Here is a 112906-nt window from a genome sequence, read left to right as displayed (position 1 = left end):
CCAGGACGTAAGCTCAGGGTATCGTCGGAAGGATCTCGGCCATGTCTTCACCCCCTGCCCGCGGCGCGACCCGCCGCGGGCCTCCGTCTCGTCGCAGGCGGCTGACATTCAACTGGGTCACCTTCGATCGCTGGCTGGACCGTATCGTCATCCTGGCGGTGGTAACCGCCGTGACGGTCGGTATCGTCGCTCTGGCGCTATCCTTGTTGGTGGACCCCTGATCGTACTCGACGCCCCGGTCGTGGGATGAACCGTGGCCAAGGGTCGGGCGCAGGAAGGGTTGGGCACAGAAAGGGTCGGGCACAGGAAGGAACTGTATGGGGCAGTGGCTGTTGATCATGCTGCTGGTGTTGGGCGTTGCCCTGGACAAGGGGATGATCGCAATACCGGATCGCTGGTTGCCCTGGACACCGATATCGATCGAGACGCCGCCTGGTCCTTTCCTCGGCTGGAAGCTGGCGCGGCTGGCGGATGACCCCGAGGCCTGCCGTGCGGTGCTGGCGGCGGACCCGCCCCAGCGATATACCCCACTGGATGACGTCACCCGGGGCCAGTGCGAGCTTTCCAATCTGGTGCGCTACGCCGGAGGCCAGTCGCGCATGCAGCCGAGCGTGATGACACGCTGCCCGCTGGCGGTGGCCTGGGCGGTGTTCGAGCGTCATGAGCTCAGCGCCGCTGCGCGTGCCCACCTTGGCGTGGACGTGGCCCAGATCGAACACTTCGGCAGCTTCGCCTGCCGCAACATCTATGGTCGAGCCGAGGGACGTCGCAGCCAGCATGCCAGCGCCGAGGCCCTGGATGTGGCCGCCTTCGAACTCGAGGACGGTCGTCGCGTCAGCTTGTCGGGCCACTGGGGCAAGGGAGCCGAAGGACGTTTCCTGAAGGAAGTGGGGCAGCGCGCCTGCAAGGTCTTCGGCACCGTGCTGGGGCCTGACTACAATGCCGCCCACGCCGATCACTTTCATCTCGGCGTGGGCGGTCGGGTCTGCCGCTGAGGGCGGCATCCTGGCTCGGATCGGGGCGGGGTCGAAAGCTGTCTGGACGCCTCGGGCCTGGACTTAGCGACTGAGGTCGATGTCCCGGGAATCGGTGGCAGCACCGGTCGCCGCACCCACGCCGCCGCCGATGACCGCGCCCTTGCCCACGTCGCCGCCGGTGATGGCCGCCGCGCCGGCACCTACCGCTGCACCGACCCCCGCGCCACTCAGCGCCCGTTCTCCGGTACCGGTACCGCAGGCCGACAGTGCCAGGGCCATGGTCAGGGCAGTAGCGCTCAGCCCGGTCATCTTCAGAAGTTTCATGTCGTCGTCCTCATGCTGGGGGATGACCCTAACAGTAACAACGGCACAGAAAGGAGCAAGTGAAGCAAATATGCAGCAATTGTCGCCAATTGGCGCCAATTGTGGGAGCCATGCTCGCTTGGCCGAACCAGGTCAGACACACGACAGCTCAGACACACGGCCGGACAGGCCCGGGCGAGATACACGACCGGCCAGATACAAGAACACCGCCGGCAAGCCGGCGGTGTTCCTGTGCGTCGAGCAGGTTTGGAACGAGGCACCCTCGCCTCGCCCCAGGCCCAGGACCTTAGTTGTCCAGGTCGACGTCGTCCTCATCGGTGGCGGCGCCGGTGGCCGCGCCTACGCCACCGCCGATCACGGCGCCCTCGGCGACGTCACCACCGGTGGCGGCGGCGGCGCCGGCACCTACGGCGGCACCCACGCCAGCGCCACTGGCGGCGCGTTCACCGGTGCCGGTGCCGCAGGCGGCGAGGCCCAAGGTCATGAAAGTGGCCAGCAGCAGGCTGGAGAGTGTCTTGATGGAACCCTTCCTCATGATGTTTCTCCTATGCTGTTATGTGCCATATCGAGCCTATTGGCCAAGAGAGCCGAGCACAACCCCTTGATTCTCCGATGTGGTGTCGCTTCCAGCAGACATTTTCTGGTGCCGTGTCGTTACCGACGACGACTCCCGCCTGTCAGGTACGTCTTGGATCCCTCGGCTGTTGTTGGGTAATGCAGTGGACGTTGCCGCCGCCGAGCAGGATCTCTCGGGCGGGCACGCCGATCAACCGACGCTCGGGAAAAAGCCTCGCCAGAATGTCGCGAGCCTCGTTGTCGCGGCGTTCATCCAGCAGGGGCATGACCACCACTCGATTGCCGATGTAGAAGTTGACGTAGGAGGCCGCCATGCGGTCCCCGGGCTGGCGTGGGTGCGAGCTGGAGAGCCGGTCGATGCCGCTGGCCTCGTCTTCGCCGATAAACAGCGGGCCGGGCTGGGGCAGGCGGTGCACGGTGAACGGTCGACCGCAGGCATCGGTACTGGCTTCCAGCACCGCCAGGGCGTCGCGACAGATCTGGTACTCCGGGTCCGCGGCGTCGTCGCACCAGGTCAAGGCAACTTCGGCGGGGCCCACAAAGCAGCAGAGATTGTCGACGTGGCCGTCGGTTTCATCGAGGTAGCAGCCCCGGGGAAGCCAGATGACCTTGCTGATGCCCAGCTGCTCACCCAGGCGCGCCTCCATGGCGGCGCGATCCAGACCCGGGTTGCGGTTGGGGTTGAGCAGGCACTCCTCGGTGGTGATCAGGGTGCCCTCGCCGTCGACGTGAATGGCACCGCCTTCCAGCACGATACCGGCATCGAAGCGGGGGATGCCCAGCATTTCGGCGATCTTGGGGCGGATCCGGCGGTCCTTGTCCCAGGGAAAGTAAAGTCCGCCCTTGAGTCCGCCCCAGGCGTTGAATTCCCAGTCCACCACCGCCAGGCCATGTTCGGGGTGGGTCAGAAAGGTCGGGCCCACGTCCCGCATCCAGGCGTCGTTGCTGGATAGTTCGACCACGCGAATCGATTCCGGAAGCTGATAACGGGCGTTTTCGTACTGATCGTCGTTGACGCCCACGTAGACGGTCTCGCTCTCGGCGATGGCGCTGGCCACCTCGACGAAGGCCTGTTGGGCGGGCTTGGCTCCCAGGCGCCAGGTATCCGGGCGCTGGGGCCACAGCATCCAGCAGGCGTCGTGAGGGGCGAATTCCGCCGGCATGGACCAGCCAAGTCGGGCGGGACTGTGCGCGTCGCTGCCAGCGGAACGCGACGCGATAGGGGACGCGATAGGGGCCGGGGTCGGTGAAGACGAATGGTGTGTCTGGTTCATGGAGGCTCTCACAAGAATCCGATCAGCAGGAACACGCCGGTGGCCAGGGCCGCGGCGATCAACACGTAGGGGATCTGGGTCAGGGCGTGGGCCATGGGGCTGCAGCCGCTACCCTGGGCCGACAGCACCGTGGAGTCCCCGTAGAAGCAGGCGTGGCTACCGAAGGCGCTGGCCGAGATCAAGGCGCCGACCACCAGCGGCATATTGGCGTCCATGCTGATCGCCAGCGGCAGCACGATCGGCATGGCCACCGCGAACAGCCCCCAGAAGGAGCCGGTGGCAAAGGCCAGGAAGGCCATGGTGACGAATACCACGGCGGGCAGCAGGCCGGCGGTCATCAGCGGCTGTACCGCCTGGATCACCACCTCGGTGAGGCCCAGGACGTCGTTGACCTCCTTGAGCGAGAAGCCGGCGACCAGGGTGCCCAGCGGCATGATCATCGCCTTGAAGCCTTCCAGGGCGGTATCGAAGGTGTCGTTGAAGCTCAGCAGACGCTGGACGGCGATCAGCACCAGGGTGACGGCCAGGGCAACGATGACCCCGCGCAGGATGTCGATATCGAAGTACCAGGTGGCGACGATCAGGCTGGCGATGGGCAGCAGGAAGTTGAGCAGATGCGGGCTCTGGCCATCGTAGTTGGTGTCGATCTGCAGCGCGTGCTCCTCGCCGCCATCGGGCACCGGCTGGCCGGCCTTGGCACGGGCCTCGGCGGTCTTCATCGGGCCGATGTCAGGCAGCCAGCCCAGCGCGACCAGGGGCACCAGGGCCGCCGCCACCCAGGCGTAGGCCATGTACGGGATCGCCGAGATGTACAGCGACATGCCGTTGTCGGCGACGTTGTTGTCCTCGAGCAGGCCGGCGAAGAACACCGCCCAGGTCGAGAAGGGCACCAGGATGCACACCGGGGCGGCGGTGGAATCCACCAGATAGGCCAGCTTTTCGCGGGAGACGCCGAAGCGATCGGTGATCTTCTTCATCGAGGCGCTGATGGTCAGGGCGTTGAGGTAGTCGTCGACGAAGATCACCAGCCCCAGCACCCAGGTGGTCAGCAGGCTCTGGCGACGACTGTGCAGTCGTTTGGTCATGGCGTCACCGAAGCTCAGCACGCCGCCGGTCTTGACCAGCAGAGCGATCAGGCTGCCGAACAGGCCGCAGACCAGGATGATCCAGGTGACGGTGTCATTGCCGAGGACCGTGAGCAGGATGTCCGACCCGCGGGTGACGACCTCGCTGGGGGCGATCATCAAGAGCCCGACCAGGCAGCCGGCAAGCAGTGATTCGATGGTGCGACGCGTGATGATGGCGGTGACCAGCACCACCAGGGTGGGAACCAGGCTCCAGACGCCGTAGGTTTCCATGCAAGCTCCTTGTATCGCCTGTGGCGACGGTTGTTATTGGACGGAAGCTATCGCGCAGGGGCGAGCCCTGCGCTGGCCGCGCGGCAAAAAAACGCGGCCTCGTGTTGCAGGAGGGTTCGTGGCTAGAGATAGCCGTCGCGACGCAGGGACTCGGCGGTGGCGGCAAGCGCCTCGTCGAGGATGGCGACGGCCTCGTCGACGGTGTCGCGGGTCCAGATCAGGGGCGGTGAGATCACGTTGAGATGCCCCACCGGACGAATGATCAGTCCGCGCTGCTGGGCCTCGAAGGCCACCCGATCGCCGACACGCGCGTCCACCGGGAACAGCGCCTTGGTGTCCTTGTCGGCCACGTTCTCGATGCACATCATGAAGTGGCTGCCGCGCACGTCGCCGACGGTGGGATGTCGTGACAGCGTCGCCAGTGCCTGCTCCAGATAGGGGCCGACCTCGCGGACGTTGGCGCAAAGCTCTTCTCGCTCGAGGATCTCGATATTCTTGAGCGCCGCGGCGCAACTGACCGGATGTCCGGAGTAGGTGAAGCCGGTGCTGAGTACTCCGCCCTTGCCCTGGGGCTTGCCCAGCACCTCGTAGAGGCGGTCGGAGATCAGGGTCGCGCCGAGCGGGGCATAGCCCGAGGACAGGCCCTTGGCCAGGTTGATGACGTCGGGCTGGGTGTCGAATACCGCTTCCGAGGCGAAGATGTGGCCGAGGCGACCGAAGCCGGTGACCACCTCGTCGGCGATATACAGGATGTCGTGGGCGCGCAGCACCTCCTGCATGCGGGCGTGATAGCCCCGGGGGGCCACCAGTACGCCGCCGGCTCCCATGATCGGCTCGGCGATGAAGGCGGCGATATTGTCGGCGCCGATCTCGGCGATGGTGGCCTCGAGTTCCGCGACCAGATGATCACAGTACTGCGCTTCATCCATGCCTTCGGGGCGACGATAGAGGTTGGCCTCGCTTAGATGGGTGACCAGACCATCGAGGGTGTCGAATTCCCAGTTGTTGCTCTCGATACCGGTCAGGCTGGCGGCCAGGTAGGTGGTGCCGTGGTAGGCGTTGCGGCGCGACAGGATACGCTTCTTGTTCGGCTTGCCCAGGCGGTTGAAGTAGTAGTGCACCAGGCGGATGGTGGCGTCGTTGGCGGTGGAGCCTCCGCAGCTGTAGAAGACATGGTTGAGGTGGGCCGGGGCCAGTTCGGCGAGCTTGGCGGCCAGCCGCGTAGCCGGTGCGTTGGACAGATTGTTGAAGGTCGAGAAGTAGGCCATGCGGGTGGCCTGTTCGGCCATGGCCTGGCCGATCTCGGCACGACCGTGGCCAACGTTGACGCACCACAGCCCGGCGATGCCGTCGATAAAGCGGTTGCCGTGAATGTCCTGAACGTGGATGCCCTCGGCATCGGTGATCAGCTCGCAGCCCTTGTCGTGGAAGACGCTGAAGTCGGTGAAGGGATGGACGAAGTGGTCCCGATCCTGGCGCCACAGGGTCTCGGCATCCACTGTTGCTGGGACTGGGGCCGGGGCCGGAACCGGAGCCGTGTCGGCGACGGGAGTCGAGGGGCGGGACGAGAGGCGAGTGTCGGGTGTTGTCATTGGAAACCTCCTTGGGAAGGTCTCCAGTCTCGCCAGACTGCCCCTGTCGATGACATATCCTTATGAGGGTAGGTCTCCTCGGGCCGCCAGGCGGCGGCAGTGCCGGTATCACCGATGGGGTAGCCTATGATCGACTCAGGTTGCCATGACCTTGATCTACCTCATGATTGAGAGAGGGGTGCGCGAAACGGCACTACCGAGACTTGAGGCAGACGTAGCGATCCTCCGACGTTGGTGTAGGCTGTGCCGTAATGATCCGCAGGTGCCGGAAGAGGTGGCCCAGATTCCGGCGCGGCGGATGCTGAATGGTCAGTCCGGATACTTTGCCATGTTGCCAGCACCACCCTTTACTCGTCGTGCCCTGGGCACCCTTGTCGCCTTTCTGATGTCGGCCCCGTTACCCGCTATCGCCGCCAACTGTGGTGCCTCGGGAGGGCTGGCGTTTGTCGGTGTCACCAACGATGGTTCGCGCTCGGTGTGGTTGTCGGGGACCTCGCCGGGTGACTTCGGGTTGGAGGCGGCGCAGGGAAAGCAGAGCGTCGATGAGTGGACGCGCAATGCCGGCGGCCTGCACCTGACCCTGTCGCCAGTGGTATCCAACGGCAACGGTGGTGTGCACAAGCTTCTGGATCTGGGGGGCAACAAGGATTGTCTGCTGGATACCCAGAACCAGAAGGGTGGCTTCACATTGCCGCCGGCCGGGCAGATCCCGATGCCGGAGCGTCCGGGCATTACCCCTCCCATCGGCAAGATCTTTCCTGATTTTTCCCGCCCTGGCGGGGTGACGCCGCCGATAGGTACGGTGCCTCCAGGCTTCCGGCCACCCACCGGGGTGACGCCGCCGATAGGGACGGTGCCGCCAGGATTCCGACCCCCGACCGGAGTGACGCCGCCGATAGGCACGGTGCCACCCGCTTTCCCACCAATCGAGCGGCCGCCGACCGGGGTGACGCCGCCGATAGGGACGGTGCCGCCAGGCTTCCGACCCCCGACCGGGGTAACGCCGCCGATAGGCACGGTGCCTCCGGGCTTCCGACCGCCGACCGGGGTAACGCCGCCGGTAGGCACGGTGCCGCCCGCTTTCCCACCAATCGAGCGACCACCGACCGGGGTGACGCCGCCGATAGGCACGGTGCCGCCGGACTTCAGACCACCCACCGGGGTGACGCCACCGATAGGTACGGTGCCACCGGCTTTCCCACCAATCGAGCGGCCGCCGACCGGGGTGACGCCGCCGGTAGGCACGGTGCCTCCGGACTTCAGGCCGCCCACCGGAGTGACGCCGCCGATAGGTACGGTGCCCGCCCCCGAACGTCCGCCGGTGGGGGTGACGCCGGGGCGGCCCACCCTGGGGCAATGGAGCCTTCCTCCGAACGTTGCGCGGCCGGGCGAGGTAGCGCCCCCCATCGGTGTCGTGCCTCCGGATGTCAGGCCACCTTCCGGGGTGACACCTCCCATCGGCGTCGTACCGCCTGAACAGCGTCCGCCGTCGGGTCTGACACCCTCTGTGCCATCGATACCCCAGGGCCAGATCGTTGGCCGTGTCGATGCGGCCGAGTGGTATGCCGGGCGGGTGCCGCTGCCGGCTAACCGCTGCATCGACCCTCGTCACGACCCCAGACTCGGGGGCGCGCCGCTGGCCGATGGCACCCTGCCGGTGGTGACCTGCCCCGAGAACCTGCTGCGCCAGCACGCCCAGGCAAGAACCCGGAACGCGCTGGAGGCCACCTTGATGGAACAGGTGCCGATCACCGCAGGGCGTCAGGGAGAGCCGGTCTCTCCCTGGAACACCTGGGTGGATGCTCGTTATACCGATATCTCCGATGACCGTGATGGCCAGGATCTGGATGGCGAGGCCCAGGTAGTGGCGGTGGGGGTCGACCGCTGGGTGTCGGAGCAGGCGGTGGCGGGTGTCAGTTTTAGCGTCGACTCGAGCCGCTCTGACAACTTTGGCGGCGCCTGGGACAGCGACAGCGATGGCTTCAGCATCTCGCCCTATGTCGCCTATCGACTGTCCGAGCGCTGGGCGTTGGACGCATCGCTGATCTGGCGCTGGGGTGACAATGACACCGAACTGGCGACCCTGGATGGCAGCTTCGACACCCGTAGCTTCGGCGGCGCGCTCAATGCCCACGGTCAGTACCGCTGGGGGGAGGCCCTGTTGCGTCCCACCGTCTCGCTGTTCTACTCCCGTGAGCGCAGCGACGACTATGACCTGGACGGCAAGATCCTGGGGATACCGGTGGAGGTGGAAGTGCCCGGCGACTCCTACAGCACTGGCGTCGCGTCGGTCAGTGGTGAGCTTAGCCGTATCTACCACACTGACCACGCGGGTCTGATCATGCCCTACGCCGAACTGGGGGTGGACTGGGCCTTCGAACAGCCCAACGACGGGCGCTACCTCAACGAGGATCTGGAGTGGGAGGACCCTTCTGACCTGACGGGTACCCTGCGCACTGGCGCTCGCTGGTTTGTCGGCGAGGCCACCCTGCTCGAGGCCAGCGCCGGCTATCTCAGCATCGGCCATGATGACCTGGATATCTGGGAGGGACGGTTGTATCTCTCCTACCGCTTCTGAGCGGGTGCGTCAGTCGCGCTGCTGGCGGGAGATCAGCGCTACGTGATCGAGAAAGGCGCGAAACAGCTCGGCCTGACTCGAGACCTGCAGGCGCTGGTAGACGTGCTTGCGGTGGACCTTGACGGTACCGTCGCTGATGCCGAGCTCTCGCGCCGCCGACTTGGCCGAGTGGCCCGCCAGCAGCAGGCGCACGATATCCTGCTCGCGGCGGGTGAGCACACCCTGGCCAAAGCTCGAGAAGGCGGCGTCGACGGGCTCGACCTCCTGGTGTTGCGGTTCGAAGGCACTGCGTTGCCAGCTCCAGAACCGCTGAAGCAGGGCTTCGACGATGGGCGTCAGGTGGCGTAGCGCCTGTACGGTGCGCCGAGTCACCGGTCGCGACTGGGTACGGAAGCCGAGGGACAGCACCATCACGGTGTCGTCGCTGACCCGTGCGAAGAGTCCGATCTCATCCTTGAGTCCCAGGCCGCGATAGTAGTGGTGGTAGTACTCGCTGCTCTCGAAACGGTCCGGCGCCAGATCGCGCAGTCGATGGGTACCGTTATCCTGACCAGACTCGATGGCCTGGAACATCGGGTCGAGCAGGTAGATGCGACTCAGATAAGGGTCGATGTCGCGCTGGCGGCGTTCGGGGGGATAGTTGTCATGGACCACTCGCGGACGGCCTCGGCCCTGGTAGGCATGCAGGATCAGGGTGTCCATGGGCACCAGCTCGGCGAGTGCCTGCTCCAGCTGTCGCGGAAGGTCGCTGCGATCGGCGCCCTGAATCAGGCCAGCCAGTCGTTGGTGCCAGGCCTGGGCCGCGCTGGATGCCAGGTAGTCGATGGGAGTCATGGGGCTCGCTGGGTCTAAAGTCTGAAGCCCACACTGTATCACTTCGTTATTGGTGCCAGTGGTCGCCCCAAGGGTCTGCCGGGCTCGGCGTGACGTGGCGCTGGGGCGAGTCGGGCTGCTATCTTGGACTCCTTTGCCAACGGGACGGCAGCATGAGCGTGAGCATGACGACTCCAAGGGGCGGCGACAGGGCGAGCCGGCGCGAGATCTTCGGCTGGGCGATGTTCGACTTCGCCAATCAGGCCTACACCCTGCTGATCATCACCGTGGTGTTCGGTGAACTCTTCACCACGGTGATCGTCGGCGACCGAGGCGACGACTTTCGCCTGGCTAACCTGCTGTGGAGCCTGGCGCTGGCGCTGAGCTTTCTGCTGGTGGTGGTGACCGGTCCGCTGTGCGGTGCGGTGATGGACTACCGCGCCGAAAAGAAGCGCTTCCTGTTTGCCAGCTATCTGGCCACCATCGCCACCACCGCCATGCTTTACTTCGTCGAGCCGGGCTACGTGGCGCTGGGCTTTGTGTTGATCATCCTGTCCAACTACGCCTACTCGATGGGTGAGTCCTTTATCGCGGCCTTTCTTCCGGGGCTTGGGCCGCCAGAGAAGCTTGGCGCCATCTCCGGTTTCGGCTGGGCGCTGGGCTACGTCGGCGGACTGGTGGCAGCGGGCTTCACCCTGGCCATACTGGGCGAGGCCTCCGCGGATAACTTCGAGCGTATCCGTTGGGTCGGGCCCTTTGCCGCGGGCTTCTTCCTGTTGGCGGCGATACCAACCTTCGTCTGGCTCAAGGAGCGCGCCGAACCGCAGCCCCATCGCCAGCCCTTCGCCCGCATCGCCTGGCAGCGGGTATCGACCACCTTGCACGAGCTGCGTCGGTTCCGTGACCTGGGTCTGTTTCTGACCTCGGTGCTGTTCTCCATGGCTGGTGTCTACATCATCATCGCTTTCGCCTTCATCTATGGAGCCCAGGTCATCGGCTGGCAGGAAAGCACCCGCAACCTGATGTTCATCATCGTCCAGATCACCGCCGCGGCAGGGGCACTCGGATTTGGCTTTATCCAGGACCGCATCGGTACCCTGGTGACCTATCTGATGACTCTGGTGCTGTGGGTGCTGGCGATCCTGGCCATCTGGGCCACCCCCGAGGTCACCGCCTGGCTAAACGCTACCTGGGGACTCGACTGGCAGGCCGAGCAACTGTTTCTGGTGGTCGGCTGCCTGGCGGGCCTCAGCCTCGGCTCCAGCCAGTCGGCCAGCCGGGTCCTGGTAGGCCTGTTCTCGCCCCGCCAGAAGGCGGCCGAGTTCTTCGGGTTCTGGGGGTTGGCCAACAAGCTGGCGGGGGTTATCGGTATCGTCGGCCTGGGACTGCTGCAGGCGGCGGTGGGGCTCAAGGCCTCGATCCTGTTGTGCGCCGCCTTCTTCATCATCGCCATCGTCATCTGCGCAGGCGTCAATCAGCGCCGTGGCCAGCGGGTGGCAGGGGAGTGGGAAGCCAGGCTGGACGATACGCACTGAACCAACTGGGCCGAGGGAACGCTATCGAGGACCTTGGCCCAGAGACCCGTACCGAGGACGATTGAATGCTGCCGGACGCGCTGTTCGCACCCGCTACCCTGATCCTGCTGTCGGCCATCTTCGTTCTGGCAGGACTGGTCAAGGGAGTGCTCGGCATGGGCATGCCCACGGTACTGCTGGCGCTGTTGACCGCGACCCTGGGGCTGCCTCTGGCCATGGCGCTGATGCTGGTGCCCACGGTAGTCACCAACGTCTGGCAGGCCCTGGTGGGAGGGCATCTGCTGGCGCTATGCCGTCGGCTCTGGTTGTTTCTGCTGGCGGCGGTGCTGGCGGTCTGGCCGGGGGTATGGGTGCTGGCCAGCGTCGAGGCTCACTGGCTGTCGTTGCTGCTGGGGCTGTTGCTGATGCTCTACGCACTGATGAATCTGAGCGGGCGACGGCTGCGCTTCTCGGGAAGCCCGGTCCAGGCCGGCGCCGTCGGCGCGATGAATGGCGTCCTGACCGGGCTGACGGGCTCCAGCGTCTTCCCCGGGGTGCCCTTTCTACAGGCCATCGGTCTGTCACGGGACGCCCTGGTTCAGGCCATGGGGCTGTTGTTCAGCCTGTCGACCCTGAGCCTGGCGCTGGCACTCGGCGAGAGGGACTTGCTCTCCACCGACCTGCTGCTGGCGTCGAGCCTGGCGCTGCTGCCGGCGAGTCTTGGCATGTGGTGGGGCGCCTGGCTCAGACGCCGGCTATCCGAGGCGCGCTTTCGCCAGGTGTTCCTGCTTGGCCTGCTGGCCATGGGCGGCTACCTGGTGACGCGTTCGCTGCTTGCGGCTTGAGCAACGGCCCGGGCGACCCGAGCTTCATCGAGAGCTGCATTGGGCCGTTGCAGGCGCCGTCAGGGGTTGCCGGGGCGCCCCAGGGTTCGTTACTTCGGACGTTCCAGGGAGAACAGGTCGGTGCAGCGTGCGTAGTCGCTGCCGGCCATGCGCCCGATCGGGGCCAGGGCGTCGCAGCTGACGTGTCGACCGTTCCACACCCGGGGATCGGCGTGGATGACGGTCACCTCGGCCAGTACCAGGTTGCCTGACAGCGGACGGTCGCCGAAGTGCAGGATATCGTGAAGGCGACAGCCGAAGGCAACCGGTGCCTCCTGAATACGCGGTACCCGCAGGTCTCCCAGGCTGGCCTTGGTCAACCCGGCATGGTCGAACTCGTCTCCCTCGGGCGGCAGGCTTGCGCTGGTGGCGTTGAGCGCCTCGGCCAGCGCCTCACCACCGATATGCACGATGCACTCGCCGACCTGCTTGAGGTTGGCGATGGTGTCCTTGGTGGCGCCTTCGCCATTGAGCAATGGAGAAAACGCCAGCACGGGGGGATCGACGCTGGCCACATTGAAAAACGAGAAGGGCGCCAGATTGGCGTGACCGCTCTCGCTCAGGGTCGACACCCAGGCGATGGGACGCGGAGCGATGGCTCCGGAGAACAGTCGATAGATCAGGCCGGCGTCCAGCTCGCTGACCTTGAGGGTGGCGTCGTCGCTCACTGTCGAACTCCTTGTCTTCATTGTCGTTGCAACAGCACCCGTTGTGATGGTGCCAGTTGGCGTGGGGCGGTCCAGGCGCTATCCCAGCACGCCGAGCCCGACAGGTCCAGCCTTGGCGGAGCTGCGTGATCGAGGCCATCGCGCCGGTGCTAGAAAGGCGCCGGGGCCGCCAATCAGGCCCCGGTGCCAGGTCGGCGACGGCGGGCGTTCAGGGAATCGGTGCCTCGAGGAAGTCACGCAACGGTTTTTCGGCCTGCTGGATGTTCACCACGCCGTCGATGTGGCCGCGGTCACCCTCCAGGGCCTCGAGGGTCACCGGAGTGCCGTCGGCCTCAATCAGTGCGGCGGTCTCGCGAACCTTCTGGGGCGAGAACACCAGGTCGTCTTCGCTGTAGAGCATCAGGGTCGGGGCCTCGATGGCGGCCAGGCCCGCCTCCAGGCTGTCGCCGTGGCCGGTCATGAAGGCCTGGTTGGCCTTGACCAGGTACAGCAGGTGATTGGCGTCGGCGGTGGCAGCCCGCTGTTCGGCGACGCTGTCCAGGGTCGCCTCGACCTCGTACTGGGCTTCCAGTGAACTCATCGGCGAGGTGTCGGCGTCGGCCCAGTCGCGGTCGAAGGTGGCGTCCGCCCAGCGCCAGTGGTTGGCCTGCAGGGTGATCAGCTTCAACGACTCGCGCAGACCGTCGAGCGGTGGCGTCTGTCCGTAGTAGTCACCGCCGCGCCAGTGGGGGTCCAGCGTGATGGGGGCGGCCCAGGCGTCCAGGCTGGCGATCAGCCAGGGATCGGCCACGCCCGCACCGATCACCGGAATCAGGCGTTCGACCCGCTCGGGATAGGCGCTGGCCCACTCGTAAGCCTGCAGCGCTCCCATGGAGGCACCCATCACCGCGTGCAAGCGCTGGATACCCAGCTCATCCAGCAAGGCCTTCTGAACATTGACGAAGTCGCGAATGGTTACCAACGGGAAGTCGGTGCCCCAGGGCTCGCCGGTGTCTGGGTTGTGACTGGCAGGACCGGTGGTGGTGACTCTGGGGTCGCCGGCGTTGAGGTTGACCAGGGTGTCCGACGACACGACGTAATAGCGGTCGGTGTCGAGCGGCTTGCCGGGGCCGATGATGGCATCCCAGTAGCCCGGGGTCTCTTCACCGTCATAGCGGCCGGCGGCGTGACTGGTGCCGGAGAAGAAGTGGGTGATCAGGATGGCGTTATCGCCTGCCTCGTTGAGCTCGCCATAGGCCTCCCAGCCGACTCTGACCGGGGCGATGGTGTCACCGCCGACGGTGGTGTAGCTTGGCATCTCGAAGATCTGTTTGGTGACCTCGTCCAGGCCGGTGGACGCTGCCTCGTCATGGTTGTCGGCGCTGGCCAGTGCCGGCGAGGCGATAAGCCAGATCGAGGCGACGAGGAGGCCAAGGGCGACGGCGGCGCCAGGCTGGCGCCGGTCATGGAGAGCGGACGCATAAACTGTCATCATGAACCTTCCCTGGTGGTGGTCGGCGCGGACGATGCCGCGTACAGACACCAGTACAGCGTTCACCTGGCGCCTTCGCCATGCTGCCTTCGTCGTCCCGGCGCGAGGAGGACGAAACCGCCCGTGAGGAGAAACCGATGACCCAGCGACAGGGGACACGTGGCCCCGGGCTCGCCATGATGCTGTTGTTCTGGGTGCTGTTCATGGGGCTCGGTGGCTGGTGGGCGACGTCCTGGCTGGAGCAGCGCCTGAACCCCAATGCCAACCTGAATCAGGTGGCCGAGGGCGAGCCGTTGAGGCTCAAGCGCGGGCCTGGCGGACACTTCGTCGCGCCCGGCAGCATCAATGGCACGCCGGTGACCTTCCTTGTCGACACCGGCGCTACCCGTGTCGCTCTGCCGGGAGATCTGGCGGCAAGACTGTCGTTGCCGGACCTCGGCAGCGCCTGGTTTCATACCGCCAATGGTCGTGCACAAGGCACCCTGACACGCCTGGACAGCGTTACCCTGGGCGGCCTGTCGGCGACTCGGGTCGATGGCTCCATCAGCCCGGGCATGGAAGGTGAGACGGCGCTGCTGGGCATGAGCTTTCTCGGACGCTTCGACATTGCCATCCGTGGCGATATCCTGGAATTGCAGGCGCGCGGCTCCTCGTCACCGAGAGCCGACGCCGCTCCACACAAGGAGATTCAACCATGACCGCGCTCTCTCGATTGCGGCTGAAGTGGCCCATCCTCCAGGCTCCCATGGCCGGCGCCCAGGACGAGACACTGGCGCTTGCGGTCACCGCAGCCGGAGGTCTGGGAGGCCTGCCTGCCGGCATGCTGGCCCTCGAGGCGCTGGATCAGGCCCTTGCAGCGGTGGAAGGACAAGGCCCGGTCAACGTCAACTTCTTCAGCCATGTGTCGCCCGAGCCTCAACCGAGTCGACTGGAGAAGTGGCGAGCGTTGCTGGCCCCTTACCATGAAGAGTTGGGAATCGCGCCGCCACCTCCAAGTGACACGCCTACCAGACGACCGTTCGACAGCGATGCCTGTGCCATCGTCGAGCGCCACCGTCCCGCCGTGGTGAGCTTTCATTTCGGTCTACCCGAGGCTCAACTGGTCGAGCGGGTGAAGGCCTGCGGTGCGCTGGTGCTGTCTACCGCCACCACGGTGGATGAGGCCCGGTGGCTGGAAGCCCATGGCGCCGACGTGGTGATCGCCCAGGGCCTTGAAGCAGGCGGTCACCGGGGACATTTCTTGAGTGACGACCTGAGTCTTCAGTTGCCGCTGGCGTCATTGCTGCCCCGGGTGGTCGAGGCTATCTCGTTGCCGGTGGTGGCGACCGGAGGGATCGGCGACCCCCAGGGGGTCCGGCAGGCACTGGACCTGGGCGCCCAGGCGGTCCAGATCGGTACCGCATTGCTGTGCTGCCCCGAGGCCTCGGTGAGGGCCGTCCACCGCAGGGCGCTGCTGGATGATGAAGCCTCCACCGACATCACCAATGTCTTCTCCGGTCGGCCCGCCCGCGGGATCGTCAATCGTGCCATGCGCGAGCTGGGGCCGCTGTCGGATGAGGTACCCGACTTTCCGCTGGCTGCCAGCGCCTTGTGCGAGCTGCGCGCGGCCCACGAGTCCCGTTGCAGCGGTGACTTTTCTCCGCTGTGGGCTGGCCAGAATCGGCGCCACTGTCGTGAGGTCCCGGTGGCCGAGCAACTCCAGTGGCTGGCCAGCGAACTCGAGGAGTAATGAGGGGCACGTTGTCCTGTGCACTCGCAACGCCAACCTGGCGACAAGCGCAGGTTGCGGTTCCTGGGGGCAGGTCAGGGTAGCAAGTCGGCACTAGCTCTACGGAAATCCGCGGCATTCTTGTACACATGACTGCGGCGCTTTTGCATAGCATGCGGCTTCGCTCTGGCATAAAAAACCGCGGCACTCGGCGATGAGTGGCCGCGGCTTCTGCTGATATCGGTTGATTATTGCTTTACCGATGTTTTACCGCCTTGTGGCGGGGCGAACGACATCGCCGAGCATGCTTTCGGTCTGTCGATCAGCACTCGCCTTCGGCGCACTTCTCGGTCTCGGCCAGGTCCGCAGCGTAGATGATGACGTCACCGTCTGTCTCATTCTTCCACCAGTGCCAGATCTCGTTGAACTCGGCGATGATCGACGGCGCCTTGTGAACGCGCGGCTGCTCATGCTTGGAGTTGTACTCGACGATCTCGCCCTGGAACACGAACAGGATAGCCGGGCGGTTCTCGTGGGAGTGGTAAGGCACGATGCCACCTGGTGCCACGTCGACGCGGCGGAAGCGCAGGTGACGTTGCTCCAGCGGTGCAGCGCCTGCCGGCAGCTTGACGTCCGCAAGGTCGATGTAGGCCAGTGTGGTATCGACCTCGTCAACGGGTTCCATCGGCGGATTTTTCTGATGTTCAAACATGGCGTAATTCCTTCTTGCGATAGATCGCGGTGGGTGGGGCGTGTATCACCGTGGTGATGTCATGAATCTGGGTACACTTCCTTGACGGCCAGCACTGCATTGATGGTGACCGGAAAGCCGGCATAGGGCGCCAACTGCATGAACAGTTCGACCAACTCGTCCCGGGTGAAGCCCAGTGAATGAGCAATGCCGATATGGATGCGCAGCTGGTTGTCATGACCTCCACAGGCCAGTGCCGAAAGGGTGGCGGCCTGACGGACCTTGGGGCCGAGTCCTTCGCGCCCATACATTTCACCGAAGGGAAACTCTGCGACCAGGCGGAGGAGGTCCGGGGCGAAATCGCCGAGTTTCTCCTCCAGTGCCTGGGCGGCGGCAGGGTTGTGCTTGCGGAAGAAGGCGAGTCCCTTCTGCATGTTGGGTGATGCGGGGGTAGAGCTCATTTACTGCGTCCTCGTTGCGGTAAGGGGCAGAGAAGGCCATCTTTCCTTGAGCCAGCTGTGTCCCGTTTCGTTCGCTATCCAGGGCAATTCAACGTCGTGACACCACCTGAAGCGTTGAACTGCACCTGACGTGTTCCGACAACTCGTTGTATGAGGTAAGCTTTAATTAGGTTAAAACAAACGACCGTTTTAAGTTGTTGTCCGTACCCTGCGTATGCGGTGCTATCGTTTTTGGTCGGTGCCGGGTCTGCAACCTTACCGGCACCGCTATGCCATAACGCCTATCGGGACCCACTGCCGATCAGTGGGTGCCCTCGAACATGGCTCTCAGGTCGACGCTGTCCTGCTTGCCGATGTCGTCGTAGTGTTGCTCGATCCAGTCCTGGGCGCGTTTGCGGCCGAGATCTCGCAGATGGCACAGGAAGTCCCACTCGGCGTTGAGCTTCGATGAGGCCCCGAGGGGTTTCAGCAGGTCCTGGCTATCGATGATATGGACCAGCATGTCGCGATAGTTCTTGGGGTCGAGGTGGCCTTCGTGGATCAGTCGCTTGACGAAGGCGAGGGCCCTCAACTCCTTGAGCAGACTGGCATTGAAGGTGATCTCGTTGGTGCGATTGAGGATCTCCTGGGCGCTGGTCGGCGACCCCTCACGCTCCACCGGATTGACCTGGACGATCAGGATGTCTCGGGACTCGGTGGTGTGATAGAAGGGAAACAGCGGAGGGTTACCGGAATAGCCGCCGTCCCAGTAGGGCACGCCGTCGACTTCGACCGCTTCGAACAGGAAGGGCAGGCAGGCCGACGCCATCACCATGTCGGGGGTAAGTTCGGCGCGATCGAAGATCTTGACGCGCCCGGTCTCGGCGTTGGTCGCGGCCACGAAGACCTTCATCTGGTCGCAACCACACACATTGTCGAAGTCGACCTGCTCGACGATGATGTCCCGCAGGGGGTTGTACTTCATGGGGTTGAACTGGCTCGGCGAGAAGAATCGCGTCATCAGGTCGAAGTAGACGTGGCCCGGCGAGTAGTCGAGGCTCCAATTTCCGCTAAGACGATCCCAGGGGGTGCGCTGCAGAATGCTGAAGCGCGCCGACTGGGACACGGCACGCCAGAACGTTTCCAGTTTTTCGCGCCCAGCCTCTCGCCCGCCCTGGACCAGACCATCGGCCAGAACGACAGCGTTCATGGCGCCAGCGGAGGTGCCGGAAATGGCCTCGATCTCGATGCATGGGTCGTCGAGCAGGGCGTCGAGGACCCCCCAGGTAAAGGCGCCGTGAGCGCCTCCACCCTGAAGTGCCAGACTTATTTTCTTGGGTGGCTTGGCCATCAAGCTCTCCTGTCATCTTGGTGCGGTCGTCCGTGAGGCCAGGTGCCCCGGCTGCAAGAACGGTGGCAAAAAGCGCTAGCAACAGCATCGTCTGCAGAGGGACTGCAAGCTCTGTGTCGAACGCTTCTTCAGTGTGCTGTCCAGCCGCCATCGACCGGCAGGGCGATTCCCGTCATGGAGGCGGCGCCGTCCGAACACAGGAACAGCGCTGTGGCCGCCAGTTGTTCGGTGGTGACAAATTGGCGGGTCGGCTGGTTGGCGAGCAAGACGTCGCGAATGACCGAGTCCTCGGAGATACCGCGTGCCTTGGCGGTGTCGGGAATCTGCTTCTCGACCAGAGGCGTCAGCACGTATCCCGGGCAGATGGCATTGACGGTGATGCCGTGTTCGGCAACTTCCAGCGCCACGGTCTTGGTCAGTCCCAGAACGCCGTGCTTTGCGGCCACATAGGCCGACTTGAAAGGCGATGCCACCAGAGCATGGGCGGACGCGATGTTGATCACTCGCCCCCAGCCACGTGCCTTCATGCCAGGCAAGGCGGCCTTGGTCAGGTGAAAAGCGGAATTCATGTTGATGGCGATGATCGCGTTCCACTTGTCCTCGGGGAACTCGTCCACCGGTGCCACGTGCTGAATACCGGCGTTGTTGACGATGATGTCCACGCTGCCGAATTCTGCCTCGGCCCGCTTGTGCATGGCGCTAATCTCGCCGGGGTCCATCATGTTGGCGTTGTCATAGACGACCTTGACGCCGTGCTTCTCGAGACTGGCGCGGGTGGCCTCCACGTCCGCGGCGGCCTCGATACCGTTGATGACCAGGTTGATGCCCGCCTTGGCGAAGCCTTCGGCGATACCGAGACCGATACCGCTGGTGGAGCCGGTGATGATGGCGGTCTTCTGCTGGGGCATGGATCACTTCCTCTAGAGACGAGATCGCCGGCGCTGGCCGGCAGGAACTTGCAGCGTGTTCATGGCTTGACCGATAGGTCGCTTCACTGGCCTCGCGCCTCGATTCGTCGACGAGCTTTTTCGATGCCGTCATCGACATCGACCAGCTCCACAGAGCTCGACGTGTTTCACCGAGTCCGATCAGGCGACAGGCCGGCAGCAGGCTCGTTAGTCATGGCCTTGTTCGACAGTGTCACCAGCATAGACTGGCATGCAAGATTCGGCTTTTGCTGAAATGGCTTTATCCACATAATGCTCATCAATGCTTAGCAGCAAAGCCGTTTGCCGCCTGACGAATACCTGGGCGCGCGTCGGTAACTTCCTTGGGAGCGCAGCGAACGACTGGTAAAATGCCTGCATGAATCCCAAGTCGCCCACGCTACCCGCCGACCTGCGCGACGATCCTCTCTACTATCTGCGTCACTTTCAGTTTGTGCTCGACTGGGTGATGGCACGCCACGCCGACCTGCTGGCAGAGCCAGAACAGCGCTTTATCATGGCCTTCGGCGAGCTGCCGGAGGCAGCTCAGGCGTTGCTGGTACGCATGGTCTCACGCAAGGGTGAGCTGTTTCGCACAAGCCGCCTGGTCTACGCCGAGGTCGATGATCTCGAGCAGGCGCTGAGTCGACTGGCGGCGGCGCAGCTGGTGGAGCTTGATCCCGTGCTGAGTCTCGATGACCTGCTTGCACAGTTGCGCCTGCCCGAGGCTCGACGGGTCTTTGCCGAAACTGTGTCCGCTTGCGGTCTGCCCAGCTCGGTCTCCAAGTCGCGTCTGTGCGAGGCGCTGGACGGCCAGTTCACGCCGCGGCGCTGGAGCGTCTGGTGGCCTGAGTCCGAAGAGACCCTGGTGCGGGTCTCGGTAATGTCGGAGTGTGATCGACTGCGCCTGATGTTCTTCGGCAATCTGCGCCAGAGCTGGTCCGATTTCGTGATGGCTGAGCTTGGCCATATGCGCTATGAACGGGTGAGTTTCGATCCCGCGTCGCGGGGGTTTCAGCAGCGTCAGGAGGTGGATGCCTATCTCTGCCTGCATCGGCTGCGAGAGCGATTCGACGACGGCGAAGCCGTGGCTGATATCTGGTCGGCAGTACCAAGGCTGCCCGACGATAACCCCTGGCTCGCGGCGCGGCGGTCTCGCCTGCTGCTGCGTCTGGGCCAGCAGGCCCAGCGAGAGGGGCAGGTGGCGCTGGCGCTGGAGATCTTCTCCTTTGCTGGCCCGGGCGAAGCGCGGGTGCGTCGACTGCGCCTGCTGGAGCGAGAGGGCGAGCATCACCAGGCGTTGACGCTGGCGACCCAAGCGCTCGAGGCACCGCTGGACGACGCCGAGCGCCAGGCGCTTGCCCGGCTGGTGCCGCGATTGCAGCGCCGCCTGGGTCTGCCGGGGCTCAAGCCGGCAGCACAGGCGCCGCCGCAGAGCTGGCGCCTGAGCTTGCCGCCACAATCGCTGGCGACCAGTGGCTCGGTGGAGCTGGCGCTGCGTGATCACCTGGCCCGGGATGAGGCCCCAGCCTTCTACGTCGAGAATCACCTCTTCGCCGGGCTCTTCGGGCTGCTCTGCTGGGACGTCATCTTCGCCCCCTTGCCGGGAGCCTTCTTTCATCCCTTCCATCGCGGGCCGGCGGATCTGTATCGGCCAGACTTCGTATCGCGGCGGCGTGATCGCTTCGATGCCTGCCTGGAGGCGCTGGCGAGCGGCGACTACCGCGAGCGTATCAGGGCCCGCTGGCGCGACAAGCAGGGGCTGGCCAACCCCTTCGTCTACTGGGAAGTGCTCGACGAAGCCTTGCTGGAACTGGCACTTCACTGTATTGCGCCTGAACACCTGGCGGTGCTGTTCGAGCGCCTTCTCGAGGATCTCAAGGCCAACCGATCGGGCTGGCCGGACCTGATCCAGTTCTTTCCCGATGCTGGGCAGGGCCAGCCCCGCTATCGTCTGATCGAGGTCAAGGCGCCAGGAGACCGGCTGCAGGACAACCAGCGACGTTGGCTTCAGCACTTCCAGTGCCACGGCATTCCGGTGTCGGTGTGCCACGTGAGGTGGTCCGATGGCTGAGGGATCTTCAACGTCTGACGATGCCGAGACAGCTACCTCGGACACGGCCGAGTCGGTCTCTCTCAGCGTCGGCGTGCGTGAACTGTGCGAGTTCACCGGTAGACGCGGTGATCTGGATCACCGCTTTACCCCGGCCCCCAGCTCGCGGGAAGGGGTAGAGGGCCATGCCCGCGTCGTGGCCCGACGTGGCGAAGGCTACCGCAGTGAGGTGATGGTGGTCGCCACCCTCGAGGGACTCAAGGTCCAGGGGCGCATCGACGGTGTGGCCGAGAACGGTGAGCGACTCGAAGAGATCAAGACCCACCGGGGACGCCTGGAGCGCATGGCCGACAATCAGCGCGCGTTGCACTGGGCCCAGGTGCGGGCCTACGGCGCACTTTGGTGCCGCCAGCAGGGGCGCGAGCGGATTACCCTGGCGCTGGTCTATCTGGATCTGGTCAGCGGTCGCGAGACTTGCCTGAGCGTCGAGGCCGAGGCCGCCACGCTGTGGCAGGAGCTTGAGTCGGCCTGTCGCGCCTATCGAGCCTGGGCGCTGGCCGAAGCCTCACATCGCCGGCGGCGAGATGAAGCGCTGGACCGTCTGACGTTCCCCTACCCTGCGTTCAGGCCTGGGCAGCGCGAGATGGCCGAGACCACCTACAAGGCCGTCGCTACTGGCCGGGATCTGCTGATCGAGGCGCCGACTGGCATCGGCAAGACGCTGGGGAGTCTATTCCCGCTGCTCAAGGCGATGCCCCGCCAGGCGCTGGACCGCGCCGCCTTTCTGACCATGAAGACCACCGGCCGACAGCTGGCGCTGGCGGCACTGGCGCAGCTCGACCCTGGCCCACAGCGCAAGCTGCGCACGCTGGAGCTGATCGCTCGGGACAAGGCCTGCGAGCATCCGCAACTGGCCTGCCACGGAGATAGCTGTCCTCTGGCTGAGGGCTTCTACGACCGACTGCCGGAGGCGAGGCAGGCGGCAGTGGAGCAGGGCTGGCTAGATCGTGACGGGCTCAGGCAGGTGGCGCTTGAGCATCGCGTTTGCCCCTACTACCTGGGCCAGGAGATGGCTCGCTGGTGCGATCTGGTGGTCGGCGACGTCAATCACTATTTCGACTCGAGCGCGCTGTTGCACGGCTTGGCCCAGGCGCGACAGTGGCGCCTGGGTGTGCTGGTGGACGAAGCTCACAACCTGATCGAGCGTGCCCGTGGCATGTACTCGGCGAGCCTCGATCAGCGTCGCCTGGCGCGCTTGCAAAAGGAGGCGCCGGGGGCGCTGCGCCAGCCTCTGTCCAGGGTGATCAAGCAGTGGCAGGCACTGGTGCGTCAGCACGGCGGAGAGGACCCGGGCAGTCGCGAAGCGCCACGCTGGTTTGCCCTCGACGCCTTGCCGGCGGAGTTGGTCGGCTCCCTTCAGGGACTCTGTGGTGCCATCGGCGACCATCTGGGCGAGCATCCGGAGGACACCCAGCCGGCGCTGACCGACTGCCTGTTCGAGGCGTTGGCCTTCGTTCGGCTGGCGGAGCGTTTCGGTGATCACTCGCTGTGCGAGCTCACCCGTCACGGGCGCGGGCGGGCACGACTGGCCATCGTCAACCAGGTGCCCGCCGACTTCCTGCGGCCCCGTTTCGCCGCGGCTCACGCAAGCGTGCTGTTTTCCGCGACCCTGGCGCCACCGCGCTATCAGATCGACCTGCTGGGGCTTGCCGAGGACACGGTATGGTCCGAGGTCGCGTCGCCTTTTGTCGCCGAGCAGCTCGAGGTGCGGGTGTGTGCGCAGCTGTCTACCCGCTACCGCGATCGGAAGCGATCCCTGCCGGGAATACTCGACGTCATGAGCGAGCAGTACCGTCGACGTCCCGGCCACTATCTGGCGTTCTTCTCGAGCTTCGCCTACCTGGAGCAGGTGCGAGAAGCCCTGGCCGAGGCCCATCCCGACATTCCTCAGCGCGCCCAGCGACGCGCCATGAGCGAGGCGGAGCGAGAGGCCTTTCTGGAGGATTTTGTGCCAGGGGGCGAGGGGATCGCCTTCGCGGTACTCGGAGGCGCCTTCGCCGAAGGCGTCGACCTGCCCGGCGAGCGCTTGATCGGTGCCTTTGTCGCCACCCTGGGACTACCCCCCAGCGATGCCCGCCAGGAAGCGCTGAAGACACGCCTCGAGCAACGCTTCGGTCGCGGTGACGACTACGCCTATCGTATTCCCGGGCTGATCAAGGTGGTCCAGGCGGCCGGGCGGGTCATTCGCGGGCCCCAGGATACCGGCACCCTGGTATTGCTGGACGATCGCTTCGCCAGGCCTGAGGTGCAGGCGAGGCTGCCCCGCTGGTGGGAAACGGCCCGGCGCTGACGTCGTCCCTGTGTCTGACCTGTCGCTGCCCTTGTCCGTTCTCTGCCCTTGCCTGGGCCGACTGGCCGTCCCGACTGGCCGTCGATGTGGCCGGTGAATGGCAGGGCAAGCGACTTCTGGCACAGGTTCTGGCATGAGGGCCGGAGATCAGGACTCGGTGGCCGAGCGCTTGGTGTCGTCGCCATCCGAGGCTTGGCGCCGGGGGATTTCCTCGACCCGGGTCAGGATGTCCTCGTCGGCCTCGAACAGGGTCTCGAGCTCCTTGGCTGCCTGTCGCACCGTCTGCATCTGCTTTTTCTCGTTGCCGAAGACCTCGAGCTGACGCCTCAGGGTCTCCTCGTCGTGGGGGCGGAAGGTGTCGATGGTGTGCTGGGCCTGGTCGCGGGGCACACCGAGCCCGATCAGCACCTCACGGGTCATTTCCAGGCTCGCCGGCAGCAGCTCACGAAGGATAAAGCCAACCTTGGCACGCATCAGCAACTGGGCATGGTGACGATCTCGGGCACGTGCATAGATCTTGAGGTGGGGGAAGCGCTTGCTGGCGCGATGGATGATGCGCATCGAGATATCCGGATCGCCGACCGCGACCACAAGCACCTGGGCATGACGCGCGCCGGCGGCATCCAGCAGGTCCAGTCGGGTAGCGTCGCCGTAGTACACCTTGTTGCCGTAGCGACGCACGAAGTCGACGTGGTCGGCATTGATGTCGAGGACGGTGTAGGGGATCTCGAGCCCTTGAAGCGCACGCCCCATGATCTGACCGAAGCGACCGAAGCCGACCAGAATGATGCGTGGCGAATCATCGTCCATGGCATCGAAGTCACGCTTGGGCCGAGGCTTCTTGAACAATGGCCGCACCAGCCGTTCGTGGCCCAGAAACAGGATCGGGGTGGCGGCCATGGACAGCGACACTACCAGCACCAGAACGTGCACGAGGTCCTGCGCCAGCAAGGCGGCTGAACCCGCGGCGGTCAACAGCACGAAGGCGAATTCTCCGCCCTGTGACAACAGCACGCCGAGGGTGGTGGTCTCGCGCCAGCCGCAGCGGTAGACCCGAGCGGCGATCATCAGGCTGGCGCCCTTCGCCAGCAGCAGCAGTGCGGTCAGCCCCAGCACCAGCCCAGGGGACTGTGCCAGCAGGCCGATCTTGGCGGTCATGCCCACCGCCATGAAGAATAGCCCCAGCAGCAGACCGCGAAACGGTTCGATGTCGGCCTCGATGCTGTGGCGATACTCGGAATCGGCCAGCAGGATACCGGCGATAAAGGCGCCAAGTGCCATGGACAGTCCGGCGAGCTCCATCAGCAGGGCGGCACCGATCAGTACCAGCAACGACATGCCGGCGAACACTTCGCGGCTGTCGGTGGCCGCGGCAAGGCGGAACAGCGGCGGCAGCAGCTTGCGCCCTCCAAAGATCAGACCGGTGAAGGCGGCGACGGCGATGGCGACTTCCTTGAGCACCGCAGTCATGCCGCCGCTGACCAGCGAGTCGGCGGCCAGGATCGGAATCACCGCCAGTACCGGAATGGCCGCCATGTCCTGGAACAGCAGCAGCGCAAAGGCATGGCGTCCGTGGCGGCTGTTGAGTTCCTGGCGCTCGCCCAGCAGGTGCAGTACCAGTGGCGTAGAGCACAGCCCCAGACTGAAGCCCACCACCGCCGCCGCCACCGGCGGAAGGCCCAGTGCCAGGGCGGTCAGGCCCAGTACCAGGGTAGTGATGGCCACCTGCAGGCTGCCAAAGCCGAACACCGCCTTGCGCATCAGTTTGAGCCGTGCCGGTTTCAGCTCCAGGCCGATGACGAACAGCAGAAAGACGATACCGACCTGCGAAAACTGCAGTACCCCTTCGGCGTCCGGTACCAGGCCGAGGGCCGAGGGACCGATCAGCACGCCGGCGATCAGGTAGCCGAGCACTTCCCCCAGGCCAAGGCGTTTGATGATCGGGACCACCAGCACCGCCGCAGTGAGAAAGATCAAGACGTTGAGAAGCAGCGCGGTGGCCAAGGTCGGGTCTCCAGGGCGGCTCGTGGGTGGGCCCCATAGCATACCTGATGTCACCGGCATGCATGTTATGCCGATGGCAGCGTGGGCGCTGATGCGGGGCTTTGATGCAGGAGGGCTCTGTTACAGGGCTCTGATGCAGGGCTCTGATGGAGGGTTCTGATGCAGGGCTCTGAGGCGGAGCTTTGCTGCGGAGTGCTGGTGCCGGGGCTGGTTCGCGGTGCTGGACAGCCCCCGGCGTCACGGCACCTTTAGCGCCGTGGGCCGCAGCGGGAGATTCTGCTCAGTCGGACGAGAGGCTGTCCTCACCGAGGGCGACATAGCCTGGCAATGCCTGGATACGCTGGATCCAGGCACGAATGCCGGGAAAGGCGCCGAGATCGAAGCCGCCTTCGTGGGCCACATGGGTGTAGGCGTAGAGCGAGATGTCGGCGATGGTGGGGTGCTCGCCCACCAGAAAGGGCGTAGCCTCCAGCTGACGCTCCATAACGCCGAGCGCCTTGTAGCCGCCTTGCTGCTTGGCGTCGAATTCGGCCCGCCGGTCCTCCGGCATTCCCAGGTAGAGCGAGATGAAACGCGCCACGGCGATGTAGGGCTCATGACTGTACTGTTCGAAGTATTGCCACTGCAGCACCTTGGCATGGCGGTAACGATCCTCGGGCAGCCACTCACTGCCGCTGGCCAGGTAGTGGAGGATAGCGTTGGATTCCGCCAGAAAGCGTCCATCATCCAGCTCGAGCAGGGGGATCTTGCCGTTGGGGTTGCGGCCCAGGAAGTCTTCTTCGCGGGTGTCCCCGGCCAGGATGTCGATGCCTATCCACACCATGCGAATGTCCAGCAGCGATGCCAGCAGCTTGATCTTGTAGCAGTTTCCCGAGCGTGTATCGCCGTAGAGATTCATGGAGGTGTCCCCTGGTGCATGGATGATGAGTCTATGGTGTCACTATTGCGGGAGGCGGGAAGGGCGTCAGCGCGATTCGGCACTGAGCGACGCTGCGGGAGTCGCAGTGGCATCTGGCAGCTTCTATCCTGTTCCAGGCGGTCAGGGCCGCCCCGTACCGAAGGGTAGTCTAACCCTTGTAGCATGGAGCTGCGCCCCAGTAGCAAGAGCGACGAGAGCGGCAAGCGCGGCCAAAAGGGCAAGAGCGGCAATAGTGTCGAGAGCGGCAAGCGCGGCGAGAGTGTCGAGAGCGGCCAAAAGGGCAAGCGCGGCGATAGCGGCAGGATGGGCAAGAGCGTCGAGCTGGCCTCGCAGAACGCTGGCCCGACTCGAAGTCAAGGATGCCGGAGGTAAGGCGATGGATGACAGGCGTGCCGCAAGGTGGCCAGCACGACTGCTTGGCCTGTTGGTGCTGGCGACAGCGTTGGTTGCACTGGCCGCCGGGGGCTACCTGCTGGCGCTGGGGGGCTCGGCGTACTACGTGCTGGCGGCGGGGGGGCTTGCGCTGACGGGATGGGGCCTGATGGCACGATGGCGCCTCGCCCCGGGGCTTTACGCTTTACTGCTTGGAGCAACCCTCGGCTGGGCACTGTGGGAAGTGGGGCTGGACGCCTGGCGCCTGCTGCCGCGTCTGGGCCTGCCGGCATTGCTGGGGCTGGTGCTGCTGTTGCCCTGGTTCTCCCGCGGTGCCTACGCCTGCTGCAGGCAGGCGCTGGGATTGATGACGCTCTCTTGCTTGTCCTTGCTGCTGTTGCTGGCCTTTCTCCCTGCTGTCGAACCGTCCTTGTCTTCGCGACCTGAGTCTTCTGTCGGCTCTGCGCCCGAGGGCGCGGAAAGACCCCAGGGTGAGCCCGCCACTGGCCTTGACGCGCTATGGCGTCTCGAGCTGGAGCAGGAGAGGGCGGAGACAGAGACAGAGACAGAGAACCACTTGGCTACCGCCTTCCCTCTGGTCATCATCGACGACCGATTGATTGTCTGCACCTCGAGCGGCATCGAAGCCCGCATGGTCGCTACCGGCGAGCGTCTTTGGTCGCACCCGAACAGCGACGGGCACCCGAACAGCGATGGAAAGGGCAACGAGGACAATATCGAGCCGCTGGGGCCCTGTCGCACGCTTGCCTATCACGATGCCGCTGAGCGAACGCAGGATATGGTCGAGGGCGTCTTTGTGCCGACCCCCGGGGAGGGCGAGCCGGATCCGCTGGAAATGTCGACGACCCATGAAGGTGCCGGGGAAGAGGGGGTCGCGGAAAGCGATCTGGTCTGTCCGCAGCGGCTGTTCGTTGTCACCCGAGATCGGCGCTTGCTGGCGCTGGATGCCGACACCGGCAGACACTGCGAGAGTTTCGGCACCGACGGCCAGGTCGACCTGGCCGAAGTGGCTGACGTGGCCGAAGTGGCCGAAGTGGCCGAAGTGGCTGACATGAGTGCCGACACATCCGCCGAGATGCTGAAGGGAGCCGCCGGCATCCAGGTCACCTCGCGACTGGTACTGCTTACGGGGTTCAGCCACGAGGTGGTGGCGCTGGACATCGCCACCGGCGATCGCATCTGGCGCTGGCGGCCCGAGACGCCAGGCGCCGACAACCTTCGCATCGTCGCCGTCGATGAGACCCAGGGCCTGCTGATGGTGGCTGACCCTGCTGCCTCTGGGGCCGAGCGCCGCGACAACGCCCGAGATGAGAGTGAGCAGGGCCCGGGAGGCCGGGTGACGGCGCTGGAAGTGACCACCGGCGAACCGCTATGGACGCGAGCGCTGGATCTTGCCCCCATGCCTGGCGAAGGGGCGATGCCTGTCGATGCGGCGATCACGGCGTCGACGGCAGCAAAGGACGTTGTCATGGTCAGCCTGGACGATCGACCCCAGGCCGCGGTGGTGGCGACGAGCGAGGGCCGACTGTTGATGCTGGACATGCCAAGCGGGGAGACCCTGGCGTCGCTCGACCTGAGGCCACCACCGCCGCTGTCGGCTGAGACCTGGCGAACCCCGCCCTCTGACCCGAAGGCACTGCGCGAACGTGACATGTGGGGACTTTCGCCGGTGGATCAACTGCTTTGCCGTATTCGCCTGCGGGCCAGGGACAGCGCTGGGCCAGTCACCTTGCCGGCGTCGCTGGAGCGGCTGATCAGACCGACGGTACCCTTGGCGTCGCGCCGTATGGCGCTGAGGCTCGGCCCGGATGGGCAAGCGCTCTACGCCAGCGTCGGCTCCCGTGGTGCCGACCCTCGTCATCCCTGGCTATCCTGTCGTACGCCTCCCTGGGGGGAGCTGGTCAAGGTCGAGCTGTCCGCGCTTTACGCTCTGCGCGGCAGTGATGGTAGTGATGATAGTGATGGTAGCGATAGCTCGGCGATCGTCTGGCGTCGCACCGTCGGTGACCTCGACGTCGAACTGCCTCAGGAGTTGCGCTTGCCGTTCGAGCTTTCGCTGCCTGTCGGAACGGCGAATCTGTCGGCACCGATGATGCTCTCGGGTAGTTCCGGCGATGCAGCGGTGGTCGTCGCGGACCAGACAAGGTCAGTCGCGCTCTACGCCTTCGCTCTGGATGATGGTCGGGCATTGTGGCACCAGCGAATGGTCGAGGGGGCGCGGGGTGCAAGCCAACTCACTCACCAGGGCAGGAGCGAGGCGAACGTGGTGGCGCTTGTCCTGCCGCAAGGTGCAGCGTCTCCAGACCAGGCCGCCGAACTGGTGGTGTACGCAGCGCCCGAGGCTTTGCCCCAAGGGGGTGGCGCGAAGTGAGCGAGTGCGGGCGTCGGTCCCGCGGCGCCCGACCATGGCTATGCTGAAAAACAACATTGCAGGTTACGCAGGGGGCACCCATGAGAACCATGTTGATTGTCGTCGTCGGGGTGGTCGTGGTCCTGGTGTTGCTGTGGCGCTGTCCCAAGCCGCGACAGCACACCGCCATGTGGATATTCAGCCTCGCCTGGCTGGCGATATGCGCCTGGAACCTGAGCGTCGGGCTGTCGCACGGCTACGCCCTGGGCGAAGAGTTGCTGGTCCATGCGCTGCTTTACGGGGTACCCGTGGGGCTTGGCTGGTGGCGGGTGTGCAGGGAGCCGTCCTCGATCTGACTAGTGCAACAGAGGCTGGCGCTCTGTTCAGTCGCCGGGCGCCTTTTGTTTATAGTGGCCGGGGATCTTGACGCGCTCGCCATTGGGCAGCGTCTTTACGTGGGTGGGAACGTAGACTCGCTTGATGACACTCTTGGATGTCGCCATGACGGACCTCCTGCATGTTCCATGGAGAGGACCTCCGATAGTCCTCATCACTACCAGAGCCTGATGAGGTTGTAAATGAGAGCATATATCTTTTGTCATCAAGTCACATTTGACCTGCATCAAGGGAAGCGACCTTTGCCTGCGCAGCGAGTGCGGGGCTAGACCGATGAGCGCCCACGCCCCCCTGATCGAACATCGACACTATCCAGACCGAGTGTTGAGTGACCGCCACGACTTTCAGCAGCTGTTGCTGGGCCGCGGCGGCATGGTGGAACTGGACGTTGGCGGACGTGGTCTGCGCGTAGGGCCGGGCGTACTGGCCCCGGTCCCCAGCGGCGAGACCCACCACTATCTCGCGCCGGGGGCCAACGACATTCTGGTGCTTGACCTGCCGGTGGCCTGGTGCCAGGCCCTGGGGGTGGAGGGGATCTTCGAAAACGAGCGAGCGAGGGGCTATCGCGCGCCGGCGAGCCTGGTCGAGGCCGCGCCCGCCCCGGGCGCCGGCGTCGAGGCGCTGGCCCGGTGGCTTTCCCGCCTGCAGCACGCGCTGGACGAAGGGCGCGGCAGGCCGCTTCCGGCGCCGCGCCTGCGTCTGCTCCAGCTGCTTCCAAGGCTACGCGGCGAGCTGGCCCACCCCTGGCGCGTCAAGGAGATGGCGGCGCTGTGCCACCTGTCCGAGGCGGTCTTCGCCCGTCAGTTTCGTGAGCTGCTCGGAGTGCCGCCGGCGGTCTGGCTGCGTCGTGAGCGGCTGGCCCTGGCGCGACAATTGCTGGTCACCCGGACTCGTTCCGGCTCGGCCATGGCCCTCAGCGAGGTCGCGCTGGTCTGCGGGTTCCACGACGCCGCCCACTTTTCCCGCGTCTTCCGCGAGGCCCATGACGTTTCTCCCGGCGCCTGGCGGCGTCAAGCCGCAACCGCCACGCACAACAGGTCAGAATCGTACAAGACCTAGTGTGGGCGGCTGGCCCACACTCGAGACCTCGGTGCTCTGGAGGTCTTTATGCGCTCTTCCTCTTCTTCTTCTTCTTCCTCTGCCCAGGCGGGGGCATCCTCCGATGCGGTCGACATCTCGCGTAGGCGCGCCACCTGGATCGGTGCCACCACGGTGCTCAATTGGGCCATGCTGGCCCTGTTTACCCAGTTGTCGGGGCCCGTGCCACCGTTTCTGCTCACCGCCCTGGCGTTCGGCGTAGCCTTTGTGTGCTTTGTGGTCTATCAGTGCCTTCGCGGCGAGGCGGTGCTGGCGCCGATGCGCCAGCCGCCACTTGTCTGGGCGCTGGGCGTCGGCGGGCTGTTCGGCTACCACGCCCTCTACTTTATCGCCCAGCAGAACGCGCCGCCGGCCAACGCCGGCCTGATCAGCTATCTCTGGCCGCTGTTGATCGTGCTGTTGGTCGCTTTGCTACCCGGCGAGCGCCTGCGCGGGTTTCACGTGGTCGGCAGCCTGCTCGGTTTCGGCGGGGCGGTGCTGTTGATCGGCGGAGACGTCGACGCCGGCGGTAGCCTCCTGGGCTACGCCGCCGCCTTCGCCTGTGCCTTCGTCTGGAGTGGCTATTCGGTGCTGTCCCGGGCCACCCGCACGGTACCCACCGCCGCGGTAGGGGGCTTCTGTCTGGTCACCGCGATACTGGCGGCAGCTTGTCATCTGGCCTTCGAACCCGGTCGCTGGCCCCAGGGCAGCGCCTGGTTCGGTGTCATCGCTCTCGGCCTGGGACCGGTGGGCAGCGCCTTCTTTACCTGGGATATCGGGGTCAAGCAGGGGGACCTGCGGCTGCTGGGTCTGCTGGCCTACTTCACGCCGCTGCTGTCGACCCTGGTGCTGGTGGTGACCGGCTTCGCCGCGCCTACCCTGTGGCTTGTCGGGGCGGCGGTGCTGATCACCCTTGGGATGCTGATCGGCAGCGGCTGGATTGGGCGTAGAAGGTCGTCCCGGTCGTCGGACTGATACCCAGTCGGGCGACTGTATCCTTAGGACAATAGGGAACCTCAAGCGCGTCTTTCAGACTGGCCCCGGCGTTCGACAATAACGTCGGTCTTCAAGGAGGACGCCAGTCATGAAAGAACACGATTTCGAACTACGTTTTCGCCTGCCTCGAGGATTGAACCCCGAGGATCTCGCCGAGCGGCTATGTGACGACGGCTGCCGCGATGCCCTGGTCGGCAGGGCCCAAGATGATGAAATCGCGCTGCAGTTCTGCCGCACGGCGGCCTGCTCCGGCGAGGCCATGCGCAGTGCGCTGCAGGATGTGATCAGGGTGGAGCCCAAGGCGAGGTTGCTGGTCAGCCGCTAGGGCTTGCCTGAAGACGCCGATGACGCCGGCAGAGCGCTCGATACACGCAAGGCCCGGTGACGGGCCTTGCGCATTTTTATGCCAGTGAGGCCGTCGTCAATGACTCCTGACGCGATGGCGCGACAAGCGGGTAAAGCAGATCGGTGGAGTACTGGCCGTGCTCATGCGGTCGGTATCGGGCTGCGCCCGCCAGCCGCGATAGAGCGCCCAGCGCTTCAAGGCGTCCAGGTTGAGGTGCGGGTGGTGCTCGTCGCGGGGATCGTACTCGGGGGAAGGAAAGGCGTGGGCCAGGTGGTCGTAGCGGGCCAGGGCGCGTTCGCCGCCGTGGGCGGCCAGAGCCCGGTCCAGGGCGGACTGCCAGGCGCGGGTGTCATGCTGCTGGGGTCTTCCATTGGAAACAGCCATGCTGTTGCCCTCCTGAAATCACGTCAGAACATTGGTGGTGTCGCCATTCCCTGGTGGGGTTGTCGGTGGAGTGAAGGAAAGACGCCCGAGCCGTCAGGCCCGGGCGTCGTCTCGATCAATCCCAGCTCAGCGCGCCGCCGACCTGATACTCGGTGACGCGGGTCTCGAAGAAGTTCTTCTCCTTGCGCAGATCGATGATTTCACTCATCCACGGGAAGGGGTTCTGGGCACCCGGGAACTGCTCCTTCAGGCCGATCTGGGCCAGGCGACGGTTGCAGATGAAGTGCAGGTACTCCTCCATGATCGCCGCGTTCATGCCCAGCACGCCGCGGGGCATGGTGTCGCGGGCGTAGCTGATCTCGAGCTCGGTACCCTCGAGGATCATCTGGGTGACCTCGTCCTGGAACTCCGGCGTCCACAGGTTCGGGTTCTCGATCTTGATCTGGTTGATCATGTCGACACCGAAGTTCAGGTGCATCGACTCGTCGCGCAGGATGTACTGGAACTGCTCGGCCACGCCGGTCATCTTGTTGCGCCGGCCCATGGACAGGATCTGGCTGAAACCGCAGTAGAAGAAGATGCCTTCGGTGACACAGTAGAAGGCGATCAGGTTACGCAGCAGCTCCTGGTCGGTCTCGACGGTGCCGGTCTGGAAGTCAGGACGGGCCAGCGACTGGGTGTGCTTGAGGCTCCAGGCGGACTTGGCGGCGACCGACGGGACCTCGCGGTACATGTTGAAGACTTCGCCCTCATCCATGCCCAGCGACTCCACGCAGTACTGGTAGGCGTGGGTGTGGATCGCTTCCTCGAAGGCCTGGCGCAGCAGGTACTGGCGGCACTCCGGGTTGGTGATCAGGCGATACAGCGCCAGCACCAGGTTGTTGGCGACCAGCGAGTCGGCGGTGGAGAAGTAGCCCAGTGAACGTTCGACGATGCGGCGCTCGTCGGCGGTCAGGCCGTCGTTGCTCTTCCACAGCGCGATGTCCGCGTTCATGTTCACTTCCTGGGGCATCCAGTGGTTGGCACTGCCGTCCAGGTACTTCTGCCAGGCCCACTCGTACTTGAACGGCACCAGCTGGTTCAGGTCCGCACGGGCGTTGATCATCTTCTTGTCGTCGACCTCGATCCGGGCGGCGCCCATCTCGAGTTCCTCGAGGCCGGCGGCCACGTCGAGTTCTTCCAGCGACTTGCGTGCCCGGGCCATGCGGTCCTGGTCGGCAGCCTGGTAGTTGCCGGCGCTTTCGCGCACCTCATCCGTTGCCTCGGCAGCCGGAGCCGGGGTCGGCTCGGGTGCCTTCTTCGGCTCAGGTACTTCTGCGGTGGCGGTGTCGTCCTCGTGGAACTCGTCCCAGTTCAGCATTGTTGCGGTCTCCCGATCATCTGATCGGCCGACGCGCCTGGCGTCGGCGTGGGGTTGTCTGGTGGCCCCGGCGGTGCCGGGGCGAGGTGTGCGGGCCTGGCCCGCACGTCCGTCATGGCGTTGTCGCCGGTGTTACTGGCAGGCCTCGCAGCCCAGCTCGTCGATTTCCCCGGCGGACGGCGGACGCTGGCCACCCTTGCCCTTGAGGAAGTCGTCGATGCCGCGGGGCTCTTCGGCTGCGGGTGCCGGCGCCGGTGCGGCCGCCTGGGGTGCGGTGCCGTTGGAGACGGCGTTGAGCTTGCCGCGGTCCACCGTGGACTTCTCCACCGAGGTGGCGCCGAGGGCGCGCAGGTAGTAGGTGGTCTTGAGGCCACGGAACCATGCCATGCGGTAGGTCACGTCGAGCTTCTTGCCGGACACGCCCTGAATGTAGAGGTTCAGCGACTGGGCCTGGTCGATCCACTTCTGGCGCCGTGCGGCGGCTTCGACCAGCCACTTGGGCTCGACCTCGAAGGCGGTGGCGTACTTGGCCTTGAGGTCGTCCGGGATGCGGTCGATGGGCTGGACGCTGCCGTCGTAGTACTTGAGGTCGTTGATCATGACCTCGTCCCACAGGCCGCGTTCCTTGAGGTCGTTGACCATCCAGGAGTTGACCACGGTGAACTCGCCGGACAGGTTCGATTTCACGAACAGGTTCTGATAGGTCGGCTCGATCGACTGGGTCACGCCGCAGATGTTCGAGATGGTCGCGGTGGGGGCGATGGCCATCACGTTGGAGTTGCGCATGCCCTGGCTGCGCACCTTGTCACGGATGCGATCCCAGTCCTGGGTCTGGCTGGTGTCGACCTCGATGTACTGCTCGCCACGCTCGGCCTTGAGCTTGTCGACCGAGTCGATCGGCAGCACGCCCTGGCTCCACAGCGAGCCCTCGAAGCTCTCGTAGCGTCCGCGCTCGGCGGCCAGGTCGCTGGAGGCCTCGATGGCGTGGTAGCTGATCAGCTCCATGGAGCGGTCGGCAAAGGCCACCGCCTCGCCGCTGGCGTAGGCGATGCCCTGGGCGTACAGCGCGTCCTGGAAGCCCATCAGGCCAAGGCCCACCGGGCGGTGCTTGAAGTTGGAGTTGCGCGCCTGGGGCACCGCGTAATAGTTGATGTCGATGACGTTGTCGAGCATCCGCACCGCGGTGCGCACGGTCTTCTTGAGCTTGTCGTTGTCGAGCTCGCCGTCGACCACGTGCTGCGCCAGGTTGATCGAGCCCAGGTTGCACACCGCGATCTCGTCGGGCGAGGTGTTGAGGGTGATCTCGGTGCACAAGTTGGAGCTGTGGACCACGCCGGCATGGCTCTGGGGGCTGCGAATGTTGCAGGCATCCTTGAAGGTGATCCAGGGATGGCCGGTCTCGAACAGCATCGACAGCATCTTGCGCCACAGGTCCTTGGCCTTGACCCGCTTGAACAGCTTGAGCTGACCGTTGCGGGTCATCTCCTCGTACTCGGCATAGCGCTTCTCGAAGGCCACGCCGTACAGGTCATGCAGGTCCGGGCAGGTGGACGGCGAGAACAGAGTCCACTCCTCGTCATTGAACACCCGCTTCATGAACAGGTCCGGCACCCAGTTGGCGGTGTTCATGTCATGGGTACGACGACGGTCATCGCCGGTGTTCTTGCGCAGCTCGAGGAATTCCTCGACATCCAGGTGCCAGGTTTCGAGGTAGGCGCAGACGGCACCCTTGCGCTTGCCGCCCTGATTGACCGCGACGGCGGTGTCGTTGACCACCTTGAGGAAGGGGACCACGCCCTGGGACTTGCCGTTGGTGCCCTTGATGTAGGAGCCGAGTGCCCGCACCGGGGTCCAGTCGTTGCCGAGGCCGCCGGCCCACTTGGACAGCATGGCGTTGTCGCGGATCGCGCCGTAGATGCTCTCGAGGTCATCCGGCACGGTGGTCAGGTAGCAGCTGGAGAGCTGGCTGCGCACGGTGCCCGCGTTGAACAGGGTCGGGGTGGAAGCCATGTAGTCGAAGCTGGAGAGCAGCTCGTAGAACTCGATGGCCCGCGTCTCGCGGTCGTCCTCGTTCAGCGCAAGTCCCATGGCCACACGCATGAACATCACCTGGGGCAGCTCGTAGCGCACGTCATCGCGGTGGATGAAGTAGCGGTCGTACAGGGTCTGCAGGCCCAGGTAGGTGAACTGGTTGTCGCGGCTGTGGTCGAGCGCCTCACCCAGACGTTCCAGGTCGAAGTTGGCAAGCTCGGGGTCGAGCTGCTCGAACTCGATGCCGCGCTCGACGTAGCGCACGAAGGCCGGCTTGTAGAGCTCGGCCATGTCGCCGTAGGTGGCGTCCTCGGCCACGTCGAGGAACGACAGCGCCTCGCGGCGCAGGTTGTCCTGCAGCAGACGAGCGGTGACGTAGGTGTAGTTCGGGTCCTTCTCGACCAGGGTGCGGGCGGTCATCATCAGCGCCTGGGACACGCCATCGATGGTCACGCCGTCGTACAGGTTCTTCAGCGAGTCCTGGACGATCTTGTTGGGGTCGACGTTCTCGAGGCCTTCGCAGGCGTCGAACACCAGGGTCTCGATACGCCCCAGGTCCAGCGGACGACGGCTGCCGTCGGCGGCGGTGACGTTGAGGGTCGGGTGCGGCTTCTCGATACCGCTTTCCTCGCGGGCGCGGGCGTGTTCCTCGCGGTACAGCACGTAGGCGCGGGCGACCTTCTGCTCGCCGCTGCGCATCAGCGCCAGCTCGACCTGGTCCTGAATATCCTCGATGTGCACGGTGCCACCGTCGGCCAGGCGACGGGCAAAGGTCTGCTCGATGGCCTCGGCGGATTCCTTGACGAAGTCACGGACCCGGCTAGAGGTGGCGGCATTGTCCCCCTCGACGGCGATGAATGCCTTGCTGATGGCCACGGCGATCTTGCCGGCGTCGAAGGGCACCACGTCCCCGGTGCGCTTGATCACGCGCAGCGTGTCGGGGGCGGTGACGGAGACGGACGGTCGGTCCGGGCTAGCGAGGGTATCCATGGCGCCGAGGCTCCCTATGAAGTAAAAAAAGTCGTGAAAACAGGCGTGACCAACTGCGAGAAAGAGGCAGTTGACAGGCTTCTGTGATATTGCTAGAGACACATGATGTGGTGTCTCTCTGGATATTCGGACACAAGATAGTGTGCTTCTCACCGGTCATCAAGTGGATAAGTCTGTGGATGAGGTGTGGTCATCAAGGGGGCAACTGGGCACAACCGGCGTGGACGCCGTGGTGGCGGCCTTGATGCGCATCAGGGCGAGGGCAGGCGACAGCGCAAAATTCGGGTATCCTTGTGTTATCGCGTGTGACATTGCTCAGCACCAGTCATTCGGCCAGGTTGGATAATGCCCGGCATTCGCCAAAAGGAATGAGACCCCCTATGGAAGAACGTTCAGAGCAACGAGAACAGGATCACGTACTTATCATCGAAGATGATGAGCGTCTCGCTGGTCTGACGCGGGACTACCTCGAAGCCAACGGTTTCCGAGTGAGCCTGGAGGATGACGGCGGTCGCGGCGTCGATCGTATTCTGTCGCTGCAGCCGGATCTGGTGATTCTGGATCTGATGCTGCCGGGCGAGGATGGTCTGTCGATCTGTCGTCGAGTTCGCAGCGACTACGGTGGTCCGATCCTGATGCTGACCGCGCGAACCGACGACATGGATCAGGTCCTGGGGCTCGAGATGGGCGCCGACGATTATGTGCCGAAGCCGGTGCAGCCGCGGGTACTGCTGGCACGCATGCGTGCCCTGCTGCGTCGTCTTGACGGAGCCGAGGTCAGTGGCGAAAGCCGCTTGACGTTCCAGGACCTGGAAATCGACAACGCCACCCGCGAGGCCTGGCTCAAGGGCGAGCGTATCGATCTGACCAGCGCCGAGTTCGACCTCTTGTGGCTGCTGGCCAGCCACGCCGGTAGGGTGCTGACCCGCGAAGAAATCTTTTCCCAGTTGCGCGGCATCCGCTACGACGGCCAGGACCGCTCCATCGACGTGCGGGTGTCGCGGATTCGGCCCAAGATAGGCGATGACCCCCATCATCCGCACCGCATCAAGACGGTCAGGAGCAAGGGCTATCTGTTCGTGAAGGACAGCTGAACCCATGCGTCGCGCCCTGGTCGACAGTACCTTCCTGCGGGTCTACGTCATGCTGGCGGCGACCCTGGTGCTGGCGCTCGGCGTCGCGATGGTCGGCATGACGCTGATCGACAAGGTGCGCATCGAGCATTATCGCGAACAGCTGGCCGAGGCGCCCATGCACCTGTTGGCGACGATGATCGACAGCATGCCGCGGGGCGAGCGGCGTGAGTGGATGGCCGAGAAGTCCGAGGCGCTGGACATGTCGATGTCGATCGTGCCCCTGTCATCGCTGTCGCCGAGCTACTTCACCCGTCTTCGACTGCAGCGTGGCGGCGTGCTGGTCGGGCGTGACAGCCCCCATGAGTGGCGCTTCTGGCGGCTGATGCCCGCCGGTGGCGCGGTCCTGCAGGTGTCGCTGTCCGGCATGTCGGAGCGCCAGTTGCGGGGCCTGACCCAGCTCAGCGGGGAATGGCTCGCCAGCCTGCCGGCGGGGGCGCGCCAGGCGAGCATCGACAGCATGACCCGCGGCGACCTGCCGGTATCGATCAGCCAGTCCCCTCCGGATATCCTCGAGCCACGTCAGCGCAACCGCCTGGCCGGTGGCGAGGTGATGATGCAGCTACTGCCCGAGCACTGGTCGGTGGTGCTGTTCATGCAGGTGACGCCGCCTGGCGAAGCCCCCTTCTGGCTGACGGTAGGGCCGATGGCCAGCTACGAGGCGCTTCCGCCGGCGCTGTTGGCGTCGATGCTGGTGTTGCTGATGGGCGCGCTGGCGATCGTCATCTACCTGATCGTGCGGGGCATCGAGGCGCGCATGGCGCGACTCGAGATGGCCGCCACCCGGCTTGCCAGCGGTCGCCTCGATACCCGGGTCAAGGTCGAGAGCGGCGACTTTCTCGGGCGTGTCGGCATGGCCTTCAACGGCATGGCCTCCCAGGTGCAGTCGTTGTTGCGGGCCCAGCAGGACATGATCCGGGCAGTGTCCCACGAACTCAGGACGCCGGTGGCGAGGATTCGCTTTGCGGTGCAGATGGTCGAGGACATGTCCGAGGATGCCCTGGTCAGGCGCCAGTTGCAGGGGGTCGACAGCGACATCGATGAACTCGACGATCTGATCGACGAAATCCTCACCTATGCGCGCCTCGATAGCGAGACCATCCATGGTGTCGAAGCTTCCCCCGAACCGGTGGAGCTGCGTGACATCTGCGAGCGGGTGATCGACTCCCTGATGCCGTTGCACGGCAACCTTGACGTGCGTCTGACCGCGGGGCCCGAGATCGAGGTCCACGCCGATTCCCGCTATCTGCAGCGGGCCACCCAGAACCTGGTGGCCAACGCCTGCCGCCACGCCCGCACCCGGGTCAAGGTCAGCCTGCTCGACGAACCCAACCAGGTGAGGGTCGACGTGGAGGACGATGGGGAAGGGGTTCCGCCGGAGGCGCGCCAGGATATCTTCAAGCCCTTCGCCCGCCTGGACGACAGCCGAACCCGCCGCTCCGGCGGCTACGGGCTGGGGCTGTCCATCGTGCAGAAGGTGATGGCCTGGCACGGCGGCACCGTCAGCGTGGACGAGAGCCCCGACCTGAAGGGCGCGCGGTTCTCGCTGATCATCCCCCGCCGGGTCTGAGAATCTGCCCGCGGGCCAACCTGAATGCCGGTGAACGGCCCCTGTTTCGGGCGGTCCTGATTCGTTCAGCGCCTCGACGATGTTTCCTGCTCAGGCCGGCTTGATCCCTTCCAGCACCGCAAAGGACGTCTCCCGCGCGGTGCGCAGAAAGTCGACCATCCAGGGGGCTTCCCGGGTGTCTTCGCGGATGGCGGCGAAGAGCGTGCTCCAGACACCATCCTCGCCCAGCGCGACGGCCTTGACGTAGTCCCGCTCCAGGTACTCGGTCAGTGCCCAATTGGGCAGCGCACAGACTCCGCGACCGCTGGCCACCAGTTGCATCATCATGATCGTCAGTTCGGCGGTGCGCACCTCCCTGGGGGTGACGCCGGCCGGGTCGAGGAACTGGGTGAACACATCCAGACGCGAACGTTCCACCGGGTAGGTGATCAGGGTCAGATCGGCCAGATCCTGGGGCGAGACGTGGGAGCGCCCGGCCAGGGCATGCTGACGCGCCACGGCGAGCAGGCCTTCGTAGCGAAACAGCGGCTCGTAGTGAACGCCGGGCAGGGGTTGGGGGTCGGCGGTGATCACCAGATCGAGCTGCTCGCGGGCCAGCGCCGGCAGCGGATCGAAGTGGTGGCCGCCGGGGATGTCGATCTCGACCTCCGGCCAATGGTCACGGAAGTGATCCACGGTGGGCATCAGCCACTGAAAGCAGCTATGACACTCGATCGCCATGTGCAGGCGGCCCTGCTCGTTGCCGGCCAGGCGCGCCAGGTCACGCTCGGCCATGCGCACCTGGGGCAGGATCTGTTCGGCCAGGTTCAAGAGGCGCAGCCCGGCCCGGGTGAACTCCACCGGCCGGGTCTTGCGCAGGAACAGCGGCCCGCCCAGACGCTCCTCCAGATCCTTCAGCTGGTGGGACAGCGCCGACTGGGTCAGGTGGACCCGTTCGGCGGCCTCCACCAGGGAGCCGGCGTCGCGCAGCGCTATCAGAGTGCGCAGATGACGGAGTTCGAGCATTATCGTGAGCTTCTTTCATAGTAAAGATTAAGAAGTTTAGTTTGATTCACCCTTCGGATGCCAGCGACACTTCGTCGTATCATTCATGATCAAGGTGAATCACCATGACTTTTTCTCATATTCTGGGGTATCCCCGCATCGGTGCCGACCGCGAGCTCAAGCGCGCCACCGAAGCCTACTGGAAGGGTGACGCCGATCGAGCCAGCCTGGAGGCCACCGGTCGCGAGTTGCGCAAGCGTCACTGGCAGGACCAGCGCGAGGCGGGACTGGACCTGGTGACGGTGGGCGACTTCGCCTTCTATGACCAGGTGCTCAACGTGTCGCTGCTGCTGGGTGCGGTGCCGGCGCGTTTTGCTGCCAAGACCGAGCTCGAGCGTGGTGAAGTCGATCTGGACACCGCCTTTCGCATGGCCCGGGGCCGCGCGCCCAGCGGAGAACCCGCCGCCGCCTGCGAGATGACCAAGTACTTCGATACCAACTATCACTATCTGGTACCGGAACTGCACCAGGGGCAGGACTTCCGCCTGGCCAGCACGCGGCTGTTCGACGAGGTCGTCGAGGCGCAGCAGCAGGGGCACGCGGTCAAGGTGGCACTGGTCGGGCCGCTGACCTGGCTGTGGCTCGGCAAGGAGCGGGGCGAGTCGTCCTTCGATCGTCTGGCGCTGCTCGATGGTGTGCTGGCGGTCTACGCCGAGGTGTTCGCCCGACTCGCCAAGCTGGGTGTGGAGTGGGTGCAGCTCGATGAGCCGGCCCTGGCCCAGGACCTGCCCAGCGACTGGAAGGTAGCCTTCGAACGTGCCTACCATCATCTGCAGGGGTCGGGGGTCAAGCTGCTGGTGGCCAACTACTTCGGCGGCCTCGGCGACAACCTGACCCTGGTGGTCAATCTGCCGGTGGCGGGGCTGCACCTGGACGCCGTGCGTGCCCCACAGGAGGTCGAGACGGTGGTCGACCGTCTGCTGCCTCACAAGGTGCTGTCGCTGGGCGTCATCGACGGGCGCAACATCTGGCGCGCCGACCTGGCTGCCCTGCGCGATCAGTGGACCAACGCCGCCAGCCGTCTGGGCGAGCGTCTGTGGATCGCGCCCAGTTGTTCGCTGCTGCATGTGCCGGTGGACCTGGAGCGCGAGACCGAGCTCGACGCCGAGTTCAGAAGCTGGCTGGCCTTCGCTCGCCAGAAGCTCGACGAGACCGTGACCCTGGCAAGACTGCTCGCTGGCCGGGTGCGACCCGAAGACGAGGCGCTGCTGGCGGCTTGCGTGCAGGCGATTGCCTCGCGGCGTGAGTCGCCACGGATTCATCGTCCCGAGGTCGGTGCACGCCTGGCGGCGCTTGGCGAGGCCGACAGCCAGCGCCCGAGCCCCTATCTGCAGCGTGCCGAGCAGCAGCGTCGCGCCCTTGGACTGCCGCTGTTTCCGACCACCACCATCGGCTCCTTCCCCCAGACCGCCGAGATTCGCGCTGCCCGTCGTGACCACAAGGCAGGACGCCTGTCCGCTGACGACTACCACGCCAGGATGCGCGAGGAGATCGCCCAGGCGGTGCGGCTGCAGGAAGAGCTGGGCCTGGACATGCTGGTCCACGGCGAGGCCGAGCGTAACGACATGGTCGAGTACTTCGGTGAGCAGCTCGACGGTTACGCCTTCACCCGCTTCGGCTGGGTACAGAGCTATGGGTCACGCTGCGTCAAGCCACCGATCCTGTTCGGCGACGTGAGCCGTCCTGCACCGATGACGGTGGAGTGGAGCCGCTACGCCCAGTCGCTGACCGGGGCGCCGATGAAGGGCATGCTGACCGGCCCGGTGACTATGCTGCAGTGGGCCTTCGTGCGTGATGACCAGCCTCGCGCGACCACCTGCCGCCAGATTGCCCTGGCACTGCGTGACGAGGTGTGTGACCTGGAGGCGGCGGGCATTCGCGCCATCCAGATCGACGAGCCGGCGCTGCGGGAAGGGCTGCCGCTGCGCAAGGCCGAGTGGCAGGAGTATCTGGACTGGGCGGTGGAGGCGTTCCGCCTGTCGGCCAGCGGTGTAGCGGACGCGACCCAGATCCACACCCACATGTGCTACTCCGAGTTCAACGACATCATCGCCTCCATCGCCGAGCTGGACGCCGACGTCATCACCATCGAGACCTCGCGCTCCGACATGGAGTTGCTCGACGCCTTCCGTGACTTTGACTATCCCAACGAGATCGGACCGGGGGTCTACGACATCCATTCACCGAACCTGCCCGAGGTGGACTGGATGGTGGCGCTGATGGAAAAGGCCGCCGAGCGCATCTCGCTGGAGCGGCTGTGGGTCAACCCGGACTGCGGCCTCAAGACCCGTCAGTGGGATGAGGTGACGCCGGCGCTGGCCAATATGGTCCAGGCCGCCAAGGAGCTGCGTCGACGCCACGCCTGACGACCGCGCAGCACTAGAGGGCCCATGACGCCGGGAAGCGCGGTTGAAAGTTCGTCGATTGTGCGAGGGGGCGATCCCATGGTGGCAGAGCCGCGCCTTTTGACGATGTGGCTGGTAAGCTTCGCCAGTAGGCCCCGACAGGGACACGCCAGACGGCACCTGGCGGGGCCACGGAATCGTACTGATGTCGTGATCGAAGGAGCCTGTCATGTGTCGTCCCGCTGTCGTCTCACCCCTCCTTGTCGTGATGCTGAGTGGACTGGTGGGGTGCGCCACTACCAGCGCTCCCGGTCCTGCCAGCGAGCAGACCGATCGCGCGGAGCGGCGCGGTTCCTTTACCGATGCGCCGGTGGAGCAGAAGGCGCCGCTGCTGCCCTCTGCCTACTTTGTCGGTGATGGCGCTACCTTCGTTGGCTGGCGCTGTTCGCCGAGTCAGGACATGGTCTCGGCGACCCAGGAGGATTCGTTCAGGTTGTGGACCACCCACGGTGCCGAGCAGTTGCCCCAGGCGGTGGTGGACCAGGGCGAGCGTTACCAGCGGGGGGAACTCAGCGCCCATATCATTGGTGAGCGGGCGGTGATCAAGAGCTCCCGCGGTCGGCTCGAGTGCGAGGCCCGTACCCGCCGCGACTCCCTGCGGCGCAGCGACAAGCCCGGGGTGATGTTCCTGGCCCGGGGCAACGAGCCAGGCTGGCACCTCGAACTGGCCAATGACGTGCCGCGCATCGACATGAGTCTGGACTACGGCGAGCGTGAAGTGAGCCTGCCCTATCGCGTCACCACCCTGGACAACGGTGCCGGTCGAGTGATCCTGGAAAGCGGCCGCGCCGATGCGCCCTTCGAGCTGCGCATCGAGGCCGGTGCCTGCTTCGATGATATGGCGGGCACGCCCTGGCCGGCCCAGGTCACCTTGAACGTCAACGGACGTCAGCTGCAGGGGTGTGGGCAGGGCATCGCGCCCTGACGGGGGGCGACGTGGACGCGCTTGGCAAGCCGACGAAAGCGTCCTTGGCTTGTGTAGCCAGCACACGCGAATAAAGCGCCGAGCGGCGCTTTATTCGTTTTTATCGAAAGATATTCCGAGATTTATTCGCTTTTCGACAATTTTATTGGCGGTAAACTGTGCGCAGACATCATCTTCCACAGGAGCTCGCCATGACCCGCGTACTGCTTGTCACCTCATCCATCCTCGCCGACCAGGGCCAGTCCACCCAGCTGGCACGCCACTTCGAGCGCCTGGCGCGCCAGCGTGACGATATCGAGATCACCCATCGCGACGTGGTCGCCGACGACCTGCCACACCTGGGCCTCGAGGAGCTGTCCAGCTGGCAGGTGGCGGACGCAGAGCGCAGCGAGGCACAGCGCGAGCTGGCGACGCGCTCCGATGAGCGTCTCGCCGAGCTCGAGGCCCACGACGTGCTGGTGCTCGCCGTGCCGCTGTACAACCTGGGCATTCCCTCCCAGCTCAAGGCCTGGTTCGACCGTATCCTGCGCGCGGGCAAGAGCTTCCGCTACACCGAGAATGGCCCGGTGGGGCTGCTCGAGGGCAAGCGTGCCATCGTGCTCGGCGCTCGCGGCGGTCAGTACGCCGGTAGTGCTCTGGATACCCAGACACCGCACCTGCGCCATATGCTGGGCCTGATCGGCATCAATGAGGTCGAGACGGTGTTTGCCGAAGGGCTCAGCATGGGTGACGAACACAAGGAAGCGGCCCTCACCACTGCCCACGCCGAGATCGAGGCGCTGGTCGCCAGGCTGTAAGCCGCGCCCGAGGTCTGAAGACACTGATTCGCACGCCGCCGTGGCCCTGGCCACGGCGGCTTGCGTATGGTGATCGTCGCTCAGGCAAGAGGCCGACACCCGGCCGGGTATCAGCGAGCGTCGCAGTCGTCGCCTGCGCCCAGATGCCAGCGGGAATCGACGAAGTCAGCGACACACAGCGCGGGCTGTGGTGACAGCATGCGCTCGAACAATTGACCCAAGGGCCGCTGGCTTGCGCTCATCGGCAGTTGCAGGGTCGGTTCCAGGGCGCGCCAGTCGCCATTTTGGCGTTCGGCCAAAGCGAAGCGAAACGGATGGAAGCCGGGAAAGCCCAGGCGCAGGTCGGTGGCCAGCAGACGCTCGGCGTCTCCCTTGCGCTCCACCTCGTAGCGCACAAAGGGGCCGGCGAACCAGGCCAGGCGGCGACCGCTGCCGAGCGCCAGGGCGGCAGCCTCGAGTTCGGTGCCGCGTCGAAACAGTTCGACGACCGGGCGGGTATCTCCGTCGAGCAGGCCGACCAGCGTCTCGGCGTGGCGATCGCCGTCCACGGCGGTGACCCGCCACAGCAGGATCGAGAAGGGCGCCGGCTGGATCAGGCGCGGTGCCTCGGCCATGTCCACTCGGTCGAGCGCCTCGTCGGCCCTGGCATCGACCCAGCCGCGCGCGCCCAGCGCCAGCAGCAGGTACAGCGTCGAGATCACCAGGCCCCAGCTGGCGGCGCGTTGCAAGGTCGCTGGCCGATGGCCACGCCATAGCGCGATCACCAGCGCGACCAGCAAGGCCAGGGTGTAGGCCGGGTCGATGATGAACACCAGCGGGGTGGCGCTGGGCGCGGTGACCTCGAGTGGCCACCACAGCTGGGTGCCGTAGGTGGTCAGCGAGTCCAGCAGCGGATGGGTCACCAGGCACAGCCAGAAGAACAGCCACCAGCGCAACAGGCCAAGGTGCTGCAAGCCCAGGCCCTGTGCCGGGCTTAAGCTCAAGCCCAGTCCCTGGGCAGGGCGTCTGGCCCGACGCTCGGCCAGTCGCTCGGCCAGTCGCTGAGCTAGCCCGGCCAGCACCAGCGAGAGCCCCGTCAATACGAAGAGCGAATGACTGAAGCCACGGTGGTAGGTGACGTTGGCCACGGCGTCGCCGTAGTCGATCAGCACGTCCAGGTCCGGCAGGCTGCCGACCACCGCGCCGGCGAGCAATGACTTGCGGCCCAGGTGACGGCCCAGAACCGCGCCTCCCAGGGCCGCGCCGAGGGCGGCCTGGGTCAGCGAGTCCATGGTGGCGCCGCCGCCAGTATTCGGGCCTGCACCGGACAGTCGTCGCGGTGGGCGCCGGCCAGGTAGCCCGCGCTCATCAGGAACTCCTTGACGATCTCCGGGCCGGTAAAGCGAAAGTGACGCTTGAACAGCTTCACCCAGTCCGCGTGCTCACGTGGGTGGTGGGCATCGAGCCAGGCCTGGAAGCCGCCGTGGGACTCCCGCATGGCCTGGATCACCCGGGCGTTGTGGATCACCGCCTCGATCTTCAGGCGGTGACGAATGATGTCGGCGTCGGCCAGCAGACGTGCCCGATCGTCGTCGTCGTAGGCGGCGACCCGATCGACGTCGAAGCCGTCGAAGGCGCGCTTGAAGCCCTCGCGCTTCTTCAGCACCGTAAGCCACGACAGACCGGCCTGATTGATCTCGAGTGCCAGGCGCTCGAACAGGTCGGACTCGCCTCGGATCGGGAACCCGTATTCGCTGTCATGGTAGGGCCCGTGCAGCGGATGCCCCGGGGCCAGGTCGCAGTACTCGCTCATGCGGCTTGCTCTTGTTGGTAAGGTGTCTCGATTCCCTGGGACCGACCTGCGCTACGACAAAAGGGTACCGACTCGGCATACCCTTGATGGCGCGATTCTGCGATCCTGAGGCCTGTCCTTCTCTTTTTCCGTCAGGAGATCATACGCGATGACACGTCTTTCTCGCGCCCTGGGCGCCGTTCTCATGGGTGTCTTCAGCCCGCTTGCACTGGCCGCCGGCCTGGACATGCACAAGGATCCCCACTGCGGCTGCTGCAGCGCCTGGGCCGAGCATATGCGTGAGGCCGGCTTCGAGGTGCGTCTTCACGATAGCCCCGACATGGCGTCGGTCAAGCAGCGCCTGGGGGTTCCCCAGGCGTTGGCGTCCTGTCATACCGCTACCCTGACCAATGAAGACGGCAGGCGCTACCTGATCGAGGGCCATGTCCCCGCCGAGCAGGTGGCCTGGCTGCTGGAGGCGTCGCCGGATATCGATGGTCTGGCGGTGCCGGGCATGCCCCATGGCTCGCCCGGGATGGAGACCGGCCGCCTCGATGACTACGCGGTGCTCGGCTTTACAGCCGATGATGCGCGCGCCATGGTAGTGGCCCGTTACCCCTGAGTCCGCGCAGCAGACGCGGCCCCCTGAACCCCGAGGAGACCCGAATGCAATTTCTACACACCATGGTGCGTGTCAGCGACCTCGACGCCTCTCTGCACTTCTATTGCGACCTGCTGGGCCTCAAGGAGGTGCGTCGCAAGGACAACGACAAGGGACGCTTTACCCTGGTGTTCCTGGCGGCGCCAGAGGACGAGGAGCGCTCGAGCCAGCTCAACGCGCCGGAGCTCGAGCTGACCTGGAACTGGGACCCGGAGGAGTACCAGGGCGGACGCAACTTTGGCCACCTGGCCTATCGCGTCGATGACATCTACGCCCTGTGTCAGAAGCTTATGGACAACGGCGTGACCATCAACCGGCCCCCACGCGACGGCCATATGGCCTTCGTCAGGAGTCCGGACGGCATTTCGGTGGAACTGCTGCAGAAGGGCGACGCCCTGGAACCCGCCGAGCCCTGGGCCTCGATGGAGAACACCGGCAGCTGGTAGCGAGCGAAAGGCCGCTGTCGATCGTGCCAGCGAGCGGCGCCGAAGGGGCAGCGAAGGGATGGGGGAGCTGACTCCCCCATCGACACCTTGTCTTGCAGCTTGCCACGTGACCCGCCGCGCGGGCGTCGTTTGCTCAGGCGGGGATGGCGCTGTCTCTCAGCAGGTGTGAGGACAGTGCCGGCCACTGGTCTTCCCAGTGCTCGGTGGGGCGGTGGCGGTAGTCGCTGCGCACGTACTGGGCGATGCGTCCCTCGATCTGGGCGGTCAGCAGGTTGGCGCCGGCGCTGGCCGGCATCGCCAGCCGGCGACCCTCGCGCAGCTCCGCCTCGCGTAGTACCTGCTTGAACTGGGTATCCAGCCGCTCGAACAACTGGTGGATACGCTGCCTCAGTCGCGCCGTCTCGCCGGTCAGCACGTCGCCGCCCAACAGCCGCGACAGGCCCGGGTTCTTTTCGGTGAAGGCCAGCACCAGGGTCATGATCTGATGGCAGCGCGGCAGCGCCTCCTGCTGCTCGTCGAGGATGCGCGTAATGCGCTCGAACAGGGTCTCCTCGATAAAGCTGATCAGGCCCTCGTACATCCTGGCCTTGCTCGGGAAGTGGCGGTAGAGCGCTGCCTCCGAGACGCCGACCTGGCGCGCCAGGGCGGCGATGGTGATGCGCTTGCCGCTGTCTTCTTCCAGCATCAGGGCCAGCGCCTGCAGTATCTGGTCCCGCCGACTTGGGGTCTTTTCCTGCGTCATGATATCGAATTCTTTTGTCGTTGATGGCCCGCCGGGGCGCCGGCGGGCGAGTTCCCTTGCGTCCGGAGCTTGTGCCCGGTTCGCACTTCCTTGCGTCGCTATCGTGTCGTTATCGTGTCGCTTTCGTATCGCCCTGGTACGGGTGCTTCAGTTGGGCGATTCGTTGGTGATCAGGGTGCCGACACCCGCGTTGGTGAAGATCTCCAGCAGGGTGGCGTGGGGCACCCGGCCATCGACGATATGGGCGCTGACGACCCCGTCCTTGACCGCGTCGAGAGCGCAGCGGATCTTCGGCAGCATACCACCGTGGATGGTGCCGTCGGCGATCAATTCGTCGACCTGAGCGGTGGAAAGTCCCGTCATCACCTCTCCGTCGCGGTTCATCAACCCGGCCACGTTGGTCAGCAGCATCAGCTTCTCGGCGCCGAGCGCCTCGGCCACCTTGCCGGCCACCAGATCCGCATTGATATTGTAGCTGCGACCCTCGCCGTCGACCCCGATGGGGGCGATCACGGGAATGAAATCCCGGGCGGCGAGCATTTCGATCAGGTCGGTGGAGACGTGTTCCACTTCGCCCACATGGCCGATGTCGATGATCTCGGGCGCCGTCATTTCAGGGCTCTGGTGCTCGACCTTGAGCTGGCGCGCGCGGATCTGGGCGCCATCCTTGCCGGTTAGGCCGATGGCCTTGCCGCCGCACTGATTGATCTGGTTGACGATATCCTTGTTGACCAGTCCGCCGAGCACCATCTCGACCACGTCCATGGTCTCGGCGTCGGTGACACGCATGCCACCGACAAAGCGCGACTCGATGTTGAGCTTGGCCAGCAGATCACCGATCTGGGGGCCGCCGCCGTGGACCACCACCGGATTGATGCCGACTTCCTTCATCAGCACCATGTCCCGGGCGAAGGAGTCGATCAGGGCGTCCTCGGTCATGGCGTTGCCGCCATACTTGACCACCACGGTCTTGCCGGAAAATTTCTGGATATAGGGGAGGGCCTCGGAGAGGACCTCCACCACCAGGCGCGGATCGCGTGCCTGTTCGCTCATGGGCGTCATGTCTCCTGCACGTCAGTTGGGTAGGGTGAGCGAGGCGTCCACGTCGGCCAGCGCCTCGGCGAAGCGATCGCGAATGCGCTCTAGCGCGGCGGCGTCGTTACCCTCGAAGCGCAGCACCAGCATCGGTGTGGTATTGGACGCGCGGCACAGACCCCAGCCATCCGGGTAGTCCACGCGGATGCCGTCCAGGGTGGTCTTGACGCCTTCGTCACCGAAGTCACCTTCCCGGGCCAGGCGCGCGACCAGGTCGAACTTGGTCTCGTCGGTGACCTCGATGTTGATCTCCGGGGTGCTCAGGTTCTGCGGATAGCGATCGAAGAAGGTGTCGGCGTCGCCGTCGAAGCGCGACAGGATCTCGAGCAGGCGGGCGGCACCATAAAGGCCGTCGTCGAAGCCGTACCAGCGTTCCTTGAAGAAGATATGGCCGCTCATCTCGCCGGCCAGCAGGGCGCCGGTTTCCTTCATCCGTGCCTTGATCAGGGAGTGGCCGGTGCGCCACATCTCCGGCGTGCCGCCGGCCTTCTCGATCACCTCGATCAGCTTGCCGGTGCACTTGACGTCGAAGATCACCCGGGCGTCCGGATTGCGACCGAGCATGTCCTCGGCGAACGCCATCAGCAGGTGGTCGGGGTAGATCAGGCGCCCCTTGGGGGTGATCACGCCGAGGCGGTCGCCGTCACCGTCGAAGGCCAGACCGATGTCGGCGCCGTGCTCGGCCACCGCGTGGATCAGGTCCTTGAGGTTCTCCGGCTTGCCGGGGTCCGGGTGGTGGTTGGGGAAGTTGCCGTCGATGTCCTCGAACAGCGGCACGGTGTCGGCACCGAGCTGTTCGACCAGGCGCGGGCCCAGTTCACCGGCCACACCGTTACCGCAGTCCACCACCGCCTTGATCGAGCCCGACAGCGAGACGTCATCGAGGATGCGCTTCAGGTAGGCGTCACGCACATCGTGCTCGGATACCTGGCCCTGGCCTTCGCGCAGATCGCCGTTCTGAAGGCGAGTGTAGAGCGCGGTGATCGCCTCGCCAGAGAGCGTCTCGCCCCCCAGCACCATCTTCAGGCCGTTGTAGTCCGGCGGGTTGTGGCTGCCGGTCAGCATGACCCCGGAGCGGGTGCCTTCCAGGGTGTGGGTGGCAAAGTACAGCACCGGCGTCGGCACCATGCCGATGTCGACCACGTCACAGCCGCTGGCGGTGAGGCCGCGTGTCAGGGCCTTGATCAGGCGCGGGCCGGAGAGTCGCCCGTCGCGGGCCACCACCACACGGGATTCGCCGCGGGCCTGGGCTTCGCTGCCGATGGCCTGGCCGATCGCCTCGACCCCGGCTTCGGTCAGAGTCTCGTCGACGACGCCTCGAATATCGTAGGCACGAAAGATCGTGGAGGGGACTTGAGTCATGTGAGGGTCCTGTCCTTTTGACGTGGCGCTTGAATGAACGGGTAGTCGAACCTGGGGCGTCAGTGGCGTCCGGAGCTGCCGAAACCGCCGCCGCCGCGAAGGCTCTCGGAAAAGTCCTCGACCACTTCCAGCTCGGCCTGGACCACCGGTACCAGCACGTACTGGGCCAGACGTTCGAAGGGCTCGAGGGTGAAGGCGGTGGTCGATCGGTTCCACACCGACACCATCAGTTCGCCCTGGTAGTCGGAGTCGATCAGGCCGACCAGGTTGCCGAGCACGATGCCGTGTTTGTGGCCAAGCCCCGAGCGGGGCAGGATCATGCCGGCCAGGCCCGGATCGGCGATATGGATCGAGAGCCCGGTGCGGACCAGTTCGCAATCCCCGGGGGCCAGCGTCAGCGGCGCGTCGAGCAGGGCGTGAAGGTCCATCCCGGCCGAGCCGTCGGTGGCGTAGCGGGGCATGCGCTCCTTGATCCGTTCATCGAGGATCTTGACGGCGAGGCGAGGGCGCGAGGCGATGTCGTGCATGAAAGGTCCTTGGTCTTGGGTAGCCAGACAGGCTTCCTGATAAATAAGTGGTGTCGTGGCTCAGCGCGGGTTCGGCCGCGCCGTCTGACGTCGCGCCTCGAGGCAGGCTCGGGCCTGGGCGATGATGGCCTGGGCCAGGCTGGCCTTGTCCTGGTCGGTCTCTTCGCGGCGTGCGAGAGACTCGCCGTCGCGCCACACCAGGGTTGCGGCATTGCGGTCCGAGCCGAAGCCGAGTCCCTCCCGGGAGACGTCGTTGGCGACGATCATGTCGAGCCCCTTGCGCGCGAGCTTGTCCTCGGCGTAGCGCACCACGTCGCGGGTCTCGGCGGCGAAGCCGACCATCAGCGGACGCGGATCACGGGCAGCCAGGGTGGCGATGATGTCGGGATTCTTGACCAGCTTCAGGGTAAGACCGTCGTCGTCATCCTGCTTCTTTATCTTGTGCTCGGCCGGAGCCTCGGCGCGATAGTCCGCCACCGCCGCGCAGCCGATGAAGATGTCGCAGCCATCCATCAGCCCTTCGGCCGTGGCGAGGAGTTCTTGTGCGGTTTCTATGTCGTGGCGGGCAACGCCCGGGGGCGTCGGCAGACTGACGGGGCCGGCGATCAGGGTGACACGTGCGCCACTGTCCCGGGCCGCTTCGGCCAGGGCGAAACCCATCTTGCCGGAGCTGTGATTGGACAGGTAACGCACCGGATCCAGCGGCTCCCGGGTGGGGCCGGCGGTGATCACCACATGAAGGTCTGCGTTCGGGGGCACTGCTTCGCCTTTCTCTCCCACGACGCTTGTCGCTGTCCGGGGCGTGGAGGGAGAGCCGGCATCCAGCAGGGCGCCGAGAATGGCCTCCGGTTCCATCATGCGTCCCGGGCCGACGTCGCCACAGGCCTGGTCGCCTTGGTCGGGGCCCAGCAGGGCCCAGCCATCCTCGACCAGCCGGGCGGCGTTGCGCTGGGTCGCCGGATGGCGCCACATGGCCTGGTTCATCGCCGGGGCCAGCATCCGCCGGGCGTCGCTGGCCAGGCAAGCGGTGGTCAACAGATCGTCGGCCATGCCCTGGGCCAGGCGCGCCATCAGGTCGGCGGTGGCGGGGGCGATCAGAATAAGATCGGCCCAGCGGGCGAGTTCGATATGCCCCATGCCGAGCTCGGCGTCGGGGTCCAGCAGCGAGGTGCGTACCGCGCGTCCGGTCAGCGCCTGCAGCGTCAGCGGCGTGATGAAGGCCTGGGCTCCCTCTGTCATCACTACCTGCACCTCGCAGCCCGCCTGCACCAGCAGTCGGGCCAGAGAGGCGCTCTTGTAGGCGGCAATACCGGCACTGATGCCCAGCACAACCCGCTGCCCGGGGCGCAGGCCGCCGGGGCCTGAGCCGGTCAGGCCGCAACCGGAAGAGGAGGGAGCGTGCAACATGAAAAAAGTCCGCAGCCAGAGTCAGCCCTCTACCTTACCACCGGTACCGGATCATGCGTAGCCGCGCACTCCGGCTCCAGATCAGGCAGACCGCACTAGACTCAACGGGTATGTCGGCGCTCGCCGACAGGGCGCGAGGGGAGGATGTGACAAGAGGGTGTGACGACAGGATGTGGTGGCTGGGTGTGATGACAGAGCGTGTCGAGAGGATGTGGTGGCTGGGTGTGATGACAGAGCGTGTCGAGAGGATGTGACGACAGGGTGTGACGAGAAACGGAGCAGGAGACAGGGATGTCGATACGAGACTGGCCAGAGGGCGAACGCCCTCGCGAGAAGCTGCTGACGCTGGGCCCCACCGCGCTATCCGACGCCGAGTTGCTGGCGATTGTGCTGCGGGTCGGGGTGGCAGGACGCTCCGCGGTGGACCTGGCGCGGGACGTACTGGGTGCCTTCGGCGGACTGCGTGCCCTGCTCGAGGCGCATCAGCAGGAGGTCTGTGCCCAGCGTGGCCTGGGGCTTGCCACCTTCGTTCAGTTGCAGGCCGCCCAGGAGATGTCGCGCCGTCATCTGGCGAGCCATCTGGAGCGGGGCCAGGCGCTGAACTCTCCCGCGCGGGTCAGGACCTTTCTTTCCGCTCAGCTTCGTCATCTGGACCACGAGGCCTTCGCCGCACTGTTTCTCGATGCCCAGCATCGGGTTATCCGCTTCGAGGTGCTGTTTCGCGGCACCCTGGACAGCGCCTCGGTGTACCCACGTGAGGTGGCCAAACGTGCCCTGGCGCTGGGGGCGGGCGCCTTGATCCTGTGCCACAACCATCCCTCCGGGGTGGCCGAGCCCAGTGATGCCGACCGGCGTATCACCGATCGCCTGAAAGAGGCACTAGGCCTGTTCGATATCCGTGTGCTGGATCATTTTGTGGTGGGAGACGCAGAAGTGGTGTCATTTGCCGAGCGAGGTTGGGTATAATGCGCCGCGCGCAAAGAGAGCTGGCCCAGGCGGGGCGAGGATCGTCTCGATCCTATCGCGTCCTGGCCGGGCGACTCTCTACCCGAACACGTCACGTCATCGCCGTCGACGCAGCGGAGCCGTTTCGAGCACCTCGACACGGGCCGTGAGCGAGCGACCTGGCGAACGTTGGTGTATCCCTTGCCCATGGAGGCAGGGTCTGGTATAAAGTGCACCCTTTGAATTCCCTTGGGTCAAAAGCACGGGGCTCATGACAGGGCTCGAGGTTGCTGAGGGCATGATGAATGCGGACTTTCGCCGGCACCGCGCGGCCAGTCTGCGACACATCCCTTCGGTTCTCGCCCTTCCCGGTTTGCCCGACAGGTTTTGAACAACTCGCCACGCGGTTGGAGGCTCTCATGTCCAAAGTATGTCAGGTTACCGGCAAGCGCCCGGTGACTGGTAACAACGTTTCACACTCCCAGCGCAAGACCCGTCGTCGTTTCTTGCCGAACCTTCACAGCCATCGCTTCTGGGTCGAGTCCGAAAAGCGTTTCGTGACCCTGCGTGTTTCCTCCAAGGGCATGCGCATCATCGACAAGAAGGGCATCGAAGAGGTGCTCAGCGATATCCGTAAGCGCGGCGACGCCATCTAAGGATGACGTTCTCGGGAGCCAACTGGTTCGCCTGAGCGAACGGCCTCCGCCGACTTGAATGACTGGCCTGGTGTGCACGACGCGTACCAGGCGGCAAACTGGGAGAAGTCTCATGCGTGACAAGATTCGTCTGGTGTCCAGCGCCGGTACCGGCCACTTCTACACCACCGACAAGAACAAGCGTAACACTCCGGACAAGATGGAAATGAAGAAGTTCGATCCGGTGGTTCGCAAGCACGTGATGTACAAGGAAGCCAAGATCAAGTAAGGCTTGATCTCGCTTCCACCGCAGGCGAGTTGTCGCCTGTCACCGAGAACCCGGCCCCGAGGTCGGGTTCTTGCGTATGTCCCTGTCAGCGGCCCCGGGCGATGGCATGATGTCGCTCGCTGCTCGCCGCTCTAACCCCAGGCCCCAGGTGTGCCATGCCCGAGCTTCCCGAAGTCGAGACCACCCGGCGCGGCATCGCCCCCCACGTACAAGGGCGCGAGATCCGTGAGGTGCTGGTGCGCCAGTCGCGCCTGCGGGTGCCGGTGCCTGAGGATCTCGCCGATCGTCTGATCGGCGCCCGCCTCGGCGAGATTCGCCGTCGCGCCAAGTACCTGCTGCTGCCGGTGCTGTCGGGCGAGGGCGGTGAGAGCGCCGAGAGCGTCGAGAACGGCGAGACGCTCGCCAGCACCGAGGGCACCGGCACGGGCGCGTCCCGGACGGACGGCGGCGGAGTGCGCGAAAAGGGCACCCTGCTGTGGCACCTGGGCATGTCCGGTAGCCTGCGTATTGCCCGCCTCGGTGAGCTGCCCAAGAAGCACGACCATGTGGACCTGGTGCTCGAGGACGGCGTCATCCTGCGCTATCACGACCCGCGTCGTTTCGGCTTCGTCGACTGGCTCCGGGACGACGAGGCCCACGATACCCGCTTGTCGCGGCTAGGCCCCGAGCCGTTGTCGCAGGCCTTCGACGGCGCCCGGCTGTACGCCCTGTCGCGGGGGCGCCAGGCGGCGGTGAAGCCGTTCGTGATGGACAATGCCGTGGTCGTCGGGGTGGGTAACATCTACGCCAGCGAAGCGCTGTTTCTGGCCGGTATCGATCCGCGCCGCGCGGCCGGTCGCATCGGGCGCGAGCGCTACGATCGCCTGGCCGCCGCCGCCAAGGAGGTGCTGGCCGCGGCCATCACCCAAGGCGGCACCACCCTGCGCGACTTCGTCAGCGGCACCGGCGAACCCGGCTACTTCGCCCAGCGTCTAAACGTCTATGGGCGTGCCGGCGCACCCTGCCGCCGTTGTGGCGGTGAGCTGAAGCACGTGACTCTGGGGCAGCGTGCCAGTGTCTTTTGTCCCCGCTGTCAGCGTTAGAGGAAACACTGTATAAATTGCTGCGCTCGACATCTCGGTCGCCGGCGGTGCTCAAGGTCCTCATTTAACCGCATGTAAACTCCGGCCCCGATCTGCTGAAGATTGGGCTCCGGCGACAACCGACCTGTCATCGCTCGCGACATTTATTCAGCGCTTCCCGAGATTTGAGCTGATGGCGATTTTGAAAAACTTCTAGAGAGAGTGATCACCGTGACTCGTCCGCTGCGCCTGAAAAAGAACGCCGATCGTCGCCTCAAGTCCGGCCACCTGTGGCTGTATTCCAACGAGATCGACATCGCCGAGACGCCGCTCAAAGGGCTCGAAGTCGGTGAGCAGGTCATCGTCGAGGCCGCCAATGGCAAGCCCATGGGTTTGGCCTACGTCAACCCCAACTCGCTGATCTGCGCCCGCATCGTCTCGCGTGACCCGAGCATGCGGCTGGATCGCTCGCTGCTGGTACATCGTCTGAATCAGGCCCTGGCGCTGCGCCAGAGCCTGTTCGACAAGCCCTTCTACCGCCTGGTCCATGGCGAGGCCGATCTGCTGCCGGGGCTGGTCATTGACCGCTACGCCGAGGTGCTGGTGGTCCAGCTCAACACCGCCGGCATGGAAGCGGTGAAGGACGAGCTGCTCGACGCACTCGACAAGGTGCTGTCCCCTGCCTGTGTGGTGCTGCGCAACGACACCAGTGGTCGTCGTCAGGAAGGCCTCAGCGAGGTGGTAGAGGTGGTCAAGGGCGAGCTGCCGGAGCAGGTGCTGCTGGAAGAGAACGGCGTGCAGTTCGCCGCCCCCGTGCTCGACGGCCAGAAGACCGGCTGGTTCTACGACCACCGCATCAATCGCGCCTGGCTCAACCAGCGGGTGGCCGGCAAGCGGGTGCTGGACCTGTTCAGCTACGTCGGTGGCTGGGGCGTGCAGGCGGCGGCCCATGGCGCCAGCGAAGTGCTGTGCGTGGATGCCAGCGAGTCGGCGCTGGATCGCGTCGCCGAGAACGCCGCGCTCAACGGCCAGCACGAGCGGGTCGCGGTGGGTCACGGCGACGCCTTCGAGGCGCTGGCGGCGCTCAAGGCCGACGGCGAAAAGTTCGACGTGATCGTGCTCGATCCGCCGGCCTTCATCAAGAGGCGCAAGGATATCGCCAACGGCGAGCGTGCCTACGCCCGACTCAATCGCGACGCCATGCGCCTGCTGGGCCGCGACGGCCTGCTGCTGTCCGCCTCCTGCTCCATGCACCTGGCACAGGATCGCCTGGTCGACGTGGTGCGCGGTGCGGTACGTCACCAGGATCGACAGGGACAGATCCTTTTCCAGGGCCACCAGGGACCGGATCACCCGGTGCACCCGGCGATTCCCGAAACCGCCTACCTCAAGGCGCTCGGTGTGCGCGTCTTTCGCGACTGAGCAAGGCGCGATTGAACAAGGCATGAGCTAGATAGGCGCGACGTGACTCGCTGCGGCTGAACAGGCTGGGCCGAACTAGCTGGGCCGAAAAAGGCGTAGGGGCTTGCCTCGGGCGATGGAAGTGTCACATCGTGCCTGGGCAAGCCCGTGCCAAGGAAGACACCATGACCGAGGTTCCCTGGACCCTGATCTTTGCCCACGGCAACGCCCTGCTGGTGGGCCACGTGCGCAACCTGCTCGACGCCGCCGGGATCCCCTGCGAACTGCGCAACATGACCCTCGGCGGTGGCGCCGGGGAGCTGCCGCCGCTGGAGTGCGAGCCCCAGGTGTGGGTCGCCGAGCACAACCGTGAGCGAGCCGAAGCGCTGGTGAAACAGGCGCTCGAGGAGCCAGCGCCGGACAGCGCCTGGCGCTGCCGGGCCTGCGGCGAGGAGCTCGAAGGGGCCTTCGATACCTGCTGGAACTGCGGTGGCCACAAGGAGGACGATCATGACCGCTGAACAGGGTGCCTTCGACTGGGATCTGCCCCGGCCCTTCGTGATCGACATCCTGGTGGCGCCCGAGGCCATCGACCACTACGGCCACGTCAACAACGCCCAGTACCTGCGCTGGGTGGAACAGGCCAGCTGGGCGCACTCCGGCCAGCTGGGTCTGACCCTGGAACACTACCGGGCGCTGGATCGCGCTATGGCGGTGCACCGTCACGAACTCGACTATCTGGCACCGGGTTTCGAGGGCGAACGCCTGGCCATGGCCACCTGGATCGTCGCCTGCGACTCGCGCCTGACCCTGACCCGCCGCTTTCAACTCATACGCCCGCAGGATGGTGTCACCCTGCTGCGTGCGCGTACCCGCTACGCCTGCATCGCTCTCTCAAGCGGCCGTCCCCGCCGTCTTCCTCCCGAATTCGTCAGCGCCTACGGCGGCGCCCTGGTCGCGGAAAGCTGACGATAACGTCCTGACGACAGGGACCTGACCACACCGACCTGAGCGTACACAGCTGGCCTCCGCCCCTTCCGGCAATTTGCTGGCACCCTGGGTGTCGAGTTGGCGAATCTCAATACTGGCAGCTTTTTTGTCCTGACCCTGGGTGTGATAGGTCGCACTTTGTTCCTGAAGGCGTCTAAAGACTTCCTGGGTTCATGGAAGAACTGCAGCACTTTGGACCACGAGGTAGAGGCGGGAGGGTCAGCCTGGTGGCCGTGGACGGCGACGTGGCCAACGACCGCCTCAGCGAGGTGGCCCTGGAAGGCTGAATCCGTGGGTGTGTTGTGCTACTTAACAGTTATGTTATAACATAACATTCTGTACGAGTGTGATGGTCTCAGACGCCTTGTGCAATCGGCGCGGCGGGAGGAGCGGTGAGATGCCAACGATGGATGACCGAGCGCATCTTCTCGAGATGCCGGACGACGACTACATGAACGGTGAGCAACTGGCGTTCTTTCGATGCCGGTTACTGCAGGAACGGGCGCTGGTCGAGGAGCGGCTGCAGGAGGTTCGCCTGCGCATGTCGGCTCGAGAAAGGTCGAGTGACGACCTGGATCAGGCAGCCCAGGAGGAAGAGCTTCAGCTGCAACTTCGCCAGGCCGACAGGGAAACCCGATTGCTGGCCAATATCGCCAGCGCCTTGAAGCGCGTCGAGACGGGTGAGTACGGCTACTGCGAGGAGACCAGCGTTCCCATCGGCCTGCCACGGCTGTTGCACCGGCCCACGGCGCGTCTGTGTCTCGAAGCCAAGCAGCGTCAGGAACAGAGAGAACACCACTTCGCCAGGACGCGGAAGTAGCGTCGCCGGTAAGCATCCATCGCTTGTGACCGTGATGGCCGCCCCAGGGGCAATGCTGAGTCCGGACGAGTGCCTGCGTGGTGGGCTTGTCCACGGATGATCCAATCGGCTCAGCGAAGGCGGCGCCGTATGTCGCATCAAGATTCGCCCATGCCGACCACGCCGGGCGACGATCACTATCTGATTTGCAGGAATCACAACCAAGGAAGCATGAATGATTCGCAAGAATCCCTACGGTGATTTGCCGGTTGTCCACCCCAGCGCCTTTGTCGATCCCACGGCCATTCTCTGTGGGCGAGTGATCGTCGAGGAGAATGTCTTCATCGGCCCCTACGCGGTCATTCGCGCCGATGAGGTCGATGCCGATGGCAAGATGGAGCCGATGATCATCGGCGCCCACTCCAATATCCAGGACGGTGTCGTCATCCACTCCAAGTCCGGCGCGGCGGTAACCATCGGTCAGCGTACGTCGATTGCGCATCGGGCCATCGTGCACGGTCCCTGCGTGGTAGGAGAGAGCGCCTTTATCGGTTTCAACAGCGTGCTGTTCAACTGCACCATCGGCAAGGGCGCGGTGGTGCGCCATAACGCCGTGGTGGATGGTTGCGACCTTCCCGACGACTTCTATGTGCCGTCCACCGAGCGGATTGGCCCCGGGACCGATCTGGACACCCTCTCCCGCGTAACGGTCCAGGATTCAGCGTTTTCCGAAGACGTGGCCCGCACCAACAATAGCCTGGTGGAAGGCTACAGGCGGATCCAGAACTCTTTCTAGCCCAGCGCTGACCAGAGCATGGGTGCATTGTCCCTGCGGCTTCGAGACGCAGCACCAGGCGGCCGGGGATGCTGGCTCCCCCGCTGCTGGGCCAAGGTGGGGGACGTCACCACGATCAGCGGCGCTGGTTCCTCCGATGACGCTCTTCACCTTTGAGGTCTTGTTCCTCGGCGTGTTGCCCGCAAGGCGTCGCGCCTTGGTGTGTCTTGCTGTTTTTAGGGGCCTGGGAAGAAAGTTCAAAGGTCTTTGAGGGTGAAGTTTTCTGATCTTTCCGTTTTTTCGCCGGGGGTTTATTGGCAAAAAATTCCTGTGCTTCACTGTGGGTGACGATAAAAAATCTGTTGTACGAATCGATGGGAGAGTCGCCATGCAGATCGCCGTCCCCAAGGAAATCAAGAACCATGAGTACCGCGTCGCCCTGACCCCCAGTGGTGCGCGGGAGCTGACCGAGCGTGGCCACGCGGTGGTTGTGCAGGCCGGTGCGGGTGAGGGCGCCGGTTTTGCCGACGAGGCCTATCAAGCTGCCGGTGCCACCATCGAGGCCGACGTGGACGCGCTGTTCGATGGCGCCGAGCTGATCCTCAAGGTCAAGGAGCCCCAGCCCGAAGAGGTGGCCCGGTTGCGCCCCCAGCACACCCTGTTCACCTACCTGCATCTGGCCGCCGAAGAAACCCTGACCAAGGGGCTTCTGGACAGCGGCGCCACCTGCATCGCCTACGAGACCATCACCGCGCCTCAGGGCGGACTACCCCTGTTGGCGCCGATGAGCACCGTGGCCGGACGCATGGCCGTGCAGGCCGGTGCCCACAGCCTCGAAAAGGCCCAGGGCGGTGCGGGTGTGCTGCTGCCCGGGGTGCCTGGGGTGCCGCCTGCCAAGGTTACCGTGATCGGCGGTGGCGTCGTCGGCGAGAACGCAGCCCGCATGGCGTTGGGGCTGGGCGCCGATGTCAGCGTGCTGGACAAGTCGATCCCGCGCCTCGAGACCCTGGATGATCGCTACCAGGGGCGCATGAAGACGGTGTTTTCCTGCGCCGATGCACTGGAAGAAGCGGTGCGCGAATCGGACCTGATCATCGGGGCGGTGCTGGTCCCGGGGGCGGCGGCGCCCAAGCTGATCAACCGCGCCATGCTGTCGGAAATGAAGCCGGGGGCGGTGCTGGTGGACGTAGCCATCGATCAGGGCGGCTGCTTCGAGACCTCCAGGCCCACCACCCACGCCGAGCCGACCTACGTGGTGGACGGCGTCGTGCACTATTGTGTTGCTAACATGCCGGGTGCGGTGGCGCGCACCTCGACCCAGGCCCTGACCAACGCCACCCAGCCGTTCGTGGTGGCACTGGCCGACAAGGGCTGGCGCCGGGCGCTCGGTGAGGATCGTCACTTCGCCGCCGGTCTCAATGTCCATGACGGCCAGCTCACCTACGCAGCCGTAGGGGAGGCCTTCTCGCTGCCGGTGACCAGCGTGGACAGCGTGCTCGGCTGATGTGATTGGCCAAGGGTCGGCCGGGGCGGCGCTGTCGCCCCGGTCGCCATCCACAGGCCTTGGCGTTACCATAGCGGGCATTTGCCGATACTAGAGTGCCGTCCATGTCCGCAACGACCACCGCTTCCGACAAGACCCGGGTGCTGACCGGTATCACCACCACCGGTACCCCCCATCTGGGCAACTACGTCGGGGCCATCAAGCCGGCGATCGAGGCCAGCCTCGATCCCAACGTGCAGTCCTACTACTTCCTCGCCGATCTGCACGCGCTGATCAAGTGTCAGGACCCGCAGCGGGTCCAGCAGTCGCGCCTCGAGATCGCCGCCACCTGGATGGCGCTGGGGCTGGACACCGACAACGCCATCTTCTATCGCCAGTCCGATATCCCCGAGATTCCCGAGCTGACCTGGATGCTGTCCTGCGTCTGTGCCAAGGGCCTGATGAACCGCGCCCACGCCTACAAGGCGGCGGTGGCGGAGAACGACGAAGCCGGCAACCAGGATCCGGACAAGGGCGTCACCATGGGTCTGTTCGGCTATCCGGTGCTGATGGCTGCCGACATCCTGATGTTCCAGGCCAACAAGGTGCCGGTGGGACGCGACCAGATCCAGCACATCGAGATGGCCCGCGACATGGCCGGGCGCTTCAATCATCTCTACAAGGGTGACTTCTTCACCCTGCCCGAGGCGGTGGTGGACGAGCGGGTCCAGGTATTGGGTGGCCTCGACGGTCGCAAGATGTCCAAGAGCTACAACAACACCATCCCGCTGTTCGTGCCGGAAAAGAAGCTGCTCAAGCTGGTGCGCAAGATCAAGACCAACTCGCTGGAGCCCGGCGAGCCCAAGGATCCCGACACCTGCACCCTGTTCCAGATCTATTCGGCCTTCGCCAGCGCCGAGGAAACCCAGGCCATGCGTGATGACTACGCAGCGGGCATTGGCTGGGGGGACGCCAAGAACCGGGTCTTCGAACACCTCAACGAACAGCTGCGCGCCCCGCGTGAGCGTTACCAGGCGCTGATGGAAGATCCGGGCCATATCGAGACGGTGCTGCTTCAAGGGGCCGAGCGTGCTCGTGCCGAGGCTGCCCCGCTGATGGATCGACTGCGTGTCGCCGCGGGGCTTGGTCGCTTCGTTTGAGCCGTTTCCTACGCGTCTCATCGTCGAGTCGCTCTTGTCTGAGCTAAAGTGCGCATGGGCCCTGCGTTGAGGGCCCGCTTTTGCGGGGCTTTCTCGACGGCGTGCTAGAGTGGGCACAAAGGAAGAATGGTATAACGCCTTGTCAGGCAGGCGCCGCCTGAGCCCGGTGCATCGCGCACGGGCGATGTCGTCAGTGTTTCCCCAAGGGTACCGAGAAGAGTGCCCGGACTCGCCAGAGTCCCTTGACCGAGTCACCAAACGAGACGAGAGATGAGCACAGAACCCAAGCGTCCCCTCTATATTCCCTACGCTGGACCCTCTCTGCTGGAGATGCCGCTGCTCAACAAGGGCAGCGCCTTCACCCAGAAGGAGCGCCTGCAGTTCAACCTGATCGGCCTCTTGCCGCAGAACGTCGAGACCATCGACGAACAGGTCGAGCGTGCCTATCACCAGTACCAGCAGTGCCAGAATGACCTGGACCGCCATATCTACCTGCGGGCGATCCAGGACGACAACGAGACGCTGTTCTTCCGCCTCGTCTCCGAGCATCTCGAGGAGATGCTGCCGATCATCTACACCCCAACGGTCGGCAAGGCCTGTGAGGAGTTCTCCAATATCTATCGCAACCACCGGGGGCTGTTCATCTCCTACCCCGACCGCGAGTACATGGACGACATCCTGCGCAGTGCCACCAAGGACAACGTCAAGGTGATCGTGGTCACCGACGGCGAGCGCATCCTCGGCCTCGGTGACCAAGGCATCGGCGGCATGGGCATCCCCATCGGCAAGCTGTCGCTATACACCGCCTGTGGTGGCATCAGCCCGGCCAATACCCTGCCGATCATGCTCGACGTCGGTACCAACAACCAGCAGTTGCTGGACGACCCGCGCTACATGGGCTGGCGCCACCCGCGTATCAGCCAGGAAGAATACGACGAGTTCATCGATGCCTTCATGCAGGCGGTGAAGCGGCGCTGGCCCAAGGTACTGCTGCAGTTCGAGGACTTTGCCCAGGCCAACGCCATGCCGCTGCTGGAGCGCTATCGCGACGAGCTATGTTGCTTCAATGATGACGTCCAGGGCACCGCTGCGGTCTGCGTCGGCACCCTGATGGCGGCCTGCCAGGCACGTGGCGAGGGCATGGCCCGTCAGCGGGTGGTGTTCGTGGGCGCCGGCTCCGCCGGCTGCGGCATCGCCGAGATGGTGGTGGTGGCGATGATGGCCGAAGGCCTGACCGAGTCCCAGGCCCGCGAGCGGGTCTACATGGTCGATCGCGAGGGCCTGGTGACGGACGACCAGACCTGGCTGCGTGACTTCCAGCGCCGCCTTGCCCACCCGGCCGGTATGGTCGAGGGCTGGGAAGGTCAGGAGCTGCTCGAAGTGGTCAAGCAGGTCCAGCCGACGGTGCTGCTCGGCGTCTGTGGCCAGAAGGGTATCTTCACCGAGGCGGTGGTCAAGGCGATGCACGCCAACTGCAAGATGCCGCTGATCATGCCGCTGTCCAACCCCACTTCGCGGGCCGAAGCGATCCCCTCCGACGTGCTCGAGTGGACCAACGGCGACGCCCTGGTGGCCACCGGCAGTCCCTTCGCCCCGGTCGAGATCAACGGTCGTCGCATTCCCATCGCCCAGTGCAACAACGCCTACATCTTCCCGGGGATCGGCCTCGGGGTGGTGGCAAGCGGTGCACGCCGCGTCACCGATGCGATGCTGATGGCGGCCTCACGGGCTCTGGCCCGGGAGGCACCGATCGTCAAGGAAGGCGAGGGTGCCATGCTGCCGGCGCTGTCGCGCATCCGCGAGATATCCAAGTCGATCGCCTTCGACGTGGCGGCTCAGGCCCAGCACGAGGGCGTGGCGCTTAAGAGCGACGGTACCAAGCTGCGCCGCGACATCGAAAAGAGCTGCTGGATGCCCAACTATCGCGACTATCGTCGCCGCGCCTTCTAGGCGTCCGCGCGCTCAAGCGATCACTGAACCCCGCCACAAGGCGGGGTTTTTATTTGCTGGCGTGAGGCGCAGTCGGGTAGCAACAGATGCGGTCGCTCAAGCGCTGCGCTGAAGGGTCTGTAGATCGAGTAGAAAACAAGATTCGCACAAAAAAAGACCTCGCCGGTGGGCGAGGTCTTGGTGTGACGGCCAGTGCGATGCGCCGGCCGTCTGTGTGGCGGGCCTGGGCCCGCCGGGTGATCAGGCGGCGCCGATCATCTTGCGCAGCACATAGTGCAGGATGCCGCCGTGGCGGTAGTACTCGAGCTCGTTGGCGGTGTCGATGCGACACAGGGCGTCGAGGGTCTTCTCACCCTTGTCGCCCTTGATGGTCACCTTGACCTTGCCGCCCGGCTCGAGGCTGTCGAGGCCCTCGATGGAGACCGTCTCGTCGCCGGTCATGCCGAGCGACTTGCGATCCTCGCCGTCGGGGAACTGCAGCGGTACCACGCCCATGCCGATCAGGTTGGAGCGGTGGATGCGCTCGTAGGACTCCGCCAGCACGGCGCGCACGCCGAGCAGCAGGGTGCCCTTGGCCGCCCAGTCGCGGGAGGAGCCGGTGCCGTATTCCTTGCCGGCCACCACCACCAGGGGGGTGCCTTCCTCCTGGTACTTCATGGCGGCGTCGTAGATCGCCATCTGTTCGCCGCTGGGCACGTGGCGAGTCTCGCCACCGACCACGCCATCGAGCATCTCGTTCTGGATGCGCACGTTGGCGAAGGTGCCGCGCATCATCACCTCGTGGTTGCCGCGCCGCGAGCCGTAGGAGTTGAAGTCCACCGGCTTGACGCCGTTCTCCTGCAGGTAGCGGCCCGCCGGGCTGTCGGGCTTGATCGCGCCGGCCGGCGAGATGTGGTCGGTGGTCACACTGTCGCCGAGCATGGCCAGTACATGGGCGTCCTTGACGTCCTCGACCTTGGACGGCTCCTTGCCCATGCCCTCGAAGAAGGGCGGGTGCTGGATGTAGGTCGAGTTGTCGTCCCACTCGTAGACCTCGCTTTCCGGCACCTTGATGGCCTTCCACACCTCGTCGCCGTCAAACACCTCGGCGTATTCCTTGCGGAACATCTCGGTGTTGACCTTCTCCACCGCCTCGGCGACCTCGGCCTGGGTGGGCCAGATGTCCTTGAGGTAGACCGGCTCGCCGTCGCTGCCTTCACCGATGGGGTCATTGTCCAGGTCGCAGCGCACATTGCCGGCCAGGGCGAAGGCCACCACCAGGGGCGGCGAGGCCAGCCAGTTGGTCTTCACCAGCGGGTGCACCCGGCCTTCGAAGTTGCGGTTGCCGGAGAGTACCGAGGCCACCGTCAGGTCGCCGGTCTTGACCGCGTCCTCGATCGGCTCGGGCAGCGGGCCCGAGTTGCCGATGCAGGTGGTGCAGCCATAGCCCACCAGATTGAAGCCCAGGGCGTTGAGGTCGTCCTGCAGGCCGGCGGCGGCCAGGTATTCGGTGACCACCTTGGAGCCGGGAGCCAGCGAGGTCTTGACCCAGGGCTTGGTGGCCAGGCCCTTCTCCTTGGCCTTGCGGGCCAAGAGGCCTGCAGCCATCATCACGCTGGGGTTCGAGGTGTTGGTGCACGAGGTGATGGCAGCGATGACCACCGCGCCGGGGTCCAGGCTGAAGTCCTCGCCCTTGTAGTTGACGTCCTGGCTGTCGGCGTGACGATAGCTGCGCTCGACGCCGACCGCGGTCTGGCCGCCCTCGGAGCCCATCTTGTCGTCGCGGCTGTCCTTGGCCGACTTGCCCTCGTCCTCCATCAGTTTTTCGAAGGTGGTGGCGAGCTGGCTCAGGGCGACCCGGTCCTGGGGCCGCTTGGGACCGGCGAGGCTGGCCTCGACGTCACCCATGTCGAGTCCCAGGGTGTCGCTGAAGATCGGCTCGTGGCCGGGTTCGCGCCACAGGCCCTGCTCCTTGGAGTAGGCCTCGACCAGGGCAATCTGGTCGTCGTCGCGGCCGGACAGACGCATGTAGTTCAAGGTCTCGTCGTCCACCGGGAAGAAGCCGCAGGTGGCGCCGTACTCCGGGGCCATGTTGGCGATGGTGGCGCGGTCGGCCAGGGGCAGGTCCTTGAGGCCGTCGCCGTAGAACTCGACGAACTTCCCGACCACGCCTTTCTTGCGCAGCATCTCGGTGACGGTGAGTACCAGGTCGGTGGCGGTGATGCCTTCTCTGAGCTTGCCGGTCAGCTTGAAGCCGATGACCTCGGGGATCAGCATCGACACCGGCTGGCCGAGCATGGCGGCCTCGGCCTCGATACCGCCGACACCCCAGCCGAGTACGCCGAGGCCGTTGATCATGGTGGTGTGGGAGTCGGTGCCAACCAGGGTATCCGGGTAGGCCAGGGTCTTGCCGTCCTCTTCCCGGGTCCACACCGTCTTGCCCAGGTACTCCAGGTTGACCTGGTGGCAGATGCCGGTGCCCGGCGGCACCACGCGGAAGTTGTCGAAGGCCTGCTGGCCCCAGCGCAAGAACTCGTAGCGCTCGCGGTTGCGCTCCATCTCCAGCGCCACGTTGTCCTTGAAGGCGGACGGGTCGCCGTACTTGTCGACCATCACCGAGTGGTCGATGACCAGATCGACCGGCGACAGCGGGTTGATCTTCGACGGTTGCTCACCGAGTTTCTCCACCGCGGCACGCATCGAGGCCAGGTCGACCACCCCCGGCACGCCGGTGAAGTCCTGCATCAGCACGCGGGCGGGACGGTAGCCGATCTCGCGGTCCGAGCGGCCTTCCTTCTGCCAGTCCACCAGCGCCTGAAGGTCTTCTCTGGACACGCTCTCATCGTCGGCAAAGCGTAGCTGGTTTTCCAGCAGTACCTTGAGCGTCATCGGCAGACGCTGAATATCGCCAAGGTCCTCGGCAGCCTGGGCCAGGCTGTAGAAGTCGTACTGAGTTCCGCCTACATCTAGCGTGCGACGGGTATCCGGTAGGGAATCGCTACTCATGCTGTCCTCCTGAGGCATTGAATCGAACGGTCCAGGTTCGCTGGGATCGGCGCGGGGCCAATATCGATCCCTTGGTGGTACTAGTAGTGGTACTTGGTCATCATAGTTGTGTTCTTCAACCGTTGACGTGTAAACGGATGCCGGATCACGCCTTGAAAGGCTGTCGGGTCACCCCCATGGTGAAGGTTCACGTCGATCGCGACCAGAGGGGAGCTGCATCGTGCACGAACAGACGCTGCCGAGCTGGCGGCTTGATTGCCCCTACTGCGATGCCCATATCGAGCTGGTGGTGGACACCTCCCAGGGCAGCCACGAGACCTGGGAAGACTGCCCTCAGTGCTGTGCGCCGATCCACTACCGTATCGAGGTGGATGCGGTGACCGAGGATATCGTCTCGGTGGTCGCCGGCGACGATGACGAGGTCATGTGACAGGGCTCATGTGATGGAAGTGTCATGCGCCGCTGTGGGCCGCGTAACGATCTCATTCGAGCCTGGCGGATGTCGATGACGGCGTCATTGCGACGTCATCGCCGTCGGGTGACAATAGCCGGCGACTATCGGGTCGATGGCCCAGGTCGATTGGCCCGGTGTGGTTCGCTGGCCTAGGGTGACATCCGGTATTTGCCCCTGATTCTTGAACCCTCACGTTTCACTACTCCAAGGAGACTTTCATGAGCGTACTGGTAGGACGTCAAGCTCCCGATTTCGAAGCCGCCGCCGTCACCGGCAACGGCGAAATCGTCGAGAACTTCAAGCTGTCCGACAGCAACGGCAAGCTGCGTGTGCTGTTCTTCTGGCCGCTGGACTTCACCTTCGTGTGCCCGTCCGAGATCATCGCCCATGACAACCGTCTGGCGCAGTTCAAGGATCTGGGTGTCGAGGTGATCGGTGTCTCCATCGATTCCCAGTTCACCCACTACGCCTGGCGCAAGACCAGCCCGGACGCCGGTGGTATCGGTGAGGTCGGCTTCCCGATCGTGGCCGACGTCAAGCACGAGATCACCCAGGCCTACGGCATCGAGCATCCGGAAGCCGGTGTCGCCCTGCGCGCCTCCTTCCTGATCGACGAGGACGGCGTGGTGCAGCATCAGGTGGTCAACAACCTGCCGCTGGGCCGCAACGTCGATGAGATGGTGCGTATGGTCAAGGCCCTGCAGCACCACCAGAAGCACGGCGAAGTCTGCCCGGCTGGCTGGGACGAAGGCCAGGAAGGCATGAAGGATACCGCTGAAGGTGTCGCCAAGTACCTGGGTACTCACTCCAGCGAGCTGTAAGACGCTGCCAGCGCTCACCGCCAGGTGAGCCGTCTCGGGACAGCCCGAGCAGTGTCACGACGGGGCGGCCTGGCCGCCCCGTTGCGTATATCCTCGGCATGCTGGTGTGCTGGCCAGTCGCGACAGACCCTTGCGCGGCAGACCGCCACCCTGTCGACCCGAGTTTCTGGTGGATTGGCTCATGACGACGCTGCGTCGCCGTCATCATCGAATCCATTTTCCTTTAGCGTCGCGGCCCCCCAGGGGAGCCCCCGGCTTAGTCAAGTTAGTCTTGTGAGGTAGCCATGAGCGAAGTGCGCCACGAACGTCTGATCATCCTGGGCTCGGGGCCTGCCGGCTACAGTGCGGCGGTCTACGCCGCGCGGGCCAATCTCAAGCCGCTGTTGATCACCGGCATGCAGACAGGCGGTCAGTTGACCACCACCACCGACGTGGACAACTGGCCAGGCGACGACGCCGGTGTCCAGGGGCCGGAGCTGATGGAGCGCATGCGCCGTCACGCCGAGCGATTCGATACCGAGGTGCTGTTCGACCATATCCACGAGGTGGAACTGCGCGAACGTCCCTTCACCTTGAAGGGCGACAACGGCACCTACACCTGCGACGCCCTGATCATCGCTACCGGGGCCAGTGCGCGCTACCTGGGGCTGCCCTCGGAGCAGCAGTTCATGGGCCAGGGCGTGTCGGCCTGCGCCACCTGCGACGGCTTCTTCTATCGCAACCAGGAAGTGATCGTGGTGGGCGGCGGCAACACCGCCGTGGAAGAGGCGCTGTACCTGTCCAATATCGCCTCCAAGGTCACCCTGGTGCACCGCCGCGACAGCCTCAGGGCAGAGAAGATTCTGCAGGACAAGCTGTTCGAGAAGGCCGAGAACGGCAACGTCGAACTGATCTGGAACCACACCCTCGACGAGGTGCTGGGGGACAACACCGGGGTCACCGGTGCGCGACTCAAGGCGGTCGAGGACGGTTCGACCCGCGAGATCACCGCACCCGGCGTATTCATCGCCATCGGTCATAGCCCCAATACCGGCATCTTCGAGGGCCAGCTCGAGATGGCAGGCGGCTATATCAAGGTCAAGTCAGGGCTTGAGGGCAATGCCACCGCCACCAGCGTGCCCGGCGTGTTCGCCGCCGGCGACGTCATGGATCACGTCTATCGTCAGGCGATCACCTCAGCCGGCAGCGGCTGCATGGCGGCGTTGGACGTGGAGCGCTACCTGGACAGCCTCGACTGACGCTATCGCCAGGCTCAATACAACTGCACCGCCGGTAGCATCGATATCGATCTGATACATAAAACACCGCCAGGCAAATGCCTGGCGGTGTTCTTGTTGATGGCATCCGCCGGGAGCAGCGGCGGAGCTGTCCTGTCCTGTCTTGTCCGCCGGGCCGGGCCGGGCCTCAATAGTGTGGCGGCAACTCGTCCTCGGGGCCCGGGGCATCGCCCAGTCCGCGGTCGTTGCTGGCCGCCAGTTCGCGTAGTCTTTCCTGCATCAGGCGATTGATGCGTTCCAGCTCCATCATTCGGCGCTCCTGGCCGGCGATGGTGGCGTCCAGGCTGTCCAGCCAGTGTTCCTGGTAGGCCAGACGGCTCTCCAGTTCTTCGACACGCTTTGCTAGATCGGCGGACGACTTGTCAATACCCGTGATAGACTCATGTTGCGGTGTGTCACTGTTCATCGTGTCAACTGCCTGCCTTGGGCTTTTTTCGAGAAGTCGTGGCGGAAGGATCTCGTCCGTGTATCGTGCATGGCCGCGGATCCCATGGTCATTCCACCTGTTTTCACCATAAGAAGAGAGTTTTTCACGTCCATGAAAAAAAGGGTATTCGTTCGTTGTTGTGTGATCAGTCTGCTGTTGGCCGCGCCTGCACCGCTGCTGATTGCTCTTGCCGTCAGCCTGGTGACCGGGCTGTCCGTCGAGGAGTTGCACGGAGCCATCGCCGAGGAGGCACTGCTGCATGGCTACCTTGCCGCTGCCGGAGCGGTCTTTGGCGTGTTGCTGGTAGCCACCCTGGCCCTCAATGCCCTGACGCCAAGGTTGGTCAACCTGGCCGAGGTCGAGGATGACGATCGCGAGATCGGCGAGGTCAAGTGGTTCAATGTCAACAAGGGCTACGGCTTCATCACCCGTGACGGGGGCGAGGACGTCTTTGTTCACTTCCGTGCCATCCGCGGCCGGGGCCATCGCACCCTGGCCGAAGGCCAGAGAGTACGCTACTACGTGATCGAGAACGAGCGCGGCCTGCAGGCCGACGACGTCACCGTCATCACCTGAGCGCGATGCTCTCGCCATTGCCACGACGCCCCGCCTAGTGCGGGGCGTCGTCGTTTGTGGCGCGTCGTCAGTGTCCCGAGTCGGGCCAGTCGATGGCCGATTCGCTGCCGTCGGGTAACACCTGCAGGAAGCGGTCGGGGTCGTCGCCGGGCTGCCAGCCGCCCAGCGAGCAGCGCACCTCGCAGTCTAGCGCCAGGGCGGCGGCCCTGGCGAAGTCGGCGTCGGTGGGCCAGGGGGACTGGCCGCTGTCGAGCCAAAGGCTGGCGAAGCCATCGGCGGCCTTGCCGACCAGCAACACGGGAATGTCGGCACCATCGAGGTGACCTTCGGTGCGCCACTTGAGCTTGCCGCAGGGGGTCAGCGGCGGGGCATTCAGGGTGGCGCCGAGCCACTCGCCGATGCGCTCGGCGCTGGCCTCGCCAAGATAGATCTCGATATCCGGGTAGCGCTCGGTCATCACTTCAGCTCCTTGCGTCGGCGAACAGCCGCGTCAGGATGGCTTCGTAGACCCGGCTCAGGTCATCCAGGTCCGCGGCGCGCACGCGCTCGTCGACCTTGTGGATGGTGGCGTTGAGCGGGCCAAGTTCCACCACCTGGGCGCCTAGGGTGGCGATGAAGCGACCGTCGGAAGTACCGCCGGAGGTGGACAGCACCGGGGTGGTGCCGGTGACGTCGCGGACGCCGGCCACGGCGGCGTCGACCAGCGCCCCTTCGCGGGTCAGGAAGGGCTGGCCGTTGAGCGTCCAGTCGATCTCGAAGTCCAGGTCGAAGCCACGCAGGATGGCCTCGGTGCGCTCGCGCAACTCGGCGTCGGTGGTCTCGGTGGAGAAACGGAAGTTGAAGGTGGCCTCGACCTCGCCCGGGATCACATTGGTGGCACCGGTGCCGGCGCGCAGGTTCGAGATCTGGAAGCTGGTGGCAGGAAAACAGTCGTTGCCGGCATCCCAGTGTTCGTTGGCGAGGGCGTCCAGCGCCGGCGCGATCTGGTGAATCGGGTTACGCGCCAGGTGAGGATAGGCCACGTGGCCCTGGATGCCGCGGACCTTGAGCACGCCGCCCAGCGAGCCGCGCCGGCCGTTCTTGATCACGTCGCCCAGGCGCTCGGTGGAGGAAGGCTCGCCGACGATGCAGTAGTCGAGGCGTTCGTTGCGCTCGCGCAGGTGCTCGACCACCGCACGAGTGCCGTCCACCGCCGGGCCTTCCTCGTCGGCGGTGATCAGAAAGGCGATGCGTCCGGGGTGATCGGGGTGGGCGCTGACAAAGCGCTCCACCGCCGTAACCATGGCGGCCAGACTGCCTTTCATGTCGGCGGCGCCACGACCGCGCAGCATGCCGTCATCATCGATGATCGGGGCAAAGGGCGGGGTCTGCCACTGGTGCTCGGGTCCGGTGGGTACCACGTCGGTGTGGCCGGCGAAGGCCAGTACCGGGCCGTGGTGACCGTGCACCGCCCAGAAGTTTTCCACTTCGCCGAAGGGCAGCGACTCGATGTTGAAGCCCAGGCGCTCGAGGCGTTCGATCATCAGCGCCTGGCAGCCCATGTCGTCCGGGGTTACCGAAGGACGCCGCAACAGCTCGAGGGCAAGCTCCAGGGTGGGCGAGAGTGTCTCGGTGGTCGCGGGGGCGTCGGTCGGTGCAGGCAAGTCGGTAGTCGGCATAGCGGTCTCGAAGAAAGGCGGCGGCCGGGGCCGCCGCGCTCGGGATCAATTGTGGGCGTGCAGCGCTTCGTTGAGGGCGATGGCGCTCTTGTTGGTCAGGCACTCGATACGGCCGTTGGTCGAGTTGCGACGCAGCAGCAGATCGTCCTGGCCGGCCAGTTCGCGGGCCGCCAGGGTGCGTACCTCCTGGCCCTGGTCGTCGAGCAGGGTGACCTTGGCGCCGGCGGTGATGTAGAGCCCGGCCTCGACGGTGCAGCGGTCGCCCAGCGGGATACCGATACCGGCGTTGGCGCCGATCAGGCAGCCTTCACCCACCGAGATGATGATGTTGCCGCCACCTGACAGGGTGCCCATGGTGGAACAGCCACCGCCCAGGTCTGAGCCCTTGCCGACCACCACGCCGGCCGAGATACGACCCTCGATCATGCCCGGGCCTTCGGTGCCGGCGTTGAAGTTGACGAAGCCCTCGTGCATCACCGTGGTGCCCTCGCCCAGGTAAGCGCCCAGACGCACCCGTGCGGTGTCGGCGATGCGCACGCCATTGGGCACCACGTAGTCGGTCATCTTGGGGAACTTGTCGACACAGTCCACCGACAGGGTGCGGCCTTCCAGGCGGGCCTTGAGGCGGCGTGCCGGCAGCTCGATGATGTCGATGGCGCCTTCGCTGCTCCAGGCAATGTTGCGCAGCAGGCCGAACATGCCGGTGAGGTCGAGCTGGTGTGGCTTGACCAGGCGATGGGACAGCAGGTGCAGCTTGAGGTAGACCTCCGGGGCGCTCTGGGGCGGCAGGTCCTCACTGATGAAGGTCGCCACCAACGGACGCTGGCTGGCGCTGAGGCTGGCGGCCAGTTCGGCCTGCTCCGGGTGGCCGGCGTCGCGCAGGGCGTCGGCCAGGGCCTGGCAGTGTTCCGGCAGGAAGCTGACGGCGGCGGTGCCCTGGGGCGCGTCGAGTACCCGGGCGGCGGCCTCTACCAGGCTGGCGTCGGGGGCGAGCAGCGGCGCCGGGTAGTAGACCTCGAGCCAGTCGCCCTGGGTGTTCTGGGTGCCGATGCCGAGTGCAAAGCTGTGCATGCCGTATGTCCTTTTCGTAGGTGCTGGAATTCGCAAAGAGGGGCGAAAAATCAGAGGTCGTCGTAGTCGCCGTCGCGATAGCCGACCAGGATGTCGTCGCCGGTGTCGAGCAGCGGGCGCTTGATCAGGGTCGGGTTGGCGAGCATCAATTCGCGGGCCTTGTTGGCGTCGATGTCGTTCTTGTCGTCGTCGGGTAGCTGGCGCCAGGTGGTGCTGCGCTTGTTGAGCAGGGTCAGCACCGGCACCGACTCGAGGAAGTGCTCGAGCAGCGCCGCCGATACGCCATCGGCGCGCAGGTCATGGACCTGGTAGGGGTGGTCGCTGCCGTCCAGCGCCTTCTGGGCCTTGCGGCAGGTATCGCAGTTCTTGATCACGTAGAGCGTCAACATGGGGCCCGTCCTCAATGTTCGTTGGTCGTGGCGTCGGTCGGGATCAGCCGCGTGCGAGCAGGTCGCGGATGCGCTCGGCCGCTTCCCGAGTGGGGGCCAGTTCGTCCACCAGCGCCAGTCTCAGCCGACCGGCGCCTGGGTTGGTGCCGTCGCTGCCGGTTCTGCCCATGTAGCTGCCCGGCAGGACGCTGACGTGGGCCTCGGCGTAGAGTCGCCGGGTGAAGGCGGCGTCGTCACCGTCGGGGACCGCTGGCCACAGATAAAAGCTAGCCTCGGGGGCGGGAAAGTCCATCACCGGTGCGAGGATCTCGGTGACCGCGGCGAACTTGGCGCGGTAGGCGTCTCGGTTGTCGCGCACGTGGGCTTCGTCGGACCAGGCGGCGATCGAGGCCTGCTGGATCGGCAGCGCCATGGCGCAGCCGTGGTAGGTGCGGTAGCGACGAAAGCGGCTGATCAGCTCGGCGTCGCCTGCGACGAAACCCGAGCGTAGCCCCGGCAGGTTCGAACGCTTGGACAGCGAGTGGAACACCAGGCAGCGGTGATAGTCGTGGCGCCCCATGGCGGCGGCGGCCTGCAACAGTCCCGGTGGGGGAGCCTGCTCATCCAGGTACAGCTCCGAGTAGCACTCGTCGGAGGCGATGATGAAGTCGTGCTCGTCGGCCAGGGCGATCAGCTGCTGGAACTCTTCGATCGGGGTCACCGCGCCAGTGGGGTTGCCCGGCGAACACAAGAACACCAGCTGCACCTGGCGCCAGGTGTCGGCGTCGACGGCCGAGAAATCCGGGCGGAAGTCGTTGTCGGCACGGCAGTCGAGGTACAGCGGGGTGCCGCCGGCCAGCAGGGCGGCGCCTTCGTAGATCTGGTAGAAGGGGTTGGGCACCGCCACCCGCGCCGGGCGGGAGCGATCGAGACAGGCCTGGACGAAGGCGAAGATGGCCTCGCGGGTACCGTTGACCGGCAGCACCTGGCGCTCGGTGTCGAGTCCGTCCAGGCCGAAGCGGCTACTGGCCCAGTCGGCGATGGCCTGACGCAGCTCGGGCAGTCCGGCGATGGCCGGATAGCGGGCAAAGTCATGCTGATGTCGGACCAGGGCGTCGAGTGCCGCCTGGTAGGGCGCATGCTGTGGCTCGCCGATGGTCAACGGACGATGGGCGAGGTCGGCTGGTGGCGTCAGGTCCGCCTTCAGCGCCGCCAGGCGCTCGAAGGGGTAGGGTTGCAAGGCGTCGAGATCAGGGTTCATGGGGTCCAGGCGCGCCCTTGGGGCGTCGTTGTCATCACGGGAGTGGGTGCCGTCGGCGCGGGGCGCGACCGGGCATCGATTATAGGGAAGGGGCGTACCAGCCTCAAATCGACGCGCCTTGCCTGCTGTGTGATTCAGCTCAGCTCGGCGGGGCCGCTAGACACTAAGGACGTCGATCAGCCGTTCGCGCAACTGCTGCTGGCGCTCGGGGTCGGTGATCGGTCGGCCTTCGCGGTCGGTGACGTAGAAGACGTCCTCGACGCGCTCGCCGAGGGTCGCGATCTTCGCCGCCGACAGGGTGATGCCCTGCTCCATGAAGATACTACCGACCCGAGCCAGCAGGCCGGGCCGGTCCGGTGCGGTCAGCTCCAGCAGGGTGCGCTCGCCACCCGGGTCCTGTTCGATGGCCACCTGGGTGGCCACCTTGAAGTGCTTGAGCTGGCGCGGGGTGTGGCGGGTGACGATGGTCGGGTAGTCGTCCGGGTCGTCGAGCTCTTCGACCAGGTGGCGGCGAATCTCCTCGAGGCGGCTGGCGTCGCGGATCGGCTTGTCGTGGTCGTCGAGCACGATGAAGGTGTTCAGCGTCCAGTCATTGAGCGAGGTGGCGATGCGGGCGTCGTGGATCGACAGCCCGAGCTGCTCCATGGCGGCGGCGGTGGCGGCGAACAGGTCATCCACCGAACGGGTATGGATAAATACCTTGGTCCCGCCCTCGGCCATGTCGTCGGTGGGCGCGTTGATCAGGATCAGCGGCAGCTCGCTGCCGGCATGGGCCAGCATGCCCTGGGTCTGCCACACCACTTCGCTGGAGGCGTACTGCAGAAAGAAGTCCTCGCCGAGCGACTCCCACAGGGCGTCGACGCGCGCCATGTCGGCGCCGATCGTGGCCAGCAGCGAGTGCGCCTCCTCACGGGTCTCGCGGACCCAGTCGGCGCGCTCCAGCGGGTTCTCGAGGCCACGCCGCAGCGCCCGCCGGGTCTCGGCGTGGAGCTGGCGCATCAGCGAGGCGCGCCAGCCATTCCACAGGGTGGGATTGGTCGCGGTAATGTCGGCCACGGTGAGGATGTACAGGTAGTCCAGGCGGGTCTCGTCGCCGACGCTGGCGGCGAAGTCGCGAATCACCTCGGGGTCGGTGATGTCGCGCTTCTGGGCGATCATCGACATCAGCAGGTGGTTTTCCACCAGCCAGCTGACCAGTCGGGTATCACGCTGGCTGAGCCCGTGGCGTTCGGCGAAGTCCTCGACCTCGCGGGCGCCGATCAGCGAATGATCGCCGCCGCGGCCCTTGCCGATGTCGTGGAACAGCCCGGCGATCCACAGGATCTCCATCTTCGGCGCCTGGTGGATCAGGGTCGCCGCCACCGGGAACTCCTTCTTCGCCTCGGGCTTGCGGAAGCCGTGCAGGCACTTCAGCAGGCGCAGGGTGTGGGCGTCCACGGTGTAGATATGGAACAGATCGTGCTGCATCAGGCCGACCGCCTGGCCGAAGGCCGGCAGATACTTGCCCAGCACCCCGTAGCGATTCATCCGGCGCAGCTGGCGGGCGACATTGCCACCGGAGCGCAGCAGCGCCATGAACAGCGCCTGGTGACGCGGGTCGTTGCGGTAGCGGTCGTCCATCAGGTGGCGATGGTCGCGGATCAGGCGGATGGTGTCGGCGCGCACGCCTTCGATCTCGGGGTGCTCGGCCATCAGGTAGAACAGCTCGAGCAGCGCCGCCGGCTGGTCGCGGAACAGGGTCCGCGAGCGCACCTGGATGTAGCCGCCGGCGATCTCGAAACGCTCGTTCAGCGGGGTCACGCTGATCGGGGTGTCGGGCCTCAGGATCTGTTCATCGAAGTGCTGCAGCAGCATGTCGTTGAGCCCGGCCAGGGCGGTGACATGACGGTAGTAGCGCTTCATGAACTGTTCCACCGCCAGGCGCTCGGGACTGTCGCGGTAGCCGAACAGCTCGGCGATGGTGTTCTGGTGGTCGAACAGCAGCCGATCCTCGGCGCGCCCGGTGAGCATGTGCAGGGCATAGCGGACCTGCCACAGGAAGGCCTGGCCCTGGCTCAGGATGCGGTGCTCGGCATCGTTCATGAAGCCCTTGGCGACCACGTCCTCGTAGGACTCGGTATCGAAGTGGCGCTTGGCCACCCAGCCGATCATCTGGATATCGCGAAGCCCCCCGGGGGAGCTCTTGATGTTCGGCTCGAGGTGATACTCGGAGTTGTTGAAGCGGTAGTGGCGGGTGATCTGCTCCTGCCACTTGGCCTCGAAGAAGCGGTCTGCCGGCCACATGCGCTCGCCGGACAGGCGCTCGCGCATGGCCTGGCGCAGGGCCTCGCGGCCGGCCAGGGTGCGTGACTCGAGCAGATTGGTGATGACGGTGACGTCGGCCTTCGCCTCGCGCTCGCAGTCGTTGAGCGAGCGCACGCTGTGCCCGATCTCGAGACCGATGTCCCACAGGAAGGTGATGAAGGCGGTCAGCGGCTCGCGGTAGGGCGTGTCATCGTCGTCCTCGAGCAGGAACATCAGGTCGATGTCCGAATGAGGATGCAGCTCGCCGCGGCCGTAGCCACCCACCGCCAGTAGCGCTACACCATCGTCCAGGCCTGGCTGGCGCGCCCAGGCCAGCGCCAGCAGCTGGTCCAGGCACCAGGCCCGTCCTCGCACCAGGTCGCGGATGTCGGCGCCGCCGAGGAAGCGCTCGTCCAGCCGCGACTGGATCTCCTTGAGCGCGCCCTTGAAGGGCGCGATGGGGGAGCGCTGGCCCTCGAGCTGGCGAGCGAAGTCGTCGAAGTCGAACAGCTCGAATTCCGGTGCGAAGCGATAGTGGTGCAGCAGCATGGGCTCTCAGCGCTCGAGGAAGGACAGGTCTTCGTCGGAACGGGCGGTCAGCACCTCGACCCCCGTCTCGGTCACCAGCAGGGTGTGCTCCCACTGGGCGGTCAGCCCCTTGTCCTTGGTCACGGCGGTCCAGCCATCGCGCAGTACCTTGGTGCGATGGTCGCCGACGTTGATCATCGGTTCGATGGTGAAGCACATGCCGGCGGCCAGTTCGATATCCGCCTCGGGGGCGTAGCCGTCATAGTGCAGCACCTGGGGGTCCTCGTGGAAGCCGGCGCCGATGCCGTGGCCGCAGAAGTCACGCACCACCGAATAGCCGTTGGCCTTGGCGTGGCTCTCGATGGCCCGGGCCAGCTCCGACAGGCGGGCACCAGGGCGTACCAGCGCCATGCTGCGGTAGAGGCACTCCTGGGTGACCCGGCACAGCCGCTCGCCCTGGATGGTCTCGCCGATGATGAACATCACGCTGGAGTCACCGTGGTAGCCGTCGGCGGTCCTTACGGTGATGTCCATGTTCATGATGTCCCCTTTCTTCAGCTTCTTGCTGTCGTCGGGGATGCCGTGGCAGACCACGTGGTTGATCGAGGTGCAGATCGACTTGGGAAAGCCGTGATAGTTGAGCGGCGCCGGGGTGGAGCCGAGCTCGTTGACGATGTAGTCGTGGCACAGCTTGTCCAGGTGGCCTGTGCTGACGCCGGCTTCCACGTGGGGGGCGATCATCTCCAGCACACTGGCGGCCTGGCGGCCAGCTTCGCGCATCTTCTCGATTTCTTCGGGCGTCTTGATGGGTACGTTCATGGAATCTCGGTCTGGGTGGTGTCGCCCCGGCGCAGGCGGCTGAGCCGAGTCGCTGGCTCGCGGCGACGATGACCGCGGCGACTCCGGGGAGGGACGCGTCGAGGTGCGCGAGACGTTGGGCGACTTCAATTCGAAGGTCATCCATGGTATAAAGCTGCGCGCTTTCCTGCAATCGCCGTTCCTTGCTGGTGTTTTCGTCGAGACCCTGGTCTTGCGATCGCCTGCAACGGAATAGCCCGCTGGCGAGCGACAAACAGTAGAAGAGGTCTCCATGACGGAGCCTCGCGCCTTGAAAACACACACGCACCGACACATGGTCCCGGGTGCCTGAGGGAAACCTCTGGTCGGATCCATGGGGTGCGTGGAGGCCTAACCCGATTTTTCAGGAGTCATCCATGGCACACGTCAATATGCGTGACCTGCTCAAGGCAGGCGCACACTTCGGTCACCAGACCCGTTACTGGAACCCGAAGATGGGCAAGTTCATCTTCGGCGCTCGTAACAAGATTCACATCATCAACCTCGAGCATACCCTTCCGGCGCTCAACGAGGCGATCGATGTGGTCGAGAAGATGGCCGCTTCCAACAACAAGATCCTGTTCGTCGGTACCAAGCGTAGCGCGAGCAAGATCATCAAGGAAGAAGCGAACCGTGTGAGTCAGCCGTTCGTCAACCACCGCTGGCTCGGCGGCATGCTGACGAACTACAAGACCATTCGTCAGTCCATCAAGCGTCTGCGCGAACTCGAAACCATGCACGAAGATGGCACCTTCGAGAAGCTGACCAAGAAAGAAGTCCTGATGGCCACCCGCGAGCAGGACAAGCTCGAGCGTTCCATCGGCGGTATCAAGGACATGGGCGGCCTGCCGGACGCACTGTTCGTGATCGACGTCGACCACGAGCGCATCGCCATCAACGAGGCGAACAAGCTGGGCATCCCGGTCATCGGTGTGGTCGACACCAACTCCGATCCGGACGGCGTCGACTACGTGATCCCGGGCAACGATGACTCCATCCGCGCCATCCAGATCTACGTCAAGGCCATCGCCGATGCCTGTGGCCGTGCGAAGGAAGGTCGCCCCGATGAGTTCGTCGAAGTGACCGACAGCGAAGGCGACGCCGCCGCTGCCGCTGCCGAGTAAGCTTCGGCCCGCCTGGGCCAGCCGATCGCGCAAGCGATCCACGCCGGACAGGCGCAAAGGGGGCCGTGGCCCCCTTTTCTCTACTTCAGGCCCGCGGTAATACCGAGGGTCTCTCCGACACCCAGGTCGAACCATTTAGAGGTGAATACCATGGCAGCTATCAGCGCCTCCCAGGTCAAGGAACTGCGCGAGCGTACCGGGCTCGGCATGATGGAGTGCAAGAAGGCACTCACCGAAGCCGGCGGTGACATCGAGCAGGCCATCGAGGATCTGCGCAAGAACTCCGGCCTCAAGGCCGCCAAGAAGGCCGGTCGTACCGCCGCTGAAGGTGTCGTCGTCACTCGTGTGGCCGAAGACGGTGCCTACGGTGTGATGGTCGAGATCAACTCCGAGACCGACTTCGTTGCCCGTGACGACAACTTCAAGGCCTTCGCCGACAAGATCGCCGACGCCTTCTTCGCCGCCAAGAGCGACGACGTGGCCGCGGTGACCGAAGGCGAGCTGGAAACCGCCCGCGAGCAGCTGGTGCAGAAGATCGGCGAGAACATCGGCGTGCGCCGTGCCGTCGTCGTCGACGCCGCTGAAGGCAACCTGGTGGGTGCCTATGTGCACGGTGGCCGCATCGGCGTGCTGACCGAGCTCAAGGGCGGCACCCAGGAAGCCGCCAAGGACGTGTCCATGCACGTTGCCGCGATCAACCCGACCGTGGCCCGTCCCGAGGACATGCCCCAGTCTGCCCTCGACGAGGAAAAGGCCATCATCCTGGCTCAGCCGGACATGGCCGGCAAGCCTGAGCAGATCGCCGAGAAGATGGTCCAGGGCCGTCTGAAGAAGTACCTGGCCGAGAACAGCCTGACCGAGCAGCCCTTCGTCAAGGATCCGAACCAGAGCGTGGCCGAGTTCGTCAAGGCCGCCGGTGGTGAAGTGGTCGGCTTCACTCGCTTTGAAGTGGGCGAGGGCATCGAGAAGGAAGAGGTCGACTTCGCCAAGGAAGTCATGGAACAGGCCAAGCGTAGCTAAGGTCCAAGGTTCCAAACTGTGCCTGCACAGTGTAATGATGGCGTGCGCGAAAGCGCACGCCTTCGTGTATGCGTCAGCGGTGGGTGTCTCGCGGCCTGACCGACCGCCACCCGACCCAGTCAAGCCCAAAGCGGAGAAATGCCATGAGCAGCGTCGATTCTTCCCCCCTGTCCAAGTCCGAGAAGCCCCGTGCCGCGGTGTCGAAGTACAAGCGCATCCTGCTGAAGCTCTCGGGTGAGGCGTTGACCGGGGATGCCGACTTTGGCATCGACCCCAAGGTACTGGACCGCATGGCGCTGGAGATCGGGCAACTGGTCGGTATCGGTGTCCAGGTCGGTATCGTGGTCGGTGGCGGCAACCTGTTCCGCGGTGCCGCTCTGCACGAGGCCGGCATGGAGCGCGTGACCGGTGACCACATGGGGATGCTGGCCACGGTGATGAACGCTCTGGCCATGCGTGATGCGCTGGAGCGCTCGAACATCCGTTCGCGAGTAATGTCGGCCATTCCCATGAGCGGCGTGGTGGAGCACTACGATCGGCGCACGGCGATTCGCTACCTGACCTCCGGTGACGTGGTACTGTTCTCCGCCGGTACCGGCAATCCCTTCTTCACCACCGATTCCGCCGCCTGTCTGCGCGGTATCGAGATCGACGCCGACGTGGTGGTCAAGGCCACCAAGGTGGATGGCGTCTACAACAAGGATCCGGTCAAGTTCGACGATGCCGTGAAGTACGACGAACTGTCCTATGATGACGCCCTCGATCAGAAGCTCGGGGTGATGGATTTGACCGCGATTTGCCTGGTGCGGGACCATGACATGCCGGTCCGGGTCTTCAACATGAACAAGCCTGGCGCCCTGCTCAACCTGGTGGTGGGCGGCAAGGAAGGCACGCTGATTCACAGAGGGTGACATCGTGATCAACGAGATCAAGAAAGACGCAGAAGCAAGAATGCAGAAGACCGTCGAGTCGCTGCATCACAACCTGAACAAGATTCGTACCGGTCGTGCTCATCCCAGCATTCTGGACGCGGTGCAGGTCGAATACTACGGTTCCATGATGCCGCTCAACCAGGTGGCCTCGGTCAACGTCGAGGACGCCCGCACTCTGGCCGTGGTGCCCTGGGAGCAGAGCATGGTGCCGAAGGTCGAGAAGGCCATCATGACCTCCGACCTGGGCCTCAACCCGGCGTCTGCCGGCAACGTGATCCGCGTGCCGATGCCGATGCTGACCGAGGAGACCCGCAAGGGCTACATCAAGCAGGCGCGTCAGGAGGCCGAGAACGCCCGGGTGGCGATTCGCAACGTGCGTCGTGACGCCAACAACGACCTCAAGGCGCTGCTCAAGGACAAGGATATCTCCGAGGACGAGGAGCGTCAGGGCGAGGACGAGATCCAGAAGATCACCGATCGCTTTGTCGCCGAGATCGACAAGACTCTGACCGCCAAGGAAGAGGACCTGATGCAGGTCTGAGGCGCCCTGGCGATACCCGTACCGGCCTGCCTGTGCGGCCTGGGCAGGGTCGCGATACCGAGCGGTCACGCCTGGCGTGGCCGGTCGGCCGCTGCATATGACAGTCGTCCAGCGATTCCTGGCGTCGACGTCAGCGGTCATACTGTCTGGACTCCCCCTTGGCTGGGATGCCCCGGGGTCTGATTCAACCGTCATGCGAGACACCATGAAGTCAACGCCGTCTCCCGAACTCCGCCCGTTACCGCCGCCGGCGAGCCTGCCTCGCCATGTGGCGGTGATCATGGACGGCAACAACCGCTGGGCCAAGGCGCGCGGCCTGTCTGGAGTGCGGGGTCACCACGCCGGCGTGGAGGCGGTCAGGGCCGTCATTCGTCGGTCGGCGGAGCGCCGCATCGAGACGCTGACGCTGTTCGCCTTCTCCAGCGAGAACTGGAAGCGCCCGGCGGCCGAGGTCAACGCCTTGATGGAACTGTTCCTGATGGCGCTCAAGCGTGAGGTCAAGAAGCTGCACGAGCATGACATCCGGCTGTCGGTGATCGGCGACACCTCGGGGTTTTCCTCGGCCATCCAGAAGCGCATCGAAGAGGCCGAGCGCCTGACCTGCGACAACCAGGGGTTGCGTCTGGTGATCGCCGCCAACTACGGCGGTCAGTGGGATCTTGCGCGGGCTGCGCGGCGGCTGGCCGAGCGAGTGGCCGCCGGCGAGCTCGACCCCGGCGACATCGACGAGCAGGCGCTGGCCGATCAGGTCAGTCTGAGTGACGCCGCGCCGGTGGATCTGTGCATTCGCACCAGCGGTGAGCGGCGCATCTCGAACTTCCTGTTGTGGCAGCTGGCCTACGCCGAGCTGTACTTCACGCCCGTCCTGTGGCCGGACTTCGATGGCGAGGCCTTCGATGACGCCCTGGAGGATTTCTGCCGACGCAAGCGTCGCTTCGGCATGACCGACGAACAGCTCGAGGCCCAGGGTGCTTAGACAGCGGATCATCACCGCAGCCTGGCTGGCGCCGCTGGCGCTGGCCGGACTGTTCGGTCTGGAGGGCGGCCCCTTCGCCCTGTTTACCGCCGCCATCGTGGTGCTGGCAGGCTGGGAGTGGGCCAATCTGGCGGGGCTCGAGCGCGGGGCCTCGCGCCTGCTGCCACCGCTGGTGCTGGCCCTTGGCATGGCGCTGCTGTGGCATTTCGGCCAGCACCTGGCGCTGTGGCCACTGGCCATCGGCGCGCTGGGCTGGGCGCTGAATCTGTGGTGGGTGCTCGGTCATCCTGGACGCAGCCATCAGTGGTCGTCCCAGGCGATGCGCCTGGCCATGGGAGCCTGGGTGCTGCTGCCGACCTGGGTCGGCTTCAATCTGCTGCGCGAGAGCGGCAGCGCCTGGCTATTGTTCGTGCTGCTGCTGGTGTGGGGTGCCGACATCGGCGCCTACTTTGTCGGGCGTGCCCTGGGGCGGCGCAAGCTGGCACCCAATGTCAGCCCCGGCAAGTCCTGGGAGGGCGTCTATGGGGGCATGGCGGTCACCGCTGCGCTGGCGCTGGTGTTCGCGCTGTGGCAGCAGCTGTCGCTGTCGGCCGGTCTGGCGCTGGTGGCGTTGACCCTCGGCGTGACCCTGGTGTCGGTGCTCGGCGATCTGCTCGAGAGTATGCTCAAGCGCCATCGCGGCCTCAAGGACTCCAGCGCGCTGTTGCCGGGGCACGGCGGGGTGCTCGATCGCATCGACAGTCTTACCGCGGCGGTTCCGGTGTTCGCCCTGTTCTTTACCTGGCTGGTGCAAGCATGACGGCATCTGCAGTTTCTGCCTCGTCCCAGAACTCCTCGACCACCATCAAGGGCGTCTCGGTGCTCGGTGCTACCGGCTCCATCGGGACCAGTACCCTGGACGTCATCGCCCGCCACCCCGACCGCTATCGGGTCCACGCCCTCACCGCCCATCGCTCCCGCGAGGCCCTCTATCGTCAGTGCCTGACCCATCGTCCCGACGTGGCGGTGCTCGGCACGCCGACCGACGCCGACTGGCTGGCCACGCAGCTGAAAGAGGCTGGGCTTGCCACCGAGGTGCGTCACGGCGAAGCGGCTCTGGCCGAGGTGGCAAGCGCCCCTGAGGCCGAGGTGGTGATGGCGGCCATCGTCGGCGCGGCGGGCCTGTTGCCGACGCTGGCGGCGGTGCGGGCCGGCAAGCGCGTGCTGCTGGCCAACAAGGAGGCCCTGGTGATGTCCGGGGCCCTGTTCATGAAGGCGGTGGAGCAAAGTGGTGCGGCGCTGCTGCCCATCGACTCCGAGCACAATGCGATCTTCCAGTGTCTGCCTGGCCAGCATCGTGGGGGACTCGGGCGCCACGGCGTGACTCAGCTGCTGCTGACCGCCTCGGGCGGCCCCTTTCGTGGATTCGATGCCGAGCGTCTGGCCCGGGTGACCCCGGATGAGGCCTGCGCCCACCCCAACTGGTCCATGGGGCGCAAGATCTCGGTGGATAGCGCCACCCTGATGAACAAGGGGCTGGAATTGATCGAGGCCTGCTGGCTGTTCGACGCCCGCCCCGAGCAGATCCAGGTGGTGGTGCACCCTCAGAGCGTGATCCATTCCATGGCCGCCTACAGCGATGGCTCGGTGCTGGCGCAGCTCGGCAATCCCGATATGCGCACCCCCATCGCCTACGGCCTGGCCTGGCCCGAGCGGATCGAGGCAGGGGTCGAGGCGCTGGACCTGTTTCAGGTGGCCAGGCTCGACTTCGAACCCGCCGACGAGGCCGCCTTTCCGTGCCTGCGGTTGGCCCGTGAGGCGATGGACGAGGGTGGGCTGCAGCCGGCGGTGCTTAATGCTGCCAATGAGGTGGCGGTCGAGGCCTTTCTCGACGGGCGGCTTGGGTTCACCGAGATCCCCCGGCTGGTCGAGGCGGTGCGCGCAGGTGCCCCCGGTGGTGGCGCCGATGATCTGGAGGCGGTACTCGCCGCCGACCATGACGCCCGCGCGCGTGCCCGTGCCTGGCTGGAGGCGTTGTGATGATCGCGCACCCGGTTGAACCTTTTGCCTTGGGCGCTGCCGGAGCCTGGGAAGCGGCGGCGACGGCGGCCGTCTTGATACAGCCAAGGAGGCTTGCGTGGGCCTGATTCAAAATATTCTGGCCGTGATCGTCGTACTCGGCCTGCTGGTCACCTTCCATGAGTTTGGTCACTTCTGGGTGGCGCGGCGTTGCGGGGTCAAGGTGCTGCGTTTCTCGGTGGGTTTCGGTAGCCCGCTGTGGTCGCGTTTCGATCGCCATGGCACCGAATTTGCCATCGCCGCGATTCCGCTGGGCGGCTACGTCAAGATGCTCGACGAGCGCGAAGGCGAGGTGCCCGAGGACCAGCTCGATCAGGCGTTCAATCGCAAGTCGGTGTGGGCCCGCATGGCCATCGTTGCGGCGGGCCCGCTGGCCAACTTCCTGCTGGCACTGGTGGCCTACTGGGCGCTGTTCGTCGCCGGGACTACCACGGTGGTGCCGGTGGTGGGTGACGTCACCCCGCAGACGCCGGCGGCCGAGGCTGGCCTAGAGTCGGGGATGGAGCTGACCGCCATCGGTGGCGAGACGGTGCGCTCCTGGGACGAGGTCAATCTCAAGCTGGTGGCGGCCATCGGCGCCAGTGGCAGCCTGGAAATCGAGGCCCGCGAGGAGGGCTCGAGTGCCTCCCGCAGCTATCGCGCGCCGGTCGAGAACTGGCTGGTGGGGCAGGACCCGCCAGCGCCTTTGGCAACCCTCGGTATCGCCCCCTGGCGTCCCGACATGCCTGCCGTCATCGGCCAGGTGATGGAAGGGGAGCCCGCGGCCGAGGCAGGGTTGCAAGCCGGTGATCGTGTGCTGAGTATCGACGATCGTGCGGTGAGTGACTGGCCTGATCTGGTCGAGCGTGTCAGAGCGCGACCCGGCCAGACGCTGTCGCTGGAGGTCGAGCGCAACGGCGAGTCGAAGGCGCTGAGTCTGACGCCGCGGATCAACCGGTTGGAAGATGGAAGCGAGATCGGCTATATCGGTGCCGGCGTTGCCCCGGTAGACTGGCCCCAGCAGTACCAGCGGGAAATCCGCTACGGCCCCCTGGACGCAGTGGGGCAGGCGGCCTCACGTACCGCCGAGATGACGCTTTTGACCTTCGACGCCGTGCGTAAGATGGTGGTCGGCCTGATTTCGCCGACCAATCTGTCCGGGCCCATCACCATCGCTCGGATCGCCGGTGACACGGCGCGTTCCGGGCTCGAGAGCTTCATCAACTTCATGGCCTATCTGTCGATCAGCCTTGGGGTGCTCAACCTGCTGCCGATTCCGGTGCTCGACGGCGGCCATCTGCTGTACTACCTGGTCGAAGCGGTACGTGGGCGCCCGGTGTCCGAGCGCACCCAGGCCGTTGGCCTCAAGGTCGGGCTGGCGCTGGTGGGCACCCTGATGATCATGGCCCTGTACTTCGATGTGATGCGCTTGTGGTAGAAGTTGCCCCCGCCATCGACGTGGTGCGTGCGCAACAACGAGCGCCCAGGTGAATCGCGCTTTGCCGGGGACGTCACCAAGCGAGACGCCGCCGCCAACTTGTCAGTAAGGCGGAGAAATGTATAAGGTGCCTGTCTGGACAGGTACGCTGACTCAACGCGAGCGAAACGACTGCATGAAAATCAAGACCATCGGATTGGCGACACTCTTGACCGCCTGTGCCCAGGTGGCGCACGCGGCCCCTTTCACCGTGTCGGACATTCGCGTGGAAGGCCTTCAACGGGTCTCTGCGGCTTCCGTCTTCAATGCTTTTCCCGTCAACGCTCGCGATCGAGTGGACGACAGTGAACTGGCCGAAGCGGCTCGCCAGCTGTTTGCCACCGGACTGTTCGAAGATATCCAGCTGGCCCGTGAAGGCGACGTCCTGATCATCCAGGTGGAGGAGCGCCCGACGATCTCGGCGCTGAATATCGAAGGCAACTCCCAGATTCCCGACGAGGACCTGCGTGCGGGCCTCAAGCAGGCCGGCATCAGCGAAGGCCAGGTGCTGCAGCTCTCGACCATCGACGAGATGAAGCGTGAGCTGGAAGGCCTCTACCAGTCCCAGGGCCGCTACAGCGCGCGCATCGACACCGAGCTTACGCCGGTGGGTCAGGGCCGGGTGCGGGTCGACATCAACATCAATGAAGGTGCGGTCGCCAAGATCCGCCAGATCAACATCGTCGGCAATGAAGCCTATTCCGACGAGATCCTGCTCGACGAGTTCGAGCTCGAGGACGATCCCGGTCTGTTCTTCGGCTGGTTCTCCGCCGACGAGTACTCCCGCGAGGCGCTGGCCGGTGACCTGGAGCGGCTGCGTTCCTACTACCTCGATCGTGGCTACGTGAACTTCGAGATCACCTCGAGCCAGGTATCGATCAGCCCCGACAAGTCGCGCATCTTCATCACCATCAACGTCAATGAAGGCAATCGCTACCGGGTCGGCGACATCAGCTTCGTTGGTGATCTCAAGGTGGCCGAGGCCGAGGCCCGCGAGCTGCTGCAGTTCGAATCCGGTGATATCTTCTCGCGCAGCGACGTGGTGGCGTCCTCCGAGGCCATGCGCTCGCGCCTGGGTGCGGAGGGCTTTGCCTTCGCCGAGGTCAACGGTATCCCCGAGGTGCGCAGCGACGGCGAGACGGTGGACCTGAGCTTCCAGGTGGCGCCGGGGCGTCGCGCCTACGTGCGGCGTATCCAGTTCGTCGGCAACACCACCACCAAGGATGAAGTGCTGCGCCGCGAGATGATACAGATGGAGAGCGCCCCTGCCTCCACCGAGGCCATCTCCCAGTCGCGCCAGCGCCTCGAGCGCCTTGGCTTCTTCAAGCAGGTGCAGGTGCAGACCGAGCCGGTCCCCGGCGAGAGCGACCAGCTCGACGTCACCTACACCGTCGAGGAACAGCCCTCAGGCTCGCTGTCGGCGAGTCTCGGCTTCTCCCAGAGTGCCGGCGTCATCTACGGCGCCTCGCTGTCCCAGAACAACTTCCTGGGTAGCGGCAACCGGGTCAATATCGGCGCCCAGAAGAGTGATACCTACACCAGCGTCAACTTCGGCTTCACCGATCCCTACTGGACCCTGGACGGCATCTCCCGCGGCTACAACTTCTACTACCGGGCCACGGACTACGAAGATTCCGACATCTCCACCTACTCCACCGATGCCCTCGGTGCCGGGATCAACTTCGGCTACCCGATCAACGAGCTGACGCGGATGAACTTCGGCGCCAATATCGAGAAGCTCGAGATCGACACCTACGACGACACCCCGTCGGAGATCAAGCGTTACGTGCTCGACGAGGGTGACGACGCCAGTACCCTGTCGGCCACCGGCAGCTGGACCCGCAACGACCTCAACCGCGGCATCATGCCGACGGCGGGTAATTACCAGCGGCTGTCGCTGGAACTCGGGGTGCCCGGCAGTGACGCCGAGTACTACAAGGCCAGGGCCCAGGCCAAGCACTTCTTCCCGTTCAACGAAGAGCAGACCTGGTCGTTGAAGTTCAGTGGCCAGCTGGGCTACGCCGATGCCATCAACTCGAGCGATCCCTATCCGTTCTACGAGAACTTCCTCGCCGGTGGCCTGGGCTCGGTGCGTGGTTTCACCGACAACACCCTTGGCCAGCTCACCACCGAACGTGAGGACGGTGATGACGAGACCCTCGGCGGTAACGTGCTGCTCGAGGGCAGCATGGAGCTGATCTTCCCGATGCCGTTCGTCGAGGACAAGCGCTCGGTGCAGCCGTCGCTGTTCGTCGATGCCGGTAACACCTTCCTCACCGAGTGCTACGACGTGCTGTCCGAGGACGAGGATCGCAAGAAGTGCAACTCCGGGGTGGAATTCAGCGATATACGCTACAGTGTGGGCGTGGGCGTCTCCTGGCTGACGCCGGTGGGTCCCCTGACCTTCAGCGTGGCCGAGCCGCTCAATGACGAGGACGAGGACGACACCCAGGTGTTCCAGTTCTCGCTGGGTCAGACCTTCTGATGAGGACAGGCGGCCTTCGCCGCTGGCTGGTGTGGTTGGCGCTGGCCGCTGCCCTGAGCAGCCCGGTGTCGGCATCGGCGTCCCAGGTGGCGGTGCTCGACTGGCGTCGCGCCGTGCTCGACACCGAGGCCGCCCGCAGTGCCATGCAGAGCCTGCAGCAACAGGTCGCACCCTGGCAGCGCGAGGCCGAATCGCTGCGCCTTGAGCTCGAGGCACTGGCCGACGACCTGGCGGCTGCCGAAGGGCCGCCGAGCCCCTCACGGGTTCAGGAATTTCAGCGAAAAGGGCAGCGTTTCGATCGCCTCAGACGTGATATCCTCGAGGCTCGCCAGGAAGCCGAACAGCGTTTGATAAGTCGCCTGGAAGGCAGGGTCGACCAGGCGGTCGCTCAGGTCATCGAGCGTCACGAGGTCGAGGTGCTGGTGACACCGGACGGTGTCCTGCACAGCGGTCGTGATCTGCCGGACCTGACGGCCGAGGTCACCCGGCTGCTCAACACGTACTGAGGGAATCGCCGACAGCGCCTGTCCCGAATTCCGTCGTCACCGCATTACGGTCATACATGAAATCGACACGTACACAGCCAAACCTCTCCGATATCGCCTCTCGCCTGGGCGCTCGCCTGCACGGTGACGGCAGCCAACGTATCGTTGGCCTGGCGACGCTCAAGGACGCCGGCCCCGATCAGGTGAGCTTTCTTGCCAATCGCGCCTATCTGAAGGACCTGCCGTCCACCCGGGCGGCGGCGGTGCTGCTTCACGCCGACCATCTCGACGCCTGCCCGGTGCCAGCGCTGGTGCTGGACAATCCCTACCTCGGCTACGCCGAGCTTTCGCGCATGCTTGACCCCCAGGCCGACGCGCACCAGCCGGGCATCCATCCCAGTGCGGTGGTGGCCGAGGACGCCAGTCTGGGTGCCGACGTCTCGATCGGCCCCAATGCGGTGATCGAGTCAGGTGCTCGCCTGGGGGATCGTGTGGTGGTAGGGCCCGGTTCGGTGGTCGGGGCGGACTGCGAGATCGGCGAGGACGGTTTCCTGCACGCCAACGTCACCCTCTATCACGGCGTGGTCGTCGGCAAGCGTGTCATCTTGCACAGCGGTTGTGTGATCGGTGGCGATGGCTTCGGTTTTGCCCACGACGGTGGCGGCTGGCGCAAGATCGCCCAGCTCGGTGGCGCGGTGCTCGGCGATGATGTCGAGGTCGGCAGTTGCTCGAGCATCGACCGTGGGGCGCTGGGTGACACCGTGATCGGCAATGACGTCAAGATCGACAGCCAGGTGCAGATCGCCCACAACGTGCACATCGGTGACCACAGCGCCCTGGCCGGCTGTGTCGGCATCGCCGGTTCCACCCGGGTGGGCCGCCACTGCATGCTGGGTGGCGGAGTGGGGCTGTCCGGCCACCTGACCATCTGCGACGGCGTCCAGGTCACCGGCATGAGCCTGGTGACCAACTCCATCCTCGAGCCCGGGGTCTATTCCTCGGGCACCGGGGCCATGGAAAACAGTCAGTGGCGCCGCAATGCGGTGCGTTTCAAGCAGCTCGACAGTATCGCCAAGCGGGTCAATCGTCTGGAGAAGCGAGGCTCCGGCGAGGCTTGAGGGGCGGGTACAGGTCGGTATAATCCACCGCCTATTGCCGGTATGGTGCCCTTGGCCCCCGCCGGTCATGTCCTTCCAGGGAGAAGGGCTCTTGTCATTTCAGAGGTCGCTACGATGGTTATGGACATCAACGAGATTCGCGAATATCTGCCCCACCGCTATCCTTTTCTGCTGGTGGATCGGGTCACGGAACTGACCCTTGGCGAAACCATCGTTGCCTACAAGAACGTCAGCATCAACGAGCCGTTCTTCAATGGTCACTTCCCCCACCACCCGATCATGCCCGGCGTGCTGGTGGTGGAAGCGCTGGCCCAAGCCTGCGGTATCCTGGGCTTCAAGACCGTCAACAAGCTGCCCGCCGATGGCTATGTGTACTACCTGGTCGGCAGCGACAATGTGCGCTTCAAGCGCCCGGTGATGCCGGGCGACAAGCTTGAGCTGCGCGCTGAGGTCGAGCGGGCCAAGCGGGGTATCTGGAAATTCAAGTGCCGTGCCACCGTGGAAGGCGAGCTGGCCTGTGAGGCCGACATCATCTGTGCCGAGAGGAAGATCGCTTGATACATCCGACCGCCATCGTAGACCCCGGCGCCCGCCTGGCCGACGATGTCGAGGTGGGGCCCTTCAGTGTGATCGGCCCAGACGTCGAGATTGGCGCCGGGTCGGTCATCGGCCCCCACGTCGTGGTGCAGGGCCCCACCGTGCTGGGCGAGCGTACCCGCATCTTCCAGTTTGCCTCGGTGGGGGAGGCCTGCCAGGACAAGAAGTACCAGGGCGAGCCGACCCGCCTGGTGATGGGTGACGACAACGTCGTGCGCGAGGGCGTCACCCTGCACCGGGGCACCGTTCAGGATCGCAGCGAGACCACCATCGGCTCGCGCAACCTGTTCATGGCCTACGTCCACGTCGGCCATGACTGCGTGATCGGCGACGACTGCATCCTGGCCAATCAGGTCACCCTGGCGGGCCATGTGCACCTGGGCGACTTCGCGATCATTGGCGGGCTATCCGCCATCCATCAGTTCTGTCGTTTCGGCTCCCACGCCATGGCAGGCGGTGGCTCGATCATCACCAAGGACACCCCGGACTTCGTGATGATCAACGGCAATCCGGCCCAGGCCCACGGACTCAACGTGGTCGGGCTCAAGCGTCGCGGCTTTGCGACGGAAGCCATCCGCGCCCTCAGCGAGTCCTACAAGCTGGTGTACCGTCAGGGGCTCACCGTGGAACAGGCCATCGGCGAGATCCGCCAGCGCTTCTCGCTGGCCGAGACCGAAGCCTTCGTGGCTTCCATCGAGGCGTCCTCGCGGGGCATCATCCGCTAGGCAGTCATCGGCCCGGCGGTCGGCGCCCGCAGCGGCGGGCGTCAGCCCCAGTGTCGTCGGCCATCTTGATGGCCGTCGTCGGCTTGGGCACCCTTCCATCGTCAGACTTGTTCAGCCAGTCAGGTATCCGTCATGACCCACGCTGCACGCGATGTCGCCAGCGAGACAGGCTCAATCCGCCGCGTCTACCTGGTGGCCGGTGAACTGTCCGGCGATATTCTCGGAGCGAGCCTGATGCGCGCGCTCAAGGCGCGTCATCCCGAGGTGGCATTCCGAGGACTGGGTGGCCCGCGCATGATCGCCGAGGGGCTCGAGTCGTTGTATCCGCTGGAGACCCTGTCGGTGATGGGGCTGGTGGAGGTGATCAAGCACCTGCCAGAGCTGATCCGCGTGCGCCGCACCCTGCGTCGGGATGCGCTGGACTGGGAACCCGACATCATGGTCGGGATCGACGCCCCGGACTTCAATCTTGGTCTCGAGCGCCAGCTGCGCGAATCAGGTGTCACCACCGCCCACTACGTCAGCCCGTCTGTGTGGGCCTGGCGTCAGGGACGGGTCAAGGGCATCGCCCGCTCGGTCGACGCCATGCTGACCTTTCTGCCGTTCGAGGCGGCCTTCTACGTCAAGCACCGTGTGCCGGTGGCCTTCGTCGGCCATCCGTTGGCCGACGAACTACCGCTGGTCAACGACCGCCGGGCCTCGCGCGAGGCGCTGGGAATCGCCGCCGACGCCCGGGTGCTGGCGTTGCTGCCCGGCTCCCGGCGCAACGAGATCCGCTTCATGGGGGAGACCTTCCTGGAGGCTGCCGAACGCCTGGTCAAGGCAAGGCCGGGGCTTGCGGTGGTGATCCCGGCGGCCACGCCCGAGCGCAGGCAGGAGCTCGAGGCGCTGCTGGCCGCGCGGCCGGCGCTTGCGGCCAGCGTCAGTCTGCTCGATGGCCAGGCTCGTGAGGCCATGGTGGCAAGCGACCTGGTGCTGCTGGCTTCCGGCACCGCGGCGCTGGAGGCGATGCTGTGTCATCGCCCCATGCTGGTGGGCTACCGCATGGCGCCGATGACCCATCGCATCGCTCGGCTGATGGTCAAGACCGAGTGGATCTCGCTGCCCAATCTGATCGCCCGCGAATCGCTGGTGCCGGAGTTGATCCAGGACGAGGCCAGCAGTGAGGCCATTGCCACCCGCCTGGGCGAGTTGCTCGACGATGAAGCGGCGCGGACTGCGCTCGAGGCTCGCTTTGCCGCCATGCACGAGGGGCTGCAGCGTGACGCTAGCCGGCGTGCGGCGGAGGCCATCGAAGCGCTGGTAGCGGGGCAGCCGTTGCCGGACAGCGTATCGCCTCGGCTGGCCGAGGAGGTGGCCGAGGCCACGGCTGATGAAACGGATGATGTCCGCCAGGAGGCTGGCGGTGGTCGCTGAAGCGAAGCCAAGGCGCAGCAACAAGCCCGCCTTGCCGCCGCTGGTGGTGAACTATGATGGCAGCTTGCTGGCCGGTGTCGACGAGGTCGGTCGAGGCCCGCTGGTGGGCGCGGTGGTAGCAGCGGCGGTGATCCTCGATCCCTCGGTGCCGATCAGCGGGCTCAATGACTCCAAGGCGCTGAGTGCCAAGCGTCGCGAGGCGCTCGACGGCCAGATCCGCGAGCATGCACTGGCCTACCATGTGGCCGAGGCGAGCCCCGAAGAGATCGACCGGCTCAATATCTATCACGCCACCCATCTGGCGATGCGCCGGGCCATCGATGGTCTGGCGCCGGCTCCTGAGTACCTGTTGGTGGACGGCAATCGGCTGCCCGGGCATCATGTTCCGGGCCAGGCCGTGGTCAAGGGCGATGCCCGTCATCCGGCCATCGCCGCCGCCTCCATCCTGGCCAAGGTGGCCCGTGACGCGGCCATGCTGGCCCTCGACGAGCGCTATCCCGACTACGGCTTCGCCCGCCACAAGGGCTACCCGACGCCTGAGCATCTGGCCGCGCTCGAACGCCTCGGGCCGCTGGCCGAGCATCGCCGGTCGTTTGCACCGGTAAAGCGTCAACTGGCGCTGTTCTGACCCGTTTTCACACACCCGCCACGGCGGGTCGAGGTAAGGCTTTCTCATGTCCGCTCCCTTCGTTCATCTTCGCGTCCACAGCGAGTTCTCCCTTGTCGATGGCCTGGTGCGCCTCAAGCCGTACGTCAAGGCGGGCATCGAGCACGGGGCGCCGGCGCTGGCGCTGACCGACGAGGCCAACCTGTTCGGCCTGGTGAAGTTCTACAACGGTGTCCAGGGCGCCGGCATGAAGCCGGTCATCGGCGCAGATCTGTGGCTGGTCAACGGCCACGACCTGGATCACCCCTATCGGGTGACCCTGCTGGCGATGAACGACGTCGGCTACCGCAATCTGACCGAGCTGATCTCGCGTGGCTGGGTCGAGGGCCAGCGCCAGGGGCGGGCCTACCTGGAGAAGGCTTGGGTGCTCGAGCAGAACGAGGGGCTGATTGCGCTGTCGGGAGGGCGCGACGGGGATGTCGGTCGCCACCTGCTCAGCGATCTTCACGCCGATGCCAGGCGCCTGCTGGACGACTGGTGCCAGGCCTTCCCGGGACGTTTCTATCTGGAGCTGACCCGTACCGGCCGTCCGCTGGAAGAAGACTGCGTACACGCCTCGGTGGCGCTGGCGCTGGACACCGGGGTGCCGGTGGTGGCCACCAACGACGTGCGCTTTTTGAAGCGCGAGGACTTCTGGGCCCACGAGACCCGGGTTTCCATCGGTGAGGGCAAGGCGCTCGACGATCCCCGTCGTGAGCGCCGTTACACCGAAGAGCAGTACCTGAAGTCGCCCCAGGAGATGGCCGAGCTGTTCGCCGATATCCCCGAGGCGCTGGAAAACAGCGTGATGATCGCCGCGCGCTGCAACGTCGACGTGCGTCTGGGCGAGATCTTCCTGCCGGAGTACGGCATCCCCGAGGGCATGACCCAGGACGAGTTCTTCCGCAAGATCTCCCACGACGGTCTGACCGAGCGCCTCGAGGCGCTCTATCCGGTGGCGCAGCACCCCCGCGACAGCGACGAATGGGCGGCCCTCGAGCAACGCTACCGCGAGCGCCTGGACTTCGAGCTGAACATCATTCTGCAGATGGGGTTCCCTGGCTACTTCCTGATCGTGATGGACTTCATCCAGTGGGCCAAGGACAACGACGTGCCGGTGGGGCCGGGGCGGGGGTCCGGTGCCGGCTCGCTGGTGGCCTACGCCCAGAAGATCACCGACCTCGACCCGATCCAGTACGACCTGCTGTTCGAGCGCTTCCTCAACCCGGAACGTGTCTCCATGCCCGACTTCGACGTCGACTTCTGCATGGAGAAGCGCGACCGGGTCATCGACTACGTGGCCGAGCGCTATGGCCGCAACGCGGTGTCCCAGATCGTCACCTTCGGCACCATGGCGGCCAAGGCGGTGGTTCGCGACGTGGCCCGGGCCCAGGGCAAGCCCTATTCGCTGGGTGACAAGCTGTCCAAGCTGATCCCCTTCGAGGTCGGCATGACCCTGGCCAAGGCCATCGAGGAGGAGCCTCAGCTCAAGGAGTTCCTCGAGGCCGACGAGGAGGCCCAGGAAATCTGGGACATGGCGCTCAAGCTCGAGGGCGTGACCCGAGGCACCGGCAAGCACGCCGGTGGCGTGGTGATCGCCCCCACCAAGCTGACCGACTTCTCGCCGCTGTTGTGCGATGAAGACGGCTCCGGCCTGGTGGTGCAGTTCGACAAGAACGATATCGAGGACGCCGGCCTGGTCAAGTTCGACTTTCTTGGCCTGCGTACCCTGACCATCATCGACTGGGCCCTGGAGATGGTCGACAAGGTGCGCTCGAAGGAGGGCCAGGGACCGCTCGATATCGACACCATTCCGCTGGATGACGGCAAGACCTTCGAGATGCTCAAGAAGGCCGAGACCACCGCCGTGTTCCAGCTCGAATCCCGCGGCATGAAGGAGCTGATCAAGCGCCTGCTGCCGGACTCGCTGGAGGACATGATCGCCCTGGTGGCGCTGTTCCGTCCCGGTCCGCTTCAGTCCGGCATGGTCGACGACTTCATCAACCGCAAGCACGGTCGGGCGGAGATCTCCTATCCGCACCCGGACTACCAGCACGAACTGCTCAAGCCGGTGCTGCAGCCCACCTACGGCATCATCCTGTACCAGGAGCAGGTGATGCAGATCGCCCAGGTGATGGCCGGCTACTCGCTGGGCCAGGCCGACCTGTTGCGTCGTGCCATGGGCAAGAAGAAGCCGGAAGAGATGGCCAAGCAGCGCGCCGGCTTCATGGAGGGCTGCGCGGCCAACGGCATCGATGCCGACCTGGCGGGCAACATCTTCGACCTGGTGGAGAAGTTCGCCGGCTACGGCTTCAACAAGTCGCACTCCGCCGCCTACGCCCTGGTGTCCTACCAGACCGCCTGGCTCAAGGCCCACTATCCGGGTCCCTTCATGGCGGCGGTAATGTCCACCGAGATGGACAACCTCGACAAGGTGGTGCCGCTGATCGAGGAGTGTCGTCACCTCAAGCTGACGGTGACCCCGCCGGACGTCAATGTCGGTGGCTACAAGTTCACCGTCGATGAAGAGGGGCGGGTGGTCTACGGCCTGGGCGCGATCCGTGGGGTGGGCGAAGGTCCCATCGGCGCCATCGTCGAGGCGCGCAGCGCAGACGGCCCCTTCAGCGACCTGTTCGACTTCTGTCGGCGGATCGACCCCAAGCGCATGAACAAGCGCACCCTGGAAGCCTTGATCCGCTCCGGGGCGCTGGACAACCTGGGGCCCAACCGCGCCGTGCTGGCCGCCTCGCTGGATGACGCCCTGAAGGCCGCGGCCCAGAGCCACAAGAACCAGAGCGCCGGGATGATGGATCTGTTTGGCGAGGCCTTCGCCCCGGACGAGGACGACAGCGCCAGCGATCCCTACGCCGACTATCTGCGCGTGCGTGAGTGGAGCGACCGCGAGCGCCTGGCCGGCGAGAAGGACACCCTGGGCCTCTACCTGACCGGCCATCCCATCGATGAATACGAGGAAGAGCTTTCGCGCTTCGTCTCGACCCGCATCGCCGACTTGAAACCGTCCCGCGAGCCCCAGCGCGTTGCCGGCCTGGTGGTGGCCCAGCGCACCATGAAGTCCAAGCGTGGCGACACCATGGCGTTCGTGACCCTGGACGACCGTACCGGACGCATCGAGGCGTCGCTGTTTGGTGAGCTCTACGACAGCGTGCGCGAGCAGCTCGACAACGCCGAGGTGCTGATCATCGAAGGCGAGGTGTCCAGCGACGACTACTCCGGCGGCCTGCGCCTGCGCGGCAAGGAGGTCACCCCCATGGTCCAGGCGCGCTCGCGCTTCGGTCAGGCGGTGGAAGTCTCGGTGGATGGTCGTGAGGCCAACGGTCGACTGATCGACAGCCTGCGCACGAGCCTCGAGCCTCATCGTCACCAGGAAGGCCTACCGGTGCGCCTGCGCTACCGCAATCTGGAGGCCACCGGCTGGCTCGAACTCGACGAGCAGTGGAAGGTGCTGCCATCCGACGACCTGCTGATCGCGCTGCGTGAGGTCGAGGGCCAGGACGGCGTCCGCCTCAAGTATCGCTAGCGGCGCGGGGTTGCGAGGGCGCCTCTACGACGATCTTGACCCGCTGCGCCTTGCGTGGCCCGGTCAGGGTGCGATAATGCACACCACTTTTTCTTTGCCATGGGTGGGCTTGCGACGACTGCGTCGCGCCCGCCTGACCATGACCACAAGGCTGGCCCATGAATCCCAACTATCTCGATTTCGAACAGCCCATCGCCGAACTGCAGGCCAAGATCGAAGAACTGCGTCTGGTCGGCAACGACAGCCAGGTCAGCCTGGCGGACGAAATCTCCCGACTCGAGGAAAAGAGCCGCAAGCTCACCGAGTCGATCTTCAAGGACCTGTCGCCGTGGCAGGTATCCCAGCTGTCGCGCCATCCCCAGCGTCCCTACACCCTGGACTACCTCGAGCACGTATTCACTGACTTCGACGAACTGCACGGTGATCGCGAGTTCGCCGATGACGCTGCCATCGTCGGCGGTGTGGCGCGACTCAATGATCGTCCGGTGATGATCATCGGCCACCAGAAGGGCCGCGACGTCAAGGAGAAGGTGCGCCGCAACTTCGGCATGCCGCGGCCGGAAGGCTATCGCAAGGCCTGCCGTCTGATGGAGATGGCCGAGCGCTTCAAGATGCCGGTGCTGACCTTTATCGACACCCCTGGCGCCTACCCTGGCATCGACGCCGAGGAGCGCGGCCAGAGCGAGGCCATCGCCTACAATCTGGCGGTGATGTCGCGGCTTGAGACGCCGATCATTTCCACCGTGGTGGGAGAAGGCGGTTCCGGTGGTGCCCTGGCCATCGGCGTTTGCGACGAGCTGATGATGCTCGAATACTCGACCTACTCGGTGATCTCGCCGGAAGGCTGTGCCTCGATCCTGTGGAAGAGCGCCGAGCGGGCCAGCGACGCCGCCCAGGCCATGGGAATCACCGCCAGCCGACTCAAGGAGTTGGGCTTCGTCGACACCCTGATCAAGGAACCCCTGGGCGGCGCCCATCGTTTCCCCCATGAAACCGCCACCCGGGTGCGCGACGCCATCGGCGAAAGCCTGGAGCGCCTCGACGCCATGGACACCGAGGCGCTGCTCGAGCGTCGCTACGAGCGTCTGATGAGCTATGGCGCCCCGGCGTAAGTGACGTGCGGGCAAGCTCCCTGCGTCCAGCGTTGTTCCTGCGGCCCCCATCGTCCTGCGATGGGGGCCGTATGCATAGTAGGTGCCACCGCCCACCCTGACCCTCAGGAATCGCCGACATGCCGACGTCTCCCACCCTTGAAGCGCGAATCGAGCGGGCCCTCGACCGGGTGCCGCCGGAGCGGTCGTTGTGGATCGCGCTGTCCGGCGGGCTCGACTCCTGCGTGCTGCTGGCGCTGGCGGCAAGGGTCTGCGGGCAGCGGTCGCGCCGATTGCGGGCGATCCACGTGCACCATGGCCTGCAGGCGGCGGCGGATGACTTCGAGCGCCACTGTCGCAGGCTATGCGCGCAGCTGGGGGTAACCCTCGAGGTCGTCCGGGCAAGGGTGGACCGTACCTCCGGCAAGGGCCTGGAGGCGGCGGCGCGCCAGGCGCGCTACGACGCCTTCGTCGAATGCCTGGACGCCGGTGATGTGCTGTGGCTGGCCCAGCACCGTGATGACCAGGCCGAGACGCTGCTGCTGGCCGCACTCAGGCGAGCAGGCGTTGCGGGCCTTGCCGCCATGCCGGAGAGGCGTGAGGAGCGTGGCCTTTCGATCGAGCGCCCCTTGCTGGAGGTCCGGCGAAGCGAACTGGAAGCCGAAGCCCGGCGTCACGGGCTCGATTGGGCCGAGGACCCTAGCAACGCCAGTCGCGAGTTCGATCGCAACTATCTGCGTCATGAGGTGGTGCCGGCGCTGGCGCAGCGCTGGCCCGACGCCGCGGACGCCCTGGCGGCGAGTGCACGGCATGCCGGCGAGGCGGCGGCACTGCTGGACGAATACGCGCTTGAGGACCTGGCGCGGCTGGGTGGCGACCCCGCCAGGCTGGAACTCGAGAGCCTGCTGTCGCTGTCACGGCGCCGTCAGCGCTGGTTGATCGGGCTGTGCCTGCGTCGGCTGGGACTTGCGCCGGCACCGGGGGCACGGCTCGACGAGCTGCTCGAGCAATGCCATGCCCGGCGTGACGCCGAGGTCAAGGTGAGCTGGCCCGGGGCAGAGGCGCGGCTCTGGCGCGGTGCGTTGTGGCTGATGGGGGAGGGTGCCGGAGAGCCGCTGGAGGTTGCCGAAGGCCCCTGGTCTCCAGGGAGCGCCCTGGTGGTCGCCGGTGTGCCAATAAAGCTGCCGAGGCCGGCGGAGGAAACGTCGCTGCCCTTGTGGCTGCGCCCGCGCCAGGGCGGCGAACGGCTGAGGCTTGCCGGGCGAGGAAGCCGCGACCTGAAGCGGCTGTTGCAGGAGGCCGGTGTGCCGCCCTGGCGGCGTGCCCAGGTGCTGGTGGTGTGGCAGGGCGAGCGCTGCGTGGCGGCGCTGGACGCCGGCAGGGGGTGCTGGATCGCCCTGGCCGAGGGCTGGACGGCGTCGCCCTGACGGGCGACGCCTGGGGCCGGCTGATGGGCGGCCGGCTGATGGGTTGGCCAAGGGCTTCTGGCCAAAGACCTGGTGAGAGGGCTCAGGCTTCGGCGTGGGCGGCGCCTGCGTGCAGCTTGAGCGCGAAGTCGGTATTGGCCAGGTAGTCGGCCTCGCGTTCCAGGTCGGTGCACAAGAGGCCGGGCTCGTCGCCGCCCTGGTAGTGCAGATGCAGGACCTCGCCGTCCACCTCGAGCCGCGGCGTCGCCGGCGGCTGCTCCGGGCGCGAATGGTTGAGGATCACCGCCAGTCGCAGCAGGCGTGCCAGGCGCTGGCTGTCGCGCTGTTCGGCCTTCGGCAGCAGCTGCCATTCCTTGCTCGGGAACTTGCGCCGGTGGGCGCGCACCAGGAAGGCCAGCAGGCGCTGTTCCGGGCGCGAGAAGCCGGCCAGATCCGAGTGCTCGAGCAGATAGGCGCCGTGGCGATGGAACTGGCTGTGCGAGATCGACTGGCCGATCTCGTGCACCCAGGCGGCCCACTCCAGATAGCGGCCACGTTCCTCATCGAGCCCCCAGTCGCCGGCGACCTGGGCGAACAGCGCCTTGGCCGAGGCGGCCACATTGTCGGCCTGGCGAACGTCGACGGCGTTGTAGCGGGCCAGGGTCTCCAGGCTCTTTAGACGCGAGTCCTCGGGACTGTTGCGGCCGGCCATGTCGTAGAGCACCCCTTCACGCAGGGCGCCGTCGGCGTAGCGCATTTCGCTGAGGTCGAAGGCCTCGAAGATCGCGCACAGAATCGCGACGCCGGCGGGAAAGACCCGGGCACGATCGGCCTTGAGCCCGTCCATGGAGACCTTGTCGAGCTGCTTGGTCTTGATCAGGCGCTTTCTCAACTTGGCCAGACCGTCGCGGGTGATCACTCCTTCCGGCGCGTCGCCTGCCGCGTGCATTACCGCCGCCGCCGCCTTGATGGTGCCGCTGGAGCCCACCGGGTCATCCCAGCCCAGACGCTGGTAGGGTCTGCGGATATTGGCCAGTTCCGACAGCGCCGCGAGTTCGGCGTTGCGCATGCGTTTTTCGCTGATATCGCCGTCGCCGAAGAAGCGTCGGGTAAAGGTCACGCAGCCCATTGACAGGCTTTCCAGCGCCTTGGGTTCGAACTGTTCGCCGATGATGAACTCGGTGGAACCGCCGCCGATATCGACGATCAGCCGGCGCCCGTTCTCGGCCAGGGCGTGGGCCGCGCCGAGGTAGATCAGGCGTGCCTCCTCGCGCCCGGCGATGATCTCGATGCGCGTGCCGAGCATGGCCTCGGCGCGGTCGATCAACTCCTGGCTATTGTGGGCATCGCGCAGGGCGTTGGTGCCCACCACCCGCATACGCGAGGCGGGGATGCCCTCGAGAAAGGGCGCAAAGCGAGCCAGGCAGTCCAGCGCCCGTGTCATGGCGTCCTCGTTGAGGTAGCCGTCGTCGTCCAGGCCCGCCGCCAGCTGGACCTTTTCGCCCAGCCGCGCCACCACCTGCAGCCGGTCATCCTGATAGTTGGCCACCAGCAGGTGAAAGCTGTTGGAGCCCAGGTCGATGGCGGCCAGGCGGGCGGGGTCCTTGGTGGCGTCGTGGGGCGACTCGCGCAGGGTGCTGAGCGTATCCGAGGGTTGATTCATGGCGGGTCCTTCACTGGAGATGGATCAAGGTTGCGTTTCGCCCCGGGGGATGTCAATGATCCGGGTCCGCCACGGGGCTTGCGTTCCCCTTCCGGCTTGTCTAGTATCGGGTCATTCGCCTGTTTCGAATGTGTTTTCCCGGTCGCGCCGCCGCCGCGACGTGACCATCCCAAGTCGTCAGACAGCCCGCACGACGTCAGCTCCGCTCCCGGCCAAGGCCCCGGCCCAAGCCCGCGAGACGCTGGCAACGGCGAATGAACCTGCTCCCTCGTCCAGACGCTGGCGTGGATCTCCCCTCCGGAGAATCCAGTCAATGGCCCTATTATCTTTACCTGGCCTCGCACGAGCAGCCTCGGGCTCTGAACGCACTCAATCGGCGTGTCTTTTCGCCCCTCGGCGCCTTGCCGCCCGGCTTCCACGAGTAATTTCTGAACTCTGATGAATCTGACCGAACTCAAGCAAAAGCCCGTGCCGGAGCTTCTCGATATCGCCCGCGAGATGGGTATCGACAACCTGGCCCGGTCCCGCAAGCAGGACATCATCTTTGCCATCCTGAAGAAGCACGCCAAGAGCGGCGAAGACATCTTCGGCGATGGCGTGCTGGAGATCCTTCAGGACGGTTTCGGATTCCTGCGCAGCGCCGACAGCTCCTACCTGGCCGGCCCCGACGATATCTATGTGTCGCCGTCCCAGATCCGGCGCTTCAACCTGCGCAAGGGCGACACCATCTCCGGCAAGATTCGCCCGCCGAAAGAAGGCGAGCGCTACTTCGCGCTGTTGAAGGTCAGCCAGATCAACCTGGACCGGCCGGAGAACGCCAAGCACAAGATCCTGTTCGAGAACCTCACGCCGCTGTTTCCGCAGGACCGTCTGCGCATGGAGATCGGCAATGGTTCCACCGAGGATCTGACCGCGCGCATCATCGACCTGACCGCACCCATCGGCAAGGGCCAGCGTGGCCTGATCGTGTCGCCGCCCAAGGCGGGTAAGACGCTGATGTTGCAGAACATCGCCACCTCGATCACGCGTAACAACCCCGAGTGCCAGTTGATCGTGCTGCTGATCGACGAGCGCCCCGAGGAGGTCACCGAGATGTCGCGCACCGTGCGCGGCGAAGTGGTCGCCTCGACCTTCGACGAGCCGCCGGCGCGTCACGTCCAGGTGGCCGAGATGGTGATCGAGAAGGCCAAGCGTCTGGTCGAGCACAAGAAGGACGTGGTCATCCTGCTCGATTCCATCACCCGTCTGGCGCGCGCCTACAACACCGTGGTGCCGTCATCCGGCAAGGTGCTGACCGGTGGTGTCGACGCCCATGCCCTGGAAAAGCCCAAGCGCTTCTTCGGTGCCGCGCGTAACATCGAGGAAGGCGGCAGCCTGACCATCATCGCCACGGCCCTGGTGGACACCGGCTCCAAGATGGACGAGGTGATCTTCGAGGAGTTCAAGGGCACCGGTAACATGGAAGCCCACCTGGATCGCCGTCTGGCCGAGCGTCGCGTCTATCCCGCGCTCAACATCCGCCGCAGCGGCACCCGTCGTGAGGACTTGATCGCCTCCGACGAGGAGATGCAGCGCATGTGGATCCTGCGCAAGCTGCTCAACCCGATGGACGATACCGCGGCCACCGAGTTCCTGATCGACCGACTCAAGGACACCAAGACCAACCTCGAATTCTTCGAGGCGATGAAGCGCCGCTAGCGTTGGCCAACGCCGCGCCTGGGCGGTCGCCAGACGCAAGGTCCAGGTGACCGAGGTCAAGACGAGGGGCAGCATGCTATGCTGCCCCTTTTGTGTTCAGGGGAGCGAGGCAATCGCATGAAATATGGTGACTTGCGTGACTTTATCGCGGGTCTCGAGGCCGCCGGCGAACTCAAGCGGGTGACCGCCGAGGTGGACCCCTATCTCGAGATCACCGAGATCTGCGATCGCACCCTGCGCGCCGGTGGCCCTGCGTTGTTGTTCGAGAACGTCAAGGGCAGCGAAATGCCGCTGCTCGGCAACCTTTTCGGCACCCCCAAACGCGTCGCCATGGGCATGGGCCAGGACTCGGTGGAGGCGCTGCGCGAGGTCGGTGAGCTGCTGGCCTTTCTCAAGGAGCCGGAACCTCCCAAGGGCTTTCGCGATGCCTGGGAAAAGCTGCCGATCTTCAAGCAGATCATGAGCATGGGTCCCAAGACCGTGCGCTCGGCACCGGTCCAGCAGCGAGTCTTCGAGGGCGATGAGGTGGACCTGGATCGACTGCCAATCCAGCACTGCTGGCCCGGTGATGCCGCCCCCCTGGTGACCTGGCCGCTGGTGATCACCAAGGGCCCGCACAAGAGTCGTCAGAATCTCGGTATCTATCGCCAGCAGAAGCTCGGCAAGAACCGCCTGATCATGCGCTGGCTGTCCCATCGTGGCGGCGCGCTGGACTTCCAGGAATTCCAGCAGGCGCACCCCGGCGAGCCCTTCCCCGTAGCGGTGGCGCTGGGCGCCGACCCGGCGACCATTCTGGGGGCGGTGACCCCGGTGCCTGACTCGCTGTCCGAGTACGCCTTCGCCGGGCTGCTGCGTGGCTCGCGCACCGAACTGGTCAACTGCGGTCACGCCGACCTGCAGGTGCCGGCGTCTGCCGAGATCATCCTCGAGGGCTTCCTGTACCCCGATGATACCGCGCCGGAAGGTCCCTACGGCGACCATACCGGCTACTACAACGAGGTGGAGACCTTTCCGGTGTTCACCGTGACGCGCATGACCATGCGCAAGGACGCCATCTACCACTCCACCTACACCGGACGTCCACCGGACGAGCCTGCGATCCTCGGGCTCGCCTTGAACGAGGTGTTCGTGCCGATCCTGCGCCGCCAGTTCCCTGAGATCGTCGACTTCTATCTGCCCCCGGAAGGCTGCTCCTACCGCATGGCGGTCGTGACCATGAAAAAGCAGTACCCGGGCCACGCCAAGCGGGTAATGATGGGGGTATGGAGCTTCCTGCGTCAGTTCATGTACACCAAGTTCGTGGTCGTGCTGGATGATGACGTCGACGCTCGCCAGTGGGAGGACGTGATCTGGGCCATCACCACCCGTATGGACCCGGCCCGCGACACCGTGATGGTCGAGAACACCCCGATCGACTACCTCGATTTCGCCTCTCCGGTGGCTGGGCTCGGCTCCAAGATGGGCCTGGACGCCACCAGCAAGTGGCCGGGTGAAACGGACAGGGAGTGGGGCGTGGCGATTGCCATGGACGACAGCATCAAGTCCCGGGTCAGCGAGCGCTGGGACGAATTCGACATTCCTCTCCCCGACAGCAACAAGAGGTCGACATGACGGCAAGGACCCTGACCTGCCAGGTCATCGAGGTCGAGGACCTCACCCCTGACGTGTTTCGCGTGATTCTGGAAGGACGCGCCGAGGCCATGGCCCATGCCCCGGGCCAGTACCTGGAAATGTGCCTGGACGATGACTGCTGGGTGCCCTTTTCCATCGCCAGCCGCCATCGTGACGATGGGCGACTCGAGCTGCATATTCAGCACTGGCCCGAACGCTCCAACTCGGCCCAGCTCAGGGCCATGCTGGTCGAGGCCCAGCACCTGACCGTGCGTCTGCCGGGGGGCGACTGCGTGCTGGATGGTGAAAGCGATCGTCCGCTGACGCTGATCGCCGCCGGTACCGGCTTCGCCCAGATGAAGGCGATCGTCGAGGCGGCGCTCCACGCCAACCCCGAGCGCTCCATCAGCCTGTGGTGGGCGGCCAAGGAACGCCGTGATCTGTACGCCGAGAGCCTGGCCCGGCAGTGGGTCGCCGAGTCCGATAAGGTCAGCTTCCACGCGGTCTGCGAGGAAGGCTTCGAGCAAGGCTTCGCCGACGAGCGGGTGCACGCCCATCATGGCCGTATCGACGCCGCACTCGCCGCCGAGCTTGGCGATGTGTCGGGCCACGACGTCTATCTGTCGGGCTCGCCCGGCATGGTCTATGCCTGTGTCGACGTGCTCGCCTCGCTGGGGCTGGACCCGTCACGGGTGTTCTCGGACGTCTTCGCCTACGCGCCACGCGACCCTCTGGTGCCGGTGGTCGGTAGCCTGGTCGGGGAAAAGCAGTCATGAGCGCGTCGCCGATCCTGATTACCGGTGGCGCCCAGCGTCTGGGGCGTCACTGCGCCGAGCGCCTGGTACAGGACGGCCAGCCGGTGATCATCAGCTATCGCCGCGAGCGCCCGGAGCTCGAGGCCATGCGCGAGCGCGGCATCGTCACCCTCCAGGCGGACTTCTCCAGCGAAGACGGTATCCTCGACTTCCTGGAGCGGCTCAAGGTCGAGACAGACGCCTTGCGTGCCATCGTCCACAACGCCAGCGACTGGGCACCGGACAGCGATGGCGAGGATGCCGGGGCCGCCTTCGAGCGGCTGTTCCGTATCCATATGCTGGCGCCTTACCTGATCAACCTCCACGCCAAGCCCTTGCTCGACGCCTGCAGCGAGCCCCAGCGGGACATCGTCCACATGACCGACTATGTGGTGCAGAAGGGCTCGCGCAAGCACGCCGCCTACGCCGCCACCAAGGCCGGGCTCGACAATCTGACGCTGTCCTTCGCCGCGCGTTATGCCCCAGAGATCCAGGTCAACGCCATTGCACCCGCGCTGATCATGCTCAATCAGGGCGATGACGAGGCCTATGCCGCCAAGGCCAGGGCCAAGTCGGCGATGGACATGGTGCCGGGGCCAGGGGTCATCTACCAGAGCCTGCGCTACCTGCTCGACAACCGCTATGTGACCGGGACGACCCTGGCCGTGGACGGTGGCCGCCACCTGCGCTGAATCGCCGGCGGACTCGCCTGACCCGAGGAATCCCCCTAGACTCTGGATGACCCTGACAACAACATCACAAGGAGGCGACCCATGGCCCATCACGACGACGACCTGCATGGTGACAGCTCTCACGACGGCTTTCATGACGAAAGCGGATTCCTGACGATCTTTCTCGGCCTGGTGGTGATGGTCGGCATGACCTGTCTGCCGGCGACCATCGGCTGGGTGCAGCTGGCGACAGGCTAGCCAGGGGCGTCAGTCGACCATGGTCGACTGCACCGCGCTTTTCCTGCCCGTGCACAGGGGTTGCCATTTGCTCCGGCGCGGGGCAGGATGAAACAAGATTCGAGGAGACACCGATGACCGAGCACGCAAACCCGACCCGACCCCGACCCGGTGGCAGCGACAGCGCCCTCGTCGGTGCCGTCTTGGGTTCGGATTGTGTGCATGCGGACGCGGTGTCCTTTTATTGGCCCAGCTTTTCCTGGTATTGGTTTGATACCGGGGCGCTGGTGCGCGAGGCCTGATCCAAGTATCTGGCACTCGCGAGGCGCTCCCCCCCCAGGGCCGCCTCCCAGAACCCCCGGACGGCTGCCCGTCCGGGGGTTCCTTGTTTGTGTGGCCAGACGTTTTCACTCAGTAGCACTCACCTGCGAAAGGCAGGCAACCGGAGCAATGACATGACCGCATATCGACTCTTCGCCAGCACCATTTCCCATGGCTATGCCTATGGCGATAGCTGGCGATTTATCGACGCGCGGTCGGCCCAACTGGCCACCTCCGACCGTGAGCGCCTCGGTGGTCGACGCACCCAACGATGTACGACCACACGGAGCTGATACCATGACCGCCAGCCTTTCGCTTGCCACCGCCGACCTCAACGCTGCCGCGACGCAAGAGACCGCCCCCCAGATGACCCTGCCGACCCCGCAGGCGCTCAAGCGCCAGTGCCCACTCGAGACGACCCTGAGCGATCGCGTCGACGCTCAGCGTCAGCAGATCCGTGACATTCTCGAGGGTCGTGATGATCGCCTGCTGGCGGTGGTCGGGCCCTGTTCGATCCATGATCCCAGGTCGGCGCTTGAATACGCCCGGCGCCTGGCCTCCCTGGCCGACAGCATCCGTGATCGAGTGCTGGTGGTGATGCGGGTGTACGTCGAGAAGCCCCGCACCACCGTGGGCTGGAAGGGCCTGGCCTATGACCCGGACCTGGATGGCAAGGGCGACATGGCGCGTGGGCTCGAGCTGTCACGCCAGCTGATGCGCGAGATCGTCGAGCTGGGCCTGCCGGTGGCCACCGAGATCCTGCAGCCGATGATCGCGCCCTACCTGGAGGACCTGCTGGCCTGGGTCGCGATCGGTGCACGCACCACCGAATCCCAGCTGCATCGCGAGATGGCCAGTGGCATCGGCGCGGTGGTCGGCTTCAAGAACGCCACCAGCGGCGACGTCCAGGTGGCACTGGACGCCATGCGCTCGGCCGCCCACCCCCACCAGCACTTCGCGGTGGGCGAGCAGGGGCAGCCGGTCATGCGCGAGACCGCCGGCAACCCCTACACCCATGTGGTGCTGCGGGGCGGCCACGGTGAGCCCAACTACGGGGTCGATGCGGTCGCCGCCGCCAGGAAGGCGCTGATCGGCACCGGCCTGCCGCCGCGGCTGATGGTGGACTGCAGCCACGCCAACGCACGCAAGGACCATCGCCGTCAGAGCGAAGTCCTGCTCGAGGTGCTGGCCCAGCGCCTGGCCGGTGACACCTCGCTGATCGGGGTGATGCTCGAAAGCCATCTGAACGAGGGCAAACAACCCCTGGAGCCCGGCAAGCTGCGCTACGGTGTCTCGGTCACCGACGCCTGCATCGGCTGGGAGACCACCGAACACCTGTTGAGCCTGGCTGCCGAGCGTCTTGCCCAGCAGGGTTGAGCCCGACGATGCGAACGAACCAGACCAGAGGCCCTTTCGGGCCTCTGGTCGTTTTTGTCCGGCGTAACTGGCTCGCGCCGCGGGTGGGGGACGTGACTCAGCGGCAGAAGGGCCATACCTGATAGAAGCTGTCACAGCGGAATTCCGCCTCGCAGGCCGCCAGTTGGCTGCTGTAGCGGGAAGCATGGTGGGTGGCCACCTGACTCAGCGGCAGAAGGGCCATACCTGATAGAAGCTGTCGCAGCGGAATTCCGCCTCGCAGGCTGCCAGTTGGCTGCGGTAGCGGGAAGCATAGTGGGTGGCCACCTGACTCAGCGGCAGAAGGGCCATACCTGATAGAAGCTGTCGCAGCGGAATTCCGCCTCGCAGGCCGCCAGTTGGCCGCGGTAGCGGGAAGCAGAGTGGGTGGCCACCTGACTCAGCGGCAGAAGGGCCATACCTGATAGAAGCTGTCGCAACGGAATTCCGCCTCGCAGGCCGCCAGTTGGCTGCTGTAGCGGGAAGCATGGTGGGTGGCCACCTGACTCAGCGGCAGAAGGGCCATACCTGATAGAAGCTGTCGCAGCGGAATTCCGCCTCGCAGGCTGCCAGTTGGCTGCGGTAGCGGGAAGCGGTGCTGGCCACCTCCCGCGCCGCGCGTTGCACCGCCGGCTTGGCGCGGTAGCTGCCGCGCTGATAGCCGCCCTGGCCTTCGTGGTAGGCCAGGTACAGGTGCTCGGGGTTGGACAGTGACACCCCCGTCATGCGCCGCGTGCGGGCGTTGTACCAGCCGATGAAGTCGGTGGCGTCGTCCATGTCGGTGCGACTGGCGAACAGCCCGCCGGCGTCATCGTCGTATTCGCCCCATACCGGATCCTGGGCCTGGGCATAGCCGTAGGCCGAGGACGGGCGCGTCCACGGAATGAAGCCCAGCAACTTGGTACGTGGCGGCCTGACGTGGCTGCGAAACGACGACTCGCGCTTGATGAAGGCCATCTGGGTCCAGGGGGGCGTGCCCCACTTTTCATAAGAGGCCTGGGTGGCGTCGTACCAGTCAGGCTGCTGGCGAAAGATCTCGCACAGATTGTCCTGATGGCTCGGCGGCGCCGGGGCGAAGGCGGCGCAGCCGCTGAGAGTAACAAGCGCCGCGGCAAGCACCGTAGTGAGTAGAGCAGACCGCATCCCTGGCATGGCCCGTTTCACAACATTTTCCCGTTCAGTGATATCGCCCCCAGTATGCCCTCCCGTGCAGTGTCGGGTCATCCTCACATGTCCCACCGGCTGCTTCGGGTCATCGGAGAGGGGGCGATGGGGCGAACGCCTTCGATGTCCGATGACGTCTGAGTTCGATCATCCAGCGCCACGCTCAAGGCCAGGACGGTCATTTCTTGCGGGAAGGCAAACGGGTTGCATCAAGGTGCCTGTTGTTCGCCTATGGTAGCGGTTGCCGCTGAAAACGCCTGTTGAAGCCAAACCACCACCTTGTCGAGGATGGCATTGTCGGACATTGTTTGGCTCCTGATCAGGTGGTAGTGCAGTCCCGGTAGAAACGGGCCGAATGGCACCTCCAGCACACCACGAGCGATCTCATCCTGCACCAGGGTCAAGCCCAGCAGGGCCACGCCCTGACCGGAGATAGCGGCCTGGATCGCGTGACTTTCTTCGGAGAAGGCGAGTCGAGGCCCCAGCACGGCAGGGGTAGACCCCAACGCCTGACACCACTGAGCCCAGCCGGGCAGGCCAAGGTTCGGACAGTACCAGTCGAAATCGATATGACGAACACCCCTGAGGTCGTCGACGCCAGCCAGCTGGAGTTGCGGGCTGGCGACCAGGGCAATGCGATCGGTCGCCAGGGTCACCACCTCATGGTCCGGATAGGGGCCCATACCGTAACGAATCGCCAGGCGGGTTCCATGCGTTAGATCAAGCACGCTCTCGCTGGCATGGATATTCAAGGCGATATCGGGATTCGTCGAATGAAAGTCGGTCAGTCGAGGAAGCAGCCACTGGCTGGCGAAGGCCGGAGTGCAGGAGAGGGTGACGCTGGCGGGTGTCGTTCGCTTGAGCAGACTTTCCAATGCCTCGGCGAAGGCGTCAAAGCCCTGGCGTAGCACGGGAGAAAGCTCCGTTGCCGCGTCGGTCGGGATCACCTGGCGGGTGCGACGCTCGAATAGCGCTACGCCGAGCCAGCTTTCCAGTTCACGTACCTGGTGGCTGATCGCGGCGGGCGTTACCGCCAGCTCTTCAGCCGCCCCCTTGAAACTACGGTGACGTGCTGCCGCCTCAAAAGCACGCAACTGCGATAGTGGTAGTCGGCGTCGTTGCATCACATCCCTATGGATAAAAAATTTTTGTGCATCTGCAAAGAATAGATCGTTTGTCGGCCCGAATCGATTGGAAGATTCTGTCGTTCGTGCTCCACCAAGCATGAGCGGTACTAATCCCAAAGGAGAATCTTCATGGCCACACTGTTGCACCTTGATGCCAGCGCACGCTCCGGACTTTCCGGTAGTCAACCCCACGGATCGCATTCGAGACGCCTCAGCGCCCACTTCGTCACACAGTGGCAACGGGTACGTCCTGACGACAGGGTCGTCTATCGCGATGTCGGCCAGCAGCCGCCTCGTCCTGTCAGCGGTGATTGGATTCATGCCGCCTTCACCAAGCCGGAAGCGCGGGATAGTTGGATGCACGAGGTTCTCGCGGAGAGTGATTCCCTGGTCGACGAACTGCTCGAGGCGGATCTGATCATCGCTGGCGTCCCGATGTACAACTTCGGCGTTCCGGCCGGATTCAAGGCTTATATCGACAATATCGTGCGAGTCGGGCGGACTTTCGGCTTTGATCGCTCCCGCCCAGGCTTGCCCTACTGGCCGATGCTGAGCGCCATGGGCAAGCGCTTGGTGGTGCTTGGTGCACGGGGTGACTATGGCTACGAGCCTGGTGAGCGAATGGAGCACATCAACCACGTCGAACCACACTTGCGTACCGTTTTCGCCTATCTCGGCATAGAGGAGTTGCACAGCATCGCCGTGGAGTATGACGAGTTTGCCGACGAGCGGCTGCAGCAGTCTCTGATTCAGGCGGAGCAACGCGTTGAGGCGTTGGTCGACAGGCTGGCGGCCAGTCTGGACGTTCCTCGCGTTGTTTCCGATCCAGTCTCGGGGTGAGCGCACCTCCGTGACCGCTTCTACGATCGTCCCCTGCTGGGTACCAGATGCTCGGCAACAGATGTGATTCCCTGTCCAGCAAACGTCTGTATTGCAGAACTTGAAATAAGAATAGTCTCGCGGGATGAGAGATTTGCGCGTCTCGCCGTCAGAGGGCCGATGTGGTGAGAGGGAGTGTCTGATTTCCAACAATGTATTCTTCATGATAAGTCGGAAAAATCAGTGAGCGAGGTGGATGATGGGTGGTTATATAAGTAGAGATAGGGAGCCTGATCTGGCGGCTTCTTTCGGTGCGCTGGAAGAAAAACAGTTGTCAGTGAGCCAACCGCTTGCGCGCAATGGTGTTCTGCAGCCAGGAAAGGTCTATTTCATTCCCGCGAGGTGTGGCGCTGCCGTTGTACTGGAAAAAGGGCAGATGCTTACGCTGATTAACGTAAGTGGATTGCAGGTCTGCGATATGTGGGCTTTCAATACGAGTGATCCAGACGAATTTCTATCCATGGAACATACTCGAACCCATCTTGGGCGCTTGGTGCCGGTTGTCGGTGACAGTATGGTTTCCAATAGAAGAAACGAGATGCTGGAACTAGTGGAAGATACTTCGCCTGGGGTGCATGACACATTGATTGCCGCCTGCGATATCAATCGCTATAGACAGCTTGGCGTAAGCGAATACCATGACAACTGTGTTGATAATCTTCGAATGGCATTGCTTGCCATCGGCAAGGAGGTTTCGCATGTTCCATCACCATTCAATGTGTGGATGAATGTTCCACTTGATGGTGATGGCTCACTGACATTTGTGCCACCCGTGGCCAAAAGAGACGACAGGATCGTGTTCAAGGCAATGATGACCTGTTGCGTAGTCATGTCATGCTGTCCCCAGGATATTACGGCGGTCAACGGAGTTGGTAGCCAAACGGAAAGTATAGGAGTCATGCTCGGAGATTGAAGAAACACGGGATAGATGGCGATGCACTGCAACTCCGCCGCCGGCGCTAAAGGTTCTCATTCCGTCGAAGGTAAACTCCAGCCTTTGCGCTCCGGCGGCATCCGGC

At 65.1% G+C, this 112906-nt stretch carries 103 protein-coding genes; 64 read left to right on the top strand and 39 right to left on the bottom strand.

What is annotated here, in order from left to right:
* Positions 1-41 precede the first annotated feature (41 nt).
* Both NKF27_RS17580 and NKF27_RS17575 read left to right on the top strand, forming a co-directional pair.
* Positions 42-221 carry a hypothetical protein gene (locus NKF27_RS17580; protein ID WP_045991250.1) on the top strand — a complete coding sequence of 60 codons (180 nt, stop codon included), beginning with the start codon at positions 42-44 and terminating at the stop codon, positions 219-221.
* Between the two features lie 96 nt (positions 222-317).
* Positions 318-995: an extensin family protein gene (locus tag NKF27_RS17575; protein WP_222569971.1), complete on the top strand. Its 678-nt coding sequence runs from the start codon at positions 318-320 to the stop codon at positions 993-995.
* Between the two features lie 63 nt (positions 996-1058).
* Here NKF27_RS17575 and NKF27_RS17570 read toward each other — a convergent pair whose 3' ends face one another.
* The 5 genes from NKF27_RS17570 to NKF27_RS17550 all read right to left on the bottom strand — a co-directional run bounded on the left by NKF27_RS17570 (position 1059) and on the right by NKF27_RS17550 (position 6101).
* Positions 1059-1301 (bottom strand): hypothetical protein, encoded by a 243-nt coding sequence (locus tag NKF27_RS17570; RefSeq protein ID WP_045991248.1) that lies wholly within the window; start codon positions 1299-1301, stop codon positions 1059-1061.
* A gap of 286 nt (positions 1302-1587) precedes the next feature.
* Entirely contained in the window at positions 1588-1836 is a 249-nt protein-coding gene (locus tag NKF27_RS17565; RefSeq protein ID WP_045991247.1) for a hypothetical protein, read from the bottom strand.
* Positions 1837-1978: 142 nt separating this feature from the next.
* The gene (gene aguA / locus NKF27_RS17560) at positions 1979-3151 is read right to left on the bottom strand and encodes an agmatine deiminase (protein WP_301271161.1); all 1173 of its coding nucleotides are present in this window, start codon (positions 3149-3151) and stop codon (positions 1979-1981) included.
* 8 nt (positions 3152-3159) lie between these two features.
* Positions 3160-4509, bottom strand: a complete 1350-nt coding sequence (locus NKF27_RS17555) for a Na+/H+ antiporter NhaC family protein (RefSeq protein ID WP_108132248.1) — start codon at positions 4507-4509, stop codon at positions 3160-3162.
* Positions 4510-4631: 122 nt separating this feature from the next.
* Entirely contained in the window at positions 4632-6101 is a 1470-nt protein-coding gene (locus NKF27_RS17550; protein WP_253553781.1) for an aminotransferase, read from the bottom strand.
* Positions 6102-6429: 328 nt separating this feature from the next.
* On the opposite strand from NKF27_RS17550, the gene NKF27_RS17545 reads away from it, so the two are divergent.
* The gene (locus NKF27_RS17545; protein WP_253553778.1) at positions 6430-8679 is read left to right on the top strand and encodes an autotransporter outer membrane beta-barrel domain-containing protein; all 2250 of its coding nucleotides are present in this window, start codon (positions 6430-6432) and stop codon (positions 8677-8679) included.
* A 9-nt stretch (positions 8680-8688) separates the two neighbouring features.
* Here the strand turns inward: NKF27_RS17545 and NKF27_RS17540 are convergent, their stop codons facing one another.
* Positions 8689-9513, bottom strand: a complete 825-nt coding sequence (locus tag NKF27_RS17540; protein WP_253553775.1) for a helix-turn-helix transcriptional regulator — start codon at positions 9511-9513, stop codon at positions 8689-8691.
* Positions 9514-9677: 164 nt separating this feature from the next.
* Between NKF27_RS17540 and NKF27_RS17535 the strand changes: the two genes are divergently transcribed.
* Both NKF27_RS17535 and NKF27_RS17530 read left to right on the top strand, forming a co-directional pair.
* Complete coding sequence (locus tag NKF27_RS17535) at positions 9678-11027, top strand: MFS transporter (protein WP_253553772.1); 1350 nt, start codon at positions 9678-9680, stop codon at positions 11025-11027.
* Between the two features lie 65 nt (positions 11028-11092).
* Positions 11093-11851 (top strand): sulfite exporter TauE/SafE family protein, encoded by a 759-nt coding sequence (locus tag NKF27_RS17530; protein ID WP_253029361.1) that lies wholly within the window; start codon positions 11093-11095, stop codon positions 11849-11851.
* A gap of 89 nt (positions 11852-11940) precedes the next feature.
* On the opposite strand, the gene NKF27_RS17525 is transcribed toward NKF27_RS17530, so the two are convergent.
* Both NKF27_RS17525 and NKF27_RS17520 read right to left on the bottom strand, forming a co-directional pair.
* A complete protein-coding gene (locus NKF27_RS17525) occupies positions 11941-12558 on the bottom strand; it encodes a flavin reductase family protein (protein ID WP_231498596.1) in 618 nt (205 codons plus the stop codon).
* A gap of 208 nt (positions 12559-12766) precedes the next feature.
* Positions 12767-14032 carry a homoserine O-acetyltransferase gene (locus NKF27_RS17520; RefSeq protein ID WP_253553769.1) on the bottom strand — a complete coding sequence of 422 codons (1266 nt, stop codon included), beginning with the start codon at positions 14030-14032 and terminating at the stop codon, positions 12767-12769.
* A 134-nt stretch (positions 14033-14166) separates the two neighbouring features.
* On the opposite strand from NKF27_RS17520, the gene NKF27_RS17515 reads away from it, so the two are divergent.
* Together NKF27_RS17515 and NKF27_RS17510 are read left to right on the top strand one after the other, a co-directional pair.
* Positions 14167-14727 carry a TIGR02281 family clan AA aspartic protease gene (locus NKF27_RS17515; protein WP_108132253.1) on the top strand — a complete coding sequence of 187 codons (561 nt, stop codon included), beginning with the start codon at positions 14167-14169 and terminating at the stop codon, positions 14725-14727.
* Positions 14724-15758, top strand: a complete 1035-nt coding sequence (locus NKF27_RS17510) for a nitronate monooxygenase family protein (RefSeq protein WP_253553766.1) — start codon at positions 14724-14726, stop codon at positions 15756-15758. Before NKF27_RS17515 ends, NKF27_RS17510 begins: the two co-directional genes overlap by 4 nt.
* 301 nt (positions 15759-16059) lie before the next feature.
* Here the strand turns inward: NKF27_RS17510 and NKF27_RS17505 are convergent, their stop codons facing one another.
* The 4 genes from NKF27_RS17505 to NKF27_RS17490 form a co-directional block, all read right to left on the bottom strand.
* Complete coding sequence (locus NKF27_RS17505; protein ID WP_052704216.1) at positions 16060-16449, bottom strand: cupin domain-containing protein; 390 nt, start codon at positions 16447-16449, stop codon at positions 16060-16062.
* Between the two features lie 59 nt (positions 16450-16508).
* Entirely contained in the window at positions 16509-16889 is a 381-nt protein-coding gene (locus NKF27_RS17500; protein WP_253553763.1) for a carboxymuconolactone decarboxylase family protein, read from the bottom strand.
* Positions 16890-17190: 301 nt separating this feature from the next.
* Positions 17191-18219 (bottom strand): patatin-like phospholipase family protein, encoded by a 1029-nt coding sequence (locus tag NKF27_RS17495; protein ID WP_045991237.1) that lies wholly within the window; start codon positions 18217-18219, stop codon positions 17191-17193.
* Positions 18220-18347: 128 nt separating this feature from the next.
* Positions 18348-19127 carry a 3-hydroxybutyrate dehydrogenase gene (locus NKF27_RS17490; RefSeq protein WP_045991236.1) on the bottom strand — a complete coding sequence of 260 codons (780 nt, stop codon included), beginning with the start codon at positions 19125-19127 and terminating at the stop codon, positions 18348-18350.
* A gap of 397 nt (positions 19128-19524) precedes the next feature.
* Here NKF27_RS17490 and NKF27_RS17485 point away from each other — a divergent pair, with 397 nt between their 5' ends.
* Together NKF27_RS17485 and NKF27_RS17480 are read left to right on the top strand one after the other, a co-directional pair.
* Positions 19525-21219, top strand: coding sequence for a VRR-NUC domain-containing protein (locus NKF27_RS17485; RefSeq protein ID WP_253553760.1), 1695 nt, complete (start codon positions 19525-19527; stop codon positions 21217-21219).
* Positions 21212-23548 carry an ATP-dependent DNA helicase gene (locus NKF27_RS17480; RefSeq protein ID WP_253553757.1) on the top strand — a complete coding sequence of 779 codons (2337 nt, stop codon included), beginning with the start codon at positions 21212-21214 and terminating at the stop codon, positions 23546-23548. The genes NKF27_RS17485 and NKF27_RS17480 overlap by 8 nt, the downstream gene beginning before the upstream one ends.
* Before the next feature lie 147 nt (positions 23549-23695).
* Here the strand turns inward: NKF27_RS17480 and NKF27_RS17475 are convergent, their stop codons facing one another.
* Together NKF27_RS17475 and NKF27_RS17470 are read right to left on the bottom strand one after the other, a co-directional pair.
* Complete coding sequence (locus NKF27_RS17475; RefSeq protein WP_253553754.1) at positions 23696-25552, bottom strand: monovalent cation:proton antiporter-2 (CPA2) family protein; 1857 nt, start codon at positions 25550-25552, stop codon at positions 23696-23698.
* Between the two features lie 280 nt (positions 25553-25832).
* Positions 25833-26450 carry a glutathione S-transferase family protein gene (locus NKF27_RS17470; RefSeq protein ID WP_253553751.1) on the bottom strand — a complete coding sequence of 206 codons (618 nt, stop codon included), beginning with the start codon at positions 26448-26450 and terminating at the stop codon, positions 25833-25835.
* 397 nt (positions 26451-26847) lie between these two features.
* Here NKF27_RS17470 and NKF27_RS17465 point away from each other — a divergent pair, with 397 nt between their 5' ends.
* The 5 genes from NKF27_RS17465 (at position 26848) to NKF27_RS17445 (ending at position 32008) form a co-directional block, all read left to right on the top strand.
* Positions 26848-29235: a PQQ-binding-like beta-propeller repeat protein gene (locus NKF27_RS17465; protein ID WP_253553749.1), complete on the top strand. Its 2388-nt coding sequence runs from the start codon at positions 26848-26850 to the stop codon at positions 29233-29235.
* Positions 29236-29315: 80 nt separating this feature from the next.
* Positions 29316-29570: a hypothetical protein gene (locus NKF27_RS17460; protein ID WP_045991231.1), complete on the top strand. Its 255-nt coding sequence runs from the start codon at positions 29316-29318 to the stop codon at positions 29568-29570.
* A 313-nt stretch (positions 29571-29883) separates the two neighbouring features.
* Complete coding sequence (locus NKF27_RS17455) at positions 29884-30669, top strand: AraC family transcriptional regulator (RefSeq protein WP_253553747.1); 786 nt, start codon at positions 29884-29886, stop codon at positions 30667-30669.
* A gap of 48 nt (positions 30670-30717) precedes the next feature.
* Positions 30718-31662, top strand: a complete 945-nt coding sequence (locus NKF27_RS17450) for a DMT family transporter (RefSeq protein WP_253553745.1) — start codon at positions 30718-30720, stop codon at positions 31660-31662.
* Positions 31663-31771: 109 nt separating this feature from the next.
* Complete coding sequence (locus tag NKF27_RS17445) at positions 31772-32008, top strand: hypothetical protein (protein ID WP_253553743.1); 237 nt, start codon at positions 31772-31774, stop codon at positions 32006-32008.
* A gap of 96 nt (positions 32009-32104) precedes the next feature.
* On the opposite strand, the gene NKF27_RS17440 is transcribed toward NKF27_RS17445, so the two are convergent.
* The 3 genes from NKF27_RS17440 to NKF27_RS17430 all read right to left on the bottom strand — a co-directional run bounded on the left by NKF27_RS17440 (position 32105) and on the right by NKF27_RS17430 (position 36794).
* On the bottom strand, positions 32105-32413 hold the full coding sequence (locus tag NKF27_RS17440; RefSeq protein WP_045991229.1) for a hypothetical protein: 309 nt from the start codon (positions 32411-32413) through the stop codon (positions 32105-32107).
* A gap of 115 nt (positions 32414-32528) precedes the next feature.
* Positions 32529-33773: a ribonucleotide-diphosphate reductase subunit beta gene (locus NKF27_RS17435; protein WP_124803534.1), complete on the bottom strand. Its 1245-nt coding sequence runs from the start codon at positions 33771-33773 to the stop codon at positions 32529-32531.
* 132 nt (positions 33774-33905) lie between these two features.
* Positions 33906-36794, bottom strand: a complete 2889-nt coding sequence (locus tag NKF27_RS17430; protein ID WP_253029475.1) for a ribonucleoside-diphosphate reductase subunit alpha — start codon at positions 36792-36794, stop codon at positions 33906-33908.
* Between the two features lie 380 nt (positions 36795-37174).
* Here NKF27_RS17430 and NKF27_RS17425 point away from each other — a divergent pair, with 380 nt between their 5' ends.
* Positions 37175-37888: a winged helix-turn-helix domain-containing protein gene (locus NKF27_RS17425; RefSeq protein WP_083970186.1), complete on the top strand. Its 714-nt coding sequence runs from the start codon at positions 37175-37177 to the stop codon at positions 37886-37888.
* Positions 37889-37892: 4 nt separating this feature from the next.
* Positions 37893-39497, top strand: a complete 1605-nt coding sequence (locus NKF27_RS17420) for an ATP-binding protein (protein WP_253553741.1) — start codon at positions 37893-37895, stop codon at positions 39495-39497.
* A gap of 90 nt (positions 39498-39587) precedes the next feature.
* Here the strand turns inward: NKF27_RS17420 and NKF27_RS17415 are convergent, their stop codons facing one another.
* Positions 39588-40502 (bottom strand): LysR family transcriptional regulator, encoded by a 915-nt coding sequence (locus tag NKF27_RS17415; RefSeq protein WP_045991224.1) that lies wholly within the window; start codon positions 40500-40502, stop codon positions 39588-39590.
* A 104-nt stretch (positions 40503-40606) separates the two neighbouring features.
* Here NKF27_RS17415 and metE point away from each other — a divergent pair, with 104 nt between their 5' ends.
* The 3 genes from metE to NKF27_RS17400 all read left to right on the top strand — a co-directional run bounded on the left by metE (position 40607) and on the right by NKF27_RS17400 (position 44668).
* Positions 40607-42907, top strand: a complete 2301-nt coding sequence (gene metE, locus NKF27_RS17410) for a 5-methyltetrahydropteroyltriglutamate--homocysteine S-methyltransferase (protein ID WP_253553738.1) — start codon at positions 40607-40609, stop codon at positions 42905-42907.
* 208 nt (positions 42908-43115) lie between these two features.
* The gene (locus NKF27_RS17405) at positions 43116-43871 is read left to right on the top strand and encodes a C-type lysozyme, inhibitor (RefSeq protein WP_253553735.1); all 756 of its coding nucleotides are present in this window, start codon (positions 43116-43118) and stop codon (positions 43869-43871) included.
* A 191-nt stretch (positions 43872-44062) separates the two neighbouring features.
* The gene (locus tag NKF27_RS17400; protein ID WP_253553732.1) at positions 44063-44668 is read left to right on the top strand and encodes an FMN-dependent NADH-azoreductase; all 606 of its coding nucleotides are present in this window, start codon (positions 44063-44065) and stop codon (positions 44666-44668) included.
* Positions 44669-44778: 110 nt separating this feature from the next.
* Here NKF27_RS17400 and NKF27_RS17395 read toward each other — a convergent pair whose 3' ends face one another.
* Both NKF27_RS17395 and NKF27_RS17390 read right to left on the bottom strand, forming a co-directional pair.
* Entirely contained in the window at positions 44779-45939 is a 1161-nt protein-coding gene (locus NKF27_RS17395; RefSeq protein ID WP_253553729.1) for a metal-dependent hydrolase, read from the bottom strand.
* Positions 45927-46460: a DNA-3-methyladenine glycosylase I gene (locus tag NKF27_RS17390; protein ID WP_124803520.1), complete on the bottom strand. Its 534-nt coding sequence runs from the start codon at positions 46458-46460 to the stop codon at positions 45927-45929. The genes NKF27_RS17395 and NKF27_RS17390 overlap by 13 nt, the downstream gene beginning before the upstream one ends.
* Before the next feature lie 148 nt (positions 46461-46608).
* Here NKF27_RS17390 and NKF27_RS17385 point away from each other — a divergent pair, with 148 nt between their 5' ends.
* A complete protein-coding gene (locus NKF27_RS17385) occupies positions 46609-47061 on the top strand; it encodes a DUF411 domain-containing protein (protein ID WP_124803518.1) in 453 nt (150 codons plus the stop codon).
* 44 nt (positions 47062-47105) lie between these two features.
* A complete protein-coding gene (locus NKF27_RS17380; protein ID WP_045991217.1) occupies positions 47106-47546 on the top strand; it encodes a VOC family protein in 441 nt (146 codons plus the stop codon).
* 133 nt (positions 47547-47679) lie between these two features.
* Here the strand turns inward: NKF27_RS17380 and slmA are convergent, their stop codons facing one another.
* The 5 genes from slmA to coaBC form a co-directional block, all read right to left on the bottom strand.
* A complete protein-coding gene (slmA, locus tag NKF27_RS17375; protein WP_045991216.1) occupies positions 47680-48288 on the bottom strand; it encodes a nucleoid occlusion factor SlmA in 609 nt (202 codons plus the stop codon).
* A gap of 147 nt (positions 48289-48435) precedes the next feature.
* Positions 48436-49341 (bottom strand): acetylglutamate kinase, encoded by a 906-nt coding sequence (argB, locus tag NKF27_RS17370; RefSeq protein WP_045991215.1) that lies wholly within the window; start codon positions 49339-49341, stop codon positions 48436-48438.
* Between the two features lie 21 nt (positions 49342-49362).
* Entirely contained in the window at positions 49363-50745 is a 1383-nt protein-coding gene (locus NKF27_RS17365; protein WP_253553726.1) for a phosphomannomutase/phosphoglucomutase, read from the bottom strand.
* Positions 50746-50804: 59 nt separating this feature from the next.
* Positions 50805-51272, bottom strand: a complete 468-nt coding sequence (gene dut, locus NKF27_RS17360; protein WP_253553723.1) for a dUTP diphosphatase — start codon at positions 51270-51272, stop codon at positions 50805-50807.
* A gap of 60 nt (positions 51273-51332) precedes the next feature.
* Complete coding sequence (gene coaBC, locus NKF27_RS17355) at positions 51333-52679, bottom strand: bifunctional phosphopantothenoylcysteine decarboxylase/phosphopantothenate--cysteine ligase CoaBC (RefSeq protein ID WP_253553720.1); 1347 nt, start codon at positions 52677-52679, stop codon at positions 51333-51335.
* A gap of 291 nt (positions 52680-52970) precedes the next feature.
* Here coaBC and radC point away from each other — a divergent pair, with 291 nt between their 5' ends.
* The 9 genes from radC (at position 52971) to NKF27_RS17310 (ending at position 59595) form a co-directional block, all read left to right on the top strand.
* The gene (radC, locus tag NKF27_RS17350; RefSeq protein WP_045991212.1) at positions 52971-53645 is read left to right on the top strand and encodes a DNA repair protein RadC; all 675 of its coding nucleotides are present in this window, start codon (positions 52971-52973) and stop codon (positions 53643-53645) included.
* Between the two features lie 398 nt (positions 53646-54043).
* Positions 54044-54280 (top strand): 50S ribosomal protein L28, encoded by a 237-nt coding sequence (rpmB, locus tag NKF27_RS17345; protein ID WP_045991211.1) that lies wholly within the window; start codon positions 54044-54046, stop codon positions 54278-54280.
* Positions 54281-54392: 112 nt separating this feature from the next.
* Positions 54393-54548 (top strand): 50S ribosomal protein L33, encoded by a 156-nt coding sequence (gene rpmG, locus NKF27_RS17340; protein ID WP_016856547.1) that lies wholly within the window; start codon positions 54393-54395, stop codon positions 54546-54548.
* Positions 54549-54703: 155 nt separating this feature from the next.
* Complete coding sequence (mutM, locus tag NKF27_RS17335; RefSeq protein ID WP_253553718.1) at positions 54704-55630, top strand: bifunctional DNA-formamidopyrimidine glycosylase/DNA-(apurinic or apyrimidinic site) lyase; 927 nt, start codon at positions 54704-54706, stop codon at positions 55628-55630.
* A 210-nt stretch (positions 55631-55840) separates the two neighbouring features.
* Complete coding sequence (locus NKF27_RS17330) at positions 55841-57031, top strand: class I SAM-dependent rRNA methyltransferase (RefSeq protein WP_045991285.1); 1191 nt, start codon at positions 55841-55843, stop codon at positions 57029-57031.
* A gap of 164 nt (positions 57032-57195) precedes the next feature.
* Positions 57196-57531: a DUF2007 domain-containing protein gene (locus tag NKF27_RS17325; protein WP_253553715.1), complete on the top strand. Its 336-nt coding sequence runs from the start codon at positions 57196-57198 to the stop codon at positions 57529-57531.
* The gene (locus NKF27_RS17320; protein ID WP_253553701.1) at positions 57521-57979 is read left to right on the top strand and encodes a thioesterase family protein; all 459 of its coding nucleotides are present in this window, start codon (positions 57521-57523) and stop codon (positions 57977-57979) included. Before NKF27_RS17325 ends, NKF27_RS17320 begins: the two co-directional genes overlap by 11 nt.
* 418 nt (positions 57980-58397) lie before the next feature.
* Positions 58398-58820, top strand: a complete 423-nt coding sequence (locus NKF27_RS17315) for a TraR/DksA C4-type zinc finger protein (protein WP_253553698.1) — start codon at positions 58398-58400, stop codon at positions 58818-58820.
* A gap of 214 nt (positions 58821-59034) precedes the next feature.
* Positions 59035-59595: a carbonate dehydratase gene (locus NKF27_RS17310; protein WP_108132276.1), complete on the top strand. Its 561-nt coding sequence runs from the start codon at positions 59035-59037 to the stop codon at positions 59593-59595.
* Between the two features lie 115 nt (positions 59596-59710).
* On the opposite strand, the gene NKF27_RS17305 is transcribed toward NKF27_RS17310, so the two are convergent.
* Entirely contained in the window at positions 59711-59998 is a 288-nt protein-coding gene (locus tag NKF27_RS17305; protein ID WP_253553695.1) for a hypothetical protein, read from the bottom strand.
* Between NKF27_RS17305 and ald the strand changes: the two genes are divergently transcribed.
* The 3 genes from ald to NKF27_RS17290 all read left to right on the top strand — a co-directional run bounded on the left by ald (position 59963) and on the right by NKF27_RS17290 (position 64167).
* A complete protein-coding gene (gene ald, locus NKF27_RS17300; RefSeq protein ID WP_253553692.1) occupies positions 59963-61078 on the top strand; it encodes an alanine dehydrogenase in 1116 nt (371 codons plus the stop codon). The two genes, NKF27_RS17305 and ald, sit on opposite strands and share 36 nt — an antisense overlap.
* A gap of 104 nt (positions 61079-61182) precedes the next feature.
* A complete protein-coding gene (gene trpS, locus NKF27_RS17295; RefSeq protein ID WP_045991200.1) occupies positions 61183-62217 on the top strand; it encodes a tryptophan--tRNA ligase in 1035 nt (344 codons plus the stop codon).
* 270 nt (positions 62218-62487) lie between these two features.
* A complete protein-coding gene (locus NKF27_RS17290; RefSeq protein WP_253028481.1) occupies positions 62488-64167 on the top strand; it encodes an NAD-dependent malic enzyme in 1680 nt (559 codons plus the stop codon).
* 240 nt (positions 64168-64407) lie between these two features.
* On the opposite strand, the gene acnA is transcribed toward NKF27_RS17290, so the two are convergent.
* Entirely contained in the window at positions 64408-67152 is a 2745-nt protein-coding gene (gene acnA, locus NKF27_RS17285; RefSeq protein WP_253553689.1) for an aconitate hydratase AcnA, read from the bottom strand.
* Positions 67153-67372: 220 nt separating this feature from the next.
* Here acnA and NKF27_RS17280 point away from each other — a divergent pair, with 220 nt between their 5' ends.
* The 3 genes from NKF27_RS17280 (at position 67373) to trxB (ending at position 69665) form a co-directional block, all read left to right on the top strand.
* Positions 67373-67582 (top strand): CPXCG motif-containing cysteine-rich protein, encoded by a 210-nt coding sequence (locus tag NKF27_RS17280; RefSeq protein WP_108449737.1) that lies wholly within the window; start codon positions 67373-67375, stop codon positions 67580-67582.
* Between the two features lie 242 nt (positions 67583-67824).
* On the top strand, positions 67825-68427 hold the full coding sequence (locus NKF27_RS17275) for a peroxiredoxin (RefSeq protein ID WP_045991196.1): 603 nt from the start codon (positions 67825-67827) through the stop codon (positions 68425-68427).
* A gap of 284 nt (positions 68428-68711) precedes the next feature.
* Positions 68712-69665 carry a thioredoxin-disulfide reductase gene (gene trxB, locus NKF27_RS17270; RefSeq protein WP_045991195.1) on the top strand — a complete coding sequence of 318 codons (954 nt, stop codon included), beginning with the start codon at positions 68712-68714 and terminating at the stop codon, positions 69663-69665.
* Between the two features lie 166 nt (positions 69666-69831).
* On the opposite strand, the gene NKF27_RS17265 is transcribed toward trxB, so the two are convergent.
* On the bottom strand, positions 69832-70110 hold the full coding sequence (locus tag NKF27_RS17265; RefSeq protein ID WP_181248591.1) for a SlyX family protein: 279 nt from the start codon (positions 70108-70110) through the stop codon (positions 69832-69834).
* A gap of 132 nt (positions 70111-70242) precedes the next feature.
* Between NKF27_RS17265 and NKF27_RS21195 the strand changes: the two genes are divergently transcribed.
* Positions 70243-70707 carry a cold-shock protein gene (locus NKF27_RS21195; RefSeq protein ID WP_045991194.1) on the top strand — a complete coding sequence of 155 codons (465 nt, stop codon included), beginning with the start codon at positions 70243-70245 and terminating at the stop codon, positions 70705-70707.
* Between the two features lie 67 nt (positions 70708-70774).
* Here the strand turns inward: NKF27_RS21195 and NKF27_RS17255 are convergent, their stop codons facing one another.
* The 7 genes from NKF27_RS17255 to map all read right to left on the bottom strand — a co-directional run bounded on the left by NKF27_RS17255 (position 70775) and on the right by map (position 78695).
* Positions 70775-71164, bottom strand: coding sequence for a hypothetical protein (locus tag NKF27_RS17255; protein ID WP_045991193.1), 390 nt, complete (start codon positions 71162-71164; stop codon positions 70775-70777).
* Positions 71165-71168: 4 nt separating this feature from the next.
* Positions 71169-72365 carry a succinyl-diaminopimelate desuccinylase gene (dapE, locus tag NKF27_RS17250; RefSeq protein ID WP_045991192.1) on the bottom strand — a complete coding sequence of 399 codons (1197 nt, stop codon included), beginning with the start codon at positions 72363-72365 and terminating at the stop codon, positions 71169-71171.
* A gap of 45 nt (positions 72366-72410) precedes the next feature.
* On the bottom strand, positions 72411-73436 hold the full coding sequence (dapD, locus tag NKF27_RS17245) for a 2,3,4,5-tetrahydropyridine-2,6-dicarboxylate N-succinyltransferase (RefSeq protein ID WP_108132279.1): 1026 nt from the start codon (positions 73434-73436) through the stop codon (positions 72411-72413).
* A 50-nt stretch (positions 73437-73486) separates the two neighbouring features.
* Complete coding sequence (locus tag NKF27_RS17240) at positions 73487-73825, bottom strand: arsenate reductase (RefSeq protein ID WP_253553686.1); 339 nt, start codon at positions 73823-73825, stop codon at positions 73487-73489.
* 43 nt (positions 73826-73868) lie between these two features.
* Complete coding sequence (gene dapC / locus NKF27_RS17235) at positions 73869-75065, bottom strand: succinyldiaminopimelate transaminase (protein ID WP_253553683.1); 1197 nt, start codon at positions 75063-75065, stop codon at positions 73869-73871.
* Between the two features lie 156 nt (positions 75066-75221).
* Entirely contained in the window at positions 75222-77897 is a 2676-nt protein-coding gene (locus tag NKF27_RS17230) for a [protein-PII] uridylyltransferase (protein WP_108132282.1), read from the bottom strand.
* A 6-nt stretch (positions 77898-77903) separates the two neighbouring features.
* Positions 77904-78695 (bottom strand): type I methionyl aminopeptidase, encoded by a 792-nt coding sequence (gene map, locus NKF27_RS17225; protein ID WP_045991187.1) that lies wholly within the window; start codon positions 78693-78695, stop codon positions 77904-77906.
* A gap of 395 nt (positions 78696-79090) precedes the next feature.
* Here map and rpsB point away from each other — a divergent pair, with 395 nt between their 5' ends.
* The 18 genes from rpsB (at position 79091) to tilS (ending at position 100348) form a co-directional block, all read left to right on the top strand.
* On the top strand, positions 79091-79837 hold the full coding sequence (gene rpsB, locus NKF27_RS17220) for a 30S ribosomal protein S2 (RefSeq protein WP_045991186.1): 747 nt from the start codon (positions 79091-79093) through the stop codon (positions 79835-79837).
* A gap of 150 nt (positions 79838-79987) precedes the next feature.
* A complete protein-coding gene (tsf, locus tag NKF27_RS17215; protein WP_045991185.1) occupies positions 79988-80857 on the top strand; it encodes a translation elongation factor Ts in 870 nt (289 codons plus the stop codon).
* 143 nt (positions 80858-81000) lie between these two features.
* A complete protein-coding gene (pyrH, locus tag NKF27_RS17210; protein WP_045991184.1) occupies positions 81001-81768 on the top strand; it encodes a UMP kinase in 768 nt (255 codons plus the stop codon).
* A 4-nt stretch (positions 81769-81772) separates the two neighbouring features.
* The gene (frr, locus tag NKF27_RS17205) at positions 81773-82330 is read left to right on the top strand and encodes a ribosome recycling factor (RefSeq protein ID WP_045991183.1); all 558 of its coding nucleotides are present in this window, start codon (positions 81773-81775) and stop codon (positions 82328-82330) included.
* Between the two features lie 205 nt (positions 82331-82535).
* Positions 82536-83306 carry a polyprenyl diphosphate synthase gene (gene uppS / locus NKF27_RS17200; RefSeq protein WP_253553680.1) on the top strand — a complete coding sequence of 257 codons (771 nt, stop codon included), beginning with the start codon at positions 82536-82538 and terminating at the stop codon, positions 83304-83306.
* Entirely contained in the window at positions 83299-84105 is an 807-nt protein-coding gene (locus tag NKF27_RS17195) for a phosphatidate cytidylyltransferase (protein ID WP_253553677.1), read from the top strand. Before uppS ends, NKF27_RS17195 begins: the two co-directional genes overlap by 8 nt.
* On the top strand, positions 84102-85325 hold the full coding sequence (ispC, locus tag NKF27_RS17190) for a 1-deoxy-D-xylulose-5-phosphate reductoisomerase (RefSeq protein ID WP_253553674.1): 1224 nt from the start codon (positions 84102-84104) through the stop codon (positions 85323-85325). The genes NKF27_RS17195 and ispC overlap by 4 nt, the downstream gene beginning before the upstream one ends.
* A gap of 97 nt (positions 85326-85422) precedes the next feature.
* Positions 85423-86781: an RIP metalloprotease RseP gene (gene rseP, locus NKF27_RS17185; protein ID WP_253553671.1), complete on the top strand. Its 1359-nt coding sequence runs from the start codon at positions 85423-85425 to the stop codon at positions 86779-86781.
* 175 nt (positions 86782-86956) lie between these two features.
* On the top strand, positions 86957-89305 hold the full coding sequence (gene bamA / locus NKF27_RS17180; protein WP_181248592.1) for an outer membrane protein assembly factor BamA: 2349 nt from the start codon (positions 86957-86959) through the stop codon (positions 89303-89305).
* Positions 89305-89811, top strand: a complete 507-nt coding sequence (locus NKF27_RS17175; protein ID WP_253553668.1) for an OmpH family outer membrane protein — start codon at positions 89305-89307, stop codon at positions 89809-89811. Before bamA ends, NKF27_RS17175 begins: the two co-directional genes overlap by 1 nt.
* 56 nt (positions 89812-89867) lie before the next feature.
* Complete coding sequence (gene lpxD, locus NKF27_RS17170) at positions 89868-90908, top strand: UDP-3-O-(3-hydroxymyristoyl)glucosamine N-acyltransferase (RefSeq protein WP_045991178.1); 1041 nt, start codon at positions 89868-89870, stop codon at positions 90906-90908.
* A gap of 114 nt (positions 90909-91022) precedes the next feature.
* Positions 91023-91466, top strand: a complete 444-nt coding sequence (fabZ, locus tag NKF27_RS17165) for a 3-hydroxyacyl-ACP dehydratase FabZ (RefSeq protein ID WP_045991177.1) — start codon at positions 91023-91025, stop codon at positions 91464-91466.
* Positions 91463-92230 (top strand): acyl-ACP--UDP-N-acetylglucosamine O-acyltransferase, encoded by a 768-nt coding sequence (lpxA, locus tag NKF27_RS17160; protein ID WP_045991176.1) that lies wholly within the window; start codon positions 91463-91465, stop codon positions 92228-92230. The genes fabZ and lpxA overlap by 4 nt, the downstream gene beginning before the upstream one ends.
* Before the next feature lie 132 nt (positions 92231-92362).
* The gene (gene lpxB, locus NKF27_RS17155) at positions 92363-93646 is read left to right on the top strand and encodes a lipid-A-disaccharide synthase (RefSeq protein ID WP_253553665.1); all 1284 of its coding nucleotides are present in this window, start codon (positions 92363-92365) and stop codon (positions 93644-93646) included.
* Positions 93636-94274 (top strand): ribonuclease HII, encoded by a 639-nt coding sequence (gene rnhB, locus NKF27_RS17150; protein WP_253553662.1) that lies wholly within the window; start codon positions 93636-93638, stop codon positions 94272-94274. The genes lpxB and rnhB overlap by 11 nt, the downstream gene beginning before the upstream one ends.
* Before the next feature lie 46 nt (positions 94275-94320).
* Complete coding sequence (gene dnaE / locus NKF27_RS17145; RefSeq protein ID WP_253553659.1) at positions 94321-97830, top strand: DNA polymerase III subunit alpha; 3510 nt, start codon at positions 94321-94323, stop codon at positions 97828-97830.
* Positions 97831-97988: 158 nt separating this feature from the next.
* A complete protein-coding gene (locus NKF27_RS17140) occupies positions 97989-98942 on the top strand; it encodes an acetyl-CoA carboxylase carboxyltransferase subunit alpha (protein WP_253553657.1) in 954 nt (317 codons plus the stop codon).
* 119 nt (positions 98943-99061) lie between these two features.
* A complete protein-coding gene (gene tilS, locus NKF27_RS17135) occupies positions 99062-100348 on the top strand; it encodes a tRNA lysidine(34) synthetase TilS (RefSeq protein ID WP_253553654.1) in 1287 nt (428 codons plus the stop codon).
* 82 nt (positions 100349-100430) lie between these two features.
* On the opposite strand, the gene ppx is transcribed toward tilS, so the two are convergent.
* The gene (gene ppx / locus NKF27_RS17130) at positions 100431-101990 is read right to left on the bottom strand and encodes an exopolyphosphatase (protein WP_124803468.1); all 1560 of its coding nucleotides are present in this window, start codon (positions 101988-101990) and stop codon (positions 100431-100433) included.
* A 438-nt stretch (positions 101991-102428) separates the two neighbouring features.
* On the opposite strand from ppx, the gene rho reads away from it, so the two are divergent.
* From rho to NKF27_RS17095, 7 genes are all read left to right on the top strand, one after another.
* The gene (gene rho / locus NKF27_RS17125) at positions 102429-103688 is read left to right on the top strand and encodes a transcription termination factor Rho (protein ID WP_045991171.1); all 1260 of its coding nucleotides are present in this window, start codon (positions 102429-102431) and stop codon (positions 103686-103688) included.
* A 117-nt stretch (positions 103689-103805) separates the two neighbouring features.
* A complete protein-coding gene (gene ubiD, locus NKF27_RS17120; RefSeq protein ID WP_045991170.1) occupies positions 103806-105299 on the top strand; it encodes a 4-hydroxy-3-polyprenylbenzoate decarboxylase in 1494 nt (497 codons plus the stop codon).
* Positions 105296-106075, top strand: coding sequence for an NAD(P)H-flavin reductase (locus NKF27_RS17115; RefSeq protein WP_108132291.1), 780 nt, complete (start codon positions 105296-105298; stop codon positions 106073-106075). Before ubiD ends, NKF27_RS17115 begins: the two co-directional genes overlap by 4 nt.
* Positions 106072-106785 (top strand): dihydromonapterin reductase, encoded by a 714-nt coding sequence (gene folM, locus NKF27_RS17110; protein ID WP_253553651.1) that lies wholly within the window; start codon positions 106072-106074, stop codon positions 106783-106785. Before NKF27_RS17115 ends, folM begins: the two co-directional genes overlap by 4 nt.
* A gap of 81 nt (positions 106786-106866) precedes the next feature.
* The gene (locus tag NKF27_RS17105; protein ID WP_181248593.1) at positions 106867-107022 is read left to right on the top strand and encodes a hypothetical protein; all 156 of its coding nucleotides are present in this window, start codon (positions 106867-106869) and stop codon (positions 107020-107022) included.
* Positions 107023-107135: 113 nt separating this feature from the next.
* Entirely contained in the window at positions 107136-107303 is a 168-nt protein-coding gene (locus NKF27_RS17100; RefSeq protein WP_253553637.1) for a hypothetical protein, read from the top strand.
* 316 nt (positions 107304-107619) lie between these two features.
* A complete protein-coding gene (locus NKF27_RS17095) occupies positions 107620-108699 on the top strand; it encodes a 3-deoxy-7-phosphoheptulonate synthase (RefSeq protein WP_253553623.1) in 1080 nt (359 codons plus the stop codon).
* A 204-nt stretch (positions 108700-108903) separates the two neighbouring features.
* Here the strand turns inward: NKF27_RS17095 and NKF27_RS17085 are convergent, their stop codons facing one another.
* From NKF27_RS17085 to NKF27_RS17065, 3 genes are all read right to left on the bottom strand, one after another.
* The gene (locus NKF27_RS17085) at positions 108904-109029 is read right to left on the bottom strand and encodes a hypothetical protein (protein ID WP_308812414.1); all 126 of its coding nucleotides are present in this window, start codon (positions 109027-109029) and stop codon (positions 108904-108906) included.
* A gap of 195 nt (positions 109030-109224) precedes the next feature.
* Entirely contained in the window at positions 109225-109860 is a 636-nt protein-coding gene (locus NKF27_RS17070) for a lysozyme-like domain containing protein (RefSeq protein ID WP_253028472.1), read from the bottom strand.
* A 230-nt stretch (positions 109861-110090) separates the two neighbouring features.
* Complete coding sequence (locus NKF27_RS17065; RefSeq protein WP_181248594.1) at positions 110091-111005, bottom strand: LysR substrate-binding domain-containing protein; 915 nt, start codon at positions 111003-111005, stop codon at positions 110091-110093.
* A 132-nt stretch (positions 111006-111137) separates the two neighbouring features.
* On the opposite strand from NKF27_RS17065, the gene NKF27_RS17060 reads away from it, so the two are divergent.
* Positions 111138-111848, top strand: a complete 711-nt coding sequence (locus NKF27_RS17060) for an FMN-dependent NADH-azoreductase (RefSeq protein ID WP_253553609.1) — start codon at positions 111138-111140, stop codon at positions 111846-111848.
* 235 nt (positions 111849-112083) lie between these two features.
* Entirely contained in the window at positions 112084-112800 is a 717-nt protein-coding gene (locus tag NKF27_RS17055; protein WP_253553606.1) for a DUF1989 domain-containing protein, read from the top strand.
* Positions 112801-112906: the final 106 nt, after the last annotated feature.

The organism is Halomonas sp. DN3 (assembly GCF_024137905.1).
GTDB lineage: Bacteria > Pseudomonadota > Gammaproteobacteria > Pseudomonadales > Halomonadaceae > Halomonas > Halomonas litopenaei.
The sequence above is the reverse complement of the archived record's forward strand: the minus strand, read 5'-3'. Positions and strand labels throughout refer to the sequence as shown.

Coding starts and splice junctions, on each gene's coding strand:
- NKF27_RS17490 (WP_045991236.1), bottom strand. CDS start 19,127: ATGCCCCAGCAGAAGACCGCCATCATCACCGGCTCCACCAGCGGTATC.
- NKF27_RS17325 (WP_253553715.1), top strand. CDS start 57,196: ATGACCGAGGTTCCCTGGACCCTGATCTTTGCCCACGGCAACGCCCTG.
- NKF27_RS17520 (WP_253553769.1), bottom strand. CDS start 14,032: ATGATGACAGTTTATGCGTCCGCTCTCCATGACCGGCGCCAGCCTGGC.
- NKF27_RS17290 (WP_253028481.1), top strand. CDS start 62,488: ATGAGCACAGAACCCAAGCGTCCCCTCTATATTCCCTACGCTGGACCC.
- NKF27_RS17365 (WP_253553726.1), bottom strand. CDS start 50,745: ATGACTCAAGTCCCCTCCACGATCTTTCGTGCCTACGATATTCGAGGC.
- NKF27_RS17505 (WP_052704216.1), bottom strand. CDS start 16,449: ATGTTTGAACATCAGAAAAATCCGCCGATGGAACCCGTTGACGAGGTC.
- NKF27_RS17060 (WP_253553609.1), top strand. CDS start 111,138: ATGGCCACACTGTTGCACCTTGATGCCAGCGCACGCTCCGGACTTTCC.
- uppS (WP_253553680.1), top strand. CDS start 82,536: ATGAAGTCAACGCCGTCTCCCGAACTCCGCCCGTTACCGCCGCCGGCG.
- mutM (WP_253553718.1), top strand. CDS start 54,704: ATGCCCGAGCTTCCCGAAGTCGAGACCACCCGGCGCGGCATCGCCCCC.
- trxB (WP_045991195.1), top strand. CDS start 68,712: ATGAGCGAAGTGCGCCACGAACGTCTGATCATCCTGGGCTCGGGGCCT.
- radC (WP_045991212.1), top strand. CDS start 52,971: ATGTCGATACGAGACTGGCCAGAGGGCGAACGCCCTCGCGAGAAGCTG.
- metE (WP_253553738.1), top strand. CDS start 40,607: ATGACTTTTTCTCATATTCTGGGGTATCCCCGCATCGGTGCCGACCGC.
- coaBC (WP_253553720.1), bottom strand. CDS start 52,679: ATGTTGCACGCTCCCTCCTCTTCCGGTTGCGGCCTGACCGGCTCAGGC.
- map (WP_045991187.1), bottom strand. CDS start 78,695: ATGAACGTACCCATCAAGACGCCCGAAGAAATCGAGAAGATGCGCGAA.
- NKF27_RS17440 (WP_045991229.1), bottom strand. CDS start 32,413: ATGGCTGTTTCCAATGGAAGACCCCAGCAGCATGACACCCGCGCCTGG.
- NKF27_RS17105 (WP_181248593.1), top strand. CDS start 106,867: ATGGCCCATCACGACGACGACCTGCATGGTGACAGCTCTCACGACGGC.
- NKF27_RS17420 (WP_253553741.1), top strand. CDS start 37,893: ATGCGTCGCGCCCTGGTCGACAGTACCTTCCTGCGGGTCTACGTCATG.
- NKF27_RS17390 (WP_124803520.1), bottom strand. CDS start 46,460: ATGAGCGAGTACTGCGACCTGGCCCCGGGGCATCCGCTGCACGGGCCC.
- NKF27_RS17425 (WP_083970186.1), top strand. CDS start 37,175: ATGGAAGAACGTTCAGAGCAACGAGAACAGGATCACGTACTTATCATC.
- NKF27_RS17095 (WP_253553623.1), top strand. CDS start 107,620: ATGACCGCCAGCCTTTCGCTTGCCACCGCCGACCTCAACGCTGCCGCG.
- slmA (WP_045991216.1), bottom strand. CDS start 48,288: ATGACGCAGGAAAAGACCCCAAGTCGGCGGGACCAGATACTGCAGGCG.
- argB (WP_045991215.1), bottom strand. CDS start 49,341: ATGAGCGAACAGGCACGCGATCCGCGCCTGGTGGTGGAGGTCCTCTCC.
- trpS (WP_045991200.1), top strand. CDS start 61,183: ATGTCCGCAACGACCACCGCTTCCGACAAGACCCGGGTGCTGACCGGT.
- NKF27_RS17085 (WP_308812414.1), bottom strand. CDS start 109,029: ATGGCCCTTCTGCCGCTGAGTCAGGTGGCCACCCACTATGCTTCCCGC.
- rho (WP_045991171.1), top strand. CDS start 102,429: ATGAATCTGACCGAACTCAAGCAAAAGCCCGTGCCGGAGCTTCTCGAT.
- NKF27_RS17550 (WP_253553781.1), bottom strand. CDS start 6,101: ATGACAACACCCGACACTCGCCTCTCGTCCCGCCCCTCGACTCCCGTC.
- NKF27_RS17115 (WP_108132291.1), top strand. CDS start 105,296: ATGACGGCAAGGACCCTGACCTGCCAGGTCATCGAGGTCGAGGACCTC.
- NKF27_RS17545 (WP_253553778.1), top strand. CDS start 6,430: ATGTTGCCAGCACCACCCTTTACTCGTCGTGCCCTGGGCACCCTTGTC.
- NKF27_RS17580 (WP_045991250.1), top strand. CDS start 42: ATGTCTTCACCCCCTGCCCGCGGCGCGACCCGCCGCGGGCCTCCGTCT.
- NKF27_RS17455 (WP_253553747.1), top strand. CDS start 29,884: ATGAGCGCCCACGCCCCCCTGATCGAACATCGACACTATCCAGACCGA.
- NKF27_RS17380 (WP_045991217.1), top strand. CDS start 47,106: ATGCAATTTCTACACACCATGGTGCGTGTCAGCGACCTCGACGCCTCT.
- NKF27_RS17415 (WP_045991224.1), bottom strand. CDS start 40,502: ATGCTCGAACTCCGTCATCTGCGCACTCTGATAGCGCTGCGCGACGCC.
- NKF27_RS17470 (WP_253553751.1), bottom strand. CDS start 26,450: ATGAATCTCTACGGCGATACACGCTCGGGAAACTGCTACAAGATCAAG.
- NKF27_RS17065 (WP_181248594.1), bottom strand. CDS start 111,005: ATGCAACGACGCCGACTACCACTATCGCAGTTGCGTGCTTTTGAGGCG.
- lpxD (WP_045991178.1), top strand. CDS start 89,868: ATGAAATCGACACGTACACAGCCAAACCTCTCCGATATCGCCTCTCGC.
- NKF27_RS17140 (WP_253553657.1), top strand. CDS start 97,989: ATGAATCCCAACTATCTCGATTTCGAACAGCCCATCGCCGAACTGCAG.
- NKF27_RS17500 (WP_253553763.1), bottom strand. CDS start 16,889: ATGAGCTCTACCCCCGCATCACCCAACATGCAGAAGGGACTCGCCTTC.
- NKF27_RS17510 (WP_253553766.1), top strand. CDS start 14,724: ATGACCGCGCTCTCTCGATTGCGGCTGAAGTGGCCCATCCTCCAGGCT.
- tilS (WP_253553654.1), top strand. CDS start 99,062: ATGCCGACGTCTCCCACCCTTGAAGCGCGAATCGAGCGGGCCCTCGAC.
- NKF27_RS17530 (WP_253029361.1), top strand. CDS start 11,093: ATGCTGCCGGACGCGCTGTTCGCACCCGCTACCCTGATCCTGCTGTCG.
- rpmB (WP_045991211.1), top strand. CDS start 54,044: ATGTCCAAAGTATGTCAGGTTACCGGCAAGCGCCCGGTGACTGGTAAC.
- acnA (WP_253553689.1), bottom strand. CDS start 67,152: ATGAGTAGCGATTCCCTACCGGATACCCGTCGCACGCTAGATGTAGGC.
- NKF27_RS17070 (WP_253028472.1), bottom strand. CDS start 109,860: ATGCGGTCTGCTCTACTCACTACGGTGCTTGCCGCGGCGCTTGTTACT.
- ald (WP_253553692.1), top strand. CDS start 59,963: ATGCAGATCGCCGTCCCCAAGGAAATCAAGAACCATGAGTACCGCGTC.
- NKF27_RS17100 (WP_253553637.1), top strand. CDS start 107,136: ATGACCGAGCACGCAAACCCGACCCGACCCCGACCCGGTGGCAGCGAC.
- dapE (WP_045991192.1), bottom strand. CDS start 72,365: ATGCCGACTACCGACTTGCCTGCACCGACCGACGCCCCCGCGACCACC.
- NKF27_RS17175 (WP_253553668.1), top strand. CDS start 89,305: ATGAGGACAGGCGGCCTTCGCCGCTGGCTGGTGTGGTTGGCGCTGGCC.
- bamA (WP_181248592.1), top strand. CDS start 86,957: ATGAAAATCAAGACCATCGGATTGGCGACACTCTTGACCGCCTGTGCC.
- ppx (WP_124803468.1), bottom strand. CDS start 101,990: ATGAATCAACCCTCGGATACGCTCAGCACCCTGCGCGAGTCGCCCCAC.
- NKF27_RS17535 (WP_253553772.1), top strand. CDS start 9,678: ATGACGACTCCAAGGGGCGGCGACAGGGCGAGCCGGCGCGAGATCTTC.
- NKF27_RS17315 (WP_253553698.1), top strand. CDS start 58,398: ATGCCAACGATGGATGACCGAGCGCATCTTCTCGAGATGCCGGACGAC.
- NKF27_RS17275 (WP_045991196.1), top strand. CDS start 67,825: ATGAGCGTACTGGTAGGACGTCAAGCTCCCGATTTCGAAGCCGCCGCC.
- NKF27_RS17495 (WP_045991237.1), bottom strand. CDS start 18,219: ATGGCCAAGCCACCCAAGAAAATAAGTCTGGCACTTCAGGGTGGAGGC.
- NKF27_RS17230 (WP_108132282.1), bottom strand. CDS start 77,897: ATGCTGCTGCACCACTATCGCTTCGCACCGGAATTCGAGCTGTTCGAC.
- tsf (WP_045991185.1), top strand. CDS start 79,988: ATGGCAGCTATCAGCGCCTCCCAGGTCAAGGAACTGCGCGAGCGTACC.
- ubiD (WP_045991170.1), top strand. CDS start 103,806: ATGAAATATGGTGACTTGCGTGACTTTATCGCGGGTCTCGAGGCCGCC.
- rpmG (WP_016856547.1), top strand. CDS start 54,393: ATGCGTGACAAGATTCGTCTGGTGTCCAGCGCCGGTACCGGCCACTTC.
- NKF27_RS17555 (WP_108132248.1), bottom strand. CDS start 4,509: ATGGAAACCTACGGCGTCTGGAGCCTGGTTCCCACCCTGGTGGTGCTG.
- NKF27_RS17320 (WP_253553701.1), top strand. CDS start 57,521: ATGACCGCTGAACAGGGTGCCTTCGACTGGGATCTGCCCCGGCCCTTC.
- NKF27_RS17385 (WP_124803518.1), top strand. CDS start 46,609: ATGACACGTCTTTCTCGCGCCCTGGGCGCCGTTCTCATGGGTGTCTTC.
- ispC (WP_253553674.1), top strand. CDS start 84,102: ATGACGGCATCTGCAGTTTCTGCCTCGTCCCAGAACTCCTCGACCACC.
- NKF27_RS17565 (WP_045991247.1), bottom strand. CDS start 1,836: ATGAGGAAGGGTTCCATCAAGACACTCTCCAGCCTGCTGCTGGCCACT.
- NKF27_RS17515 (WP_108132253.1), top strand. CDS start 14,167: ATGACCCAGCGACAGGGGACACGTGGCCCCGGGCTCGCCATGATGCTG.
- NKF27_RS17310 (WP_108132276.1), top strand. CDS start 59,035: ATGATTCGCAAGAATCCCTACGGTGATTTGCCGGTTGTCCACCCCAGC.
- aguA (WP_301271161.1), bottom strand. CDS start 3,151: ATGAACCAGACACACCATTCGTCTTCACCGACCCCGGCCCCTATCGCG.
- NKF27_RS17450 (WP_253553745.1), top strand. CDS start 30,718: ATGCGCTCTTCCTCTTCTTCTTCTTCTTCCTCTGCCCAGGCGGGGGCA.
- NKF27_RS21195 (WP_045991194.1), top strand. CDS start 70,243: ATGAAAAAAAGGGTATTCGTTCGTTGTTGTGTGATCAGTCTGCTGTTG.
- NKF27_RS17570 (WP_045991248.1), bottom strand. CDS start 1,301: ATGAAACTTCTGAAGATGACCGGGCTGAGCGCTACTGCCCTGACCATG.
- NKF27_RS17485 (WP_253553760.1), top strand. CDS start 19,525: ATGAATCCCAAGTCGCCCACGCTACCCGCCGACCTGCGCGACGATCCT.
- NKF27_RS17255 (WP_045991193.1), bottom strand. CDS start 71,164: ATGACCGAGCGCTACCCGGATATCGAGATCTATCTTGGCGAGGCCAGC.
- NKF27_RS17405 (WP_253553735.1), top strand. CDS start 43,116: ATGTGTCGTCCCGCTGTCGTCTCACCCCTCCTTGTCGTGATGCTGAGT.
- NKF27_RS17240 (WP_253553686.1), bottom strand. CDS start 73,825: ATGTTGACGCTCTACGTGATCAAGAACTGCGATACCTGCCGCAAGGCC.
- folM (WP_253553651.1), top strand. CDS start 106,072: ATGAGCGCGTCGCCGATCCTGATTACCGGTGGCGCCCAGCGTCTGGGG.
- rpsB (WP_045991186.1), top strand. CDS start 79,091: ATGGCACACGTCAATATGCGTGACCTGCTCAAGGCAGGCGCACACTTC.
- NKF27_RS17400 (WP_253553732.1), top strand. CDS start 44,063: ATGACCCGCGTACTGCTTGTCACCTCATCCATCCTCGCCGACCAGGGC.
- NKF27_RS17465 (WP_253553749.1), top strand. CDS start 26,848: ATGGATGACAGGCGTGCCGCAAGGTGGCCAGCACGACTGCTTGGCCTG.
- NKF27_RS17055 (WP_253553606.1), top strand. CDS start 112,084: ATGATGGGTGGTTATATAAGTAGAGATAGGGAGCCTGATCTGGCGGCT.
- NKF27_RS17460 (WP_045991231.1), top strand. CDS start 29,316: ATGAGAACCATGTTGATTGTCGTCGTCGGGGTGGTCGTGGTCCTGGTG.
- NKF27_RS17575 (WP_222569971.1), top strand. CDS start 318: ATGGGGCAGTGGCTGTTGATCATGCTGCTGGTGTTGGGCGTTGCCCTG.
- NKF27_RS17265 (WP_181248591.1), bottom strand. CDS start 70,110: ATGAACAGTGACACACCGCAACATGAGTCTATCACGGGTATTGACAAG.
- fabZ (WP_045991177.1), top strand. CDS start 91,023: ATGGTTATGGACATCAACGAGATTCGCGAATATCTGCCCCACCGCTAT.
- NKF27_RS17480 (WP_253553757.1), top strand. CDS start 21,212: ATGGCTGAGGGATCTTCAACGTCTGACGATGCCGAGACAGCTACCTCG.
- NKF27_RS17395 (WP_253553729.1), bottom strand. CDS start 45,939: ATGGACTCGCTGACCCAGGCCGCCCTCGGCGCGGCCCTGGGAGGCGCG.
- lpxB (WP_253553665.1), top strand. CDS start 92,363: ATGACCCACGCTGCACGCGATGTCGCCAGCGAGACAGGCTCAATCCGC.
- dapD (WP_108132279.1), bottom strand. CDS start 73,436: ATGCACAGCTTTGCACTCGGCATCGGCACCCAGAACACCCAGGGCGAC.
- dnaE (WP_253553659.1), top strand. CDS start 94,321: ATGTCCGCTCCCTTCGTTCATCTTCGCGTCCACAGCGAGTTCTCCCTT.
- dut (WP_253553723.1), bottom strand. CDS start 51,272: ATGCACGACATCGCCTCGCGCCCTCGCCTCGCCGTCAAGATCCTCGAT.
- NKF27_RS17430 (WP_253029475.1), bottom strand. CDS start 36,794: ATGGATACCCTCGCTAGCCCGGACCGACCGTCCGTCTCCGTCACCGCC.
- NKF27_RS17540 (WP_253553775.1), bottom strand. CDS start 9,513: ATGACTCCCATCGACTACCTGGCATCCAGCGCGGCCCAGGCCTGGCAC.
- pyrH (WP_045991184.1), top strand. CDS start 81,001: ATGAGCAGCGTCGATTCTTCCCCCCTGTCCAAGTCCGAGAAGCCCCGT.
- NKF27_RS17435 (WP_124803534.1), bottom strand. CDS start 33,773: ATGCTGAACTGGGACGAGTTCCACGAGGACGACACCGCCACCGCAGAA.
- dapC (WP_253553683.1), bottom strand. CDS start 75,065: ATGAACCCTGATCTCGACGCCTTGCAACCCTACCCCTTCGAGCGCCTG.
- NKF27_RS17445 (WP_253553743.1), top strand. CDS start 31,772: ATGAAAGAACACGATTTCGAACTACGTTTTCGCCTGCCTCGAGGATTG.
- NKF27_RS17305 (WP_253553695.1), bottom strand. CDS start 59,998: ATGGTTCTTGATTTCCTTGGGGACGGCGATCTGCATGGCGACTCTCCC.